Origin of the sequence: Streptomyces sp. NPDC004266, assembly GCF_042874095.1 — a bacterium.
GTDB lineage: Bacteria > Actinomycetota > Actinomycetes > Streptomycetales > Streptomycetaceae > Streptomyces.
Genome location: NZ_JBIAMM010000003.1, coordinates 167,019 through 280,268, shown reverse-complemented (window position 1 = coordinate 280,268; position 113,250 = coordinate 167,019). Strand labels below are relative to the sequence as shown.

Below are 113,250 nucleotides of genomic sequence, written 5' to 3'. Positions count from 1 at the left end.
GACTTCGAGGTGCGGATGGAGCGGGGCGACGACCACGTACGGGTCGAGCTGTCCGACGCGCGGGGGGAGCGGCGTCCGGTGCCCGCCCGGGAGCCGGACGAGGGCGGCTACGGGCTGCTGCTCGTGGCCGCCCTCGCGAGCGCGTGGGGCGTGAAGGACCGGTCGGTCGGCAAGACGGTCTGGGCGACCGTGCCGACGTCGGTCAGAAGACCGTGACGGGGGCCGAGACGTTGTCCTCGGTGAGGTAGACCGTCCCGGAACGGGTGAAGGGTGCGCGCCAGTCGCCGGTGCCCTTGAACAGGTCCGCGAAGCCGCCGGCGTGGTACGCGATCAGGTCGGCGCGGCCGTCGTGGTCGGCGTCCCCGATCCCGAAGAGGTCGGAGGGCCAGCCCCAGCCCGCGCCGATGCGGGTACGGGGGACGAACGTGCCGTCGCCCTTTCCGAGGAAGAGCCAGAGGACGCCGTACTTGTCGCGGGCGACGAAGTCCCCGGCGGGGCCGCCGCCGATGTTCCCCGTGGCGGCGAGGCTGTTGTAGATGCCCCAGCCGCCGCTGATCTTCTTCCTCGGGGCGAAGGGCGCGGCGGCGGAGCCGGTGCCCGGGTGGAGCCACAGGACGCCGGCCCTGTCGGTGGCGAGGAGGTCGGGGCGGCCGTCGCCGGTGACGTCGCTGCCGCCGGTGAGCTTGTCGTAGATCTGCCAGCCGGCGCTGACCTTCGCACGCGGCGCGAGGCCCTTGCCGGTGCCCTGGTGGAGCCAGAGCACGCCGCTCTTGTCGCGGGCGAAGAGGTCGGCGTGCGGGGTGCCGCCGAAGTTTCCGGGGGAGAGGAGCCGGTCGTAGATGTTCCAGCCCGAGGTGGTGGCTGCGGTGGGCGGGGTGGTCCACTGCGGGGAGGAGAGGTCCAGGCGCTCTTCGAAGAGCGTCAGCCGACCGTCGTTGGTCCGGACGAGGAGGTCAGGGGCGCCGTTGTCGGTGAAGTCGTGAGGGTGGGGCTTGCGGGCGACCGTGAGGGTGCCGGTCCGTTCCACGGCCGGGCCGATGCCGTTGTACGGCGTGACCGTCAGTCGCCAGGTGTAGGCGCCGTTGGAGACGGGGGTGCCGTCGGTGAAGGCGCCGTTCCACTGCGTCGTCATGGAGCCGCCGGAGAAGTGGAAGGAGGTCGTCGTCGACTTCTTCCCGGTCGCCGTGTGGACGAGTTCGAGGCGCGCCCTGACCCTCGTCAGGTTCACCGTCCAGGTGAAGGGGACCGGCAGGGGGGTGCGGTCGAGGTCGATCGTCCCGGGGACGCCGTCGGGCCCGACTTCCAGGGCGGTGGGCGTCCCGGCGTTCGCCACGCGGGTGACGACCGGAGCGCCGTCCGCTCCGGCGGAGACCTCGTACAGGCCCTCGCCCTGGGCGAGGGTTCCGCCGCGCACGAGCTGGGTGCCGTCGGGTCCCGTCGTGGAGTTCGTGAAGGCGTCCAGGAGCGGGACGGTGTCGCCGGTCGCCAGGGAGCGGGCGGTCAGCGCCCACAGGGGGCTGGGCGAGGTGGCCGTCGTCCCTCCCGGCTGCCCGTACGTCAGCCAGTCGCCCACGAGGTCGACCGTCACGAATCCGGTGCCGCCCAGCGGGATGCGCCGGGCCTCGCCCGTGTCCCGGCGGACCGTGACGAGGGTGCTCGTGGCTTCCGTGGGCTTCTCGACCCAGGCGAGGTGGGTGACCGACAGCGCGGTGTCGGAGTTCCTCGTGACCCGCTCCGTGTCGTGCTGCTCCACGACGGTGTGGGTGGCGAGGTCCACCACGGCGACGCGGTTCCTCGGGGTCCCGTCCACGGTGGCGGTGTAGAGGGCCACGGCGGTGTCGGGCGAGTCGAGGTCGATGCGCGTGAAGACGGCGTCCGCCGGGAAGCCCGTCACCTCGTCGTCGGCGACGGTGTCCTGCGTCTTGCGGACGACGTGCAGATCACGGTGGCCGGTCTCGTCGGCCTTCGTCGTGAGGAGGGCGGATCCGGCGGGCTGCGCGCTGCCGTAGCCCTCGCCGAGGAGGCTGAGGTCGATCACCACGGGCGCGGCGCCGGTGGCCATGTCGTACATCGTGTAGACGGTCCCGTCGACCTTCGTGACGACGTCCGTCCGCCGGCTCGACTGGTAGCGGCCCGTGGGCAGCGCGGTGGTGGCGCCGTCCGCGTACCGCGTCCACCGGTAGGTGGAGTCGTTGTGGCGGGTCAGGAAGCCCGTCGGGCCGGTCCCGACGATCGCCGAGTCGTTGAGGAAGGGGAAGACGTCCTCCTGCGCGGCCTGCGTGCCCTGCGCGGCCGTCACGGCCGACGTCGTCGCCACGGCCGGAACGGCCGCCAGCGGTCCCGCCGTCACGGCGAGTGCGACGGCCACGGCCGTCGCGAGGCGGTGGCGGCGGGGTCTGTGCGTGCGGGTCAAAGCGGTGGTCCTCCCCAGGAGCTGCGGGCGTGGCGGAGAACGCCACGCCCGCAGGACTGCCGGGAAGACCGAAAGGTTGTACGTCCGTTCGGTACCGGTCAGGAGACCGCGTTGAACTTCGTGCCCTCGCCCGCGTACAGGCTCGTCGCCACCCGCGTGAACGGGGCCGTCGTGCTGCCCGTGCCGACGTACGCCCACGTGCCGCCCGATCCGTACCCGATCAGGTCGCCGCGGCCGTCGTTGTCGAGGTCGCCCGCCCAGGCGAGCTGGGAGAAGGCGCCCCAGCCGGCGCCGATGCGGGTGCGGGGCGCGAAGGTGCCGTCGCCCTTGCCGAGGAACAGCCACAGCACGCCCGCCGTGTCGCGGGCGACGAGGTCGCCGGCCGCGCCACCCGCCGTGTTCCCGACGGCGGTGATCTGGTTGTAGGAGTTGAAGCCGCCGGCGGCGAGCTTGACGCGGGGGGCGTAGGGGGCGGCCCAGTTGCCGGTGGCCTTGTGGAGCCAGAGGGCTCCGGAGGTGTCGACGGCGACGAGGTCGGGGCGGCCGTCGCCGGTCAGGTCCGACCCGGCCGCGATCTTGTTGTAGGCGCCCCAGCCGGCGCCGACGCGGGTGCGGTTGACGAAGGTGCCGTCGCCCTTGCCGAGGAAGCTCCACAGCACGCCGGCGGTGTCGCGGGCGACGAAGTCTCCGGCCGGACCGCCCGCCAGGTTCCCGGCGGCCTCGATCGCGTTGTACGCCTGGAAGCCCGCGCCGAGCTTCGTCCGGCGGGCCGACTTGATCTGACCGTTGACCGGCCCGTCGAAGAGGTCGTCGCGCCACAGGACACCGGCGGCGTCCCGGGCGAGCACGTCGGTCGAGCCGTTGTCGTCGAAGTCGTGCGCGTTGGCCCTGCGCTGGACCTGGAGGGTGCCCGAGACGGTCGCCGGGCCGCCGACGCCGTCGGTAGGCGTGGCGGTGGCCTTCCAGGTGTAGGCGCCGTTGGGGGCGCTGATGCCGTCCAGGACGCCGTCCCAGACGTAGGTGAAACGGTTCCCCGAGACGGACGGGGCCAGGCGCTTGGTGAGCTTCCTGCCCGTGGTGACGTGCGTGAGCGTGAGGTCCACGGTGGCGTTGCCCCGCGACAGGGTCCACTCCATCGGGACCGTCGTGCCCGTCTTCTCCAGGTCGGCGTAGGTGGGCACCTGGGCGTCGGCGAACTGCACGGCCATGACCCGGCCGGTGTCGGATTCGAGCGTGACCGTCGGGCGGGCGCCGCCGCTGCCGGTGATCCGGAAGAGGCCGTCGCCGTTCGCGTCGAAGCCGCGCACGAGCAGGGAGCCGTCGGGGGCGTGGGCCGCGCTGGAGAAGTTGTCCAGGACCCTGTACGGCTGGGCGCCCGCGTCCGTGAGGCTCCGCGCGTACAGCGGGCTCGGCGCCTCCGCGGTGGCGGTGCCCGGGACGCCGTAGAGGACCGTGTCCCCGACGATGCCCGCGACGACGGCACGGGTCAGCTCCCCGGTCAGGGGGACGCGCGCGACCGTCGTGGTGCCGGTCCGCTGCGCGCTGAACTCGAGGCCGCCCTCCTGCGTCGCGTGGACCCACCCCTTCCAGTCGGCGGTGAGGGCGCCGGTCGACGACTGGTCCCACTGGGAGGTGCCCGAGCTGCCGCCCCAGTCGACGACCGAGCCGTTGTTCACGTTCGACGTGGCCGTCCAGTACACGATCCGGTCGGTGGGGATGTACGGCTCCCGGACACTGCCCAGGACGACGAAGTCGTTGCCGCGGGAGGCGACGACCTTGTAGTCGATGTTCTTGGGGCGGGAGGAGAGCTTGCTCTTCTTGGTGACGCCGTTGACCTTCGAGAGCTGCCAGAGCTCGTGGTAGTCCTCGGTGGTCGACACGCTCACGAAGAGGTTCTCGTTGACCACGCCGACGAGCTTCGTGCTGCCGGACGGGAATTCGGCCCCGATGTTGAAGGACGCGCGCCAGGCGCCCCCGTTCTTCATGTCCCGTACGGAGATGGTGTTGCCGTCGCCCGTCACGAGGAGGTCGGAGTTGCTCTCGTAGCCGACGATGCCGGTGCCGACCGGCGTCACCGAGCCGTCCTCGTACTTGTGCCACTCCAGGACCGTGGTGTCGGCCTCGTTCTTGCGGGACGTGAGGTAGCCGGTGTCACCGACGCTGACGACCTCGGCGTCCACGGGCAGGTTCGCCCCGGTGGTCGCCTGCGCTCCGGCGACGGCGGCCGGGGCGGCCGCGACGGCCGGGACGGTGACGAGGGTCCCCGTGACCGCCGTGACGGTGGAGAGGGTGAGGAGCGCGGCGGCGAGGCGGCGGTGGGAGATGCGGGTGTGCTTCACGTTCACTTTCCTTGGACGGTCGGGAACCGGGAGAGCGGTGCCGGTCAGGCGAGCGCGTTGAACTTGCCGCCCTCGGCGTAGTAGAGCTGGCCGTACTGCTTGGTGCTCAGCGGGGCGTCCCACTTGCCCGTGCCCAGGTAGACGAAGGTCTCGGTGCCGTACGCGACCAGGTCGGGGATGCCGTCCCGGTTGATGTCCCCGGCGCCGACGAGCTGCTTGTACGCGCCCCAGCCGGAGCCGACGCGGGTGCGCGGGGCGAAGGTGCCGTCGCCCTTGCCCGCGAAGAGCCAGAGCACGCCCGCCGTGTCCCGGGCGAGGAGGTCCCCGGCGGTGCCGCCGGCGATGTTGCCGACGGCCGCGATCTGGTTGTACGTGTTGAAGCCGGCGGAGGCGAGCCGCACGCGGGCCGCGTAGGGGGCGTCCCACTTGCCGGTGGCCTTGTGGAGCCAGAGCGCGCCCGCGCCGTCCACCGCGACGAGGTCGGGGCGGCCGTCGCCGGTCAGGTCGGAGCCTGCCGCGATCTTGTTGTAGGCGCCCCAGCCGGGGCCGACCTTGGTACGGGCGGCGAAGGTGCCGTCGCCCTTGCCGAGGAAGCTCCACAGCACGCCGGCGGTGTCGCGGGCGACGAAGTCGCCGGCCGGACCGCCCGCGAGGTTCCCGGCGGCCTCGATCGCGTTGTACGCCTGGAAGCCCGCGCCCAGCTTCGTCCTCGTGCCGAGGTCGATGCCGGCGGAGGTCTCCGAGTGGAAGACGTCGTCGCGCCACAGCACACCTGCGGCGTCGCGGGCGAGCAGGTCCGGAGCACCGTTGTCGTTGAAGTCGTGCGGGTTGGCCGCGCGCACGATCTTCACGGGAGAGGTCTGCTTCACCGCCGGGCCGATGCCGTTCTTCGGCGTGGCGGTGAACTCCACGGCGTAGTCGCCGTTGGGGGCGTGCTCGTAGCCGCCACGGTCGTTCCACGTGACCTTGACGAGACCCGAGCTGCCCACGTTGTAGGAGTCGAAGGCGTGGTCCAACACGACCTTGCCGGTGCGGACGTGACGCACCTTCACCGTCCCGGAGGCCAGCTGCCGGGACAGCTGCCACTCCAGGGTGGCCTTGCCGTCGGTGCGGTCGAAGTCGACGACGGCCGGGACGCTGGAGCGCAGGACCTTCAGGGCGGTCGGCCGGCCCGTGCTCGCGACGAGCGTGACGGTGATCCCGCCGTTCTCGGCGACCGTGAGCCGGTAGACGCCCTCGCCCTGGGCGACGGTGCCGCCGTGCACGAGGAGACTGCCGTCGGGCGTCCGCACGGCGGAGGTGGCGGTGTCGAGCAGCTTGGACTTGGTGCCGTTGACGACGTCGACGGCGTTCAGCGCGAGCAGCGGGTTGGGCGCGGTGGCCACGTCGGCGGTCGGCACGGAGTAGACGAGCGCGCTGCCGAGGAGGGCGATGGAGGTGTTCGCGTAGACGCCGAGGTCGACGGAGCCGAGCAGGGGGCCCGCGCCCTCGGCGGCGCGCTCCGCGTACTTGAGGGTGGCGGTCCGGCTGCCGTTGGCGGCCGTCCACGTCTCGACCCAGGCCAGGTACGAGGCGTTGGCGTCGAAGTCCGCCGAGTACACCGCGTTGCCCGTCTCGCGGCGCTCGACGACGGACGCGGTCGTGACGTCGACGACGGCGACGAGGTGGTGGACGACGGACTCGGCGTCGCGCGTCGTGTAGTGCACGGCCACGGTGGTGGGCGAGGTCGGCTCGGCCCTCAGGATCCGGACGTCGCCGGGCAGCCCGCTCACCTGGCGGTTGGCGCCCGCGTCGACGCCCTTCCTCGACAGCCACAGCGAGCCGGTCCGACTGGCGTCGTCGTAGTACGAGAGGACGACCGTCCCGCCGATCGCCGCGTGGGTGAGGGGGGTGCCGTTCACCGAGAAGGACTCGTAGGACGCGCCCGGCTGCGACATGTCGTAGACGCGGTAGCCCCCGGTCGGCTGCCGCATCACGACGGAGTCGGAGAAGCCGCCGTAGTAGACGGCCCCGCCGCCCAGCGTGGGCAGGGCGGTGGTGGTGCCGTCCACGGTGCTGGTCCAGCTGTAGAGGGGGTCGCCGATCGGGCTGTCGGGCGCGGGCGCGGCGGTCAGGAAGCCGGACGGGCCCGCGCTGACGATCCGCGTGGCGGCCGGCATCGAGATCACGCCGTCGGCCGTGGCGGAGGCGCCCGGGGTCGTGCCGGTGCCGTCCGCCGGAGCGGCGGAGGCCGGGGCGGTCAGGGACGCGGCGCCGAGGGTGACGGCGAGGACGGCGGTGACGGCCGCGGTGAGGCGCCGGGAGGAGGGGGTGTGCCGCATGGGGGTGCCCTTCGGGGACGGGGGGACGAGGAGGAGGGGGTACGGGCGTGGGGCTCGTACCCCCTGGGTGCTGCCGGTCAGGTCCGAGGGTCAGACGAAGAGGTTCCGGAACGGGTCGGCGATGGTGTTCAGCGCGAACGGCCGGGCCGGGGCGAACGGGGCCTTCCAGACGCTGGTGCCCTTGTAGAAGGCGCCGCCGCCGGTGCCGACGGCGACCAGGTCGTCGCGGCCGTCGCGGTCGGCGTCACCCACGCTGACGATGTCGTCGTAGACCTTCCAGCCCGCTCCGACCTTCGTGCGGTTGGCGAAGGTGCCGTCGCCCTTGCCCTGGTGGAGCCAGAGGATCCCCTGGTGGTCGATGGCGACGATGTCGCCGGCCTTGGTGCCGGCGAAGTCGCCGAGCGCGAAGGCGTGGTAGACGCCCCAGCCGGTGGCACCGACGTTCCTGCGGGCCGCGAGGAACGGGGCGGTGTCCTTGCCGGTGCCGGTGTGCAGGTAGAGCGAGCCGCCGATGTTGGATACGCCGAGCAGGTCGGGCCTGCCGTCGCCGGTGACGTCGGCGCCGCCGATGAGGTGGTTGTACGTGTGCCAGCCGCCGCTGACCCGCATCGGAGCGGCGAAGGTGCCGTCGCCCTTGCCCTTGTAGAGCTTCAGGAAGCCGTCGTAGCCGACGCCGACGGCGTCGCCCACGGCGGTGCCGCCGAGGTTGCCGGTGGCCTCGATGCGGGAGCTCTGCGTCCACACGGAGGACGCGTCGACGGGCGCCTTGGCGGTGACCTTGCCGGTGGACGGCGTGTACGCGAGGTCGTACCGGAAGACCTTGCCGGCCCGGTCGATCTGGACCAGGTCGGGCGTGCCGTTGCCGTTGAAGTCGTGGCGGGCGGCGGTGGCCGGCCCGGCGGCGGTGGCCGCGGGCGCGGCGGCGAGGGCGAGGGCGCCGAGGGTGGCGGCGATGACCGCGGTGGCGGCCGTCGTGAGCCGGCGCGAGGAGGAAGAGGTGTGCACAGGAATCCTTTACCGAGGTCAGAACGGGCGGGGGAGGTACGGGATGCCGTCGCCCCAGAGACCGATCTCCTGCGGGGCTGTGTTCTTGAACGGAGCCCGCCAGTCGCCGGTGCCCAGGTGGACCTTCAGGGCGACGTCGTCGTGGTAGTGGAAGCCCCGGCCGACCAGGTCGGGGTGCCCGTCGCGGTTGATGTCGCCGACACCGAAGACGCCGCGGTAGTCCCCCCAGCCCGTGGAGATCCTGGTGCGGGGCGCGAAGGTGCCGTCGCCCTTGCCGAGGTGGAGCCAGGCGGTCCCGTACGCGTCGATGGCGACGACGTCGCCGGCGGGGCCGCCGGCGATGTTGCCGACACCGGCGACGGAGCGGTAGACGCCCCAACCCTTGCCGAGGTTCTTGCGGGCGGCGAGGAAGGGGGCGGTGTCCTTGCCGGTGCCGGTGTGGAGGAACAGCTCGCCGGTGGCCTTGGAGACCCCGAGCAGGTCGGGCTTCCCGTCGCCGGTGACGTCGCTGCCGCCGACGAGCTCCTTGTACGTGTTCCATCCGGTGCCGACGCGGATGGGCGCGGTGAAGGTGCCGTCACCGCGGCCCTTGCGGAGCTGGAGCACGCCTGCCGTGTCCCGGGACACGAAGTCGCCGACGCCGGAGCCGCCGAGGTTGCCGGTGGCGACGTTGAGGGACGCGTTCAGGGTGGCGGTGTCGAGGTCGGTCAGCGTCCAGTACTCGGCGGTGATCTTGCCCGTGGCCGGGTCGTACTTCGTGTCGACCCGCTTGACCGTGGGCCAGGCGTAGTCGTCGACGATGATGTCGGGCGTGCCGTTGCCGTTGAAGTCGTGCCAGGTCACCGGGGTGACCGGGGCCGTGGCGGCCGTGGCGGCGGGCGCGGACAGCACGGCCGCCCCGAGCGTGGCGGCGAGGACGGCGGTGACGGCCGTCGCGATGCGACGGTGCGATGCGGTGGTGCGACGCAAGTGAAACGTTCCTCCCCCAAGGAGGGCGCGCGCGGCGAAGAGCGCGTCACCCGGAAATCCGTAGAGCACGGCCCGCGAAGCAAGATCTTTCACGAGGTGCCGCAGGGTCAGACACGCGGCCGGGCCGGAGGGTTGTACGAGGGTTCACGGAAAGTTCAGCCCGCCTCGCGGGAGCCCCCGCCGCATGCCCGGACCCCGACCGCCCGCCCCCGGAGGCCCGGACGGGCGATCGGGGGCGGGCGGCCGGAGGGCGGAGGGTCAGGCGACGGGGGAGTAGCCGTACGCGAACGCCACTCCGGTGAGCTGGCGGGCCTGGAAGGGGGCCCGCCAGTCGTTCGAGCCGCGGAACAGGTACGAGTCCCCGTTGTACGCGTGCACGTACAGGTCGTTGCGCCCGTCGCGGTTGGCGTCCCCCACGCCGATCAGGTCGTCGTACGCGCCGAACCCGGCGCCGATCCTCGTACGCGGCACGAAGCCGCCCCTGCCGTCGCCGAGGAAGCTCCACAGCACGCCGGACCTGTCCCGGGCGACGAGGTCCCCGGCGGTGCCGCCGGCGATGTTGCCGACGGCGGTGATCTGGTCGTAGATGCCGAAGCCCACCCCGAGCTTCACGCGTCCCGAGTAGGGGGCCGTGTCGAGGCCGGTGCCCCTGTACAGCCAGAGGACGCCCGCCTTGTCGATGCCGACGAGGTCGGAGCGGCCGTCACCGGTGAAGTCGCTGCCGCCGGTGATCCGGTCGTACGTGTTCCAGCCGCCACCGATGCGGATGCGGCCGGCGAACGTGCCGTCGCCCCGGCCCTTGAACAGCCACAGCACGCCGGTCTTGTCGCGGGCGACGAAGTCGCCGACGCCCGACCCGCCGACGTTGCCGACGGCCTCGATCCGGTCGTAGACGTTCCAGCCGGTGCCGAGCAGGGCCGGCCCCGGCGTCGAGGGTTCGACGAGCTGCCCGTTGTTCGCGTACGCCGAGTAGTTCGAGTCGTGCCGCCACAGCCGCCCGGCGGCGTCCCGTGCGAGGACGTCCGGCGTGCCGTTGTCGTTGAAGTCGTGCGGCGCGGCCTTCCGGACGACCTTGAAGGTGCCGGAGGCGGTCGCGGCCGGGCCGATGCCGTTGAGCGGGGTGGCGGTGACCGTCCAGGTGTAGTCGCCGTTGGGGGCGCTCACGCCCGAGGGGCCCAGCTCGCCGTCCCACGCCATCGTGACCCACGGGTTGTACGGGTGGGTGTCGTACTGGGTTCTGGTCAGGCCGGTCCGGACGTGGCGCACCGTCATCCTCACGTCGACCGTGGTCCGGGACAGGTTCCACGTGAAGGAGGCCCGGCCGCGGGTCTTGTCGAAGTCCACGACGGCGGGGACGTTGTTCGTCCCGATGACGACCTTGGTCGGTTCCCCGGTGGGCGCCACGAGGGAGACCAGCGGGTTCCCGGCGCCGTCGGCGGTGATCCGGTACAGGCCCTCGCCCCGCGCCACCGTTCCGCCGCGCACCATCAGGCTGCCGTCGGGGGCGGCCTCGGACGAGGTCAGGTGGTCGAGGAGCCGGACCTTGGCCCCGGTGGCCGGGTCGACCGCGGTGAGGGCGTACAGCGGGCTCGGGGCGCCGTAGTCGAGGCCGTCGGCGTCGCCGTACACCACCCGGTCGCCGACCAGGCCGATCTGGACGCCGTACGCCTCCACGTCGGCCAGCGGGATGCGCTTGGCCGTGCCCGTGGCGCGGTCGAGGACGACGATCGAGGTCCGGTGGGCCGCGGTGGACTCGGTCCACGCCACCCGGGTCGCGGAGACGGCGACGTCACCGCCGAGCGAGGCGGCCGGGCGGTCGCGGATCTCGTCGACGACGCCGGTGGCGAGGTCGAGCAGTCCCCACTTCTTCGCCGTGCCCACGGTGAAGGTGACCAGGGCGTCGTCGGGGGTGCCGGGACCGACCGCGAAGGCGGTCGCGCCGGCCGGCAGGCCGGTCACCGCGACCGCGCCGGCCTCCTTGGTGTGCTTCCGCAGCACCGTGCCGCCGTCTTCGGAGGCGACGGTCGTGAACACGGCGTCCGCCGCGGCCCCGACGTACATGGCGCCGCCCCCCGAGAAGCCGACGGGGACGTCGAGCGCCGACATCGTGCTCAGGTTCCGCAGCGTGACCTGGTAGCTGCCGACGAAGACCAGGTAGTCCGTGGTGCGCGAGGAGCGCAGGAGGACGTGGCCGGAGTATCCCGTCGAGGCGCCGGTCGCGTACGACGTCCAGCGCGTGTCGTAGGTCTCCGGGTTCTGCGAGAGGAAGCCGGTGATCCCGGCTCCCGTGACCTTGAAGTTCTTGGGGAAGGTGACGGCGGTGGCCGCCGTGCCCGCCGTGCCCGTGACGACGCCGGTGGGAGCCGCGGTAGCGGGAGCCGTCAGGACCCCGGCGCCGAGGGTCACGGCGAGGACGGCGGTGACGGCGACGAACAGCCGCCGGCGAACTGGTCGGACGTGGGACAAGAGCTGTCTCTCCCTGTGGGTGGGACGAAGGGTTCGTGTCAGGCGAAGAGGTCGAAGGGTTCGATGGAGGGGGCCCACCGCAGCGCGGACGTCTCCTCGCGCGGACGCAGCGGCGCGTGCCAGTCGCCGGTCCCCCGGTAGAGGTACGACTCCGAGACGGAGAGGTCGGCGCGGCCGTCCCGGTCGGCGTCCCCGAGGCCCACCAGGTCCCAGCCGGCCCCCCAGCCGCCGCCGATCCGGGTCCGGGGCGCGAGCGTGCCGTCCCCCTTGCCGAGGTGGAGCCAGAGCACACCGGCCCGGTCACGGGCCACGAGGTCCCCGGCGGGGCCCCCGGCGAGGTCGCCGACGGCGGTGATCCGGGTGTAGATCCCCCAGCCGGTGCCGAGCTTCCGGCGCGCCGCGAAGGGGGCGGTGTCCCGTCCGGTGCCCGGGTGCAGCCAGAGGACGCCCGCCTTGTCGGTGGCGAGGAGATCGGGCCGGCCGTCGCCGGTCAGGTCGCTGCCGCCGGCGATCCGGTCGTAGACGTTCCAGCCGGCGCCGATCCGGATGCGGCTGCTGAAGGTGGTGTCCCCGCGGCCCTTGAACAGCCACAGCACGCCGGCCCGGTCGCGGGCGACGAAGTCGCCGACGCCGGAGCCGCCGAGGTTGCCGGTGGCCTCGATGCGGTCGTAGATGTTCCAGCCGCCGCTGACGGCCTTGGAGTAGGGCTCGACGAACCTCGTGTACCCGCCGTCCCGTTCGTAGAAGGAGTCGCCCAGCCACAGGCGGCCCGTCGTGTCCCGGGCGAGCAGGTCAGGGGATCCGTCGCCGTCGAAGTCGTGGGGCTGGGTCCGGCTGCGGATCACGCTGAAGGACCCGGAGGCGACCAGGGCCGGGCCGATGCCGTTGAGCGGCTCGGCGTCGATCCGCCAGGTGTACGTACCGGTCTTCGCGCCCGTCGAGAGGCTGGCGTCGCCAGGCCAGTCCATGTCGCCGTGCCACGCGTAGTGGGCGTACGTGAAGTCGGCGGCCTGCTCGGAGAGGGGGTGGAAGTCGTCGACCAGGGTGTCGCCGGTGCGGGTGTTGCGGAGGGTGAGGGTGCCTCCCACGTTGATCCGCGAGAGCCGCCACGTGAGGTCGACCGACCCGGTCCGGCTCAGGTCGATCACCGACGGGATGCCGTGGCCGAGGAGGGCCACCCTCGTCGGCTCGCCGCTGGAGGCGACGAGCGTGGCGACCGGCACGCCGCCGGTGCCGGGCGCGATCCGGTACAGGCCCTCGCCCTGCGCGACCGTACCGCCCTGGACGCCGATCGCGTCGCCGGGCGCGTCGACGGCCGTGACCACGTGGTCGAGGAGCTTGCGGGTCGCCCCGGTGGTCAGGTTCCGCGCGGTCAGCGCGTGCAGCGGGTCGGGGGAGTAGTCCCGCAGGCCGTCGCGGCGCGCGTACGTCACCCAGTCGCCCACCAGGGAGACGGTGAGGTCGCCCGCCCCGGGGCTGAAGCGCTGGACCAGGCCGGTGGCCCGGTTCAGGACGTTCACCGTGGTGAGCCCGGTCGCCGTCGGCTCGGTCCACGCGACGTGCGTCGCCGAGAGGGCGAGGCCGCCGTCGGAGGCCCGCGCCCGCTGCGCGGTGACGGTGGCGGTCGTGAGGTCGACGACGGCCCAGTGGTGACGGGCCGTCGTCCCCGAGCCGGTCCGGTACGACAGCAGGGCGTCGGTGCCCGCGGCCCCGACGGCGAACAGTCCGGTCGCGTTCGCCGGCAGACCCGTGACGGCCCGCTTCGACGGAGCGGTGTCGCCCGGGGCGTACAGGTCGAGGTTCTGGCCGCCGGTGGCGTTGGCGGTGGTGACGAAGAGGGTCGAGCCGACGGCACCGGCCTCCTGGGCGTCCGGGCCGGCCGTGGACAGGTCGACCCAGAGCGGTGCGGTGCCCGTCGCCATGTCCCGGAGGGTGACGCCGCCGCGCCACATGTCGATCACCGTGTCGGAGTCGCGCGAGCCGAGGACGGAGTGACCGGCGGCGAAGGACGTCGTGGCCCCGTCCGAGAAGCGGGTCCAGCGGGGCGGGGTGGCACTGGTGTCGTCCCAGGTGAGGAAGCCGGTCCTCCCCAGGCCCCAGAGCCCGCGCCCCTTCGGGTACGGCACGGCGGAGGCCGTCGCCCGCACCCCCGCCACGGTGTCCGCCGTGGCGGGGACGGCGGACAGGACGCCCCCCACGGTGACGGCGAGCGCGGTGCCCACGGCGACGGCGAGCATCCGGCCGGGCGTACGGAAACGGGATGTGCGAAGGCGGTACGACAAAGCTGCGGTCCTCCCCGGGGTGGCCGCGCCGGCGGAGGGCGGCGGCCGTGGCGCGCGGAGGCGGCCGGTGGTGCCCCCCGACCGGAGCGTCGCCTCGCGCGAAAGACCGGGCGGACGCTACCACCTGCCCCCGGCGCCCGTCACGATCTTTCCCGCCGCTCCACCGCGCCCCGGACGTACGCCGCCTGCCCCGCGTGCTGGAGGTCGTCCGCGATCACCGACACCAGGCGGACGCCGAGCGTGACCGGCGGGTCCCAGCGGGTGTCGACGATCCGGTCCAGGTCCGCGTTGGTGACCGCGCGGATCAGTTCCTCGGTACGGGCGTGCACGGCGTCGTGGTAGCCGAGCAGCAGCTCCGCCGGCGCACGGACCTCGCCGACCTGCGCGCTCGTCTGGCCGTAGCCGGTGGCGCGCTTCGGGAAGGGCAGCCCGAAGCGGTCCGCCCAGCCGTCCGAGGTCCACAGCTGGTCCGTGTCGAAGGCGTCCGCGAGGTGGTCGTCCTGGACGCGGGTGAGGTGCCAGACGAGCCAGGCGACGGAGTTCGCGTCGGGGTCGATGCGCACGGCGAGCTCGTCGTCCGTCAGCCCTTCCACGGCCTCGTGGACGACCTCACGGATCCGGCCGAACGCGTCGACCAGCAGACCGGCACTGTTCATGGGGGCTCCTCGGGGTCGGGACCTGTGCGTCGGGGACGGGGAGCTAAGGCCGGCGTTCCTGCCGCCACCGCTCCACCGCCGCCTCCACGTCGAACGGCCTCAGGTTCAGCGGCGGGCCGGCGGGCGGGCGGGCGAGGGCTTCGACGATCCTGGTGTTGATCTCCCCGAGGACGCGGCGCACCTGGCTCTCGGAGACGGCCGCGGCCACCGCCGCCTCCGCGTCCTCGGCCTCCTTGCGCAGGGCGAGGGAGGGCGGCAGGACGGACGCGCCCTCGCGGTGCATCTTCCCCTTGATCCACCACAGCTCGTCGTACGGGGCGGCGTCGTCGGGGAGCGGCTTCCCGAAGCCGGGCAGGTCGCGGAAATCACCGCGTTCCGCCGCCTCGCGGATCTGTTTGTCGACGAACGACTCGAAGCTGACTCCGGGCGGCTTGCGTTCCGTCATGTGTCCAGACTACGTACACGCGGCCGTGCGGGCCTCGCCTCGGAGCCCGGCTCGGTGACGAACGGCTACCGAGCGTGCACGCGTCCCGGGTCCGGAAAAGGGCAGGAGCCCCGGCTCGTGCCGTGAGGCACGGAGCGGGGCTCCTTGGGTACTGCTCTAGTCGTGCGTTCGCCGACCCGGGCAACTTAGGCCGGGGAGACGTTCTCCGCCTGCGGGCCCTTCGGGCCCTGCGTGACGTCGAAGGTCACGAGCTGGTTCTCCTCGAGCGAGCGGAAGCCGTTCGCGTTGATCGCGGAGTAGTGGACGAAGACATCCGGGCCGCCGCCGTCCTGGGCGATGAAGCCGAAGCCCTTTTCAGCGTTGAACCACTTCACGGTTCCGGTAGCCATGAGCCCTCCTATGGGCCAAAGGGTCGCCCTGCTCCAGAACCTGCAAACAAGTCTGAAAACTACAAAAGCCTGCGGGTCACATGCTCCGCAGGCTCTGTACTGCAAGGGAAACCAAACTGCAACTTGCGTCGAGCGTAGCACGCAGGACGCTCGCGGCGGTAGAGGGAAAGATCACGTCACCCGCATGTTTGATTCCGTTCCGTGCGCTGACGCGCGTGCCCCGCCGATGCCCACACTGCGAGACGGGTCTAGCCTCGCGATGTGGACAAAGCAACCGACGACCAGCAGCGCAGCCGGCCCCGCGTCGGACACATCCAGTTCCTGAACTGCCTTCCCCTCTACTGGGGCCTCGCGAGGACCGGGACGCTCCTCGATCTCGAGCTCACCAAGGACACGCCGGAGAAGCTCAGCGAGCGGCTCGTCCGGGGCGATCTCGACATCGGCCCGATCACCCTCGTCGAGTACCTCCGGAACGCGGACGACCTGGTCGCGCTCCCCGACATCGCCGTCGGCTGCGACGGGCCCGTCATGTCCTGCGTGATCGTCTCCCAGCGGCCCCTGGCGGAGCTCGACCGCGCGCGCGTGGCCCTCGGTTCCACCTCCCGCACCTCCGTGCGCCTCGCCCAGCTGATCCTGGCCGAGCAGTACGGGGTCGAGCCCGACTACTACACCTGTCCGCCGGACCTCGGCCTGATGATGCAGGAGGCGGAGGCCGCCGTCCTCATCGGCGACGCCGCGCTCCGGGCCTCCCTGCACGACGCGCCCCGGCTCGGCCTCCAGGTCCACGACCTGGGGCTCATGTGGAAGGAGTGGACGGGCCTGCCGTTCGTCTTCGCCGTGTGGGCGGCCCGCAAGGACTTCCTGGCGCGCGAGCCGGAGACCGTCCACGAGGTGCACCAGGCGTTCCTGGCCTCGCGCGACCTCTCCCTCGAAGAGGTCGCCAAGGTCGCCGAGCAGGCGGCCCGCTGGGAGACCTTCGACGCCGAACTCCTGGAGCGGTACTTCCGCACGCTCGACTTCCGTTTCGGCCCCGAGCAACTCGCGGGCGTACGGGAGTTCGCCCGCCGCACCGGCCCCACGACCGGCTTCCCGGCGGACGTCGCGGTGGAACTCCTGCCGTCCCCGGTGCGATAAGCGGCGCGGCCGCGGGGAATGGCGCGGCAAAGAAATGCCGGGGGCCCGCCCCGCGCGCCGGGCGGGCCTTTCCGTGTCCAGGGCGGGCCTTTCCGGGCGCCTCCGGGAATGCGGTCGCTCTCCCCGGGACGCCGGCGCCGGACCACCGGTAATGGGACGCGCCGGCGACACGCCGGGAATTCACCGGATATTCGCCGGAACCCCGCGTGTCTCTCCCCGGCGCCCCACCCGCCGTCCCCCTCCCCGGCCTCCGGCGGCCGGGGAACGGCACCCTGCGGAAGTCGCGAGGAGCGCTGGCGTAGGCTGGCTCGGTCTGTCATAACCCCTCCGAAAGGGACGCACCCGGTGACCGAGAAGGCCGAACTCCAGTCTGTTCTCGACCGCGCCGCCGCGGGTGGCCGGATCACCCCCGAGGAGGCGCTCGACCTCTACCGCTCGGCGCCCCTGCACGCACTGGGCGCCGCCGCCGACGCGGTGCGCCGCCGCCGGTACGCGGGGACCGAGCACATCGCGACGTACATCATCGAGCGGAACATCAACTACACGAACGTCTGCGTGACGGCGTGCAAGTTCTGCGCGTTCTACGCCGCCCCGAAGGACACCGAGAAGGGCTGGAGCCGGGACCTCGACGACATCCTGCGCCGCTGCGCGGAGACCGTGGAGCTCGGCGGCACCCAGATCATGTTCCAGGGCGGCCACCACCCGGACTACGGCGTCGAGTACTACGAGAAGCACTTCGCCGCCATCAAGAAGGACTTCCCGCAGCTGGTCATCCACTCCCTCGGCGCCTCCGAGGTCGAGCACATGGCCCGCATCTCCGGCGTCTCCGTCGAGGAGGCCATCACCCGCATCCACACGGCCGGTCTGGACTCCTTCGCGGGCGCCGGCGCCGAGCTGCTCCCCGAGCGGCCGCGCAAGGCCATCGCCCCGCTCAAGGAGAGCGGCGAGCGCTGGCTGGAGATCATGGAGATCGCCCACAAGCTGGGCGTCGAGTCCACCTCCACCATGCTGATGGGCACCGGCGAGACCAACGCCGAGCGGATCGAGCACCTGCGGATGATCCGTGACGTGCAGGACCGGACGGGCGGCTTCCGGGCCTTCATCCCGTACACGTACCAGCCGGAGAACAACCACCTCAAGGGCCGGACGCAGGCCACGCTCTTCGAGTACCTGCGGATGATCGCGATCGCCCGGCTCTTCCTCGACAACGTCGCCCACATCCAGGGCTCGTGGCTCACCACGGGCAAGGAGATCGGCCAGCTGACCCTGCACTACGGCGCGGACGACCTCGGCTCGATCATGCTGGAGGAGAACGTCGTCTCCTCGGCGGGTGCCAAGCACCGCTCCAACCTGCGCGAGATGATCGACATGATCCGCACGGCGGACCGCGTCCCGGCGCAGCGCACCACGACGTACGAGCACATCGTGGTCCACGACGACCCGGCGAACGACCCGGTCGACGAGCGCGTCGCCTCGCACATCTCGTCCACGGCGATCGCGGGGGGCACGGCGCACCCGGAGCTGAAGCTCCTCGACGCCCACTGACGCGCCCGTGCTGACCCTCCACGTCGCCGAGGCGACACCCGGGAGCGCCGTCCTCGTCGACGGCGCCCTCGTCGCCGCCGTCGGCCCGTACGAGGACCTGGCCGCCGCCCGGCCCGAGGCGCGGGTGCGGCGGTGGCCCGGCATCCTCACCCCCGGGCTCCTCAACCCCTACGGCCCCGAGCTGCTCGAACAGACCTACCACCCGGACCCCCGGGAGGCCGCGGAGTTCGGCACCGAGCCGATCACGGGGGAGCGGGCGCGGGCGATCTTCCGCGCCGACCCGGCGCGGCTCGGCGCCAGCGCGCGGCGCGGCGTGCAGCGGATGCTGGCGCACGGCACGGTCGCGGTCGCCGGCGAACTGCGCGGCCGGGCCGCGCAGGACGCGGTGCGGCGGGCCGGCCTCGCCGTCGGGCAGCGCCCCCCGTCCCTGCCCGGGCCGCCGTCCCTCTCCCCGGTGCCGCTGATCCTGCTGCCCGCCCCGGTGCCGGGCGGCCCCGCCCGGTTCGCCGTCTTCGACGTCCCCGACCGGGCGGCCCTGGTCCGCCTCGGCGCGTCGACCTGCGTCGCCACCGTCCTCGGCGGCCGCCTGGTCCACCGGCGCCGGTAGCCGGGCCCGGCTCAGCCGCCCCGGACCGGGGCGCCCTTCTTCTGCACCGGGTACTCGTCCGCGTACTTCAGCAGATCGGTGAAGCGGGCGTCGCGTACGACGGCGAGCAGCTGGTCCGGCGTCACGGGCGCCGAGGCACTGTCCGAGGGGTCGACGGAGAGCAGCGCGTTGCTCCTGCCGTACCGCGTGACGACCATGGCCCCCAGGGTGTCGGTCCTGTTCACGGCCACCGCGTACACCTGCGCGGTGCGGCCCCCGCCCAGATCGGCCTTCTCGCAGGTGACCTTCGGCGGCCGGTTCCGGCACTCCTGGAGGCGCTCCCCCTCGGCGGGCCGGACGGACAGCTTCACGGGGAAGGTCCCGCCGCCCGCGGTGATCCGGTACGAGGACACCTCGCCCGCGACCGGCCGGACGTCCTCGACGGACGCCGGCAGCAGTTCGTCGAGGAGGGCCGACACCTGCTGCTGGAACTGGGCGCGGCGCGCGCTCTCGGCGTCGGAGAGCTTCTCCGGCGGCTCCTGGCCCGGAGTCGGCCGGACCTGCACCGGCGTGTGGTACGCCGAGGGGAAGGCGGCCGGCGGCGCGGCGGGCATCGCGACGCCGGGGTCCGCCCCGGGCAGCAGGGACAGTCCGAGCGCGGCCGCGGTCACGGTGCCGAAGACACCGCCGGCGACGGTGAGCCGGGTCCGCGCGCGGCGCCTGCGGCCCAGGCGCACCGCGACGGGCGCGAGGTCGGGAAGGGGTGGCAGCTCCTGTGTCGTCCGGTCCATGGCACGGCGGAGCATCGTTTCGTCGTCCACGCGGGGCCTCAGCTTCCGATGGCGTAAGGGTGGAGTTGGGGATCGGCGGTGTAGAGGTGTGCCTCGCCGAGGCGGTCCCGGAGCCGGGCCAGCGAGCGTGAGCACTGGCTTTTGACCGTCGCCTCGCTGCAGCGCATCAGCGAGGCGACGGTCTCCACACTCAGGTCCTCCCAGTAGCGAAGGACGACCATGGCGCGGGCTCTGGGCGGAAGCTCGGCGAGCGCGGCGAGCAGCGTGACCCTGAGGTCCGGCTGTTCGGTGTCCCGCGCCGGGCCGAGCCCGCCGGTCTTGGTGAAGGCGAGCAGGTCGCGCAGCCGACGGCGCCGTTCGGCCAGGAACGTGCGGGTGAGCACGGTCTTGGCGTAGGCGTGCGGATGCTCCGCCGCCCCGGCCCGCCGCCAGTGCTGGAAGAGCTTGGCGAGGGTGGTCTGTGTGAGGTCGCGGGCGGTCTCCGCGTCCCCGCACAGGAGGTACGCGGTGCGGTACAGCCGCGTCTGCGCGGATCGGGCGAACTCCTCGAACCCGACGTCCGAGCCAAGCGGTGACGGCATCTCGCTCCCTTCGTCAGCACTGTCACCCATCCTTGAGCGCGCCCGGCCGGAAAAGGTTGAAGCCGATTCCTGGAAATCTCCAGAGGGCCGGGGCCGGTCCCCGGCCGCCCGGGGGGTGGCTGCCACAATGGCCGGGTGAGCCGAGCATCCCTGGACAAGCAGCCGCACGAAGTCGCCTCGATGTTCGACGACGTGGCGGCGAACTACGACCTCACCAACGACGTGCTCTCCCTCGGGCAGGACCGGCGCTGGCGCAAGGAGGTCGCCAAGGCGGTCGACGCGCGGCCCGCGCAGAAGATCCTCGACCTGGCCGCCGGGACCGCGACCTCCTCGCAGCCGTTCGTGAAGGCGGGGGCGTACGTCGTCCCGTGCGACTTCTCCCTCGGGATGCTGCGGGTCGGCAAGAAGAACCACCCGTGGATGCCGTTCACCGCGGGCGACGGCATGAGGCTGCCGTTCCGCGACGACGTCTTCGACGCGGTCACCATCTCCTTCGGGCTGCGGAACATCCAGGACACCGACCGGGCGCTGCGCGAGCTGCACCGGGTGACGAAGCCCGGCGGCCGGGTCGTCATCTGCGAGTTCTCGCACCCCACCTGGGCGCCCTTCCGCACGGTGTACGAGGAGTACCTGATGCGCGCGCTGCCGCCGGTGGCCCGCGCCGTGTCCTCCAACCCCGACGCGTACGTGTACCTCGCGGAGTCCATCCAGTCCTGGCCGGACCAGCCGACCCTGGCGGGCATGATGCAGAAGGCCGGCTGGTCGAAGGTGGCCCACCGGAACCTGACGGGCGGCATCGTGGCCCTGCACCGCGGCTTCAAGGCCTGACCGCCTCCTGCCCCCGCCCATGAACTTCCCCCATCCTTCCCTCGACCCCTCCGGGAGATCCGCCGTGACCGAGCAGCCCCTCTCCGAGCACACCGCAGATGTGATCGTCGTCGGGGCAGGCCCGGCCGGCTCCACCACCGCGTACTACCTCGCCAAGGCCGGACTCGACGTCCTGCTCCTGGAGAAGACCGCGTTCCCCCGCGAGAAGGTCTGCGGCGACGGCCTCACGCCGCGCGCCACCAAGCAGCTCGTCGCCATGGGCATCGACATCTCCGAAGAGGCCGGCTGGCTGCGGAACAGGGGCCTGCGGATCATCGGCGGCGGCGTCCGCCTGGAGCTCGACTGGCCGGAGCTCGCCTCGTACCCGGACTACGGACTCGTCCGCAAGCGCGACGACTTCGACGAGCAGCTCGCCCGCCAGGCGCAGAAGGCCGGCGCCCGGCTGTACGAGCGCTGCAACGTCGGCGCGCCGATCATCGACGACCGCACGGGCCGGATCACCGGCGTCCACGCGAAGCTGGGCGAGGAGAAGCGCGAGGTCACCTTCCACGCCCCGCTCGTCGTCGCCGCCGACGGCAACTCCACCCGGCTCTCGCTCGCCATGGGCCTGCACCGGCGCGAGGACCGGCCGATGGGCGTGGCGGTCCGGACGTACTTCACGAGCCCCCGGCACGACGACGACTACCTGGAGTCCTGGCTGGAGCTGTGGGACCGGCGCGGCCCGCAGGACCGTCTGCTGCCCGGCTACGGCTGGATCTTCCCGATGGGCGACGGCACGTCCAACGTCGGCCTCGGCATCCTCAACTCCTCGAAGGCGTTCCGGGAGCTGGACTGGCGCGAGGTCCTCAAGGCCTGGTGCGCCTCCATGCCGGAGGAGTGGGGCTACACCCCGGAGAACATGACGCAGCCGATCCGCGGCGCGGCCCTGCCGATGGCGTTCAACCGCCAGCCGCACTACACCAAGGGCCTGCTGCTGGTCGGCGACGCGGGCGGCCTGGTCAACCCGTTCAACGGCGAGGGCATCGCGTACGCGATGGAGTCGGGCCAGATCGCGGCCGACGTCATCGTCCAGGCGCACGCGCGCGCGACGCCCGCCCAGCGCGAGCTGGCCCTGCGGAACTACCCGCAGGTCCTCAAGGACACCTACGGCGGGTACTACACGCTGGGCCGCGCCTTCGTGAAGCTCATCGGAAACCCGAAGATCATGAAGATCGCGACCCAGCGCGGTCTGACCCACCCGCTGCTGATGAAGTTCACCCTCAAGATGCTGGCGAACCTCACGGACCCGACGGGCGGCGACGCCATGGACCGCATCATCAACGGCCTGTCGAAGGTGGCGCCGAAGGCCTGAGCGGCGTCAGGCGCAGCGCTTGACGACTCCGGCGAACTGCCGGCTCATCGGAGGCCGGGGCACGCGGGCGCGCAGCTCCGCGCTCCGGCCGGGCGCGTCGTGGCGACAGTGACGGCACGGCCAGACCGCCTCGGCGAGCAGGGCGAGCAGATGGAGCTGGGCGCGCGACAGACCGCCCAGCTTCTCGCGCATGTTGGTGACGTGGAACTTGACGGTGCGCTCGGTGATGCCGAGGTGTCCGGCCAGATCCGTGTTGGACTCCCCGCCGGGCATCGCCCAGAGGACCTCGACCTCGCGGTCCGTCAGGGAGTCCAGGTGGCGTAACGCGGTGGTGACGGGGTTGATCCTGGCGGCTCGGGTTCCGTCACCATCGGCTGGTTCGGGTCGGCAGGACGGGCACTGACGAAGCATGAGTCTCCCCCCAGAGAATGCATTCGTTGGGCACTGTGCGACGGAACCGCGGCACTGGTTCCCGATGGGAACGGTAAACGGATCGAGTCGGAAAAAGATGCCCGCACGGCCGGATCGGGATGTCCCTGGGACATCCCGGCGGCCGGAAATCGACTGGGCCGCCGACCTGTCGTCCTCGGTCCCGCGGCTCAGCCGGCCAGCGTGGCCGCCAGCTTCAAACGGTCGTTGAGCTCGGTCTTCGCCTGGTTCAGGGTCTCGGCGTTCTGCTCGACGCTCCGCTTCTGGTAGGCGCTCTCGACGGTGTACCAGATGCCGACGAGGTTGGCCTTTTCCTTACAGGCGACGTCCTGCTTGGCGGCGGCGATCGCCTTCGGACCCCCGTAGGTGTTGGGGTTGAGACCCAGGTCGCTCTGCGGACTGACCGGCTCGTCGACCGTGTATCCCTTCTCGGCCATGCAGGCGGACCAGGCCTTCACCGCGGCGACGACGCGGGAGTCCTCGCGGGACCGGGAGTTGGCGTCCATCGTCAGGTTGGTGACGAACATGGCGTCCACCGCGCCCTTCTTCGGCGCGTAGACCGTGAGGTAGCCCTCGCGGATGCAGCCGCCGATGGGCACCTTCTGCCCGTTGAGGGTCTTGCCGCTGTCCTTGCCCCTGGCCTCCTCCAGGCTCATCGGCTGGGGGCCCTTGTAGCCGGTGGGGCCGCTGAGGGCGAGCTTGCCGCTCGTGCCGAGGACCTGGGTGGGCGGCTTCGCCGGCGGCTGGGCGCCCCGGTTGGGGACGTAGCCGTAGCGGGCCGCGACGGTGGCGTCGGTGAGGCCGTACCGGGAGTCGTCGGACCGGCCGCCGACGGCGGGCGTCAGGGGCAGCTCGAAGTCGAAGCCGAAACGCTTCATGCAGTCGCTGGTCACCCGGGCCTGTGCCTGCTCCAGCTTGCGGCGCTGGTCGTCGGTGGTCGCGTAGGCGTCCAGCGGGTACGAGAGGCCGGTCGTCGACAGCAGCCGGGGGATCGTCCCGATCGCGGGCTCCTGCGCGGAACCGTCGCCACCGCCGCCGTCCGACTCGGAGGAACAGGCGGTGAGGAGCGCGGCGCTCAACAGGAGAACGGTCGCGCGGGCGGCGATTGGACGCATGGGGCTGCTCCAGGGACGTGTGCGTGTCTACCATGGGAGCAGCCGTTGCTCTGCCCGCCTCATTCGGGCGGAGCAACGGCTGCCGCGGTGGTGCGTGCGCCGGGGCCGTGAGGCTACTCCGGCGGATCAGCTGGGTGGTGCTTCACGAGACCCTGGTGATCAACGGGCCTTGTAGTGGTACGCGGAGGAGATGCGGTTCTTGAAGTTCGTGGACGCGTTGCCGACGTAACCCGCCGGCAGGCTGCCCTCGATGCCGCCCGCGTAGGCGTCGGTGTAGACCCACCACGTCAGGGAGTCGGCGTTGTAGTACGAGGCGGTGTTGTCGTTCACCGACTCGCCCGCGCCGGCACCCGGGCCGGGGAAGCGGTCGCCGTCGAAGTTGTCGTCCGCGACGTAGAGGTCCCAGACGGCACCGGCCTGGCCGGAGTTGTAGAACAGGCCGAACTCGCCGCTCTCCAGGTAGCCGTTCTTGCCGGTGGCCGCGGAGGCCGAGCCGGCCGTGGCGAGCGCGCCGGCGCCGATGGCGGCGAGCGCGATGGCCGTGGCGGCGACGCGACGGAGTGCAGTGCGCTGCATGTCGTTGCCTTTCACGTAGCTGTTGCTGATGGGTTCGCTGTGGCCCGGAGTGGACCGGTGTCCATACGAGCATCGCCAACTCGGCCGCGTCCACTGTCCGTTGAGACAGTTACCGGTCCGGCCGCCCACGGATATGCTCGTCGCGTCGAGGTGCCCGCCGGGCGCCGCAGACCTATCGCGCAGGGGCCTTGTACGTGGCGTAGCGCAACGCCGCGTCGGCCCCCTCCTGCGCGTTCCCATGACGCCCCGTAGACGGGGAATCCCCGTCGGAAGGACCGTTTCTGATGAGACGCCTCATGGCTGTGCCCGTACTCATCCTCGCCCTCGGGCTCGGGGGGTGCTCGAGTGACGGGGACGGCGCGACCCGGTCGGAGCCGAGCACCGCGAAGACCACCGCCTCCACCTCCTCCGCCCCCTCCTCCGCGCCCTCGAACGGCGCCGGCGGCTGGGCCGCCTACTACGACTGCCTCGGCGCCCAGGGGCTCAAGCTCCAGGACAGCGAGGGCGGGGAGAAGCGCGTCGACAAGGACGCCAACAAGCCCGAGGCGGTGGCCGCGGCGGAGAAGGCGTGCGCCGCGAAGCAGCCCGGGAAGGGCCAGGCCGACCCGGCGAAACTGGAAGCGGCCAGGAAGCTCTCCGCCTGCATGCGCAAGGAGGGCATCGCCGACTACCCGGACCCCGACCCGGCGACCGGCGAGGTGGCGCTCGACGGCGACCTGGGCGCGCGGATGAAGGGCGACCCCAAGGTGATCACGGCGCTGAAGGCCTGCGGTCCCAAGGCCGCCGGCGGAGACGGCGGGACGGTCGTCGGTGGCTGACGACACCCCGCCCGGCACGACCCCGCCCGGCACGGAGCCGCCGGGCGGGGTCGCGGACAGTTCCCGGACCCCCGGCGGCGACGCCGGGGGCGCCCGGATGAACCGGCGCCGGTTCTGGGTCGCCGCCCTCGTCGCGGGGGCGGTGGCCCTGACCGGCTCCGGCCTGGCGGCCACCGCCTTCATCAGGTCGCCCGCGCAGGTCGCGGCCGACGCCGAGCCACCGCCGCAGGACGTGCTGATCGCCCGGGTGGAGAACCGGGTCCTCGCGGAGACGGTCGTCCTGCGCGGCACCGTCGCCGCCGGCCAGAGCATCCAGGTCGCGCCCGTCTCGGCGGGCGGCGAGGGCGGCGCCGCCCCCGTGATCACCAAGGTGTCTGTGAAGAGCGGGGACGCGGTGCGCTCGGGGAAGGTGCTCCTGGAGATATCCGGCCGTCCCGTCTTCGTCCTGCGCGGCGGCCTGCCCGTCTACCGGGACCTCAAGCCCGGCGCCACCGGCGAGGACGTGAAGCAGCTCCAGGACGCGCTCGACGCGCTCGGCCACGGCCGCGGCGGCGACGAGAAGGGCACCTTCGGGCCCGGCACGAAGGACGCCGTCGAGGAGTTCTACTCCTCCATCGGCTACGACCCCAGGCCCGCCGTCGACGACGACGGCGCGGCCGTGGACGGCGCCAAGGCCTCCGTCACCGGTGCCGAGCGGGCCCTCGTGGACGCCCGTGACGCGCTCGCGGCCACCACGGACGACGCGCAGAAGAAGACGCTGAGGAAGGCCCGCGACCGGGCCGCCGAGGACCTGGACACCGCCCGCGAGGCGCTCGCGAAGGCGGAGGCGGCGGCCGGCCCGATGGTCCCGGCGGCCGAGGTCGTCTTCGTACGGACCTTCCCCGCCCGGGTCGCCACCGTCACGGCCCGGACGGGAGCGCAGGTCTCCGGCACCGCCATGACCCTCTCCTCCGGCAGGCTCATGGCCCAGGGCTATCTCCAGGACCACCAGAAGGGGCTGATCCGCGCCGGGCAGAAGGTGCGGATCCTCGCCGAGACGACGGGACAGGAGACGACCGGCCGGGTGGTCTCGGTCGCGGACACCCCGTCCCAGCAGCAGGACCAGCAGTCCGGCACGCAGGGCTCGGGCTCCGGCGGGGGCGGCGACGGCGCGGGAGGGGACGGCGCCCAGGGCAACGGCGCCGTCGGCTACCTCTTCACCGTCGAGCCGGCCCGCGAGCTGCCGTCCGGCCTCGCGGGCCAGGAGGTGCGCCTCACCATCGAGGCCGCCTCCACCGACGGCAAGGCCCTGGTCGTCCCGGTCACCGCCGTCTCCGCCGGCGTGGACGGCAAGACGGTCGTCACCACCGTCGACGGCACCGGCCGGCAGGAGCGGATCGAGGTGCGGACCGGCACGACCGGCGACGGCTTCGTGGAGGTCGTCCCGCTCACCCGCGGCGCCCTGAAGGAGGGCGACGAGGTGGTCACCGGCGTGAACCCGGGCGCGGCCTCGGGAAACCCCCAGGGGTCGCCGTGAGCAGCACGAGCGAGGGGACCGGGGCGGCCGGGGCGGACGGCCGGGGCGTCCCCGTCATCGAGTTCCGCGCGGTGAGCCTGACCTACCCGGGGCCGCCGCCCGTCGCCGCCCTGAAGCCCTGCGAACTCACCGTCCAGCAGGGCGAGTTCATCACCGTCGTCGGCCCGTCCGGATCGGGCAAGTCGACCTTCCTGAACGTCGCGGGACTCCTCGACGCGCCCACCGGCGGCACGTACCTCCTGGACGGCATCGACACGGCGGCGCTGCGCGACGGAGAACGGACGGCCCTGCGCGGGCGGCGGATCGGCTTCGTCTTCCAGTCCTTCCACCTCCTGCCGCACCGCAGCGCCACGGAGAACGTCACGCTCTCGATGGTGTACTCGGCGGTGCCCCGCGCCGAGCGCCGCGCCCGCGCCCGTACCGCCCTCGAACGGGTGGGACTCGGCCACCGGGCCGAGGCGCTGCCGGGCCGGCTGTCCGGCGGCGAACGCCAGCGGGTGGCCATCGCCCGGGCCCTGGCCGGCCGGCCGTCGCTGCTGCTGTGCGACGAACCGACCGGCAACCTCGACTCGGACAACGCCGGGTCCGTCCTGGACCTCCTGGGCGAACTGCACGCCTCCGGGATGACGATCGTCGTGATCACCCATGACGCGGAGGTGGCGGAGCGCGGCGAACGGACGGTGACGATCCGCGACGGGATGCTGAGCGAGCCGGCGAGGGAGGGACGGGCGTGAGGCGGTCCCCGAAGGACGAAGGTGCCCACGAGGAGTCCCCGAAGGGCGAAGGCCCCCACGAGGAGTCCCCGAAGGGCGAAGGTCCCCACGACGAGGCCCCGAAGGGCGAAGGCCCCCGGAAGGAGTCACCGCGGCGGCGCCGGGTGGTCGAGCCCTCCCGGCTCGCGGCCCGCGACGTCCTCGCGGAGGCCGTCGCCGGAATGCTCCAGCGGCCGGGGCGCTCCGTCCTCACCGCGCTCGGCACCGTCCTCGGCGTCGGCACGTTCGTGGCGATCCTCGGGCTGACCGCGACGACGTCCTCGCAGATCGACTCGCGGTTCGACATCCTCACGGCCACCGAGGTGACCGTCGAGGACGTCGCCCGCGACCAGAACGAGTTCGCCGATCCCGCCTTCCCGGCCGACGCGGACGCCCGGATCGAGCGGCTCGGCGGGGTCGAGGACGCCGGCGTCTACTGGACCGTCCGCCTGGCGCCCGGCACGGCCGTCCGCTCCGCGCCGGTCGGCGACGGCACGGGCAGCGAGCGGATCGAGGTCGTCGCGGCGTCCCCCGGGGCGCTGCGGGCGGCGGCGCCGACGCTCGCCCAGGGCCGTCTGTACGACGAGTTCGCGTCCGGGTCCGGCCAGCCGGTCGCGGTGCTCGGCAGGGCCGTGGCGGACCGGCTCGGCATCACGACCCTGGAGACCAGCCCCGCCGTGTTCATCGGCGACGAACCCTTCACGGTCGCCGGGATCATCGACGACGTGAAGCGCAGGGCCGACGTCCTGATGTCGGTCACCGTGCCCCGGACGACCGCCGAGAAGCTCTGGGGACCGCCCCAGCAGGGCGACGCGAAGATGCTGATCACGACCGCGACGGGCGCGGCCGCCCAGATCGCGCGGGAGGCCCCGGTCGCGCTGCGCCCGGACCATCCGGAGTATCTGAAGGCCGTCCCCCCGCCGGACCCCAGGACCCTGCGCGCGGGCGTGACCGACGACCTCGACCAGCTCTTCCTGCTCCTCGCGGCGGTCTCGCTGGTGATCGGCGCGGTCGGGATCGCCAACACCACCCTCGTGGCGGTGCTCGAACGGACCGGCGAGATCGGCCTGAGACGGGCCCTCGGCGCCCGGGGACGTCACATCACCGTCCAGTTCCTCACGGAATCGGGCGCCCTGGGGACGATCGGCGGGCTCGTCGGCACGGCGCTCGGCGTGTCCACGGTGATCGCGGTGGCGCTGGTGCGGGACTGGACGCCGGTGATGCACACGGGCACGGTCGTCGCGGCCCCGGCCGTCGGCCTGGCCACGGGCGTCGTCGCCGGGCTGTACCCGGCGTGGCGTGCCTCGCGCATCGAGCCGGCCGAGGCGCTGCGCCGCTGAGCCTCCGGCACGACGAAGGGCCGTCGCTCCCCCGAGGAGTGACGGCCCTTCGGCATGCTGCGGGGTCGATCAGAGGATGCGGACGGCGCCCGAGGGGGTGTCCCAGTCCATGGAGTGCTGGACCACGCCGCTGGACGGGTTCTGCGCGCCCACGTACTGGCCGCCGCCGACGTAGATGGCGACGTGGTACGAGCCGCTGCGGCTGCCCCAGTACAGGATGTCGCCCGGCTGCAGGTCGCTCAGGGAGACGGAGGTGCCCATGCTCGACTGCTCGTACGAGATGCGGGGCAGGTCGATGCCGGCCGCGCGGTAGGCGGCCTGGACGAGGCCGGAGCAGTCCCAGGAGTTGGGGCCGGTGCCGCCGGAGACGTACGCGTCGCCGATCTGGGCCTTGGCGAAGGCCACGATCGCGGCGGCGGAGCCGGTGGGGGCCTGCGTCTGGCTGCCGCTCTCGGAGGTGGTGGAGCCGCTGTCCGACGAGGAGCCGCCGTCGTCCGACGAGCTCTGGGTGGAGAGCTGGGTGCGGGCGGCGTCGCGGGAGGCGCGCTCGGCGGCCTCCTTGCGCTCCTGCTCGGCCTTGAGGCGGGCCTCCTCGGCGCGCTCGGCCGCGGCCTTGCGGTCGGCCTCGGCCTTGGCCTTCTTGGCCTCCTTGGCGGCCTTCTGCAGCGCCGCGTCCTCCAGGGACCGGAGGTTCTGGTCGAGGGCCTCCTGCTGGGAGGCCTCGGCGGAGGCGGCGACGGCGCTGGCGAGGCCGCCGGCGGCGTCGAGCGAGCCCAGGGTGGGCATTTCGATGGTCTCGGTCACCGGCTCGGCATTCGCCGGCCCGGCAGCACCGGCCACCGCGATGGTGCCGAGGACGCCACCGGCGACTCCGGCGCGGAGCGCGAGCTTCGAGGCGCTGCGGCGGGGCTTCCGGTGGCTGGGTATGTGAGCGGTGTGGGACATGGGAACAACCGCTATCAGGGCTCGACGGTTCCCTTCAAGAAACGTGGGGTGCGCCACAGTTGCGTTTGGAATCCGTGAATCCGCCTCGCGCGCAACCTTATTGACGCCGTAACGGGCAAATCGGTCATGGCCCATCCAGCCCTTGATCACGGGTTTTCATTGAAACGCCCGAATTGCCCGACGCTTACCACCTCTTGACGCCGATGGCCAAGCCCTCTTCTTTTGAAGCTCTTGTGACGTGACGCAGGTCACACTTCGCTCGTGAAAACGCGCACGCGTCCACCTCCGTACGCCGGACCCCCCGACCGGGCGACGGCGGGTTTCTTTACCACTTGGGCGCGTCCACGGCCAATTTGCCTGTACTGGCCATCACTTGATAGTGCAACACCCCCTCCGAGCAGCGATTTCCGGTCCGGATGTCACATCTGGTGATCACCTGCGTGCTTCACGCGACATGATCACGCTCATCCGACTTCATGATCCTTCGTCGGGTGGTGGAGATCACAAAGTCGTTGCTGCACCCCGTGTCGCAGATCACAGAGGGGCGGGCATAAGATGCGGGGCAGTCGGGCTTGTGAACTGCCTCACATGAAGGCGATCTTCCACGGCCCGGCGGTGCGGTCCAACGGTCAAGGACGACTGGAAGGAGCGAGGAGCGTGAATGCGTACGCGCCCGTCCTCGTGCTCGGTGCCCTGGGTGCGGGGTTTGCGATCTTCTCCGTGGTCATGGCCACGCTTATCGGGCCAAAGAGGTACAACAGGGCAAAGCTTGAGGCGTACGAGTGCGGCATCGAACCGACGCCCACTCCCGCCGGGGGCGGTCGCTTCCCGATCAAGTACTACCTGACGGCGATGCTCTTCATCGTCTTCGACATCGAGATCGTCTTCCTCTACCCCTGGGCCGTCACCTTCGACGCCCTGGGGCTTTTCGGGCTCGTGGAGATGCTGCTCTTCGTGCTCACCGTCTTCGTCGCCTACGCGTACGTGTGGCGACGCGGCGGCCTGGAATGGGACTGAGGGGCTGAGGGGCACCTATGGGACTCGAAGAGAAACTCCCGAGCGGCTTTCTGCTGACGACGGTCGAACAGGCCGCGGGCTGGGTGCGCAAGGCGTCCGTGTTCCCCGCGACCTTCGGCCTCGCCTGCTGCGCCATCGAGATGATGACCACCGGAGCCGGCCGGTACGACCTGGCCCGCTTCGGCATGGAGGTCTTCCGCGGCTCGCCGCGCCAGGCCGACCTGATGATCGTGGCCGGCCGGGTCAGCCAGAAGATGGCGCCCGTCCTGAGGCAGGTCTACGACCAGATGCCCAACCCCAAGTGGGTCATCTCCATGGGCGTCTGCGCCTCCTCGGGCGGCATGTTCAACAACTACGCGATCGTGCAGGGCGTCGACCACATCGTGCCGGTCGACATCTACCTGCCCGGTTGCCCGCCCCGTCCGGAGATGCTCCTGGACGCGATCCTCAAGCTCCACCAGAAGATCCAGTCCTCCAAGCTCGGCGTGAACGCCGAGGAGGCGGCCCGCGAGGCGGAGGCGGCGGCGCTCAAGGCGCTGCCGACGATCGAGTTGAAGGGTCTGCTCCGTTGAGTGACGAGACACCCAACCCCGACAAGGACCTCAGCGCGCAGAACCTGCCCGGTCAGCGCGGTGACCACGGCGAGGAGGTCCGCGTCCAGCGCGGCATGTTCGGAGCCCGGAGCGGCGCCGACACCTCCGGCTACGGCGGCCTGGTCCGCTCGGTCCGGCTCCCCGGACCGGCCACCCGCCCGTACGGCGGCTGGTTCGACGAGGTCGCCGACGAGCTGGAGGGCGCCCTGGAGGAGCAGGGCCTCCTGCCCGAGAACGCCATCGAGAAGACGGTCGTCGACCGGGGCGAGCTCACCTTCCACATCGAGCGCGAGCACCTCGTCCGCGTGGCCCGCACCCTGCGCGACGACCCCGCCCTGCGCTTCGAGCTCTGTACCGGCGTCTCCGGCGTCCACTACCCGGGCGACAAGGGACGCGAGCTGCACGCCGTCTACCACCTGCGCTCGCTGACCCACGGCCGGCTGATCCGCCTGGAGGTCTCGGCCCCCGACGCCGAGCCGCGCATCCCGTCCCTCGTCGCCGTCTACCCGACGAACGACTGGCACGAGCGCGAGACGTACGACTTCTTCGGCATCGTCTTCGACGGCCACCCCGCCCTCACCCGGATCATGATGCCGGACGACTGGCAGGGCCACCCGCAGCGCAAGGACTACCCCCTCGGCGGCATCGCCGTCGAGTACAAGGGCGCCCAGATCCCGGCTCCGGACCAGCGGAGGTCGTACTCGTGAACAGCACCGGCGCGTCGTCCGCACGCGAGACCACCGAGGGCGCCGTCTACACGGTGACCGGCGGCGACTGGGAGGAGGTCGTCCAGTCCGCCGCGAAGGCCGACGACGAGCGCATCATCGTCAACATGGGGCCCCAGCACCCGTCCACCCACGGCGTGCTCCGCCTCATCCTGGAGATCGACGGCGAGACCGTCACCGAGGCGCGCTGCGGCATCGGCTACCTCCACACCGGCATCGAGAAGAACCTCGAGTACCGGACCTGGACGCAGGGCACCACCTTCGTCACGCGCATGGACTACCTCACCTCGTTCTACAACGAGACGGCGTACTGCCTGGGCGTGGAGAAGCTCCTCGGCATCACCGACCAGGTCCCGGACCGCGCCAGCGTCATCCGCGTCCTGCTGATGGAGCTCAACCGGCTCTCCTCGCACCTGGTCTGCATCGCCACCGGCGGCATGGAGCTCGGCGCCACCACGATCATGATCTACGGCTTCCGGGACCGCGAGATGATCCTGGACCTGTACGAGCTGATCACCGGCCTGCGCATGAACCACGCGTTCATCCGCCCCGGCGGCCTCGCCCAGGACCTCCCGCCCGGCGCCGTCGACGCCGTGCGCGAGTTCGTGAAGACCATGAAGAAGAACCTGCCGGAGTACGACAAGCTCGCCACCGGCAACCCCATCTTCAAGGCCCGCATGCAGGACGTCGGCTACCTCGACCTCACCGGCTGCATGGCCCTCGGCGCCACCGGGCCGATCCTCCGGTCCGCGGGCCTCCCGCACGACCTGCGGAAGACCGACCCGTACTGCGGCTACGAGAACTACGACTTCGAGGTCCCGACCGCCGACACCTGCGACTCCTACGGACGCTTCCTCGTCCGCCTGGAGGAGATGCGGCAGTCCCTGCGGATCGTCGAGCAGTGCCTCGACCGCCTGGCCCCCGGCCCGGTCATGGTCGGCGACAAGAAGATCGCCTGGCCCGCGCAGCTCGCCCTCGGCACGGACGGCCTCGGCAACTCCACCGACCACATCGCGAAGATCATGGGCACCTCCATGGAGGCCCTGATCCACCACTTCAAGCTGGTCACCGAGGGCTTCCGGGTCCCCGCCGGACAGGCCTACGCGACCGTCGAGTCGCCCAAGGGCGAGCTCGGCGTCCACGTCGTCTCCGACGGCGGCACCCGCCCCTACCGGGTCCACTTCCGCGACCCGTCCTTCACCAACCTCCAGGCCATGGCAGCGATGTGCGAGGGCGGCCAGGTCGCCGACGTCATCGTCGCCGTCGCCTCCATCGACCCCGTGATGGGAGGCGTCGACCGATGACAGACCAGATCAGCCTGGGCATGCCCCAGCTCCCCGCCCCCGCGTACCCGGCGGACGTCCGCGCCCGCCTGGAGGAGGACGCCCGGGCGATCATCGACCGCTACCCGGGCTCCCGCTCCGCGCTCCTGCCGATGCTGCACCTCGTGCAGTCGGAGGAGGGCCACGTGACCCGCACCGGCATGCAGTTCTGCGCCGACATGCTCGGCCTGACCACCGCCGAGGTCACCGCCGTCGCCACCTTCTACACGATGTACCGGCGCAAGCCCTCCGGCGACTACCAGGTCGGCGTCTGCACCAACACCCTCTGCGCGGTCATGGGCGGCGACGCCATCTTCGAGGAGCTCAAGCAGCACCTCGGCGTCGGCAACGACGAGACGACCGCCGACGGCAAGATCACCCTCGAACACATCGAGTGCAACGCGGCCTGCGACTTCGCCCCCGTGGTGATGGTCAACTGGGAGTTCTTCGACAACCAGACGCCCGAGTCCGCCAAGAAGATGGTCGACGACCTCCGGGCCGGACGCACCGTCGAGCCCACCCGCGGTGCCCCGCTCTGCACCTTCAAGGAGACCGCCCGCATCCTCGCCGGCTTCCCCGACGAGCGCCCCGGCGCCGTCGAGGCCACCGGCGGCGCCGGCCCGGCCTCCCTCGTGGGACTGCGCCTGGCGAAGGGCGAGAAGCCGCACCGCCGAATCGTCCACCCGCGTGGTGAGACCTCCGGACAGGAGGGGGAGTGATGACCTTGGCCGCCGAGATCAACAACAGCAGCCCCGAGAAGCTCCTGGCGCCCGTCCTGTCGGCCTTCTGGGACCAGCCGAACTCCTGGACCCTGGAGACCTACGAGCGCCACGAGGGCTACCAGGGCCTCAAGCGGGCCCTCGCGATGAGCCCCGACGACCTCATCGCGTACGTCAAGGAATCCGGCCTCCGCGGACGCGGCGGCGCCGGCTTCCCCACCGGCATGAAGTGGCAGTTCATCCCGCAGGGCGACGGCAAGCCGCACTACCTCGTTGTCAACGCCGACGAGTCCGAACCCGGCACCTGCAAGGACATCCCCCTCCTCTTCGCCAACCCGCACTCCCTCATCGAGGGCATCGTGATCGCCTGCTACGCGATCCGCTCGAACCACGCCTTCGTCTACCTGCGCGGCGAGGTCGTCCCCGTCCTGCGCCGCCTCCACGAGGCCGTCCGCGAGGCCTACGCCGCCGGCTACCTCGGCACCAACGTCCTCGGCAGCGGACTCGACCTCGAACTCACCGTGCACGCCGGCGCCGGTGCGTACATCTGCGGTGAGGAGACCGCGCTGCTCGACTCGCTCGAAGGGCGCCGCGGCCAGCCCCGGCTGCGCCCTCCCTTCCCCGCGGTCGCCGGTCTGTACGCCTGCCCCACCGTGGTGAACAACGTCGAATCCATCGCCTCGGTTCCCGCGATCCTGCACAAGGGCAAGGACTGGTTCACCTCGATGGGGACCGAGAAGTCCCCGGGCTTCACGCTGTACTCGCTCAGCGGGCACGTCGCCTCGCCCGGCCAGTACGAGGCCCCCCTCGGCATCACCCTGCGCCAGCTCCTCGACATGAGCGGCGGCATGCGCCCGGGCCACCGGCTCAAGTTCTGGACGCCCGGCGGCTCCTCCACCCCCATGTTCACCGACGAGCACCTCGACGTGCCCCTCGACTACGAGGGCGTCGGCGCCGCCGGCTCCATGCTCGGCACCAAGGCGCTCCAGTGCTTCGACGAGACCACCTGCGTCGTCCGGGCCGTCACCCGCTGGACCGAGTTCTACGCCCACGAGTCCTGCGGCAAGTGCACGCCCTGCCGCGAGGGCACGTACTGGCTGGTCCAGCTGCTCCGCGACATCGAGGCCGGCAAGGGCCGGATGTCCGACCTCGACAAGCTCAACGACATCGCCGACAACATCAACGGCAAGTCGTTCTGCGCCCTCGGTGACGGCGCCGCCTCGCCGATCTTCTCCTCGCTGAAGTACTTCCGCGAGGAGTACGAGCAGCACATCACGGGCCGGGGCTGCCCCTTCGACCCGGCCAAGTCGACCGCCTGGGCGGACAACCACAAGGAGGTGACCGCATGACCGTCATCGCGTCCACCCCCAGCGGCGGCGGCAGCGCGCCGGTACCGCCCGAGGACCTCGTGACGCTGACCATCGACGGCGCCGAGATCTCCGTCCCCAAGGGGACGCTGGTCATCCGCGCCGCCGAACAGCTCGGCATCGAGATCCCGCGCTTCTGCGACCACCCGCTCCTCGACCCCGCCGGCGCCTGCCGCCAGTGCATCGTCGAGGTCGAGGGCCAGCGCAAGCCCATGGCCTCCTGCACCATCACCTGCACCGACGGCATGGTGGTGAAGTCGCAGCTCACCTCGCCCGTCGCCGAGAAGGCCCAGCACGGCGTGATGGAGCTGCTGCTCATCAACCACCCGCTGGACTGCCCGGTCTGCGACAAGGGCGGCGAGTGCCCCCTGCAGAACCAGGCCATGTCCCACGGACAGGCCGAGTCCCGCTTCGACGGCGTCAAGCGGACCTACGAGAAGCCGGTCGCGATCTCCACCCAGGTGCTGCTCGACCGCGAGCGGTGCGTCCTGTGCGCCCGCTGCACCCGCTTCTCGAACCAGATCGCCGGCGACCCGATGATCGAACTCGTCGAGCGCGGCGCGCTCCAGCAGGTCGGCACCGGCGAGGGCGACCCCTTCGAGTCGTACTTCTCCGGCAACACCATCCAGATCTGCCCGGTCGGCGCCCTCACCTCCGCCGCCTACCGCTTCCGCTCCCGCCCCTTCGACCTGGTCTCCTCGCCGTCCGTCTGCGAGCAGTGCGCCGGCGGCTGCGCCACCCGCACCGACCACCGGCGCGGCAAGGTCATGCGGCGGCTCGCCGCCGAGGACCCGGAGGTCAACGAGGAGTGGATCTGCGACAAGGGCCGCTTCGGCTTCCGGTACGCCCAGCAGCGCGACCGGCTGACCACCCCGCTCGTCCGGAACCCCGAGTCCGGTGAGCTGGAGGCCGCCTCCTGGCCCGAGGCCCTGGAGGCCGCCGCCCGCGGGCTCGTCCGCGGCCGGACCGGCGTCCTGACCGGCGGGCGGCTGACCGTCGAGGACTCCTACGCGTACGCCAAGTTCGCCCGGGTCGCCCTCGACACCAACGACATCGACTTCCGGGCCCGGATCCACTCCGGCGAGGAGGCCGACTTCCTGGCCTCCGCCGTCGCCGGACGGGGACGCGACCTGGACGGCAGCGGCGTCACGTACACCTCGCTCGAAGCCGCCCCGGCCGTCCTCCTCGTCGGCCTGGAGTCCGAGGAGGAGGCCCCCGCCGTCTTCCTGCGGCTCCGCAAGGCCTGGCGCAAGCACGGCCAGAAGACCTACGCGGTCGCCCCGTTCGCCACCAGGGGCCTGACGAAGGCGGGCGGCACCCTGCTCCCCGCCGCCCCCGGCACCGAGACCGAGTGGCTCGACGCCCTCACCTCCCGGGTCGGCCTCTCCGAGGAGGGCGCCGCCGCGGCCGAGGCCCTCCGCCGGGAAGGCGCCGTCCTCGCCGTCGGCGAGCGGCTCGCGGGCGTGCCCGGCGCGCTCACCGCCGCCCTGCGCGCCTCGACCGCCACCGGCGCCCGCCTCGTGTGGATCCCGCGCCGCTCCGGCGAGCGCGGCGCCGTCGAGGCGGGGGCGCTCCCCGCGCTGCTGCCCGGCGGCCGGCCCGCGACCGACCCCCGCGCGCGTGAGGAGGTCGCCGCCGCCTGGGGCGTCCGCGAGCTCCCGCACCGCTACGGCCGCGACACCGGGCAGATCGTGGAGGCCGCGGCCGGCGGCGAGCTCGCCGCGCTGCTCGTCGCCGGCGTCGAGGTCGCCGACCTGCCGGACCCGGCACGCGCGCGTGAGGCCCTCGACACGGCGTTCGTGGTCTCCCTGGAGCTGCGGCCCGGCGAGGTCACCGAACGCGCCGACGTGATCCTGCCGGTCGCGGCCGTCGCCGAGAAGGCCGGCACCTTCCTCAACTGGGAGGGCCGGGCCCGGCTCTTCGAGGCCGCGCTCAAGCCCGAGCAGATGACCCGGCCCCTCGCGCCGACCGACGCCCGCGTGCTCCACATGCTGGCCGACGCCCTCGACGCCCACCTCGGCCTGCCCGACCTGCGGTCCGTGCGGCGCGAGATGGACCGGCTCGGCGGCTGGACCGAGGAGCGGGCGACCGAGCCCGGCGCGCCCGGCCGGCCGGCGCCCCGGCCCGGCGACGGCGAGGCCGTCCTCGCCGGACACCGGCTCCTCCTCGACCTCGGCAGGCTCCAGGAGGGCGACGCCGCCCTGGCCGGCACCCGGCACGCCGCCGTCGCCCGGCTCTCCGCCGCCACCGCCGCCGACACCGGCGTCAAGGACGGCGACGTCCTGGAGGTGACCGGCCCCGCCGGCTCGGTCGCCTTCCCGCTCCAGGTCACCGAGATGCCCGACCGGGTCGTCTGGCTCCCGCTGAACTCGGCGGGCCGGGGCGTCCTCTCCGACACCGGCGCCCGCCCCGGCTCCCTGGTCCGCATCGGCCCGGCGACCCCGCAGGAGGTGCAGGCATGACCCCGAACGTCCTGGCCGCCGAAGACCTGTCCATGTTCGGCACGGACCCCTGGTGGCTCGTGCTGATCAAGGCCGTCTTCTGCTTCGCCTTCCTGATGATCACCGTGCTCTTCTCCATCGTGTGGGAGCGCAAGGTCGTCGCCTGGATGCAGCTGCGCATCGGCCCCAACCGGCACGGCCCCTGGGGCATGCTCCAGTCCCTCGCGGACGGCATCAAGCTGATGCTCAAGGAGGACGTGATCGTCAGGAAGGCCGACAAGGTCGTCTACGTCCTCGCCCCGATCATCGCCGCCATCCCCGCGTTCATGGCGATCGCCGTGATCCCCTTCGGCCCGGCCGGCGACGAGGTCTCGATCTTCGGCCACCGGACGGCGATGCAGCTGACCGACCTGCCGATCGCGATGCTGTACGTCCTCGCGGTCGCCTCCGTCGGCATCTACGGCATCGTCCTCGCCGGCTGGTCCTCCGGCTCCACGTACCCGCTGCTCGGCGGCCTGCGGTCCTGCGCGCAGATGATCTCGTACGAGATCGCCATGGGCGCGGCCTTCGCCTCGGTCTTCCTCTACTCCGGGTCGATGTCGACCTCGAAGATCGTCGAGGCGCAGGCGGACCGCTGGTTCGTGATCCTGCTGCCGGTGTCGTTCATCATCTACATCGTCACGATGGTCGGCGAGACCAACCGTGCCCCGTTCGACATGCCGGAGTCCGAGGGCGACCTCGTGGGCGGCTTCAACACCGAGTACTCGTCCATCAAGTTCGCGATGTTCATGCTCGCCGAGTACGTGAACATGGTGACGGTCTCGGCCGTGTCGGTGACCCTCTTCCTGGGCGGCTGGCGGGCCCCGTACCCGATCTCCACCTTCTGGGAGGGCGCCAACCACGGCTGGTGGCCGATGCTCTGGTTCGTCGTGAAGGTGCAGCTGCTGCTGTTCTTCTTCATCTGGCTCCGCGGCACCCTGCCCCGCGTCCGCTACGACCAGCTGATGAAGCTCGGCTGGAAGGTCCTCATCCCGGTCGCCGTGGTCTGGCTGATGCTGGTCGCCACCGTCCGCGCGCTGCGGAACGAGAACATCGCCTTCTCCAACATCGTGCTGTACGTGGCCGGTGCCGTCCTCGCCCTGCTCCTCCTCTCCTTCGTGGCGGACGCGCTTCGCGACCGGAAGGCGAAGGAGGCCGCGGCCGGTCCCGCCGACGAGCGGTCCTTCGACCCGATGGCCGGCGGCTTCCCCGTACCTCCCAAGCCCGGACAGTCCCTGCCGCCCGTGCCGCGGCGCAGGTCCCGGTACGACCGGGACCTCGTTGTCAGCGGCGGCCCCGATACTGCTACTGCGAGTGATGGAAAGGAGACGGACGGTGTCTGATTTCCAGAATCCGGTGGCCGGCTTCGGCGTGACCTTCAAGGCCATGTTCAAGAAGCGGCTGACCGAGCAGTACCCGGAGCAGCAGAAGACGACGGCGCCCCGCTTCCACGGCCGGCACCAGCTCAACCGTCACCCCGACGGCCTGGAGAAGTGCGTCGGCTGCGAGCTGTGCGCCTGGGCCTGTCCCGCCGACGCCATCTACGTCGAGGGCGCGGACAACACCGACGAGGAGCGCTACTCGCCGGGCGAGCGGTACGGCCGCGTCTACCAGATCAACTACGCCCGCTGCATCCTCTGCGGACTGTGCATCGAGGCGTGCCCCACGCGGGCGCTGACGATGACCAACCAGTTCGAACTGGCCGACTCCTCCCGCGAGAACCTGATCTACACCAAGGAGCAGCTCCTCGCGGGCCTGGAGGAGGACATGGTCGACACCCCGCACGCGATCTTCCCGGGCATGACCGAGCAGGACTACTACCGGGGGCTCGTCACCGAGGCGGCGCCCGGCACGGTCCGTCAGGTCGCCGTGTCCAAGGGGGAGAAGGGCGAGCCGGAGGGGGCGGACGCATGAGCGCGAACCTCGCGGCGGCAGTGACGCTTTCCGCCGGGACGTCCACCGGTGAGGCCTTCCAGTTCTGGGTCCTCGGCACCGTCGCCGTCGCCGGCGCGCTGTCCACGATCCTGATGCGGAAGGCCGTGCACTCCGCGCTCTGCCTCGCGGGCACGATGATCGTCCTCGCGGTCTTCTACCTGGCGAACGGCGCGTACTTCCTCGGCATCGTCCAGATCGTCGTCTACACCGGCGCGATCATGATGCTCTTCCTCTTCGTCGTCATGCTGGTCGGCGTCACCGCCGCGGACTCGCTGAAGGAGACCATCAAGGGCCAGCGCTGGCTGGCCGTCGCCTGCGGCCTCGGCTTCGGCATCCTGCTCGCCGCCGGCATCGGGAACGCCTCGCTGACGGAGTTCGCCGGCCTCGGCACGGCCAACAGCGCCCACGGCGGGAACGTGGAGGGCCTCGCCGCCCTCATCTTCACCAAGTACGTCTTCGCCTTCGAGATCACCGGCGCGCTGCTGATCACGGCGGCCGTGGGCGCGATGGTGCTCACCCACCGGGAGCGGACCGAGCGGGCCCGCACCCAGCGCGAGCTGTCCGAGCAGCGCGTGCGCGAGGGCAAGCACGTCCCGCCGCTGCCCGCGCCCGGCGTGTACGCCCGGCACAACGCCGTGGACATCGCCGGTCTGCTGCCCGACGGCACCGCGTCGGAGCTCACCGTCATGCAGACCCTGCGCAAGCGGGGCCAGATCCGGGACGTGTCCACCGAGGCTATGGCCGACCTCAAGGCCCTGGAGCAGCGCTCCGAGGAGCGGCTCGGCCGGGACCGGGACGAAGAGGAGGCCACCCGGTGAACCCCGTCAACTACCTGTACCTCGCGGCCCTGCTGTTCACCATCGGTGCGGCCGGGGTGCTGATCCGGCGCAACGCGATCGTCGTCTTCATGTGCGTCGAGCTCATGCTCAACGCCTGCAACCTCGCGTTCGTCACGTTCTCCCGCATGCACGGCAACCTCGACGGCCAGATCATCGCCTTCTTCACGATGGTCGTCGCCGCCGCGGAGGTCGTCGTCGGGCTCGCGATCATCGTGTCCGTCTTCCGTGCCCGCCACTCGGCCTCGGTCGACGACGCCAGCCTGATGAAGCTGTAAGGGGCGGAACTGTGGACAACCTGATTGCGCTGCTCATCGCGGCGCCCCTGCTCGGAGCGGTCGTCCTGCTCCTCGGCGGGCGGCGGCTGGACAAGTCCGGGCACTGGCTCGGCACGCTGCTCGCGGGCGTCTCCTTCGTGATCGGCCTGGTGCTCTTCGCCGACATGCTCGGCAAGAGCGCCGACGACCGGGCCCTGCACCAGACGCTCTACACCTGGATCCCCGTCGAGGGCTTCCAGGCGGACATGGCCTTCCAGCTCGACCAGCTGTCGATGACCTTCGTCCTGCTGATCACCGGGGTCGGCACGCTCATCCACGTCTACTCCATCGGTTACATGGAGCACGACGAGCGCCGCCGCCGCTTCTTCGGCTACCTCAACCTGTTCGTCGCGGCGATGCTCCTGCTCGTCCTCGCCGACAACTACCTGCTGCTGTACTTCGGCTGGGAGGGCGTCGGCCTCGCCTCGTACCTCCTGATCGGCTTCTGGCAGCACAAGCCCACCGCGGCCACCGCCGCGAAGAAGGCCTTCATCGTCAACCGGGTCGGCGACATGGGCCTCTCGATCGCCATCATGGTCATGTTCACCACCTTCGGCACCTTCGCCTTCGGGCCGGTCCTGGAGGCGACCGGCCAGGCGTCCGAGGGCAAGCTGACCGCGATCGGCCTGATGCTGCTCCTCGCCGCCTGCGGCAAGTCGGCCCAGGTGCCGCTGCAGTCCTGGCTCGGGGACGCGATGGAGGGCCCGACCCCGGTCTCGGCCCTCATCCACGCGGCCACGATGGTGACCGCCGGTGTCTATCTGATCGTCCGCTCCGCCGACATCTTCAACGCGGCGCCGGACGCGCAGCTCGTCGTCACCGTGGTCGGCGCGGTCACGCTCCTCTTCGGTGCGATCGTCGGTTGCGCGAAGGACGACATCAAGAAGGCCCTGGCCGGTTCGACGATGTCGCAGATCGGATACATGATCCTGGCGGCCGGCCTCGGCCCCATCGGCTACGTCTTCGCGATCATGCACCTGGTGACGCACGGCTTCTTCAAGGCCGGGCTGTTCCTCGGCGCCGGTTCGGTCATGCACGGCATGAACGACGAGGTCGACATGCGGAAGTACGGCGGCCTGCGGAAGTACATGCCGGTCACGTTCGTCACCTTCGGTCTCGGCTACCTCGCGATCATCGGCTTCCCGGGCCTGTCCGGCTTCTTCTCCAAGGACAAGATCATCGAGGCGGCCTTCGCCAAGGGCGGCACCGAGGGCTGGATCCTCGGCGCGGTCACCCTGCTCGGCGCCGCCATCACCGCGTACTACATGACCCGCGTGATGCTGATGACCTTCTTCGGCGAGAAGCGCTGGCAGCCGGCGCCGGACGCCGACGAGGCGCCCAGCGCCGAGCCGGCCGCCGAGCACGCGGCGGGCGCGATGCCCCACCCGCACGAGTCGCCCAAGTCCATGATCATCCCGATGATCCTGCTGGCCGTCGGCTCCGTCGCCGGAGGCGCCGTCTTCGAGTTCGCCGGATTCGTCGAGTGGCTGGAGCCGGTCACCGGCTTCGAGCACGGCCACTCCCCGGTCAGCGCCGCCGCCGTCACGGCCGCCACCGTCGCCGTCATGGTGATCGGCGTCGGCCTCGCGTACCTCCAGTACGGCCGCAGGCCCGTCCCGGTGGTCGCCCCGCGCGGCTCGCTCCTCACCCGGGCCGCCCGCCGCGACCTGCTCCAGGACGACTTCAACCACGTCGTCTTCGTCACCGGCGGCACGCACCTGACCCGTTCGCTGGTCTACGTCGACCACAGCCTGGTCGACGGCGTCGTCAACGGCACCGCGGCCGCCTTCGGGGGGCTCTCCGGCCGGCTGCGCAAGCTCCAGAACGGCTACGCCCGCACGTACGCGGTCTCCATGTTCGGAGGTACGGCGGTGCTGATCGCCGCGACCCTGCTGATGAGGGCGGTGTGACTCCCATGTCCCCAGTGGTCAACGCGGGCTTCCCGCTCCTCACGGCGACGGCGCTGCTGCCGGCGGCCGGCGCGGTGCTCACCGCCGCCGTCCCCGCCGCCCGCCGCACCGCCGCCAAGTGGCTGGCGCTGCTCGTCTCGCTCGCCACGCTCGTGCTCGCCGGGGTCGTCTTCGCGGGCTTCGAGCCGGGCGGCGACCGCTACCAGTTCGTCGAGTCGTACTCCTGGATCAAGGACTTCGGCGTCCGGTACGAACTCGGCGTCGACGGCATCGGCGTGGCGCTCATCGCGCTCACCGCCCTGCTGGTCCCCTTCGTGATCCTGGCCGGCTGGCACGACGCCGACCCCCTGGAGACCTCCTCCAAGCGGTGGCGGCCGACGCAGGGCTTCTTCGCCCTGATCCTCATGGTCGAGGCGATGGTGATCCTCTCCTTCGAGGCCACCGACGTCTTCCTCTTCTACATCCTCTTCGAAGCCATGCTCATCCCGATGTACTTCCTCATCGGCGGCTTCGGCGACCGCGCCCACAGCGGCTCCGACGAGAACGCGGCGGCCCAGCGCTCGTACGCGGCGGTCAAGTTCCTCCTCTACAACCTCGTCGGCGGCCTGATCATGCTGGCCGCCGTCATCGGGCTCTACGTGGTCGCGGGGAACTTCTCGCTCACCGAGATCGCCGCGGCCCGGGCCGACGGCTCCCTGGAGATGGCGACGAGCACCGAGCGCTGGCTGTTCCTCGGCTTCTTCTTCGCCTTCGCGGTGAAGGCGCCGCTCTGGCCGCTGCACACCTGGCTGCCGAACGCGATGGGGGAGGCCACCGCCCCGGTCGCCGTCCTCATCACCGCCGTCGTCGACAAGGTCGGCACCTTCGCCATGCTCCGCTTCTGCCTCGGGCTCTTCCCCGAGGCGTCGAAGTGGGCCACGCCCGCGATCGTCGTCCTCGCCCTGATCAGCATCGTGTACGGGGCGCTGCTCGCGGTCGGCCAGCGGGACATCAAGCGCCTGGTCGCCTACGCCTCGATCTCGCACTTCGGCTTCATCATCCTGGGCATCTTCGCGATGACCAGCCAGGGCCAGTCCGGCGCCACGCTCTACATGGTCAACCACGGCGTCTCCACGGCCGCGCTCATGCTCGTCGCCGGCTTCCTGATCTCCCGGCGCGGCTCGCGGCTCATCGCCGACTACGGCGGTGTGCAGAAGGTCGCCCCGGTGCTCGCCGGCACCTTCCTGATCGGCGGCCTCGCGACCCTGTCGCTGCCCGGACTCGCCCCGTTCGTCAGCGAGTTCCTGGTGCTGGTCGGCACGTTCGCCCGGTACCCGGTGGCCGGGATCATCGCCACCACCGGCATCGTCCTCGCCGCGCTCTACACCCTCGTCCTGTACCAGCGGACGATGACCGGGCCGGTGAAGGAGGAGGTGCGGGCGCTGCCCGACCTGCGGGCGCGCGAGCTGGCCGTGGTCGTCCCGCTGATCGCCGTCCTGATCTTCCTCGGCGTCTTCCCGAAGCCGCTGACGGACGTCGTCAACCCGGCCGTGCGGCACACCCTGTCCGACGTCCGGCAGAAGGACCCCCAGCCCCAGATTCAGAACGTGGAGGCGGCCAAGTGAGTTCCATGGCTGTCCACAGCTTGTGGACGACAGCTGCCGGGCCGCTGGACAAGATCCCGGCACCCCACATCGAGTACACCCAGCTCTCGCCCGTGCTCATCGTGCTCGGCGCCGCGATCGTCAGCGTCCTCGTCGAGGCCTTCGTGCCCCGCAAGGCCCGCTACCACAGCCAGGTCTTCCTGACCGTCCTCGCGCTCGCCGCCGCCTTCGCCGCGATCGTCGGCCTGGCGGCGGGCGGTTACGGCTCCACCAAGGCCCACATCGCGGCCATGGGAGCCGTCGCCGTCGACGGACCCGCCCTCTTCCTCCAGGGCACCATCCTCCTCGCCTCCATCGTGGCGGTCTTCACCTTCGCCGAGCGCAGGCTCGACCCGGCCGACCACGGCCACAAGGTCGACTCCTTCGCCGCCGAGGCCGCCGCCGTCCCCGGCAGCGACCAGGAGAAGGCCGCCGTCAAGGCGGGCTTCACCACCACCGAGGTCTTCCCGCTCGCGCTCTTCGCGATCTCCGGCATGCTGGTCTTCCCGGCCGCCAACGACCTCCTGACGCTCTTCGTCGCCCTGGAGGTCTTCTCCCTCCCGCTGTACCTGCTCTGCGCCGTCGCCCGCCGCAAGCGGCTGATGTCGCAGGAGGCGGCTGTCAAGTACTTCCTGCTCGGCGCCTTCTCCTCGGCCTTCCTGCTCTTCGGGATCGCCCTGCTCTACGGCTACGCGGGCTCCGTCTCGTACGCCACCATCGCCCGCGTCGTCGACGGCTCCATCGGCTCCGTCGACCCGGCGCTCGCCGACACCATGGGCAACGACGCGCTGCTGCTCATCGGCTTCGCCATGGTCCTCATGGGGCTCCTCTTCAAGATCGGCGCCGTGCCGTTCCACATGTGGACCCCGGACGTCTACCAGGGCGCCCCGACGCCGGTCACCGGCTTCATGGCCGCCGCGACCAAGGTCGCCGCGTTCGGCGCGCTGCTCCGCCTGCTGTACGTGGTGCTCCCGGGGCTCACCTGGGACTGGCGGCCGGTCATGTGGGGCGTCGCCATCGTCACCATGCTGGGCGGTGCGATCGTCGCCATCACCCAGACCGACATCAAGCGGCTGCTGGCGTACTCGTCGATCGCGCACGCGGGCTTCCTGCTCGCGGGTGTCATCGCGGCGACCCCGAGCGGGATCTCGTCCGTCCTCTTCTACCTGGGGGCGTACTCCTTCGTGACGATCGGCGCGTTCGCCGTCGTCACCCTGGTCCGGGACGCGGGCGGCGAGGCCACCCACCTGTCCAAGTGGGCCGGTCTGGGGCGCCGTTCGCCGCTCGTCGCGGCGGTCTTCGCGGTCTTCCTGCTCGCCTTCGCCGGCATCCCGCTGACCTCCGGCTTCTCCGGGAAGTTCGCGGTCTTCAAGGCGGCGGCGGACGGCGGCGCGGGCGCCCTCGTGGTGGTCGGTGTGATCTCCTCGGCGATCGCCGCGTTCTTCTACATCCGGGTCATCGTGCTCATGTTCTTCAGCGAGCCGAAGGCGGACGGCCCCACGGTCGCCGTGCCCTCGGCCCTGACGAGCATCACGATCACGGCGGGCGTCGCGGTCACCCTGGTCCTCGGTCTCGCCCCGCAGTACTTCCTGGACCTGGCGAACCAGGCGAGCACCTTCGTCCGGTAGCCCGGAGGGTACGCGCGAAGGGCCCGGCTCGGGGGCGAGCCGGGCCCTTCGCGTTCCTGACACCGCCCGCGGCGCATGGCATCGTGGACGAGCGAATGGTCTGTACCAGTCGGGGAGGCGGGTCGATGCGCGGTACCACGGTCTTACCGGGGGCTCCCTGTGCCGCCACCCGGCGCGGGGAGCCGCCCGTGCACCGGCTGGAGGTGCGGGCGCCGGGGGAGGTGCCCTTCGCGGCGGGCGGGTTCGACGCCATGGGGCCGATGTCGCGGGCCGCGTTCCCGCACCGGCACACCTTCTACGAGATCGTCCACGTCGTGGAGGGGAGCGGCGTGCACGTCCTCGACGTCGAGCGGTACGAGGTGCGGCCGCCTCAGCTGGGGGTGATCCTGCCCGGGCAGGTGCACCACTGGGAGGGCGTGCGCGGGCTCGAAGGCTCGCTCGTGCTGTTCACGCCCGAGTTCCTGCTGGACGGGGCCGGCGACGAGGAGTTGCTGCGGCGGCTGGGCGACCGGCCCTGGGTGGGGCTCGACGACGCCTCCCACGCGCGGACCTCGCTGCTGATGGAGGAGCTCGCCGAGGAGTACCGGTGCGGAGCCGACGGCTTCGCCGGGGTGCTGCGCTCCCTGCTCCACGTGCTGCTGGTGCGGGCCGCCCGGCTGCCCGGAGCCGCCGCCCGGCCGGCACCCGCCCGGGGGATCGCCGAGGAGTTCGTCCGGCTCGCCGGGCGGGCCGGGGCCGACGGGCTGTCCGTACGGGAGTGCGCCGAGCGGCTCGGGGTCAGCTCCGGCCACCTCGCCGAGGCCGTCCGGGCCGCCACCGGCCGCACCCCCGCGGCACTCCTGCGCGAGGCCCGCACCCGCGAGGCCCAACGCCTCCTGGTGAGCACCGATTTGTCCATACGTCAGGTCGCGGCCCGGGTCGGCTTCGCGGATCCCGCGTACTTCTGCCGTTTCTTCCGCCGGGAGACCGGGCGGACTCCGGGGGACTTCCGAAAACACCACGACCGCCGTGATCCGTCCATCGAAGCCGCGGGCCCGCCCGCCTAGGTTCGTTGCCATCCCCCCAGGCCCCCCACAGAGGAGCAGGCATGGACAACGAGACCGCCGCCGGACACATCACCCGCAAGACCGTGCTGCGCGCCGCGCTCGCGGCCGGGATGGCGGCGCCCGCCGTCCTCATGGGCGTCCCGGCGCTCGCCCGTACGCTGACCGACGCGGAGGCGGCGCCCGCGCTCACCCCGGAGTGCGACGACGGCGACGACCCCACCCCGGAGCAGATGGAAGGGCCGTACTTCAAGCCGAACTCCCCGCTGCGGAGCAGCCTCCTGGAGGCCGGCACCACCGGCGTCCGGCTCACGGTCAGCGGCTACGTCTTCGGGCTCGCCTGCCGGCCGATATCGGGCGTCCTGCTCGACTTCTGGCAGGCGGACGTCAACGGCGCCTACGACAACACCGGCTTCCGCTTCCGCGGGCACCAGTTCACCGACGCCACCGGCGCCTTCAAGCTGACCACGATCGTGCCCGGCCTCTACCCGGGCCGCACCCGCCACCTCCACGTGAAGCTCCAGGCGCCGGGCCGGCCGGTGCTGACCACGCAGCTGTACTTCCCGGGCGAGCCCCGCAACAACACCGACTCGATCTTCGACCCGCGGCTCCTCATGACCGTCCGGGACGCCGGCACCGCGAAGGAGGCCGCCTTCGACTTCGTCCTGAACGTCCCGCAGGGCCCCGGCCCGACGCCGACGCCCACCCCGACGTCCACGGGGGTCCCCGGCGGGAGCTGGGCCGCCGGGACCGCCTACCGGGCGGGGGACGCCGTCACGTACGGCGGCCTGGGCTATGCGTGCCTCCAGGCGCACACGGCCCAGGCCGGCTGGGAGCCGCCGAACGTCCCCGCCCTGTGGCGGACCGCCTGAGGCTCAGGCCGAGGGGACGATCCGGCCCCGGACCTCGCCGAGCGCCACCCGGGTGCCGTCCGGGCCCGGCGCCCAGGCCGTGAGGACGACCTCGTCGCCGTCCTCCAGGAACGTCCGCTTGCCGCCCGGGAGTTCGAGGGCGTCACGGCCGTTCCAGGTGAGCTCCAGGAGCGAGCCGCGCTGGTTCACCTCGGGCCCGGAGACCGTGCCGGAGCCGTACAGGTCGCCGGTGCGGAGCGAGGCGCCGTTCACCGTCATGTGGGCGAGCTGCTGGGCCGCCGTCCAGTACATGGAGGAGAACGGCGGCTCGGCCACCACCTCGCCGTTGATCTCCACCGAGATCCGCAGGTCGAAGCCGCCCGGCTCCTCCTCCGCCGCGTCGTCCAGGTACGGCAGGAGGGGGAGGTCCCGGGCGGGCGGCGCGGTCCGGGCCGCGTCCAGGGCCTCCAGGGGCGTCACCCACGCCGACACCGAGGTCTGGAACGACTTGCCGAGGAACGGGCCCAGCGGCACGTACTCCCAGGCCTGCACGTCCCGCGCCGACCAGTCGTTGAGCAGCGTCAGGCCGAAGACGTGCTCCCGGAAGTCGGCCAGCGGGACCGGCTTCCCCAGCTCGGACGGGGTGCCGACCAGGAAGCCGACCTCCGCCTCGATGTCCAGCTTGATCGAGGGGCCGAAGACCGGGGCCGGGTCCGACGGGGCCTTGCGCTGCCCGGAGGGGCGCACGACGTCGGTGCCGGAGACCACGACCGTGCCCGCGCGACCGTGGTAACCGATCGGCAGGTGCTTCCAGTTGGGGGTGAGCGCGTCGCCGTCCGGGCGGAAGATGCGGCCCACGTTCGTCGCGTGGTGCTCGCTCGCGTAGAAGTCGACGTAGTCGGCGACCTCGTACGGCAGGTGCAGAGTCACCGCGTCCAGCGGGTGCAGCAGCGGCTCGATGTCCGCCCGGTGCGCCGGCACCGTCACCCAGGCCGTCAGTGCCCGGCGGACGTCGCGCCAGGCGGTCCGCCCGGCCGCGAGCAGCGGGTTGAGGCTGGGCTGCGCGAGCAGCGTCGCGTACGGGGAGCCGAGCGCGTGCGCCGCGGCACCCGCGTCCAGGACGTGCCCGCCGATGCGGACGCCGAGCCGGCGCCGCCCGGGCTCGTCGGCGGTGGAGAAGACGCCGTACGGGAGGTTGTGCGGGCCGAAGGGATCGCCCTCGGCCAGATCGAGCGGGCTGTGCTCGGACATCGGTGCGTGCCTCGCTTTCCACGTGTGTGGGGGACACGTTACGGGGCGGGCCGCCGGGCGCGGATGACATGGATCACACAGAAAGTGCGGCCTCCGTGGGCAACTGCCCGCATTCGCGCGGTTTGTGTCCCGAGCACTCCCGGAACGCCCCTGCGAGCTGCGGAAACAGGGCTCCCCCGGACCCCCTCCCCGCCCTACGATCGTGCCGGGTGCCGCGCCGCGTGAGGTAGCCGCTGGCGCGCGCCCGCCACCATTCTTCGCTGTCTTTCTCTTTGACCAGGAAAAGGTCCACAACGTGAAGATCCGCCGCATCCTGGCGACCGCCGTGGCCGCCGCCGTGACCACCCCGGTCGTGTTCCTCTCGGCCGCGCCGGCGTTCGCCGACACCAAGCCGTCGGCCCCGTCGACGCAGAAGCCCGCCTCGGGCGAGGACGAGTCCGACGAGGACATGCCGTCCATCGAGGAGCTCAAGGCCGCCGTCGCGCTCGCGCAGAAGGAGTACGACGAGGCCGTCGTCGAGCTCGCGAAGGCCCGCGAGGACGTCGAGGCCCTCACCAAGGCCGACCACCCGCTGGCGGTCGCCGCCGCCGAGGCGAAGAAGGCCGCCGACGAGGCCGCCGCCAAGAAGACCGCCGCCGACGAGGCGCTCGCCAAGGCGGAGCAGGCTGTGAAGGACCTGCCCGTCGACGCGACCGAGGAGCAGAAGACGGCCGCCGCCGCTGCCGTCACCGCGGCGCAGACGGCCGCGACCGAGGCCGCGACCGCGAAGACCGCCGCCGACGCGAAGCTGACGGAGGCCACGGCCGCCCTCACCGCCGCCAAGGACGCCGCCGACCGCGTGCTCAAGCTCGCCGAGAAGGTGAAGAAGGCCGCCGAGGAGAAGCTCGCCGAGGCCAAGGAGGAGCTGGAGTTCGCCGAGGAGATCGAGGGGGAGTGCGCCGACGAGGCCCCCCTCAAGGTCGCGCTGACCGGCCCCAAGAAGGTCACGGCCGGCAAGAGCGCCCTCTTCTCGCTGCGCGTCACCAACGACACGGGCCGGAACCTGGACGCGGTCGAGGCCTACGTCAACGCCCTGCGGGCCCCCGAGTCCGACGACGAGGTCATCGACGAGGACACGGACCTGACCGACCGCTTCATCAAGGTCGAGTGGTCCTCCGCCGACAAGCCGGAGTGGACGTCCTTCACCGAGAAGTTCCCCTCCATCGAGATCGGCGGGCTCGTCAAGGGCGGTCACGCCGACGTGAAGCTGCGCCTCACCGTCGAGGCGGACGCCCCGGCCGGCAAGGGCGTGGCCTTCGCCTTCAGCGCGTACGAGAACAACGACGGCAGCTGCGGCACCGGCGACGACTTCTCGACCCTCGACTTCGAGATCCTCGCCGCCGACAAGGGCGACAAGCCGAAGCCGAAGCCGACGGACACGCCGACCCCGGCGCCGACCGTCACCACCGGTGGCAACACGAACACCACCCAGCAGGGCGGATCGTCCGTCACCCCCGTGAACGGCACCCTCGCCGCCACCGGTGCGAACGACACCCTGCCGCTCGGCCTCGCCGCCGCCGGGGCCGTCGCCCTGGGCGCCGGCGCGCTGGTCGTCGCCCGCCGCCGCAAGGCCGGCGCCGACGCGTAGGACCCCTGGGATCCCCCGTACGGCCGCGCTCGGGCCGCCGTGCGGGGGATCCGCCGTACCGGGGGCGCCGCCCGCCGTTCGTATCGCTGTCGCTCGCCGTTCGGGACAAAACGGCCAGTTCCAGTCGTATGAGCCGATCGCGAACATACCGGGGGTGACGGGAAGGCGCCCACGGTGATCGAAACGTGACCGGATACGCTGGCTTGAGTGCATGGACCGACACATCGACAATCCGAATGAGCGGTGTGCGGTCCGGACAGCGTCAGCAGGCGTCAGCAGACAGGAGACCCCCTCGTGACCGTCGTCGGGCCGTTCGGTCTTAGCGTGCGGGACCAGGCTCTTGAGGCCGATGTCCAGACCGGTTTGGCGGCTGTGGAGGCGGGCCTCCTGGACGCCACCAAGAGCGATGTCCCCTTCATCACGGAGGCCGCGCAGCACCTCGTCCTGGCCGGGGGGAAGCGGTTCCGCCCCCTGCTCGTGATGCTCGCCGCCCAGTTCGGCGACCCCTACGCGCCGGGCGTCGTGCCCTCCGCCGTGGTCGTCGAGCTCACCCACCTGGCCACGCTCTACCACGACGACGTCATGGACGAGGCCGACGTCCGGCGCGGCGTCGACAGCGCCAACGCCCGCTGGGGCAACTCGATCGCCGTCCTCACGGGTGACTTCCTCTTCGCCCGCGCCTCGCACACGCTCGCGGACCTCGGCCCCGAGGCCGTACGCATCCAGTCCGAGGCGTTCGAACGGCTCGTGACCGGCCAGATCCTGGAGACGGCCGGCCCGATGGACGGCCGCGACCCCGTCGAGCACTACCTCGACGTCCTCGGCGGCAAGACCGGCTCCCTCGTCGCCGTCTCCTGTCGCTTCGGCGCCATGATGTCCGGCGCCGACGAGAGCGTCGTCGACACCCTCACCCAGTACGGCGAGCGGCTCGGCGTCGCCTTCCAGCTCGCCGACGACGTCCTCGACATCGCCTCCGACTCCCACGAGTCCGGCAAGACCCCCGGCACCGACCTCCGCGAGGGCATCCCGACCCTCCCCGTCCTCCGCCTGCGGGCCGCCGCGGCCGCCCACGGGCGCCCCGAGGACCTGGAGCTCGTCGCCCTGATCGACGGCGACCTCAGCGACGACGAGCGGCACGCCGAGGCCCTGCGCCGGCTGCGCGCCCACCCCGCCCTGGAGCAGGCCCGCCGGGACACCGTGCGGTACGCCGAGGAGGCGCGCGCCATGCTCGCGCCGCTGCCCGACGGGTACGCGAAGGCGGCCCTGGCGGAGATGTGCGACGCCGTGGTGCACCGCGCGGGCTAGGCCTTCTCAGGGTCGGGTCATCCCGAAGCAGTACGTGAGGTTGATCCCGGGGGCTGACGACTCCGAGCCCTCGCCTTGGTGAGATGGAGACATCATCCACAGGGGCAGCACGGCACGGAGGTAGCGCAGACCATGGCAGAGACCCGTAAGGCGAGCCGGTTCGTCGTCCCGGTCGCGGTGGCAGGAGTGGCCGCGGCGACCATCGGGCTCGTCCCGGCGCTGGCGGCGTCCGGCGACCCGGACCTGCCGGAGATCACCGCCCGGCAGCTCATCGAGAAGATCGCCGCCTCGGACACCCAGACCCTGTCCGGCACCTTCAAGATCTCCACCGACCTGGGGCTGCCGTCCCTCGGCGGCCTGGCGTCCGGCCTCGGGGGCCTGGGCGGCGACGGCTCCTCCTCGGCGGACCCCTCGGAGAAGCTCACCGAGCTCGTCTCGGGCAGCCACACCCTGCGCGTGGCGGCGGACGGCCCCGAGCGCCAGCGGCTCACCCTGCTCGACGGCTCCGACGAGTACAGCCTGATCCACAACGGCGACGACGTCTGGGCCTACGACAGCAAGTCGAACGAGGCCTTCCACGAGAAGGGCGCCTCCGGCGCCGGCGAGAAGGACGAGCCCCTCCCGGGCACGCCCGGACAGCTCGCCGACGAGGTCCTGAAGGCCGCGGGCGACACCACGTCGATCACGGTCGACGGGACGGCGAAGGTGGCAGGCCGGGACGCGTACCAGCTGGTGATCAAGCCGAAGCAGACCGGCTCGACGGTCGAGTCGGTGAAGATCGCGGTGGACGCGGCGAACGGCACCCCGCTGAAGTTCACCCTCTCCTCGGTCGAGGGCGGCAAGCCGGTCGTCGACGCGGGCTTCACCAAGGTCGACTTCGGGAAGCCGGCCGCCTCCGAGTTCACCTTCGAGGCGCCGAAGGGCGCGAAGGTGACGGAGGGCGCGGCGGAGAAGGGCGAGAAGGCCGCGGGCGACCTGCCGGAGGGCTTCGAGGAGGGCATCCCCGGCCTCGGGAAGGCCTTCGGCGGCTCCGGCTCCGGAGAGGGCCCGGACGTCATCGGCGAGGGCTGGACGACGATCGCGAAGATCGACACCGGCGCCCCGGCGCCCGGGACCGACGAGGCGCCGAAGGAGATCCAGGGCTTCCTGGACTCCTTCGGCGACAAGGTCACCGGGAAGTTCGGCTCCGGCACCGTCTTCAAGACCAAGCTGGTGAACGCGCTCCTCACCGACGACGGCAAGGTCTACGTCGGCGCGGTGACGAAGGACGCGCTGGTGGCCGTGGCGAACGCCGGCAAGTAGCAGCCGGGTTGGGACCCCGGGCGGGTCGGGGGCGATGTTCACCGACCCGCCCGGGAGTTCTGCGTACTACGGGAAGGTCAGCTTGAAGCCGCTGATGTAACCCGTGTCGATCGACGCCTTGTCCTGGGCGCGGAGCTTCCAGACGCCGTTGGCGACCTCGGTGGAGGCGTTCACGGTGTAGGTCTGGTTGATGTTGTCGGCGCTGCCGCCGGCCCGGTTGTGCAGGTTGTAGACCGAGCCGTCGGGGGCGATGAGGTCGACGACCAGGTCACCGATGTAGGTGTGGACGATGTCCACGCCGACCTTGAGGGTCGAGGGCGCGTTGCCCGCGACGCCGCTGACGGTGACGGAGGAGGTCACCGCGGCGCCGTTGTCCGGGATGGACACGTCCGCGGTGTTCTCGAAGACCGTGCCGGTCGGCGGGGTCGTCGTCCCCGACGACAGGTTCCAGATCGCGTACGCGATGGCGTCCGCGTTCCGGTCCAGGGCCGTGTCGTTGATGTTCGCCGTGGTGTCGCAGGACGAGTGGTAGCAGCGGTCGAAGGCCTGACCGGCCGTGCCGCCCCACTTCTGCGCCTGCGCCGACGTCTTGGTGTAGTCGGCGCCGGAGAACAGGCCGCCGACCGGTATGCCCGCGTTCTTGAAAGGCGCGTGGTCCGAGCGGCCGTCGCCCTCGGTCTCGATCTCGGTGGGGATGCCGAGCCCGGCGTAGTAGTCCTTGAAGGTCTGCTCGATCGTCGGGTCGTCGTCGTAGACGAAGTAGCCCGGGTTCGGCGAGCCGATCATGTCGAAGTTCAGATAGCCCTTGATCTTCGAACGCTCGGTCGTGGGAAGGTTGTTGACGTAGTACTTCGACCCGACGAGCCCGAGCTCCTCGGCGCCCCACCAGCCGAAGCGCAGGTGCTTCGTCGGCTGGAGCTGGGCGCGGGAGACGGCGAGCGCGGTCTCCAGGATCGCGGCGGACCCGGAGCCGTTGTCGTTGATGCCGGGGCCCGAGGTGACCGAGTCCAGGTGCGAGCCGGACATGATCACCTGGTTCGGGTCGCCGCCCGGCCAGTCGGCTATCAGGTTGTAGCCGGTGGCGCCGTTGTAGCTGAACTGCTGGAGCGTGGTGGTGTAGCCGGCGGCGTCCAGCTTCGCCTTCACGAAGTCGATCGAGGCCTTGTAGCCGGTGCGGCCGTGGGCGCGGTTGCCGCCGTTGGCGGTGGCGATCGACTGGAGGTCCGCCAAGTGCTGCTTGACGTTGGCCAGCGGGATGTCGGGCGCGGCGACGGCCGCGGCCGGGCTGGCGGAGGCACTGGTGCCGGTGAGTCCGGCGAGGGCGAGCGCCGCGAGTGCGGCGGCCGCGGTGGCGCGTCTGGGCACGGAGATGTTCATGTGGGGGCTCCGGATTCCGAACGGGGATGGGACGGAACGTGCGAGACGCCTCGGGCGTGGGTGCCACGAGGCGGCTGGAGCTGTACGAGTGCATGTGCGGTGTTCAGTTGTTCTGCTGTGCGTGCTGAATGTTCAGTGAGAATTTGACTCCACGTCAAGAGCGGAAACCGGTCAGGTGTGTTCGCTCACCGGACAGCTTCCCCGGAACGTGGTATGTCGCTTCCTCGTGGGTCGCTCCGCCACAGGTCACGGCGGATCATGGCGGGACGGCCGGGGTTCCCGGTGCGGCAGATCCGGCCGCGGGCGTCTTCGAGGCACTAGGGTCGGGCTCCCCGACTCGTCGTCCCGAAGGAGCGCACGCAGATGAAGATCGCCGTACTGGGCACGGGCGAGGTCGGGCGCCGGCTCGCCACCAAGCTGGTCTCGCTGGGGCACGAGGTGGCCATGGGATCCCGTACGGCGGACAACGCCGACGCCGCCAAGTGGGCGGGGGAGCACGGCGGGACGCACGGCACCTTCGCCGACGCCGCCGGCCCCGCCGAGCTGGTCGTCAACGCGACCGGCGGCCTGGTCTCCCTCGCCGTCCTGCAGGCCGCGGGCGCCGAGAACCTGCGCGGCAAGGTCCTGATCGACGTGTCCAACGCCCTCGACTTCTCGGAGGGCTTCCCGCCCAAGGTCGGCCTGCCCGACGGCAGGAGCGTCGCCGAGCAGCTCCAGGACGCCTTCCCCGAGACGCGCGTCGTCAAGACGCTCAACACCATGACCAACACCGTCATGGTCGAGCCCGGCCGGGTCCCGGGACACCACAACGTCTTCCTCAGCGGCGACGACGCGGACGCGAAGGCCGTGGTCGCGGAGCTGCTCGCCTCCTTCGGCTGGGCCGCCGACCGGATCATCGACCTCGGCGAACTGTCGAGCGCCCGCGCCACCGAGCAGCTCCTGCCGCTGTGGCTGCGGCTCTACGGGATGCTCGGGACGGGCGACTTCAACTTCGGCGTCGCCGGGGCCTAGGACCGGCCCCGGGCGGGGGCCGGAGCCCTCAGGTGGTCCAGGAGGCCCTCCGGCTCCGGGTAGGGCTCCTCCCGGGGGAGCAGCCGGCCGGCGGCCTCCAGGTCGCCGGCCCGGACCAGGGCGTGGACCTCGTGGGCGAGCGCGGTCACGTCGGTGACGGAGACCGTCCACTCGTCCGCGTACCGGCGGGTCGCCTCGCCCGACAGGCCGAGCTGGAGCGAGCGGTGCGGGAGGGGCCTCAGGCGCAGGTCCCGCTCGGGGTCCCACTGGACCCGGGCCGGCGTCTCCCTCAGCTGCCGCTTCCAGGACTTCTGGTCGGCGTGGAAGCGGCGCTCGTAGTGGGAGAGGCAGGCGTTCCGCAGGGCCCACTCGAAGCCCTCGCGGGTGATCTCCACGGCGAGGACGGTCTCCTGGCCCTCCTTCTCCCCCCAGCCGGAGCGGTACATCATCCACAGGAACGACGGCTTGATCCACGTCATCCGGTCCCGCTTCCAGGCCTCCGGGAAGCGCCCGTCACGGGCGGCCGGCAGCCCGAGCGCGGGCCGGTACGCCTGGTAGACGGTGATCGTGCGCTCGGTGTGGAGCGCGCGGATCCGGTACTTCGGTTCTTCCATGCGCCCCAGGGTGCGGGGCCACCACCGGGCGGGGCCACCGGATTTCCGCCCGTCCCCGGGGCGCGGAGGCCGCAACCTGCGACGAACGTCACCGCCTGAACCCTCCGGTACGCACCTAATGTGGAGAGGTGAACGATTCGCCCGGCAGCCCGTTGATCGACGTCGCCGCCACGTACATGCCCCGACTCTCGGAGTTCTCCTTCGAGCCGGGGCTCGTGGCCGCCGTCGACCAGCACGCGGCGGCCGTGTGCGACGCGCTGTTCCCGCCCCGGCGGGGCCCTGAGGGCCGGACCGTCCGCCGGGAGGAGCTGGCCGACTACGTCCTCGGGTTCACCGACTGGCTCTCCGAGGTCGACTGGACCGAGCCCGTCGGCCACGACTTCGCGACCCTCCGCCTGACGGCGGTCTGCTGGCTGATCCGGGAGCACGACCTGCTGGGCGTGTGAGCCCCGTGCCGTCGGGGCCCGGCCTCCCGACCCGACCCGACCCGACCCGACCCGGCCCCGCGCCCGTGCCGCCCCCCGTCAGCGTCCTGGCTGGGCGGAGGGGGCGGAAACCGGCGCGGCCCCGGCCTCCCCGCCGGTGTGCCCGGTCGCGGGGGCGGTCTCCGTGAGGGCGGTCTCCGCGGGGGCTGCCTCTGCACGGGCGGTCTCCGTGAGGGCGGCGGACACCGCCGCCTCGACCGCGGCGCGGCTCTTCCGGGCCGTCCGGAGCGCGTCCCAGGTGAGGATCGTCAGCGCCAGCCAGACGAGGGAGAAGCCCGCCCAGCGCTCCGGCGGCATCTCCTCGTGGAAGTAGACGACCCCGAGCAGGAACTGGAAGGTCGGCGCGAGGTACTGGAGCAGTCCGAGCGTGGACAGCGGCACGCGGATCGCCGCAGCCCCGAAGCAGACCAGGGGGACCGCCGTGACGAGACCGGTGGCGGCGAGCAGTGCCGTGTGGCCGGCGCCGTGGGAGCCGAAGGCCAGGGTGCCCCGGGTGCCCAGCCAGACGAGGTAGCCGAGGGCGGGCAGGAACTGGACGGCGGTCTCGGCGGCGAGCGATTCCAGGCCGCCGAGGTTGACCTTCTTCTTCACCAGGCCGTAGAGGGCGAAGGAGAAGGCGAGGGTGAGCGAGATCCACGGCGGCCGCCCGTAGCCGACGGCCAGGACGAGCACGGCCGAGAAGCCGACGCCGACCGCCGCCCACTGGGCGGGGCGCAGCCGCTCCTTGAGGACGAGGACGCCGAGGGCGATGGTGACGAGCGGGTTGATGAAGTAGCCGAGGGAGGCCTCGACGACGTGGCCCGTGTTGACGGACCAGATGTAGAGGCCCCAGTTCACGGTGATGACGGTGGCGGCCAGGGTGATCAGGCCGAGCTTGCGCGGGCTGCGCGCGAGCTCGGGTATCCAGCCCCAGCGGCGCAGCGCGAGCAGGGCGATCCCGACGAAGAGCAGGGACCACACCATGCGGTGGGCGAGGATCTCGACGGCCCCGGCGGGCTTGAGGAGGGGCCAGAAGAGCGGGACCAGTCCCCACATGCCGTAGGCGCCGATCCCGTAGAGCAGCCCTGCTCGTCCCTCGTTCTTCTCGGTCTTCACCCTGGACCTCCCGCCCTGTGCCGCGCTGTCCCGTCGAAGGTAGCGCCGCACGGGGCGGGTTGTCATGCCCGTACCGCTATACGGTCATGACAGCTTCACGAGGTGGCGAGCGCCTCCTTGATCGAGGCGGCGATGGGGGTGGTCGGGCGGCCCGTCAGCCGGGCCAGGTCGCCGGTCCGCAGGGCGAGCGCGCCGCCCGCGACGGCCCGGTCGACGTCGACCAGGATCTCGGCGAAGGGGCGCGGGACCCCGGCGCCGGTGAGGATCTCCAGGTGGGTCGCGGCGGGGACGTCGCTGTACGTGATCTCCCGGCCGGACTGGGCGGCGACCTCGGCCGCGTACTCGGCGAAGGACCAGGCGGTGTCGCCGCTCAGCTCGTACGTCCTGTTCAGGTGCTCCTCGGCCGGGCCGGTCAGGACGGCGGCCGCGGCGGCGGCGTAGTCGGCGCGGGAGGCGGAGGCGACCCGGCCCTCGCCGGCGCTGGCGACGACGGCGCCGTGGGCCAGGACGGGGGCGAGGTTGGCCGTGTAGTTCTCCGAGTACCAGCCGTTGCGGAGGAAGGTGTACGGCAGGCCGGAGGCGAGGATCAGCTCCTCCGTCGCCTTGTGCTCGTCGGCGAGCGTGAAGTCGGCCTCCGGGCCGCCGAGGACGCCGGTGTACGCGAGCTGGGCGACGCCCGCCGCCTTGGCCGCGTCGATCACGGCGGCGTGCTGCGCGACGCGCTGCCCGACCTCGCTGCCCGAGATCAGGAGCACCCGGTCGCCGGCCGCGAAGGCCTCCGCCAGGGTCTCCGGCCGGCTGTAGTCGGCGATCCGCAGTTCGACGCCGCGCTCCGCGAGGTCGGCGGCCTTCTGCTTGTCGCGGACGACGGCGGCGACGGACTCGGCGGGGACCGCGGCGAGGAGGGCGTCGACGACGAGACGGCCGAGCTGTCCGGTGGCTCCGGTGACGACGATGCTCATGGGGCTTCCTTCTTCCCGTGGGGTGCGGTGGGCGGTGCACTCACCGTGATGCACTCACCGTACGGTGGGCGCTATCTATTCGAAAGTACCCACTTTGAAGTAAGGTACTGGCATGGGAGTAAGTAAGCCGCCGAACGTGAACGAGCCGATGTGCCCCTCGCGCCTCGTCCTGGAGCACGTCACCAGCCGCTGGGGCGTCCTCGTCCTCGCGGCCCTCCTGGAGCGCTCGTACCGCTTCAGCGAGCTGCGCCGCGCGATCGGCGGCGTCAGCGAGAAGATGCTGGCCCAGACCCTCCAGACGCTGGAGCGCGACGGCTTCGTCCATCGCGACGCCAAGCCCGTCATCCCGCCCCGCGTCGACTACAGCCTCACCGCCCTCGGCGAGGAGGCCGCCCGCCAGGTCTGGGAGCTCGCCCGCTGGACCGAGCGCCGGGTCCAGGCCGTCGAAGAGGCGCGTGTGCGTTACGACACGGTGCGCGAAGCGTCCCAATGAGGTTGTAGCCCGGGCGAGTTGATCCGCGGACCCGTACGATCTCGTTCACCGACCGGGGGATCGTGTGAGCGACCGTGGGGGAATCGTGAGGGACGGGCACGGAAGAGTTCTGCGCGCCACTGTTGTGGCGGCGGCGGGCGGGTTGCTCCTGGCGGGGTGCTCGTCGGGAGGCGGCGGGGACGAGGCGAAACCGTCCCGAGCGAAACCGGGCACCAGCGCGCCCGGGACGCCGACCACGTCCCCGACCGCACAGGGCTTCACCCTCGACCCGGAGAAGGCGCCGCGCGACGCGGCCGACGCGAAGCGGATCGCCCTCGCGATCGTGGGGGAGCCCGACGACTGGGGACCCGACTTCGTCAAGCGCAGCCCGTACCTCAGCGCTCCCGGCTACTGGCCGGTCCTCGACACGAACTGCGCGTGGGAGGCCGGGACCGCGCCCCGGTCCGTCCTCTACAGCGTCACCACCTACAGCGAGATCCCGGCCGCCGGCGGCAAGGGACCCCTCCGGGTCGCCACCACCGTCACCGTCCACCGCACCGACACCGACGCCGACTGGGAGATGGCCTCGACCCTGGAGGAAGCGCTGCGCTGCCCGGAACAGGAGTTGCGTCAGGGCGAACGCATCACCGGCCTCAAGTCGCTCGCCGTCCCCTACGGCGCCAGCGAGAACCTGGACACCCTCATGGAGCAGGGCTCGTACCTCGCCGACGCCTTCAAGGGACCGCAGTACTACAGCTGGTACCAGCTGCGCATCGGGCAGGTCAGCATCGCCGCCGTCGTCAAGGGAGCCCCCGGCCGCACCCCCGCGGAGGGCAACACCGCCCAGATCCGGGTCACCGGCCTCATGCAGGCACGCGCCAAGACGCAGTTGGGAGCCAAGCCGTGAGTCCGATGGCCGACCCCGCGCCCGGCGCGCTCCAGCCGCTGCTCCCCGCCGACCCGTCCACGATCGCCGGCTACCGGCTCCTCGGCCGCCTCGGCGCCGGCGGCATGGGCGTCGTCTACCTCGGCCGCACCGACACCGGCGAGCTCGCCGCCGTCAAGGTCACTCACGCCGACCAGGCCGACCAGCCCGACTTCCGGGCCCGCTTCCGCCGCGAGGTCGAGGCCGCGCGCCGGGTCGTCAGCCCCTGGGCCGTGCCCGTGACGGGCGCCGACCCCGACGCCCCCGAACCGTGGATGGCGACCGCCTTCGTGCCCGGCCCGTCCGTCGGCGAGGCCGTCCGCGCCCACGGGCCCCTGCCCGAGCGGAGCGTACGGATCCTCGGCCGCGCCGTCGCCCGCGCGCTCGCCGCCGTCCACGCGGCCGGACTCGTGCACCGGGACGTGAAGCCCGGGAACGTCCTCCTCGCCGTGGACGGCCCCCGTCTCATCGACTTCGGTATCGCCCGCACCACCGGGGAGACCGCGCTCACCGCGACCGACATGGTCGTCGGCACCCCCGGCTTCCTCGCCCCCGAGCAGGCCGAGGCCCGCACCGACGCCATCGGGCCGCCCGCCGACGTCTTCGCCCTCGGCTGCCTCCTCGCGTACGCGACGACCGGCCGCCCGCCCTTCGGCGCCGGCGCCGTGGACGCCCTGATGTACCGGACCGTCCACGACGAGCCGGATCTCGTCGGCGTACCGGAAGGCCTGCTCCCGCTCCTGGCGGCCTGCCTCGCCAAGCACCCCGCCGACCGGCCCACCGCCGAGGAGATCGCCGACCGGCTCACCGAGGACACCCCCGGCACCGCCGCCGACTGGCTGCCCGCGCCCGTCGTCACCACCATCGCCGAACGCTCGGCGGCCATGCTGGCGCTCCCCGACATCGACCCCACCGCGCCGGGCACGGACCCCGACGCCCCCGCGAAGCCCAGCAGGCGCGGCTTCCTGCTGCTCGGCACCGGTGCCGCCGTCCTCGCGGCGGGCGGCGGCGCCTTCGCCCTGTTCGACCGGGACGACGACACCGGCGCCGACGGGAAGCACTCCGCGCCCAAGCCCCGGAACATCTGGAGCATCGGCGTCCTCGCCGACCTCTCCGGGCCCGCCCGGGAGATCGGCCGGGCCCAGGAGCGCGGCGCCCGGCTCGCCGTCGAGCGGTTCAACGCCGTGCACAAGGGCAAGCCCTTCACCCTCGAACTCAAGGTCTCCGACGACCGAGGGCAGAGCGCCGGCGCCCTCGCCGCCGCGCGGCGGCTCACCACCGACCCCTCCGTGCTCGCCGTCCTCGGTCCCACCTCCGACTACACCGGCGTCGCCGCGCTCCCCGCCTTCGAGGAGGCCGACGTGCCGCTCCTCACCACCTCGGCCGGCTACCACCTCTTCACCCTGCGCGGCGACGCCGGCGGCGTGCCGAACACGACGGTCCTCCGCGCCATCCCGCAGCACTTCATCGCGGGCGTCTACCTCGCCTGGTCCGCCACGCTCCTGCCGCAGACCCGCCGCCCCGGAGTCCTCCAGGAGCGCACCGACGACCCGTACAGCTGGCAGTACACCAGCGGCGTCGGCTACGGCTTCGACCAGGCCGGCATCACGCCGCACTTCCGGGTCGTCCCGGGCCGGGCCGTCGACTACCGTTCGATCATCGGGGAGATGATCGACGCCGGCATCGACGCCTACGTCCACAACGGCGTCCGCTCCACCGCCGTGCTCGCCGCCCGCGCCCTGAGGCAACTCGGCTTCACCGGCCCCCGGTTCGCCGGTCAGCACGTCTTCGGCTCGGAGTTCCTGAAGGAGGCCGGGAGCGACGCCGAGGGCTGGTTCGTCTGCGCGCCCGTCATGGACCCCGTCCAGCGGGCCGCCGACCCGAAACAGAAGCCCGCCGACCGCAAGCTCGCCCAGGACTTCCTCGACGCCCACCGCAAGCGCTACGGCACCGCCCCGGCCTTCTACACCGGCGAGTCCTTCGACGTGGTCGGCATGGTGGCGTCCTGGCTCGCCACGAGCGCCGCCAAGGGCCCGCTCACCCGCAAGGGCCTGTGGGAGGCCCTGCGCAAGCAGAAGTACACCGGAGCCATGGGTGGTTACCAGTTCCGTGAGAACGGCGAGCTCAGCGGCATCGGCACCTTCCTCTACGGCGTGCAGAAGGGGGCCTACAAGTACTTCGGCCCCGCCCCCGCAGAGCCCAACAGACCCAAGAAGGCCTGAGCGTGCAGCCGCTGAAGAAGGCCGACCCCTCCTCCATCGCCGGCTACCGCCTCCTCGGACGGCTCGGCACCGGCGGCATGGGCGTGGTCTACCTCGCCCGGTCCGCCGGCGGCGCGCTCGCCGCGCTCAAGCTCATCCGCGCCGAGCACGCCGCCGACCCCGGCTTCCGGGCCCGCTTCCGCCGCGAGGCGACCGCCGCCGAGAGGATCACCGGCCGCTGGGTCGTCCGCGTGCTCGGCGCCGACCCGGAGGCCCGAGAGCCCTGGCTCGCCACCGAGTACGTGCCCGGGCCCTCGCTCGCCGAGGCCGTCGCCCTGCACGGCGCCCTGTCCGAGCCGACCGTGCGGGCCCTCGGCGCGCGACTCGCGGACGCCCTCGACGGCATGCACGCGGCCGGACTCGTCCACCGGGACGTCAAGCCCGGCAACGTCCTCCTCGCCCTCGACGGGCCCCGGCTCATCGACTTCGGCATCGCCCGGGTCAACGGCGCCACCGCGCTCACCGCGACCGACGCGATGATCGGCACCCCCGGCTTCCTCGCCCCCGAACAGGCCCGGGTCGCGGGCGCGGGCGAGGTCGGCCCGGCCGCCGACGTCTTCTCGCTCGGCTGCGTCCTCGCGTACGCGCTGACCGGCGAACGACCCTTCGGTACGGGCGGGGTGGCCGCGGTCGTCTACCGCACCGTCCACGAGGAGCCCGACCTCGACGGCCTGCCCGAGCCGCTGCTGCCGCTGGTCGAGGCCTGCCTCGCCAAGGACCCCGCCGACCGGCCGAGCACCGCCGAGGTGCGGGACGCCCTCGGCCCGTACGAGGGCCCGGCGGCGGGCGACTGGCTGCCGAGCGGCCTGCCCGCGCTGATCGCCCAGCGCTCGTCGCGGGTCCTCGACCTGCCGGTCGCCGACCCGACCATGCTCAACCCGGACGAACCGCAGGGGACTTCGCGGCGCCGCTTCCTCGCCTTCGGCGCGGCCGGGGCCGTCGCGGGCACGGTTGGCCTCACCGCCTGGCTGCTCGGCCGCGACCCGGGAGACGGTACGGGCGGCGGGACCGTACGGACGGCGTACACGCTCGGCGTCGTCACCGACCTCAGCGGCCCGACGAAGGCGGACGGGCGCGCCCAGGAACACGGGCTGCGCCTCGCCGCGGAGACCTTCAACGCCCGTGCGGACCGGCCCTTCGATCTGGTGCTCAAGGTGACGGACGACGGGGCCGACCCGAAGCGGGCCACCGCCGGCGCCCGCGCCCTCCTCAAGGACCCGGCCCTGGTCGCCGTCCTCGGCCCCACGACCACCGAGACGGCCATGGCGGCGGCGGACGTGCTCGTGGATCTGAGGGTGCCCATGCTGGGCCTGGTGCCGTCGGTCGCGGTCGGGGAAATCCGGGGCCAGACAGACGAGCTGCGCACGTACTTCGAGATGCGGCCCAGCGCCGAAGCGATGATCGTGCCCTTCGGTCGCTACCTCAGCGAGCACCATCTGGGCCGCACCGCCGTCATCGAGGACCGGGCCGCCGGCACCTACAGCTGGAGCGCCGCCCAGAGCGCGCGGAACTCGCCCCCCGCCGGAGGCACGGTCACGGTGCACCGGGTCGCGGCGGACACCGAGGACTTCGCCGGGGCGGTCCGGGCGGCACTTGCCACCTCGCCGACGGGCGTGTTCTACATGGGGACGTCGCCGCGCCGGGCCGCCCTGTGCGCCAAGGCCCTGCGGCAGCAGGGCTACAGGGGCCCGCGCGGAAGCGTCGAGGCCGCGCTCGGGCCGGAGTTCCCCGCCGTGGCGGGGCCGGCCGCCGAGGGCTGGTACTTCGGGACGGGCTACACCGATCCCGACACGCTCCCGGGTGCGAAGGAGTTCGTGACCGCGTACCGCAAGCGCTGGAAGCTCGCGACGACGGATCCGGTCGACCGGTTCGCGGTGGAGTCGTACGACGCCCTGAACTGGACGGCTCAGGCTCTCCGGACCGCGATCCGGAGGAACGCGGGGCACCAGGCGGCGGCGGTCGCGAACGCGTTCACGAAGGACGACGAGGCGTACCGCGGCGTGGCCAGGTCCTACAACGCCCTCTCCAACGACCGCTCGGAGTCCCAGCTCGTAGGACTGACCCTCTGGCAGATCGCGTCCGGAAGGCCCCGCTGCCTCGGCCCGTACACCGAGGCGGCGAAGCGCGACTGACCGCGCGGCCGGGCGTCAGCCGACGACCGTCCAGGTGTCGTTGCCCGTGAGGAGCTGGCCCAGGTCGCCCTTGCCGTACCGCTCGACGGCCGTCTCCAGCTGCTCCGCCATCAGCGTGTCGTACACCGGGCGGTCCACCGAGCGGAAGACGCCGATCGGGGTCTGGTGGAGGGTGTCCGGGTCGGCCAGCCGCGACAGCGCGAACGCGGTCGTCGGGGTGGCCGCGTGGGCGTCGTGGACGAGGATCCGGGTCTCGTTCTCCGGGGTGACCGTGACGACCTGGAGGTCGCCGGTGGCCGGGTCGCGGACGACGCCCTTCTCGTTCTCGGCGCCGAAACGGATCGGCTGCCCGTGCTCCAGGCGGATCACCGCCTCCTTGGCCTGGTCCTTGTCCTTGAGGACCTCGAAGGCGCCGTCGTTGAAGATGTTGCAGTTCTGGTAGATCTCGACGAGTGCCGTGCCGTTGTGCTCGGAGGCCTGGCGGAGCACCTCGGTGAGGTGCTTGCGGTCGGAGTCGACCGTGCGGGCCACGAAGCTCGCCTCGGCGCCCAGGGCCAGCGACACCGGGTTGAAGGGGGCGTCGAGCGAGCCCATCGGGGTCGACTTGGTGATCTTGCCGACCTCGGAGGTGGGGCTGTACTGGCCCTTGGTGAGCCCGTAGATCCGGTTGTTGAAGAGCAGGATCTTCAGGTTGACGTTGCGACGCAGGGCGTGGATCAGGTGGTTGCCGCCGATGGACAGCGCGTCGCCGTCGCCCGTGACCACCCACACCGACAGGTCGCGGCGCGAGGTGGCGAGACCGGTGGCGATGGCCGGGGCGCGGCCGTGGATGGAGTGCATCCCGTAGGTGTTCATGTAGTACGGGAAGCGGGAGGAGCAGCCGATGCCGGAGACGAAGACGATGTTCTCCTTCGCCAGACCGAGCTCGGGCATGAAGCCCTGCACGGCGGCGAGGACCGCGTAGTCGCCGCAGCCCGGACACCAGCGGACCTCCTGGTCCGACTTGAAGTCCTTCATGGACTGCGCGGCCTCGGCCTTCGGCACCAGTTGCAGCAGGGGCTCAGGCATCGATGACCTCCTTGAGGGCGGCGGCGAGCTGCTCGGCCTTGAACGGCATGCCGTTGACCTGGGTGTGGCTGCGGGCGTCGACGAGGTACTTCGCCCGGACGAGGGTGGCGAGCTGGCCGAGGTTCATCTCGGGGACGACGACCTTCTCGTACCGCTTCAGCACCTCGCCGAGGTTCTTCGGGAAGGGGTTGAGGTGGCGCAGGTGGGCCTGGGCGATCGGGCTGCCGGTGCGCCGCAGGCGGCGGACGGCCGCCGTGATCGGCCCGTAGGTGGAGCCCCAGCCGAGGACCAGGGTGCTCGCGCCGTCCGGGTCGTCGACCTCGATGTCCGGCACCTCGATGCCGTCGATCTTGGCCTGGCGGGTGCGGACCATGAACTCGTGGTTCGCCGGGTCGTACGAGATGTTGCCGGTGCCGTCCTGCTTCTCGATGCCGCCGATGCGGTGTTCGAGGCCGGGGGTGCCGGGCACGGCCCAGGGGCGGGCGAGGGTCTCGGGGTCGCGCTTGTACGGCCAGAAGACCTCGGTGCCGTCGGCGAGGGCGTGGTTCGGGCCGGTGGCGAAGGGCGTCTTCAGGTCGGGGAGCTCGTCGACCTCGGGGATGCGCCAGGGCTCGGAGCCGTTGGCCAGGTAGCCGTCGGAGAGCAGGAAGACCGGTGTGCGGTACGTGAGCGCGATGCGGGCGGCGTCGAGGGCCGCGTCGAAGCAGTCGGCGGGCGTCCTGGGGGCCACGACCGGCACCGGCGCCTCGCCGTTGCGGCCGTACATGGCCTGGAGGAGGTCGGCCTGCTCGGTCTTGGTGGGCAGACCGGTGGACGGGCCGCCGCGCTGGATGTCGACGACGAGGAGCGGCAGCTCCAGGGAGACGGCGAGTCCGATGGTCTCGGACTTCAGCGCCACGCCGGGGCCGGAGGTCGTCGTCACGGCGAGCGAGCCGCCGAAGGCGGCGCCCAGCGCGGCGCCGATGCCGGCGATCTCGTCCTCCGCCTGGAACGTCCGCACGCCGAAGTTCTTGTGCTTGGACAGCTCGTGCAGGATGTCCGAGGCCGGGGTGATCGGGTACGAGCCGAGGTAGAGCGGCAGGTCGGCCTGGCGGCCGGCGGCGATCAGGCCGTACGAGAGGGCCAGGTTCCCCGAGATGTTCCGGTACGTGCCGGTGGGGAAGGCGCGGGTCGCGGGCGCGACCTCGTACGAGACGGCGAAGTCCTCGGTGGTCTCGCCGAAGTTCCAGCCGGCCCGGAAGGCGGCCACGTTGGCCTCGGCGATCTCCGGCTTCTTGGCGAACTTCTGGCGCAGGAAGGTCTCGGTGCCCTCGGTCGGACGGTGGTACATCCAGGAGAGCAGCCCGAGCGCGAACATGTTCTTGCTCCGCTCGGCCTCCTTCCGGGACAGGCCGAACTCCTTGAGCGCCTCCAGGGTCAGCGTCGTCAGCGGCACCGGGTGCACCCGGTAGCCGTCGAGCGAGCCGTCCTCCAGGGGCGAGGTCGCGTACCCGACCTTGGCCATCGCCCGCTTCGCGAACTCGTCGGTGTTGACGATGATCTCGCCACCGCGCGGCACGTCCCCGATGTTCGCCTTGAGGGCGGCGGGGTTCATCGCGACCAGCACGTTCGGGGCGTCGCCCGGGGTCAGGATGTCGTGGTCGGCGAAGTGCAGCTGGAAGGACGACACGCCCGGCAGGGTGCCGGCGGGCGCCCGGATCTCGGCCGGGAAGTTCGGCAGCGTGGAGAGGTCGTTCCCGAAGGACGCCGTCTCCGAGGTGAAGCGGTCACCCGTGAGCTGCATGCCGTCACCGGAGTCGCCCGCGAAGCGGATGATCACCCGGTCGAGCCGGCGCACTTCCTTCTCGGTGCCGTGGTGGGGCGTCGCCGGGGCGCTGCGCTGCTCCCCGACCAGGGCCTCACCGGCCTCGCTACTGACCTGGCTGGTCACTGAACTGGACCTCCCTCGCGGCAAGGGGACTCTCCGCCGGAGGCGGGGAGAAGGCTCGGGGCGCGGCCGGCGACCCCCGTGCGGAGATCACCTTCCGTCCCGAGGCCCACCCTACGACGGTAAGGGGGCCCTTCCCGGGACTTCTCGCATCATGGACCTCTTTTTGAGACACCCTCTTGTCTTGAATTGTCACGTTCTGTCGCTGCCCGGAGGTTCCGGAAAGTCGGATTCCGCCTCATCCTTTGGACCTAGGGCCCGGGACCAGGCTATCTGACAAGGCGTCAGACGATCAGGACTTCAGGTACGTCAACACCGCGAGTACCCGGCGGTGATCGCCGTCACTCGGGGAGAGGCCCAGCTTCAGGAAGATGTTGCTGATGTGCTTCTCCACCGCGCCGTCGCTCACCACCAGCGCCTTCGCGATCGCCGAGTTCGTCCGGCCCTCCGCCATCAGGCCCAGGACCTCCCGCTCGCGCGGGGTCAGGTTCGCCAGCACGTCCTGCTGACGGCTCCGGCCCAGCAGCTGCTGCACGACCTCGGGGTCGAGCGCCGTACCGCCCCTCGCCACCCGGACGACCGCGTCCACGAACTCCCGGACCTCCGCGACCCGGTCCTTCAGCAGGTACCCCACGCCCCGGCTGGAACCGGCCAGGAGTTCGGTGGCGTACTGCTCCTCCACGTACTGCGACAGGACCAGGACCCCGAGCCCCGGATGCTCCTTGCGCAGCCGCACCGCCGCCCGCACGCCCTCGTCGGTGTGCGTCGGCGGCATCCGCACGTCCGCCACCACCACGTCCGGCAGCGCGCCCTCGTCCGCGAGCCCCGCCACCGTCTTCACCAGCGCCTCGCCGTCCCCGACGCCGGCGACGACCTCGTGCCCCAGGTCCGTCAGGAGCCGGGTCAGGCCCTCCCTCAGCAGGACGGAATCCTCGGCGATGACCACCCGTACCCGCCCCGTCACGTCTCGCACGCTCACGCCCTGCAGCCCCCTGCTCCGGTCATCCGATGAGACCTTCAGCATGGCACCTGACCCCGCCCCCCACGCACCCGATCCCACCCGAGCGACCGCCTCCGGGCCCCGGCGGGCGCGGCCCACACGGCGGTGGGCCGGGGCACCGCCCCGCCGGGCGCGGGCCCGCAACGGGGGGCTCGGGCGGGGCGCCGCCCGGTGCGGGCTCGGCGCGGCCCGGTGCTACGCGCGCCAGGGCAGTTCCACCGTCACCGTCGTCGGCCCGCCCCCCGGCGAGTCCACCGCCAGCACCCCGTCCACCGCCCCCACCCGCCCCGAAAGGTCCGCCAGACCGCCGCTCGCCTCCACGTGCGCGCCCCCCGCCCCGTCGTCCCGCACCTGGAGCATCAGCCGGTTCTCCGTGCGCCACACGTCCACCCATGCGCGCCGCGCGCCCGAGTGGCGGGAGACGTTCCGGAGGAGCTCCGAGGCCGTGAAGTACGCGATGCCCTCGATCGCCGGCGCCGGCCGGTCCGGCAGGTCCACGTCGACGGAGACGGGGACCGCGCACCGGGAGGCCACCGCCGACAGCGCCGCGTCGAGCCCCCGGTCGGTGAGGACCGCCGGGTGGATGCCCCGGGCGAGGTCCCGCAGCTCCTGGAGGGCGAGCTTCACCTCGCCGTGCGCCTCGTCGACGAGTACCGCCGCCGCCTGCGGGTCCCGCGCCAGCTTCTCCTTGGCGAGCCCCAGGTCCATGGCGAGCGCGGCGAGCCGGGCCTGCGCGCCGTCGTGCAGGTCGCGCTCGATGCGCCGCAGGTCGGCCGCGGCGGTGTCGACGACCGCGCCCCGGTCCGACTCCAGCTCGGTGACGCGGGAGGCCAGCCGGGACGGGCCGAGGAGCCCGGAGACGAGGAGCCGGTCGACGGAGACGAGCCCGCGCAGCACCCACGGTCCGACGAGGACGAACACGAGCCCGATCAGGCTGGTCACGGCCAGTTCGAAGGGCGCGTCGAGGTAGAAGGCGTGGTTCCGGTCGCCGTACAGCTGGAGCCCGTCCTGTCCCGCCCACAGGGGGAGGACCCACTGCCACAGCGGGTACGTGAAGAGGCCCCAGCCCCAGCCCCACAGCGCCACCGTGACCGAGAAGGAGAACACCGCCCACGGCATGTGCAGGACCGCGTACAGCAGGTGCCGCCACGACGCGCCGCTCTTCAGCATGGCGCCCATCCAGGAGAACGCCCCGCCGGTCCGCCCGCGCACCGGCTCCGGCGCCGCCACGTCGAGGCCGAGCAGCCCGCGCGCCCGGGCCCGCTCGACCGCGCCGAAGCCCCGGCACATCGCGAGCGCCCCGGCCAGGATCGGCACGCCGAGGAAGGTGATGAGCAGCCCGGCGCCGGCCGAGACGAAGGCGACGGAGAGCGCGAACCAGCAGATGCTCAGCGGCAGGCCGATCAGCACGTACCCGAAGGCGCGCCAGGTGCGGGCCTCGAACGGCGCGCGGATCGCGGCGGGGAGTCGGTGGAAGGCCATCGCGGTGTTCCTTCTCTGCTCGGAGGCTCTGCTCGGAGACCCTGCTCGGAGGCTCTCCCGGACGCCCTGTCCGGAGGGGCGGGCGGTACGTGTTCCAGGGTTCCGTCCCGCGCCCCGCCGGACCATGAGGCGGGTGGGCGTCTGCGGGCGGGGGTTTTCCCCACCTCCGCGTCAGGCCCCCGGCCGGGAGCGCCACGGCAGCTCCGCCGTGACCGTCGTCGGACCGCCCTCGGGGGAGTCGAGGACCAGGACCCCGTCGACCGCGCCGAGCCGCTCCGCGAGCCCGGCGAGACCCGTGCCGCCGTCGAAGCGCGCCCCGCCGGCCCCGTCGTCGCGCACCTGGAGCATCAGCCGGTTCCCGGCCCGCCAGACGTCCACGGAGGCGGACCGGGCGCGCGCGTGCTTGGAGACGTTCTGGAGGAGCTCGGACACGGTGAAGTACGCGATGCCCTCGATCGCCTCGGCCGGCCGCTCGGCCAGGTCCACGCTCACCTTCACCGGCACCGTGCAGCGCGCGGAGACGGAGGAGAGGGCGGCGCCCAGTCCCCGGTCGGTGAGGACCGCCGGGTGGATGCCCCGGGCGAGGTCCCGCAGCTCCTGGAGGGCGAGCTTCACCTCGCCGTGCGCCTCGTCGACCATCGCCGCGGCGGCCTCCGGGTCCTCGAGCAGCTTCTCCTTGGCGAGGCCGAGCCCCATGGCGAGCGCCACGAGCCGGGCCTGCGCGCCGTCGTGCAGGTCGCGCTCGATGCGCCGCAGGTCGGCCGCGGCGGTGTCGACGACGACGCCCCGGTCCGACTCCAGCTCGGCGATCCGCCGCTCCAGCTCGTCGGAGGGCGAGAGCAGCCCCCGGACCATGCCCCGGTCGCCGTGGGCCAGACCGCGGGCCAGGAAGGGCAGGACGGGCCAGAGGACGAAGAGCGAGACGAGCGCGACGGTGAACGTCAGGATCCCCCAGGGCAGCCGGATCAGCCCGTACAGCTGCGTCCGCCAGGCCACCGGGTCCTTCAGCGAGGCCCACAGCCAGCCGAAGAAACCCCGGTGCCGCGGCGGCGGGGAGGGCTCGGCGACCTCCACCCCGAGCAGCGCGCGGGCCCGCGCCCGCTCCGAACGGCCGATGAGGCGGGCGCCGCCGAGGCCGAGGGCGAGCAGCGGCAGCCCGATCACGGTGACGGAGAGGCCCACGCCGACCGAGACGGTCACGACCGCGTAGACGAAACCGGTCAGTGCCGTGAAGAGGTTGGAGAGGAGGAAGGCGATCTCCTTCCAGGTCTCCTTCCCGTAGGCGAGCCGCATGGGCGGACGGGGGGCTTCGGCGGCTTCGGAGGACCCGGTGGTCCCGGTGGTCCCGGCGGGATCAAGATCGGCGCTCATGGTCCCCAGACTGCCGGTCGGGGACGGCGCGACGCCATGGGGGAGGTGGGTGAGCGCGAGGGGGGATATCCCCACCGGCATCCCCGCCGGCGAAGCGGTTCGCGAGGTACGGGCGGTGCCGCGCGGGCGCCGGCGGTGCCACCGGCGGGGCGACCGCGAAGCCGCGCGCGGGACACCGGCGGCGTTGCGCGCGAAGCTACCGGCGAGGCAACTGCGATGCCGTGCGCGGGGCTCCGGCCGCGCTACTGACGAGGCAACCACGGAGCCGTCGGCGAGGCGGCGGCGAAGGCACCCGCGCCTGCTTACGGTCCCTTTAGCAGGGCCTAGACTCGCGTCCGTACAAAGTGACTCATGAGACACCGAGACCGAGGGGCGGACGTGCGGGAACCGACCGTTGTCGCGGCCGACGCGGCGGACTACTTCCAGACGTACTCCGTCGTCGGCGTGCTCGCCGTCGTCGGCGTGCTCTTCGTCGCCGTGGCCTTCTCTGCCAACCGGCTGCTCAGGCCCGTCGTGCCGACGCCCGAGAAGCTCCTCACCTACGAGTGCGGTGTCGACCCCGTGGGGGAGGGCTGGGCCCACACCCAGGTCCGCTACTACGTGTACGCCTTCCTCTACGTCATCTTCGCCGTCGACTCGATCTTCCTCTTCCCCTGGGCGACGGTCTTCGCCGCGCCCGGATACGGCGCCACGACCCTGGTCGAGATGTTCGTCTTCCTCGGCTTCCTGGCCGTGGGGCTGCTCTACGCGTACAAGAAGGGCGTCCTGGCATGGACGTAACACCCCTGCCCGCTCCGAAGCTGGGACCGCTCGCCCGCCTGGCCCCGGAGCCGATGAAGGTGGTCCTGAACTGGGGCCGCCGCTACAGCCTGTGGGTCTTCAACTTCGGCCTCGCCTGCTGCGCGATCGAGTTCATCGCCGCGTCCATGGCCCGGCACGACTTCATCCGGCTCGGCGTGATCCCCTTCGCGCCGGGCCCGCGCCAGGCCGACCTGATGATCGTCTCGGGCACGGTGACGGACAAGATGGCGCCGGCGGTGAAGCGCCTGTACGAGCAGATGCCGGAGCCGAAGTACGTCATCTCCTTCGGCGCCTGCTCGAACTGCGGCGGCCCGTACTGGGACTCGTACTCCGTCACCAAGGGCGTCGACCAGATCATCCCGGTGGACGTCTACGTGCCGGGCTGCCCGCCGCGCCCGGAGGCCCTTCTCCAGGGCATCCTCAAGCTCCAGGAGAAGATCGCCCGGGAGAGCCTGGCCGAGCGGTACGCGACCGCCCCCACGGTCTCCCAGCTGACGAGCCCCCTGGTCCCGCCGCCGGGAGGCGCACAGTGAACGGCCACGACTCCCTCCCGGACGCCGTGACGGAGATCTTCGGCGAGGAGGCGACCGCGGAGCAGGCCTACGACCTGCTGACCGTCGACGTCCCGCCGTCGGCCTGGCTCACGGCGCTCGAAACCGCCAGGGACGCCCTGGGCTGCACGTACTTCGACTGGCTGAGCGCCGTGGACGAGCCGGGCACGGGCTTCCGCGTCTGCGCGCACGTGGTGGCGCTCGGCACCGGCGGCCCGCGCCGCCTCCTGCTGCGCACGACGGTCCCGCACGAGGCCGCCGTCCTCCCGACGGCGATCGGCGTGTACGCGGGCGCGGGCTGGCACGAGCGCGAGACGCACGAGATGTTCGGCGTGGTCTTCGAGGGCCATCCGCACCTCGTCCCCCTCCTGCTCCCCGAGAACTTCGAGGGCCACCCGCTCCGCAAGGACTTCGTCCTGGCGGCCCGGGTCGCCAAGGCGTGGCCGGGTGCGAAGGAGCCGGGCGAGTCGCACGACGGCGGCGGTCCCAAGCGCCGCCAGATGCTTCCGCCGGGCGTCCCGGACCCCAACGAGTGGGGACCCCTCAAGGGCCAGCTCCCGCCGGCCCCCGCCCGTCCCGCCCGCGCGGCGGCCGGCGACCGCCCGGTCCGCCGGACCCGCACGGCCACGGAGGGCTCGGCGAGCCAGGCGGAGCCGACGGCTCCGGCACGCCGTGCCCGCTCGGCGTCCGAAGGCTCCGCGAGCCGGACGGCCGCGGACCCGGCCGCTCCGCCGCGCCGCTCCCGCTCGGCGTCGGAGGGCTCGGTGAGCCAGGCGGTCCCGGAGCCGGAAGCCCCTGCCCCGGCGGCCACCCCGGAGCCGGAAGCCCCGGCCCCGGCGCCGGACGCGTCCCCGGACGCCCCGGCGGCCCGCCCGCCGCGCCGCTCCCGCTCGGCCGCGGACGGCTCGGCGAGCCAGCAGGCCCCGGACACGGACGCGCCCCGCACGGGGGCCGCGACTCCGCGTACCCGCAGCGCGGACGCCCCCTGGCACCACGCCCGCCCGGCCTTCGACGACGAGACGCCCTCCCCGGCCACGCCTCCCGCAACGGAAGCCCCTGCCCCGGCGGCCACCCCGGCCCCGGAGCCGGAAGCCCCGGCTCCTGCGGCCACCCCGGCCCCGGAGCCGGAAGCCCCCCGGCCGGACGCCCCCGAGCCCGAGGCCCCGGCCTCGGAAGGCACCCCGGCTGCCGAGCCCGACGCCGAGGCTCCGACGGCCCCCCGGGCCCCCGAGCCCGAGGCCCCCGCCCCGGCGGGCCCCCCGGCTCCAGGGCCCGAGGACGCCCCTGCCGCCGACACGGGCGAAGAGCGCAGTCACGAGCCGCCCGCCGGGCGGGACCGTACCGACACCCCCAACGACCCCGCCGGAGGCGATCCCGCGTGAACGACGTACTCGACGTCGCCCTCCGGCTGATCGTCGTCTTCGTGTGCTTCCTCGTGCTGCCGCTCGTCGTCGGGCAGACCGAGCACAAGGTCATGGCCCACATGCAGGGCCGCCTCGGCCCCATGTACGCGGGCGGCTTCCACGGCTGGGCCCAGCTCGTCGCCGACGGCGTGAAGTTCGCGCAGAAGGAGGACGTGGTCCCGGAGAACGCGGACCGGCGGATCTTCCAGCTCGCGCCGGCCGTCGCCCTCCTCCCGTACCTCCTCGTCCTCCTCGCGATCCCGATCGGCCCCGGCGAGGGCGCGGTCGGCCAGGTCGTCGACGCGGGCGTCTTCTTCGTGCTCGCCGTCATGGGCGTCGGCGTCCTCGGCTCCCTCATGGCCGGCTGGGCCTCCGCGAACAAGTTCTCGCTGCTCGGCGGCCTCCGCACGGCCGCCCAGCTCCTCGCGTACGAGCTGCCGATGCTGCTCGCCGCCGCGTCCGTCGCGATGGCCGCCGGCACCGTCTCGCTCCCGGGCATCCTGAACGCCTTCGAGTGGTGGTGGGTGCCCTGGCAGATCGTCGGCGCCCTGGTGTTCTTCACCGCCGGGCTCGCCGAGCTGCAGCGCCCGCCGTTCGACATGCCCGTCGCCGACTCGGAGATCATCTTCGGCGCCTACACCGAGTACACCGGTCTCCGCTTCGCGCTCTTCCTGCTCGCCGAGTACGCGGGCATCATCGTCCTCTGCGGCCTCACCACCGTCCTCTTCCTCGGCGGCTGGCACGGCCCCTTCGGCGCCGACGGCCTCGGCTGGGTCTGGACCCTCCTCAAGACGGCCGTGCTCGCGTTCGTCGTGATCTGGCTGCGCGTGTCCTACCCGCGGCTCCGCGAGGACCAGCTCCAGAAGCTCGCCTGGACGACCCTCGTCCCGCTCGCGCTCGCGCAGATCGCGCTCACCGGCATCGTGAAGGTGGCGATCCAGTAACCATGCCTCCCATCCCCGGCTCCGGCCTCGCCAAGGGGCTCGCCGTCACGCTCCGCACGATGACGCGCAGGTCCGTCACCGCGCAGTACCCGGACGTACAGCCCGAGCTGCCGCCCCGCACCCGCGGGGTCATCGGCCTGTTCGAGGAGAACTGCACGGTCTGCATGCTCTGCGCCCGTGAGTGCCCCGACTGGTGCATCTACATCGACTCCCACAAGGAGACGGTGCCGCCCGCCGCCCCCGGCGGCCGCGAGCGCAGCCGGAACGTCCTCGACCGCTTCGCCATCGACTTCTCGCTCTGCATGTACTGCGGCATCTGCATCGAGGTCTGCCCCTTCGACGCGCTGTTCTGGTCGCCCGAGTTCGAGTACGCGGAGACCGACATCCACGAGCTCACCCACGAGCGCGACAAGCTCCGCGAGTGGATGTGGACGGTCCCCGAGCCGCCCGCGCTCGACCCGCGCGCGGAGGAGCCGAAGGAGATCGCCGCGGCCCGCAAGGCGGCGGAGAAGGCCGCCGCCCAGGCGGCGGCCACGGAGGACCAGCAGTGACCCTCACCGCAGCAGCGGCCGCCACGGCGGCCGAGACCCACGGCTTCCTCTCGCCCACCGGCGTCGAGATCGCCTTCGTCCTCGTCGGCCTCGCCACCCTCGGCGCCGCCCTCGTCACCGTCACCACCCGCCAGCTGGTGCACGCCGCCCTCTGGCTGGTCGTGGCGCTGGGCGGGCTGGCCGTCGAGTACCTGCTCCTGACCGCCGAGTTCATCGCCTGGGTCCAGGTCCTGATCTACGTCGGCTCCGTCGTCGTCCTCCTCCTCTTCGGTCTCATGCTCACCAAGGCCCCCATCGGCCGCTCCCCGGACGCCGACTCCGGCAACCGGCCGGTCGCCCTCGCCGTCGCCCTGGCCGCCGCGGCCGCCCTCGTCTGGGTCGTCGCCGACGCGTTCCGCACGACCTGGATCGATCTGGACGGGCCCGCCCAGGGCTCCACGGACGTGACCGGCGAGATCCTCTTCCGGCACTGGGTGCTGCCCTTCGAGGCGCTGTCCGTGCTGCTGCTCGCCGCCCTCGTCGGCGCGATCGTCCTCTCCCGCAAGAAGAAGGAGGACGAGCGCTGATGCACCTCGCCTACCCGGCCGTCCTCGCCGCCCTCCTCTTCGCCGTCGGTCTCTACGGCGTCCTCGCCCGCCGCAACGCGATCCTGGTCCTGATGTCCGTCGAGCTGATGCTCAACGCCGTCAACCTCAACCTGGTCGCCTTCGACGTCTGGCTCCGCGACACCCTCCACGCCGGCCAGGCGCTCACCCTCTTCACCATCGCCGTCGCCGCCGCGGAGATCGGCATCGGACTCGCCATCGTCCTGATGGTCCACCGCAACCGCGGCACCTCGGACGTCGACCGTCTGCGCGACACCAAGGAACAGCCGTCCGCCGAGGAGAAGGCCGAGGCCGCCGCGTGACCACGACCACCCTCGCCGTCCTCGTCCCCCTCCTCCCCTTCCTCGGCTCCGCCGCCGGACTCCTGCTCGGCCGCACCGCGCCCGGCTTCGTCCGCCCGCTGGCCGTGCTGCCGACCCTCGCCGCCGCGGTCCTCGCCGTCGTCGTCGCCGCACGCCAGGGCGGGGGGAAGGCGATCGACGCCACCACCCAGCTCACTCCGACCGGCTCGGTCCCGATCGACCTGAGCCTCCACATCGACGGCTTCGCCGCGCTCGTCGCCGTCCTCGTCGGCGTCGTCGCGACCTGCGTGCAGATCTACTCCACCGGCTACCTCCGCGACGACCCGCGCTACCCCTCGTACGCCGCGCTCGTCTCCCTCTTCACCTCCGCGATGCTGGTGGTCGTCTACTCCGGCGACCTGATGGTGCTCCTGGTCGGCTGGGAGGTCATGGGCATCTGCTCGTACTTCCTCGTCGGCCACTACTGGGAGACCCCCGAGGCCCGGTCCGCCTCCCTGAAGGCCTTCCTCGTCACCAAGCTCGGCGACGTCCCCTTCCTCATCGGTCTCTTCGCGCTCGCCGCCGACGCGGGCACGTTCCGGATCACGGGCGTCCTCGGCGCCGTCGCGAGCGGCGGCCTCGACCACCCCACCCTGCTCGCGCTGCTGCTGCTCGCCGGCGTCGCGGGCAAGTCCGCGCAGTTCCCGCTCCACACCTGGCTCCCGGACGCCATGGCCGGCCCCACCCCCGTCTCCGCGCTCATCCACGCGGCGACGATGGTCGCCGCCGGCATCTACTTCACGGCCCGTCTCCTTCCGGTCTTCGCCGCCTCCGCCGCCGCGATGACCGTCCTCGCCGTGATGGCCGCGATCACCATGGTCGGCTCGGGGCTCGCCGCGCTCGCCCAGGACGACATCAAGCGGGTCCTCGCCTACTCGACGATCGGACAGCTCGGCTACATGGCCGGGGCCCTCGCCGTCGGCGACCGCGGGGCCGCCGTCTTCCACCTCCTCTCGCACGCCGCGTTCAAGGCGCTGCTGTTCCTCGCCGCCGGCGCGGTCATCCACGCCGCCGGCACCAACTCGCTCACCGCGATGTCCCGCATGAGCGGCCTCGCCAAGCGGATCCCCGACGCGTACTGGACGATGACCGTCGCCCTCCTCGCGCTCGCCGCGATCCCGCCCTTCGCCGGCTTCTTCTCCAAGGAGGCCGTCCTCGTGGCCGCCGAGCACACCGCCCTCGGCGAGCGTGACGTCGCCCCCGCCGGGGCCGGCTGGATCGTCCTCGTCGCCGGACTGCTCACGGCCCTGCTGACCGCCGCCTACGCCCTCCGGCTCTGGCTGCGGACCTTCCGCGGCCGCGGCCCCGAGGCCCCGGACCACGGCCGTCAGCCCATCGCGATGACGAGCGTCCTGTGGGTCCTCGCGATCCCCTCCCTGGGCTTCGGTCTGACCGTCACGTACCTCGACGACTGGTTCGACGGGAACGCCCTCACCCCGACCCTGACCACCGCCGTCCTCGGCACGGGCCTCGCCGCCGCCGGAGCCGTGATCACCTACGCGGTCTGGCGCACCCTCGCCGCCCGCACCCCCGCCCCGGTCCCCGTCCCGCACGTCGCCCACCCCGACGCGGAGGCGGGCCGGGTCGAGGCCGAGGCGCTGCACCTGCCGCACCCCGCCGAGGACCCGGCCGACCCCGGCCGCGCCCTGCTGGGGCCGCTGCACGGGCCGGCCGCCGACGGCTTCCACCTGGACGCCGTCTACCGGGCCGCCTTCGTCCGCCCCGTACTCGCCGCCGCCTCCCTGGTCCGCTTCCTGGACCGCGAGGTCGTCGACACCTACGTGAGCGCCGCGGGGAATTCCGCCAAGGGCCTCGGCCGGCTCGTCCGCCGCGCCCAGACCGGCAACGTCCAGACCTACCTGAGCGCCCTGCTCGCCGGCTCCGTCGTCCTGGCGATCGTCGCCGTCGCCCTCGCCAACGCCGTCGCCGGAGCGTGAGCCGTGATCGATATCAGCGAATCCGTGATGCAGTTCCTTCTCGCGTTGATCGTCGTCGGCCCGCTGGTCGGCGCCGCCGCCGCTCTCCTGCCCGCCCCGCCCGGACTGAAGGGGAAGTCGCCCGACCAGGCCGTGCTCCGCCACGGCGTCACCGTCACCGGCGTCGTCCTGCTGGCCACGCTCGTCCTCGCGCTCGGCTTCGACCACGACCACCCGTCGAAGATGCAGGCCACGACGGACATCAGCTGGATCAGGGCACTCGACGTGCGCATCCACCTCGGCGTCGACGGCATCTCCCTCCCCCTCCTGGTCCTGACCGCGCTGCTGGCCTTCCTCTGCGCGCTGTACAGCTACTTCAAGATGCCGTCGGGCCCGTCCCCGAAGGCCTTCGTCGCGCTCCTCCTCGTCCTGGAGTCCGGCACCCTCGCCACCTTCGCCGTCCTCGACCTCGTCCTGTTCTTCCTGGCCTTCGAGACGGTCCTCATCCCGATGTACTTCCTCATCGCCCGCTGGGGCGGCGAGGGCAGGCAGGCCGCCGCCTGGAAGTTCATCCTCTACACGCTGCTCGGCTCCGTCGTCATGCTGCTCGGCCTGCTCCTCATCGGCGTGAAGGCGGGCACGTTCGACATGGTGGCACTCGCCACCGACAACGGCCGCGGACTGACCACGTCCGTGCAGGTCATCGCCGTTCTCGCGATCGGTCTCGGACTCGCCGTGAAGACCCCGATGTGGCCGCTGCACAGCTGGCTCCCGGACGCCCACACCGCCGCCCCGACCGTCGGATCCGTCCTCCTCGCCGGCGTCCTGCTCAAGATGGGCACGTACGGATTCGTCCGGATCGTCCTGCCGATCACCCCCGACGGCATGCGGACCTTCGCCCCCTACCTCGCGGCCTTCGCCGTCGCCGGGATCATCTACGGATCGCTCGCCTGCCTCGCCCTCGCGAGGCCCGGCAACAAGGGCGACCTCAAGCGCCTCATCGCGTACTCCTCCGTCGGCCACATGGGCTTCGTGCTCCTCGGCATCGCCACCATGACCCCCACCGGGGTCAACGGCGCGCTCTTCGCGAACATCGCCCACGGCCTCATCACCGGCCTGCTCTTCTTCCTGGTCGGCGCCGTCAAGGACCGGTACGGCACCGCCGACCTCGACACCCTCGCCGGCGCCACCGGCGCCGCCCTCTACGGCCGCGCCCCCCGCCTCGGCGCGCTCCTCGCCTTCGCCGCCGTCGCCTCCCTCGGACTGCCCGGCCTCGCCGGCTTCTGGGGCGAGATGCTCGCCCTCTTCGGCGCCTTCGACCCGGCCGAGGGCCTCAGCCGCCCCGCCTTCCTCACCTTCATGGCGATCGGCGCCTTCGGCACCCTCCTCACCGCCGCCTACCTCCTCGTCGTCGTCCGCCGCGTCTGCATGGGCGGCCCGCGACCCGCGGGGGAGACGGCGATCACCGACGTCCAGGGGTACGAGTTCGCCGCCTGGACCCCGCTCGTCGCCCTCACCGTCCTCGCCGGACTCTGGCCCGCCGTCCTCCTCGGCCTCACCGACCCGGCCGTCCAGCAGCTCCTCGCGGGAGGCACCCAGTGACCCCAGTGACGTCGTCCGCCGGCGAGTCCCTCGTCCAGTCCGTCGACTGGCTCACGATCGCGCCCCCGACCCTCACCGCCCTGGTCGCGCTCGTCGTCCTCGTCGCCGACCTCTTCGTCCCCCAGGAGCGCAAGCAGCTCCTCGGCTGGATCGCGATCGGCGGCCTCACCGCCGCCCTCGCCCTCCTCCTGCCGCTGCGGTCCGGCGACCGCGAGACCTTCTGCCTCACCGCCGACACCCACACCCAGGCGTGCAGCTACACCGCCGACCACTTCACCCTCGTCATCCAGCTGCTCGTCCTCGCCGGCGCGCTGCTCACCGCGCTCCTCTCCCTGGACGCGACCCGCGAGAGGCTCCCGGCCGGCGAGTACTGGTTCCTGCTGCTCTCCTCCGCCGCCGGCGCCGCCCTGCTGCCCGCCTCCCGCGACCTCGCCACCCTCGTCGTCGCCCTCGAAGTCGCCTCACTGCCCGCGTTCGCGCTCGTCGGCCTCAAGCGCGGCGACCGCATGTCCGGCGAGGCCGCGCTCAAGTTCTTCCTCTCCTCCGTCACCGCGACCGCCGTCACCCTCCTCGGCGCCAGCTTCGTGTACGCGACGACCGGCACCCTCCACCTCACGGAGATCGCCCAGCGCCTCGACGACGTCCCCGGACAGCTCCAGACCCTCGCCGAGGCCGGCGTCGCCCTCACCCTCGTCGGCTTCGCGTTCAAGACGGCCGCCGTCCCCTTCCACTTCTGGGTGCCCGACACCTACGTCGGCGCCCCGCTGCCCGTCGCCGCCTACCTCTCCGTCGTCGGCAAGGCCGTCGGCTTCACCGGCCTGATCCTGGTGACCGTCGTCGCCTTCCCGTCGTACGCGGACGTGTGGGGTCCGGCGCTCGCCGTCCTCGCCGCGCTCACCATGACCGCCGGCAACGTCGCCGCCCTCCGCCAGGTCTCCACGCGCGCGTGGAGCGCGGTACGGCTCCTCGCCTGGTCCTCCGTCGCCCAGGCCGGCTACCTCCTGGTGCCGATCGCGGCCGCCGCGTACTCCGGCGACGACCAGATCGGCGCCACCGTCGCGTACGCCCTGATGTACGCCGTCGTGAACCTCGGCGCCTTCGCGGTCGTCGCGCTCGTCGCCCGCGCCCACCCCGAGAACCGGATCGCGGACTACCGGGGCCTGTACGCCGCCAGCCCCGTCACGGCCCTCGCACTCGGGTTCTTCCTCCTGAATCTGGCCGGTTTGCCCCCGGGTATCATCGGCCTCTTCGCCAAGGTGACCGTCTTCTCGGCGGCCGTCGACGCGGGCCTCGGGTGGCTGGCCGTGATCATGGGCGTCAACGTCGTGATCGCGCTCTACTACTACCTGCGCTGGACGGCCCTGCTCTTCCGCGCGCCGGAGGGCGCCCCCGTCACGCACAGGGCCCCCGCGCCGGTCACCCTGGCGATCGTGCTGACCGCCACCGCCGGGGTCGTGCTGTCGGGCTACCCGCAGTTCGCCCTCCGCTTCGCGGCGACGAGCCTGTTCTGACCCCAGCCCCACACAGCAAGACCGAGGAGCGACAACCCGTGCTGAACGGATTCAAGGACTTCATACTTCGCGGGAACGTCGTCTCCATGGCCATCGGCCTGGCCGTCGGCTCGGCGTTCACGGCCGTGGTCACCGGCTTCAGCAAGGCCTTCATCACCCCGCTCATCGGTCTGGCGACCGGCTCGGTCGGCGACTTCAGCGAGGCCAAGTTCACCATCGGCAAGACCGACTTCCCCTACGGCCTGGCGATCGCCGCCGCCATAGCGTTCGTCATCACCGCCGCGGTCCTCTACTTCCTCATCGTCGTCCCCATGACGAAGATCCAGGAGAGGTTCGCCAAGGAGGAGGCGAAGGACCCGAAGGCGGAGAAGCGCGACTGCCCCCGCTGCTTCACCGAGATCCCGGCCATCGCCTCCCGCTGCGCCCACTGCACCAGCGAGGTCGAGCCCACGGCCGTCGGCCTGTTCGACAAGGTCCCCGCCGCGCGCTGATCACCCGTACGGCCCACGCGGCGCCCCCCGCGGGCCGGGGAACCCGAACCTCTCGCCTGGCGTTGACCGGTACGGGAGGGTCCACTGGACGTGTAGACCGCCATGAGGAAAAGGGTTCCCCTGCCGCACCACCTGGAGGGCGTACCGTGCACCGCCGGCACAACGGGCTGAGGACCGCCGTCCTCCTCGGAGGGCTCTCGGCCCTCATCATCGTCATCGGCAGCTTCTTCGGACGTACGGGGCTGATCGTCGCGCTGCTCGTGGCGCTCGGCACCAACGCGTACGCGTACTGGAACAGCGACAAGCTGGCGCTGAGGGCCATGCGCGCCCGCCCGGTGAGCGAGTTCGAGGCCCCCGCGCTCTACCGGATGGTGCGCGAGCTCTCCACGCAGGCGCGGCAGCCCATGCCCCGGCTCTACATCTCGCCGACGCAGGCGCCCAACGCCTTCGCGACCGGCCGCAACCCGCGCAACGCCGCAGTCTGCTGCACCGAGGGCATCCTCGCGATCCTCGACGAGCGCGAGCTCCGCGGGGTCATCGGACACGAGCTGAGCCACGTCTACAACCGGGACATCCTCATCTCCTCGGTCGCCGGAGCGCTCGCCTCCGTGATCATGTTCCTGGTCAACTTCGCCTGGCTGATCCCCGTCGGCCGCTCCAACGACGACGACGGCCCCGGCATCCTCGGCTACCTGCTGGTCCTCATCCTCGGCCCGATCGCCGCCTCGGTCATCCAGCTCGCCATCTCCCGCTCCCGCGAGTACGAGGCCGACGCCTCCGGCGCCCAGCTCACCGGAGACCCGCTCGCCCTCGCAGGCGCCCTCAGGAAGCTGGAGGCCGGAACCAAGCAGCTGCCGCTGCCGCCCGAGCCGAGGATCGAGACCGCGAGCCACATGATGATCGCGAACCCCTTCCGGCCCGGGCAGGGCCTCTCCAAGATGTTCTCCACCCATCCGCCGATGGCCGAGCGCATCGCCCGGCTCGAACAGATGGCAGGTCGACGCCCGTGAAGACGATCCTCGACTCAGATGGCCCCTTCGATGACCATCGGAGGCAGTAGCCGGATCGCCGGGAGCGGGACCTGTTCCACGTGCGTGAGCGCAGCGTTCACGCGGCTCCAGGTGTCGTCGAACGTCCAGGCGTTGAAGTGCTTCGAAGCTTGAACGGTGGCTCCGGTCTCCTTGATCGCGTCGAGCCATGACTTGCCGGTTCGGGCCTTGTGGAAAATGGCGCCCACGGATCTGCGGACGGTGCCTCTGCGCCCCTTCGGGAGGAGGGGCGCGATTTTCGTCCAATCCTCGTCCGTGAGCGGGGCGGCGGGCACGCCGAAGGTGGTCGTGGTGTACCAGGCCCTCACGGGGCAGGGGACGCCCCCGCGTCGGTCGCCGGGAACTGGGCCTGTAAGAGTGATCTTCAGCTCCAGCATGGCCAGGACGGCGGCTTGCTGCTCAGGAGGCATGTCAAGGAACGACTTCTGCGCCCTGTACACCGGCGTGATGGACTGACGGGCGCGTCGATCGGACTCTTCCTTCTCGCCCAGCCATTCGGCCGCCTCGGCACGTAGGTTCTGGAGCTGTTGAAGTTCGCTGTTCAGGACCGCTGTGGCCGCCTCGATGGCTTCCGATGGCCTGCACTGTTCGGCTGCTGCGACGATGACGGCCGCGATCGAGGCGTTCATGTCATCGATCTGCCGGTCGAGGTCGGCGATCCGGTCGGCCAGGGCCCCCGCGTCCCCTGCCGCCACCCCGATCCGCCCGGCAGTCGGCTCTCGGAGTTTTTCGCTGCTGTCCGCGATCTCGCTGACGTGCTTCCAGACGTGCTTCTCGAGCGCATCCGCATCGATGCGGGAGCAGCCGCAGGACTCTTGGCCGGGGTCGTTGGGTGCGTTCCCCGCGCACCGGTAGAACCGGGCCACCCCCCGACCCGAGTTATAGCCGAACCCTGAGTGGGTCTTGCCACAAAGGCTGACGATCCGGCCGCTGAGCGGGTAGCTCCACCGCCGGCCACTGCTGGGCTTCGCTGTTTCGGCGACCTTGCGCCGTAGCTCGGTGCTCTGTTCTTCGGTCAGGATTCGAGGCAATTCGATCCTGACCGAGTTGCCCCAGACGGGGGCGCCGTTCTCGTCCCTCTGGGCATGCTTCCCGCGGAAGACCAGCACGGCGTCGAGTACGGGCGCCGACATGATGCGATCTCGGAGGTTGTCCCGCGTCCATGCCCTGCCGGAGCGTGCCGTGATCCCTTCGCCGATCAGGCGGATGGTGGCCTTACGGAGATTGAGTCCTTCGCCGACCACCAGGTCGTACACGTGTCTGATGACCTTCGCCTCGTCCTCGTCGATCACCAGGTACGAGCCGGTGGTTCCCTTGTGGGCGATGCGGTAGCCGTAGGGGGCAGGACCGCCGATGTGCGCGGCCGGCGTCAGCTCTGCCTTCTCCTGCAGACCACCCTGAGTGCGTTCGCGGATCGCCTCCCATTCGGTCTCGGCGCGGTCCGCATCGCGGCGCATCTTCTTGCGGCCCCCAGCGGTGGTGTTGTCGTAGTCGTCCGTGACGACCGCGACGAAGACGCCGATGTCCTCCAGGGCCCAGACCCAACGCCAGAAGGCACGGCCCTTGCGGCCGATCACGCGTCCGTCGGGCACGACCACGACGTCGAACGGACGCGGAGTCTGCTGGGCGGCCTCCATGAGACGCTTCAGGTCACCGCGGTCGGCAGCTTCCAGGGAACCCGAGACCCCCTCGTCCTTGTAGGTGCCCACGTGGGTCCACTGCTTGAGCGCGATGAGCCGGGTCGTCTCGCGGCTTTGCCGGGCTACGCCGTAGCCCTTCCTCTGCTCCTCGGTCGATACGCGCAGGTAATCGACCGCACGCAAGGTGTGTGCACCGGCCGCATGCGCAGCGGCCTCGACGGCTGAAGACAAGGGTGTGCTTACATGGGGCACGTCGACTCCCAATCAGTCGGCCAGCCCCGGGGCGGTGCCAGCCGCTGCCGGGGCGTTTGTCTGATCTTCCAAGGTAGCTCGGCCACCTGACGCTCCGTCGGCGTTTTCCGGGTTGTCTTCAGCGCGCGGCCTCGTGTTCCGGGACGGGGGCTCTGCGCCGGTGTCACTGAGGCGTGCCGACCGATCCGGGCTTGAAGGGCAGGCCGGATGCTGCGCATGAGGGACTCAAGGCCCGGACTGACGTCTCAGCGCCCCCCGAAGCCTTGATCGGACGGAACCACCTCACGCCCCAGCGGCATCAGGGAGATCGGGATCAGCTTCAGGTTGGCCCAGCCGAACGGGATTCCGATGATCGACAGGAACAGGGGGATGCTCGTGATCAGGTGTCCCAGGGCCAGCCACCAACCGGCGAAGATCACCCAGATCACGTTCCCGATGACCGACCCGGCTCCAGCGTCCGGCCGCTCCACGGTGGTGCGGCCGAACGGCCAGAGGACGAAGCCCGCGATGCGTAGGGACGCGACGCCGAAGGGGATGGTGATGATCAAGATGAAGCAGATCAGCGCGGCGACGAGGTAGGCGATCGCCATCCAGATGCCGCAGAAGACGAGCCAGATGATGTTCAACAGCAGGTTGAACAGCTTCATGATCGAAACCTCTCCAGGTGGGTCCGCCCGTACCGTCCTGCCCTCACCAGTATCCCGGCCGCACCACCACCGGCACCCCCGCGCGTGCCGAACGAATGCCCGCAACGGGACGCCGAATGCTCTGCTCGCAACCAGGCTCCGCGGGCTCACGAGCGGGGTGGGACCGCCCGGCCGCGGCTCACCGCCCAGGCCACCACGCCCGCCGCCATCACCCCCGAGCCCGCCAGGACGGAGCCGAGGGGGAGGGCGAAGGCGAGGGCGGCGCAGCCGGCGAGGCCGAGGGCGGCGAGGGTGCGGGCGCGGCCGCCGAGGGTCCAGGCGGAGGCGTTCGCGATCCCGTAGTAGACGAGGACGCCGAACGAGGAGAAGCCGATCGCGCCCCGCACGTCCACCGTCGCGGCCACCACGGCCACCACCGCGCCCACGGCGAGCTCCGCCCGGTGCGGGACCCGGTAGCGGGGGTGCACGGCCGCGAGAGCCGTCGGCAGGTACGCGTCGCGGGCCATCGCCAGGGTCGTACGGGACACCCCGAGGATCAGGGAGAGCAGTGAGCCCAGGGCGGCGACCGCCGCGCCGACCGTGACCAGCGGCACCAGCCAGGCGGCGTCGGCGGCGCGGGCCGCGTCGGCGAGGGGCGCTGGGGAGGCGGCGAGGGCGGAGGGGCCGAGGACGGTGAGCACGCCGACGGCGACGAGCGCGTAGACGGCGAGCGCGACGCCGAGGGCGAGCGGCACGGCCCGGGGGATGGTGCGGGCCGGATCGCGGACCTCCTCGCCGAGCGTGGCGATCCGCGCGTACCCCGCGAATGCGAAGAAGAGCAAACCAGCGGCTTGGAGGACCCCGCCCGTGGTGAACTCCCCGCCGAGCGCGGAGAGCCCCTCCCCGTCGGCTCCGAAGGACACCGTGACCACGCAGGCGAGCACGGCGAGGACGAGCGCCACGATCACCCGGGTGAGGAGCGCCGACTTCTGAACTCCCCCGTAGTTGACGGCGGTCAGGGCCACGACGGCGGCGACGGCCACCGCGTGCGCCTGCTCCGGCCACACGTACGCGCCGACCGTGAGCGCCATGGCCGCGCACGAGGCGGTCTTGCCGGCGACGAACGCCCAGCCGGCGAGGTACCCCCAGAACGAACCGAGGCGTTCGCGACCGTACACGTAGGTGCCGCCGGAGGCGGGGTGACGGGCGGCGAGCCGTGCCGAGGCCATGGCGTTGCAGTACGCGACGGCGGCGGCGAGCCCGAGCGCCCAGAGCAGTCCGGCCCCGGAGCCGGCCGCGCTCGCGGCGGGTCCGGGCGCGACGAAGATCCCCGCCCCGATCATCGAGCCGAGGCCGATCACGACCGCGTCGAAGAGGCCCAGGGAGCGGCGCAGTTCCGGTGTCATGCTCCGCACATTAAACGCTGAGTCCGGTCTCCCTGAGCGTGATGTTCAGCCGCCCCACCAGGCCGAGCGCCGGCTCGGCGGTCCCCGGGAACACCTTGGGGACCCCGTGGTGGGCCCAGCGCGAAGCCCCGCCGAAGACGAAGAGGTCGCCGGAGACCAGGTCGACGTCCTGGTACGGCCGGACGCGGTTCTCCTCGTTCCCGAAGCGGAACACGCACCGGTCCCCGAGGCTCAGCGACACCACCGGCGCGGAGGAGCGCTCCTCCCGGTCCTGGTGCATGCCCATGCGCGCCCCCGGCGCGTAGAAGTTCACGAGCGCGGTGTCGGGGGTGAAGCCGCCGTGCTCGCCGTACGCCTCGACGAGCGCCTCCCGGCCCAGCTCGACCAGCCAGCCGGGCAGCTCGATCCCGACCGTGTCGAGGTAGCGGTACGGCACCCACTGCCGGCCCAGGGCCAGCGAGCGCACCGACATGACGCCGCCGCCGGGCAGCACGGTGTGCCGGTACGGGAAGGGGCCGCGCCCCCACTCGCGGCAGGCGTCCACCAGCTCCCGCTGGCGCGCGAACGGCAGCCACGCGGGCACGTGCACCGCCCCGGGCGCCACGGCGGCCCGCTCGCGGGGGAAGAGCCCCTCGCTCACACGAGGGCGCCTTCGAGTCCGAGGAGCCGCTCTTTCCGGCCGAGCCCGGCGGCGTACCCGCGCAGGCTTCCGTCGGCGCCGATCACCCGGTGGCAGGGCCGCACCACGAGCAGGGGATTGCGGCCGATCGCGGTGCCCACGGCCCGTACCCCGGCGCCGGGGGAACCGACCCGCCGGGCGATCTCCCCGTACGAGACGGTGGTCCCGTACGGGATCTCCTCCAGGGCCCGCCAGACGCGCCGCTGGAACGCGGTCCCGGCGTCGTCGGCGAGCGGCAGGTCGAACCGGTCGCGGCGGCCGGCGAAGTACTCGTCCAGCTGCCCGGCGGCCTCGGCGAACGCCTCGGGCGCGAGCGTCCAGCCGTCCTCGACCGCGACGGCGCCCTTCTGCCCCGGCAGGGACAGCGAGCGCAGCACGGCCCGGCCCCCTTCGGCGAGCTGCCCGACCAGGAGCATCTCGCCCAGGGGGCCGTCCACGTACGCGTACACGGTCATGACTGGTTCCTCTCCCCGCACGGGTCTTCCGGAGACCCAGTGTGCGGGGGCCGCCCGGTACCGGGCTGGCGGTATTCGGACACGACCCTCATGACCCGCTACGAGATCGGCGCGAGGTCAGCGGTAGTTGACGAACTGGATCGCGAAGTCGAAGTCCTTGCCCTTGAGCAGCGCCTGCACGGCCTGCAGGTCGTCCCGGCTCTTCGAGCTGACGCGCAGCTCGTCGCCCTGCACCTGCGCCTTGACGCCCTTGGGGCCCTCGTCGCGGATGGCCTTCGCGACCTTCTTGGCGTTCTCCTGGGAGATGCCCTCCTGCACGGAGGCGAAGAGCTTGTACTCCTTGCCGGACAGCTGCGGCTCGCCCTCGACGTCCAGCGACTTGAGCGAGATCCCGCGCTTGATCAGCTTGGACTGGAAGATGTCGAGGATCGCCATGACGCGCTCCTCGCCGTTCGCCTGCATCAGGATCTTCTCGCCCGACCAGGAGATCGAGGCGTTGGTTCCCTTGAAGTCGTAGCGCTGGGAGATCTCCTTCACGGCCTGGTTGAGGGCGTTGTCGACCTCCTGCCGCTCGACCTTGGAGACGATGTCGAAACTGGAGTCGGCCATGACTCGTGGCTCCTTGCTCGGATGCTGTGGGGTACGCCCCAAAGCCTAGGGGGTGAGCCGCCGAGCAAACCGCTGATCAATCGGGTGGCGAAGCACCCCCGGGGATCAGGTATTGTTTACGTCGTTGCCGGGGAACACCGCAGAAAAGCGGTGAACCAAGGCAGCGAACCCATGGCGATGTGCCCGAGTGGCCAATGGGAGCGGACTGTAAATCCGTCGGCTTAGCCTACCCAGGTTCGAATCCTGGCGTCGCCACGTGAAGAAGGTCCCCGGTGCTTGCGCCGGGGACCTTCACTCGTTTCGCGGCGGGGCCGCGGGCGGGTCAGTTGCCGGCCACGTCCTTCACCGCGACCGAGAGCGGGACCGAACCGGCGATCAGTTCCAGGGTCAGGCCGGCCGTCGCCGGGGTGTCGAGGAGTTCGGCGAGGACCGCGGCCACGTCGTCCCGGGGGACCTGCCCGCGGCCCGTGCGGGCCTCCAGGCGGACCATGCCCGTGCCCGCGTCGTCCGTCAGGGAGCCCGGGCGCAGGATCGTCCAGTCCAGGGCCGTGCGGGAGCGGATCTCGTCGTCGGCCGCGCCCTTCGCCCGGAGGTAGACGTCGAAGATCCCGTCGCCCGGGTGGGAGGCGTCCGCGCCCATCGAGGAGACGACGAGGTACCGCCGCACGCCCGCGCGTTCCGCCGCGTCCGCGAACAGCACCGCGGCCGCCCGGTCCACCGTGTCCTTGCGGTCGGCGCCGCTGCCCGGGCCCGCGCCCGCCGCGAAGACGGCCGCGTCGGCGCCCTGCAGCACCGCCGCCACCATCTCGACCGACGCCGACTCCAGGTCCAGGACGACGGGTTCGGCGCCCGCCTCCCGCAGGTCGGCGCCCTGCTCCGGTCTGCGGATGATCCCCGCGACCTCGTGCCCGGCGTGCGAGAGCAGCCTCTCCAGGCGCAGGGCGATCTGTCCGTGTCCTCCAGCGATGACGATGCGCATACTCACGACCGTACGTCGGGTCCGGCCGGAGGGCCCCCCGGCTCGGGCGGCCGCTCCGGGCGCTCCGGGCGGGCCTGACGCGGCAGGTCCAGGGCCGCCGCCGAGTCGCAGTACTCCCGCACCGCGCTCGTCCGGGCCACCACCCGGCCCCGGTGCACCACGATCCGGCTGTACGCGAGGGACAGCACGCCCGCCAGGCGCTCGCCGCGCACCGCGAGCAGCTCCGCCGGGAAGCCGGCCTCCACCCGCACCTCCGGCAGGCCCATCGCCGCCCGCGCCTGCGTGCTCACCGTCCCGTACGCCTCCTGGGGCGGCAGTCCGCCGAGCGAGGCCAGCAGGTAGGCCGCCTCCAGCGGGTCCCCGCGCCCCACCGGGTTGGCCACGTCCCGCAGCGCCCCGCTGCCCGCGGCGACCCGCACCCCGGCCGTCCGCAGCAGCCGCACCGGCGCCGCTCCGCGCAGCTCGGTGCCCCCGCAGCCGCCCTGCGGCAGGCAGACCACCGTCACCCCGGCCGCCGCCAGCCGGTCCGCCGTCCGGCTCGCCGCGTCGGAGGGGAGCCGGGCGAGCCCGGCGCACGGTCCGATCGTGACCCCGGGGCGCAGCCCGCCGGCCATCGCCGCGAGGCGGGCGAGGCGGGCCGGGTCGTCCCCGTCGGTGTGCAGGTCGACCGGGACGCCGTGCTCGGCCGCGACGTCGAGGACGGCCTCCACGTATCCGGCCGGGTCCGGGTCGAGGTCGGGGCAGCCGCCGACGACCCCGGCGCCCATCTTCACCGCGTCCCGCAGCGTCGCGAGCCCGTCGGCGCCCGCGACGCCGGTGAGCAGCCGGGGCACGGCGACGGCCGTCAGGTCGGCGAGGCCGCGCAGGGAGCGCCGGGCCTGGAGCACGGCTTCGAGGGGCCCGAGTCCGTGGACGTCGCCGATGCGCACGTGCGCGCGGAGCGCCGTCGCGCCGTGGCCGAGCTGGAGCAGCGCGGCCTCGGTGGCCCGCCGCTGGACCTCCTCGGGGGCGTAGGAGACGGGGCCGGGGGTGTCGGCGGAGAGCGCGGTGTCGGCGTGGGCGTGGGGTTCGGCCGCGGCGGGCAGCAGGAGGTAGCCGGCGAGGTCGACGCGGGCACCCACGGTGGTGAGGCTGCCCGCGGTGCCGACGGCCTCGATCCGCCCGCCGACGAGCCGTACGTCCACGGTCCGTCCGTCGGTGAGCCGTGCGTGGGAGAGCAGGAGCGAGGTCGAGTCGGCGGCGGTGGCGGCCCCGTCCTCGGGCGGCTGGGGCTGCTTGCTGTCGGCTGACATCGCGCTCCTCGAGGCTCCTGAAGATCAAGATCACGCAGCGTGGGGCCGAGCCTAGGGGTGCTCGGAGCGACCTTCGAGGAGGAGCGCAATAGTCGTACCGATGAGGCCACGAGTGGCGTACGAGACGCCTGGTGAGGGCCGTCCCGAGGTCGCCGGGAAACGGATTTGGGTGATGGGCCGGAGACCGTGTAATGTCTTCCTCGCTCGCCCCAATAGCTCAGTCGGTAGAGCGTCTCCATGGTAAGGAGAAGGTCTACGGTTCGATTCCGTATTGGGGCTCTGGTGAGAGGGATCCCGCCTTCGGGCGGGGTCCGGATCATCAAAGCGGTGTAGCTCAGTCGGTAGAGCAAGCGGCTCATAATCGCTGTGTCACCGGTTCAAGTCCGGTCACCGCTACAGACAGTAGCCGATTGTGGGGTCGGTCCTGCGATCGGCTACTCTTCTATGCGTTCATCCGTCCATCCGTCCGTCAAGGAGCACTCACGTGGCTGCCACCGACGTCCGCCCGAAGATCACGCTGGCCTGCGTGGAGTGCAAGGAGCGGAACTACATCACCAAGAAGAACCGGCGTAACAACCCGGACCGTCTTGAGATGAAGAAGCACTGCCCCCGCTGCAACTCGCACACCGCGCACCGCGAGACGCGCTAATCAGGCTCGTACACGAGGCCGTCCCCACTCGGGGGCGGCCTCGTGTCGTTTGTCGGCAACAAATCCAGGAGGTATCGAGTCCATGGCGCTCGACCAGTCCTTCGTGGGCCGGACCTATCCGCCCACCGCGCCCTACGAGGTCGGCCGCGAGAAGATCCGCGAGTTCGCCGAGGCGATCGGTGACGCCAATCCCGCGTACACCGACGCCGAGGCGGCCAAGGCGCTCGGACATTCCGATGTGATCGCCCCGCCCACTTTCGTGTTCGCCATCACGTTCAAGGCGGCCGGCGCCGTCATCGAGGACCCGCAGCTGGGCCTCGACTACAGCCGCGTCGTCCACGGCGACCAGAAGTTCGCCTACACCCGGCCCGTGCGCGCCGGGGACCGGCTCTCGGTCACCTCCACCATCGAGGCGATCAAGTCCCTCGCCGGCAACGACATCCTGGACATCCGCGGAGAGGTCCACGACGCCTCCGGCGAGCACGTCGTCACCGCCTGGACCAAGCTCGTCTCCCGCGCACCCGAGGGGGCCTGACCATGACCGCGAAGATCGCCTACGACGAGGTCGAGGTCGGCACCGAGCTGCCCGCGCGGACCTTCCCCGTGACCCGCGCCACGCTCGTGCAGTACGCCGGCGCCTCCGGGGACTTCAACCCGATCCACTGGAACGAGAAGTTCGCGGTCGAGGTCGGCCTCCCTGACGTCATCGCCCACGGCATGTTCACCATGGCCGAGGCGATCCGCGTCGTCACCGACTGGGCCGGCGACCCCGCCGCCGTCGTCGAGTACGGCGTCCGCTTCACCAAGCCGGTCGTCGTCCCCAACGACGGGACCGGCGCCCTGATCGAGGTCTCCGCCAAGGTCGCCGCCAAGCTGGACGACCGGCAGGTGCGCGTCGACATCACGGCGACCTCCGCCGGACAGAAGGTCCTGGGGATGAGCCGGGCCGTGGTGCGTCTGGCCTGACGGCCGGTGTTCCACTCGTGGACGGAACCCTCCGCCCACGAGTGGAACGTACTCTTGAGCCCGTGCAGCTCCTCAACGACGCCCCCCTCGCGCCCCTGACCACCTTCCGGCTCGGCGGTCCCGCCACCCGGCTCGTCACGGCCACCACCGACGACGAGGTCGTCGCCGCGATCCGCGAGGCCGAGGTCACGGGGTCACCCCTGCTGATCATCGGCGGCGGATCCAACCTGGTCATCGGGGACAAGGGCTTCGAGGGGACCGCGCTGCGCATCGCCACCGAGGGCTTCGCCCTCGACGGGACCCGGCTCGAGGTCGCCGCCGGTGAGGTCTGGACCGACGTCGTCGCCCGGACCGTCGAGGCCGGGCTCGCCGGGATCGAGTGCCTGGCCGGCATCCCCGGCTCGGCCGGCGCGACCCCGATCCAGAACGTCGGCGCCTACGGGCAGGACGTCTCCGCCACCATCACCGAGGTCGTGGCGTACGACAGGGACGACCACCAGGTCGTCACGCTCACGAACGAGCAGTGCGACTTCTCGTACCGGCACAGCCTCTTCAAGAGGCTGCCGGACACCTACGTGGTGCTGCGCGTCCGCTTCGAGCTGGAGGACGCCGGCGGCATGTCCGCCCCGATCGCCTACGAGCAGACCGCCCGCGCCCTCGGCGTCGGGATGGGCGACCGGGTGCCGCTCGCACAGGCCCGCGAGACCGTCCTGAAGCTGCGCGCGAGCAAGGGCATGGTCCTGGACCCCGAGGACCACGACACCTGGTCCGCCGGCTCCTTCTTCACCAACCCGATCCTCACGAACGACGAGTTCGCCGACTTCCGGGCCCGTGTCGCCGAGCGGCTCGGCCCGGACGTCCAGGCCCCGGCGTTCCCCGTCGGGACCTCCTTCACCAAGACCTCGGCGGCCTGGCTGATCGACAGGGCCGGCTTCACCAAGGGGTACGGCTCCGGCCCCGCCCGGATCTCCACCAAGCACACGCTCGCCCTCACCAACCGCGGCGAGGCGACCACCGAGGACCTCCTCGCCCTCGCCCGCGAGGTCGTCGCGGGGGTCCGGGAGGCCTTCGGGATCACCCTGGTCAACGAGCCCGTCACCGTGGGCGTCAGCATCTGAGGGCTGTCGCTTGCCAATCCGGCCAGCGCTACCTCTGGCGCAACTATTGATCACGTTATGTCGGCAATGGTTCCGAGAGGTGAGTGCGCAAACATGCTGGAGTCGATATTCGCCGAATCGCGAACATCGCGTGCATGGGGTCGTCAGGTCGGCCTAGCTTCGGGGTGTGAGTGGGCGTGCGACAGTGAAGCGGCAGTTCGGGCATCGTGCCAGGCTTGCGCTGTCGCCTGCCGAGGTTTCGGCAGCTGACACTCAGGCGCACGCGGCCCGCACGATGTGGAACCTGTTGCACGCCTGGTGGCAGATGATGCCGAAGGACAAGCGGACCCTCGCTGACGCTGACGCCGCGATCCGTCAGGCCCGCAAAGACATCGACTTCCTTGCCCTTCTTCCCGCGCAGGCAGCACAGGCGGTGCTGAAGGCGTACATGCAGGCGTGGAAGAACTGCTGGGAGGGTCGTGCGGGCGCCCCAGAGTTCAAGGGCCGGTTCCGGTCCGCCATGTCGGTGGATGTCCCGCAGGGGCGGGATCTTCACGTCCAGCGGGCACACCGGCGGTGGGGTCTGGTCAACCTGCCGAAGATCGGGCGTGTGCGGTTCCGCTGGACCAAGGGCCTTCCTGTCGGGAAGGCCGCCAGCTCCGAGAACCGGTTGACCGGAGCCCGACTCGTCCGGGACGCGGTTGGCTGGCACATTGCTTTTCGCCTGACGACTGTCGAACCCCCACCCGAGCCCCACCCGGGGCCGGAGGTCGGCATCGATGTCGGTGTGGCCGTGCCGCTCACTCTGTCCGATGGAACGACGTTCACCCACGGGGAGTGGCTGACCGAGAAGGAGAAGAACAAGCTCCTGCGCCTGGAGCAGCGCGCCGCTCGCCGCAAGACACACCGCAAGCCCGGCGAGTACACCTCGCGTCGCCTGCACCGCACCTATGACCAGATTGCGAAGCTCCGAGCGAAAGCCAAGCGACGAGCCGACGACTGGCAGCATCAGATGACCACTGCTATCGCCCGTGCCTACGGCACGGTCGTGGTTGAGGCACTTGCCATCACGAACATGATCAAGTCCGCGAAGGGGACCATCGCTACACCGGGGAAGAACGTGGCGCAGAAAGCCGGGCTGAACCGCTCCATCGCTGCTGAGGCGTGGGGCCGCACGGTCACGATGCTCACATATAAAACTGCCCGTAATGGCGGCAGCTTGGTCAAAGTTCCTGCCCCTGGAACCTCCCAGCGTTGCTCGGTCTGCGGGCATACCACTCCGGGCAGCCGGAAGTCCCAGGCCATGTTCGTGTGCAAGAACCCGGACTGCGGATGGTCCGGCAACGCCGACCACAACGGCGCCCGGAACGTCTTGCACCTGTATCGGATCGGCCTCGTGGCCATCCCGGCTGCCGGGAGGGCAGTCGTCAGGCGCGTACGCCGCGTCAAGCCGCCCACCGCCAGGTAGGGCGGAATCTCCCCACATGGGGAGAGCACTCCAAGAGCAGACCTTCCCGGTGGCTCATTCACACTGCCAGCCAGTCGTCGATCCCCGCGAGCAGCTTCGCCCGGACGTCCTCGGGGGCCGCCGAGCCCCGCACCGACTGCCGGGCCAGCTCCGCCAGCTCCGCGTCCGTGAAGCCGTGGTGCCGACGGGCGATCTCGTACTGCGCCGCGAGCCGCGAGCCGAAGAGCAGCGGGTCGTCCGCGCCGAGCGCCATCGGCACCCCGGCCTCGAAGAGGGTCCGCAGCGGCACGTCCTCGTGCTTCTCGTACACCCCGAGCGCGACGTTCGACGCCGGGCAGACCTCGCAGGTCACGCCCTTCTCGGCGAGCCGCCGCAGCAGCCTCGGGTCCTCCGCCGCCCGCACCCCGTGGCCCACCCGGGCCGCCCGCAGGTCGTCCAGGCAGTCCCGCACGGACGAGGGGCCCGTCAGCTCGCCGCCGTGCGGGGCCGCGAGGAGGCCGCCCTCCCGCGCGATCGCGAAGGCCCGGTCGAAGTCCCGGGCCATGCCCCGCCGCTCGTCGTTGGAGAGCCCGAAACCGACCACGCCCCGGTCCGCGAACCGCACCGCGAGCCGGGCCAGGGTCCGCGCCTCCAGGGGGTGCTTCATCCGGTTCGCCGCGACGAGCACCCGCATCCCGAGCCCGGTCTCCCGGGAGGCCCCGTCGACCGCGTCCAGGATGATCTCCAGGGCCGGGATCAGACCGCCCAGGTGCGGGGCGTACGAGGTGGGGTCGACCTGGATCTCCAGCCAGCCGGAGCCGTCCCGCACGTCCTCCTGCGCCGCCTCGCGCACCAGCCGCCGGATGTCCTCCGGCTCGCGCAGGCAGGAGCGGGCGATGTCGTAGAGCCGCTGGAAGCGGAACCAGCCGCGCTCGTCGGTCGCCCGCAGCTTGGGGGGCGTACCGCTCTTGAGCGCCTCCGGGAGATGCACGCCGTACTTGTCGGCCAGCTCGATGAGCGTCGTGGGCCGCATCGAACCGGTGAAGTGCAGGTGCAGATGGGCCTTGGGCAACAGGGTGAGATCGCGTACGTGCTCCATTGGCCGATCCTGCCGCACCCGAATGGACGAATACAGTCCGTTTCCCCGATCGGGACCTTGCTAGAACGCAAAAACGGGCCCCGGTTCCGAAGAACCGGGGCCCGCCCAGCGACATCGCCGGCCGGTCGACGTCAGTCGGTCGCCTCGGCGAGGAGCTTCTGGATCCGGGACACGCCCTCCACCAGGTCCTCGTCGCCCAGCGCGTACGACAGGCGCAGGTAGCCAGGGGTGCCGAAGGCCTCGCCCGGGACGACCGCGACCTCGGCCTCGTCCAGGATCAGGGCGGCCAGCTCGACCGAGGTCTGCGGGCGCTTGCCGCGGATCTCCTTGCCGAGCAGCCCCTTCACCGACGGGTACGCGTAGAACGCGCCCTCCGGCGTCGGGCAGTACACGCCCTCGATCTCGTTCAGCATCCGCACGATCGTCTGGCGGCGGCGGTCGAAGGCGGTGCGCATCTCGGCGACCGCGTCCAGGTTGCCGGAGACGGCGGCGAGCGCCGCCACCTGCGCGACGTTGCTCACGTTGGACGTGGCGTGCGACTGCAGGTTCGTCGCGGCCTTCACGACGTCCTTCGGGCCGACGATCCACCCGACGCGCCAGCCCGTCATCGCGTACGTCTTCGCCACGCCGTTCACCACGATGCACTTGTCGCGCAGCTCGGGCACGAGCGCCGGCAGCGAGGTGAACTTCGCGTCGCCGTAGACCAGGTGCTCGTAGATCTCGTCCGTCAGGACCCACAGGCCGTGCTCGACGGCCCAGCGGCCGATCGCCTCGGCGTCCGCCTCGCTGTAGACCGCGCCGGTCGGGTTCGAGGGGGAGACGAAGAGGACGACCTTGGTCTTCTCCGTGCGCGCCGCCTCCAGCTGCTCCACCGAGACCCGGTAGCCGGTGGTCTCGTCGGCCACGACCTCCACCGGGACACCGCCCGCGAGACGGATCGACTCGGGGTACGTCGTCCAGTACGGCGCCGGGACGATGACCTCGTCGCCCGGGTCGAGGATCGCGGCGAAGGCCTCGTAGATCGCCTGCTTGCCGCCGTTGGTCACCAGGACCTGGGAGGCGTCGACCTCGTAACCGGAGTCGCGCAGCGTCTTCTCGGCGATCGCGGTCTTCAGCTCGGGCAGGCCGCCGGCCGGCGTGTAGCGGTGGTACTTGGGGTTCTTGCAGGCCTCGACGGCCGCCTCGACGATGTAGTCCGGGGTCGGGAAGTCGGGCTCACCCGCGCCGAAACCGATCACCGGGCGACCGGCGGCCTTGAGGGCCTTGGCCTTGGCGTCGACGGCGAGGGTGGCGGACTCGGAGATCGCACCGATCCGGGCGGAGACCCGACGCTCGGTGGGAGGGGTAGCAGCGCTCATACGGCCCATCGTCCCAGACCACGCAGAGGCCCGGCACACAGGTTTCACGGACCGGACAGGAACGGTCATTCCCGGTCGTACGCGCGTCCGACGGCAGGTCGGCGCGCTTTCTGTTCGACGTAGGGGCCCATGACCACGTATGCTCACTGCTCGTTGGTCCGCAACAACCGCGTCTCACGATGCGGTAGGTTGGGGGACACCGACAAAGGGTCGTAGCTCAATTGGTAGAGCACCGGTCTCCAAAACCGGCGGTTGGGGGTTCAAGTCCCTCCGGCCCTGCTACACACACCGCCAGGTGTTGTGCGCATGTACGTACTTCATTGCACCGCCGTGCGGCTCCACCCGGGCGCGGCACGGCCGACCCGGAATCAGGTGAGAGATCGTGACGGACGCCGTAGGCTCCATCGACATGCCTGATGCCGACGAGTCCGCAGAGTCGAAGAAGAAGTCCCGCAAGGGCGGGAAGCGCGGAAAGAAGGGCCCTCTGGGCCGTCTCGCGCTCTTCTACCGCCAGATCATCGCCGAGCTCCGCAAGGTCGTCTGGCCCACGCGCAGCCAGCTGTCGACGTACACCACCGTGGTGATTGTCTTCGTCGTCATCATGATCGGCCTCGTCACCGTGATTGACTATGGCTTCCAGGAAGCAGTCAAGTACGTCTTCGGCTGACTTTTTGTTCCACCCCATCTGTATCGCAGGAAGAAGCAGCCACCGTGTCTGACGCGAACCTGAACGACGCCTTCGAGTCCGAGTCCGTCGAGGACGAGCTGGACATCGTCGAGGCCGCCGACGAGGACGTCGAGGACGTCGAGGTCGACGCTGCTGAGGACGCTGCGGACGAGGACGCCGAGAGCGACGAGGCCGAGGCCGACGAGGACGACGCCGTCGAGGCCGAGGTCGAGGACGCCGAGGAAGAGACCGAGGAGCAGGCCGAGCCGGCCGCCCCGGTCGACCCGGTCGCCGCGCTCCGCGAGGAGCTCCGCACCCTCCCCGGCGAGTGGTACGTCATCCACACCTACGCGGGCTACGAGAAGCGCGTGAAGGCCAACCTCGAGCAGCGCGCCGTCTCGCTCAACGTCGAGGACTTCATCTACCAGGCCGAGGTCCCCGAGGAAGAGATCGTCCAGATCAAGGGCGGCGAGCGGAAGAACGTCAAGCAGAACAAGCTTCCCGGCTACGTCCTCGTCCGCATGGACCTGACGAACGAGTCCTGGGGCGTCGTCCGCAACACCCCCGGCGTCACCGGCTTCGTGGGCAACGCCTACGACCCGTACCCGCTGACCCTGGACGAGATCGTCAAGATGCTCGCCCCGGAGGCCGAGGAGAAGGCCGCCCGCGAGGCCGCCGAGGCCGAGGGCAAGCCGGCTCCGGCCCGCAAGCTGGAGGTCCAGGTCCTGGACTTCGAGGTCGGCGACTCGGTCACCGTCACCGACGGCCCGTTCGCGACCCTCCAGGCCACGATCAACGAGATCAACCCGGACTCGAAGAAGGTCAAGGGCCTCGTCGAGATCTTCGGTCGCGAGACCCCGGTCGAGCTCAGCTTCGACCAGATCCAGAAGAACTGATCTCACCGTCTTCCGACCAGGTCAGAGTGGCTCTCGCAGCTGCTCTGACCTGCTCGGTTTTTAGCCGCGCGACTATACCCGTTATCGTTGTGCGGTATGCCTCCATCCGGATGACCGGATGGCGGGCTGAACACTCTCACTAGGACCCGGAGAGAGCAATGCCTCCCAAGAAGAAGAAGGTCACGGGGCTTATCAAGCTCCAGATCAACGCCGGTGCGGCCAACCCGGCCCCGCCGGTCGGCCCCGCGCTGGGTCAGCACGGCGTCAACATCATGGAGTTCTGCAAGGCCTACAACGCCGCGACCGAGTCGCAGCGTGGCATGGTCGTGCCGGTGGAGATCACGGTCTACGAAGACCGCACCTTCACCTTCATCACCAAGACTCCGCCGGCCGCCAAGCTGATCCTCAAGGCCGCGGGTGTGGAGAAGGGCTCCGGCGAGCCGCACAAGACCAAGGTCGCCAAGCTCACGGCCGCCCAGGTCCGCGAGATCGCCACGGTCAAGCTCCCCGACCTCAACGCCAATGACCTGGACGCCGCGTCCAAGATCATCGCCGGCACCGCCCGTTCCATGGGCATCACGGTCGAGGGCTGATCACCCCCGTTTGACCTCTCAGTGGTAGGGCCGGCGCGGCCCGCACCACGACTCCACCTCTGCCACGCGGCGACAGCCGCATGGTGTAACTGCCAGGAGAAGCAGTGAAGCGCAGCAAGGCTCTCCGCTCCGCGGACGCCAAGGTCGACCGCGAGCGGAACTACGCGCCCCTCGAGGCCGTCCGTCTCGCCAAGGACACCGCCACCACGAAGTTCGACGGCACCGTCGAGGTCGCCTTCCGCCTGGGCGTCGACCCGCGCAAGGCCGACCAGATGGTCCGTGGCACCGTGAACCTTCCGCACGGCACCGGTAAGACCGCCCGGGTCCTGGTCTTCGCGACCGGTGACCGTGCCGAGGCCGCGATCGCCGCGGGCGCCGACATCGTCGGCTCCGACGAGCTCATCGACGAGATCTCCAAGGGCAACCGCCTGAACGAGTTCGACGCCGTGGTGGCCACCCCGGACCTCATGGGCAAGGTCGGCCGCCTCGGCCGCGTCCTCGGCCCGCGTGGTCTCATGCCGAACCCCAAGGTCGGCACCGTCACCCCCGATGTCGCGAAGGCTGTCAACGACATCAAGGGCGGCAAGATCGAGTTCCGCGTCGACAAGCACTCGAACCTGCACTTCATCATCGGCAAGGTCTCCTTCGACGAGACGAAGCTGGTCGAGAACTACGCCGCGGCTCTGGAGGAGATCCTCCGTCTGAAGCCGTCCGCCGCGAAGGGTCGCTACATCAAGAAGGCGACCATCACGACGACGATGGGCCCCGGCATCCCGCTGGACGCCAACCGCACCCGCAACCTCCTCGTCGAGGAGGACCCGGCCGCGGTCTGAACCTCACCGGTTCACTGAGTGGTCAAGCCGGCCCCGCACCTCTCCGGAGGTGCGGGGCCGGTTTCTTGTGGGACGCGGGACGCGGGACGTCGAGAACCAGGGGTGGGGAAGAGTGAAGAGCGGATCCCGATGGAGGTACGCCGTGGTGGCCCTCGCCGTCGTGGCGGGTGTCGCGGGGTGCCGGGACGGCGACGGCGGGACGAAGGCGGCCGGGGCCTCCGCCACGGCGCGGCCGGCCACGCAGAGCCCGGAGGAGGCCGCGAAGGCCGTCCGGGCCGCGTACGCCAAGACCTCGGCGGCGAAGGGCGCCAGGGTCGAGATGCGCCTGAACGTGGGCGGCGACAAGGCGCCCGGCGGCAGCACGTTCACCGGTGTCCAGGCGTGGGGGCCCGTGGCCGCCGACCTGAAGGTCTACGACTCGTCGTACCTGGCCGACATCCCCGGCGCCCCCGTGGAGACGCGCGTGCTCACGGTCGACGGCGCCACCTACGTGGACCTGGGGACGGGGCTGTCCGCCCGGACGGGCGGGAAGCGCTGGCTGAAGGTGGAGACCGGCGGCGCCGCGGCGGGGGACGAGCTGATGCTCCAGCTGACCGGCGGTCTGACGGCCGCGAGCATGGACCTGCCCCGGGAGCTCGGCCTCCTCGCCGGGGCGTCGGCGGTCAAGCACCTCGGCCCCGGGACGCGCGGTGACTTCAAGGGGGCGCAGGGGTACGAGGGCGAGCTTCCCCAGGGCGGGCACATGGAGGTCTGGATCGGCGCGGACGGTTACCCGATGCGGACGGTCGTCCTCACGGAGGCCGACGGGGGCGGAGTCACGACGACGCTCACCACGACGTACTCGGACTTCGGTGCCGAGGCCGCCGTCCAGGCCCCGCCCGCCGGCGAGACCGTCGCCTTCACGGATCTCCTGAAGCGCCTCGGTAGGGGCTGATTTGCTCCTGGCCCAGGCCGTCGCGTACGCTTCCACAGAAGCCAAAGACCGCTGGTCGTTGCTGTGCCCTTACCGGGTGCGGTGGCCGAAGGATCCGCTGACGACGGACGACCCGCGCAGGTGACTGTGGAAGTGTTCCCGGACCTTACCGTTCGGTCGAGCTCAGCCCCGTGCGCCTGCGCCCGGGGCGTTTTGTTTTGTTCAGCCTCCTTCTGAGCGGTCCTCATCACCCGGAAGGAGGCTGACGCACTATGCCGACGCCCAACAAGGCTGCATCGGTGGCCGAGCTCAAGGACGCGTTCCAGAGCTCCAACGCCGCCGTGCTGACCGAGTACCGGGGTCTCACCGTCGCGCAGCTCAAGACGCTGCGTCGCTCTCTCGGTGAGAACGCCCAGTACGCCGTGGTGAAGAACACGCTGACCAAGATTGCGGCCAACGAGGCCGGGATCACCGCACTGGACGAGCACTTCGCTGGTCCGACCGCGGTCGCCTTCGTCACCGGTGACCCGGTGGAGTCGGCGAAGGCCCTGCGTGACTTCGCCAAGGAGAACCCGAACCTCATCATCAAGGCCGGTGTCCTTGACGGTAAGGCTCTCTCCGCCGACGACATCAAGAAGCTTGCGGACCTCGAGTCCCGCGAGGTTCTGCTCAGCAAGCTGGCCGGCGCGTTCAAGGGCAAGCAGTCTCAGGCTGCCCAGCTCTTCCAGGCGCTGCCGTCGAAGCTCGTCCGCACCGTGGACGCGCTTCGCGCCAAGCAGGCCGAGCAGGGCGGTGCCGAGTAATTCGGCTCGCGCATTGATCCGCGCCGCCTAGTGCGCGGGTCGTAGCGGGCCGTTACGCCCGCCTCTATAGACACATCGGCACCTGCCGAGATTAGTGGAAGGATCGCCCATCATGGCGAAGCTCTCTCAGGACGACCTCCTCGCCCAGTTCGAGGAGATGACCCTCATCGAGCTCTCCGAGTTCGTGAAGGCCTTCGAGGAGAAGTTCGACGTCACCGCCGCCGCGGCCGTCGCCGTTGCCGCCGGCCCGGTCTCGGGTGACGGTGGCGCCGCCCAGGCCGAGGAGCAGGACGAGTTCGACGTCATCCTCGAGGGTGCCGGCGACAAGAAGATCCAGGTCATCAAGGTCGTGCGCGAGCTCACCTCCCTGGGCCTCAAGGAGGCCAAGGACCTCGTCGACGGCACCCCGAAGCCGGTCCTCGAGAAGGTCGCGAAGGAGGCCGCCGAGAAGGCTGCCGAGTCCCTCAAGGCCGCCGGCGCCTCCGTCACGGTCAAGTAAGACCGTTTCGGCTCGCTGAGCTGACTCCTGCCCCCGTGTAACGCGGAGGCACCGAGAGGCGATCATCCATCTGGGTGGTCGCCTTTCGGCGTTCCCGGAACGGGCGTGGCGGGGGTCCCGAGGGCCGCCGGAAGCGGAGTATGGTGATCTTCGCCGTGCGCCCCGCACACCGGGGGGCCTTGACGAACCGCACGCAGCGCGCAATTCTCAGGACGCGTCGTCACAACGATCCGTTTCCGAGGCATGGATCGACGACCGAACGGGCAGTATCGAGGTGCGCCGCACGGCGCGAGGTACCGCGGAGTTGAGAGCAACGAGGGTCGCGAAGAAGACGCCCTGGACATCAGTGGGCCAAGTGGCTACACTGACCCTTTGCGCTGCCTGTTAGCTGCCCCCTGCCCGTCACCAGGGGCATACCTTCGCATCAACTTCGTGGACCGACCCCGTCTGACCTGGCCTTTCGGTCATCTCAGGAAACGTCTGCCGTGAAGTGTTGCTGGGGACCGGTACGCGCGTAGTGAGTCCGAGCCCTCGGAAGGACCCCCTCTTGGCCGCCTCGCGCAACGCCTCGACCAATACGAACAACGGCGCAAGCACCGCCCCGCTGCGCATCTCCTTTGCAAAGATCAAGGAGCCCCTCGAGGTTCCGAACCTCCTCGCGCTGCAGACCGAGAGCTTTGACTGGCTGCTCGGCAACGCCGCCTGGAAGGCTCGCGTCGAGGCTGCCCTTGAGTCGGGACAGGACGTCCCCACGAAGTCCGGTCTGGAGGAGATCTTCGAGGAGATCTCCCCGATCGAGGACTTCTCCGGGTCGATGTCGCTGACCTTCCGCGACCACCGCTTCGAGCCGCCGAAGAACTCGATCGACGAGTGCAAGGACCGTGACTTCACGTACGGCGCCCCGCTCTTCGTCACCGCCGAGTTCACCAACAACGAGACCGGCGAGATCAAGTCCCAGACGGTCTTCATGGGCGACTTCCCGCTCATGACCAACAAGGGCACCTTCGTCATCAACGGCACCGAGCGTGTCGTGGTGTCGCAGCTGGTCCGTTCCCCCGGTGTCTACTTCGACTCCTCCATCGACAAGACGTCCGACAAGGACATCTTCTCCGCCAAGATCATCCCCTCCCGGGGTGCCTGGCTGGAGATGGAGATCGACAAGCGCGACCTGGTCGGTGTCCGCATCGACCGCAAGCGCAAGCAGTCCGTCACCGTCCTCCTGAAGGCCCTCGGCTGGACCACCGAGCAGATCCTCCAGGAGTTCGGCGAGTACGAGTCGATGCGCGCCACCCTGGAGAAGGACCACACCCAGGGCCAGGACGACGCGCTGCTGGACATCTACCGCAAGCTCCGTCCGGGCGAGCCGCCGACCCGTGAGGCCGCTCAGACGCTGCTCGAGAACCTCTACTTCAACCCGAAGCGCTACGACCTCGCGAAGGTCGGCCGCTACAAGGTGAACAAGAAGCTCGGCGCCGACGAGCCGCTGGACGCCGGTGTCCTCACCACCGACGACATCATCGCCACGATCAAGTACCTGGTGAAGCTCCACGCGGGCGAGACCGAGACGATCGGCGAGAACGGCAACGAGATCGTCGTCGAGACCGACGACATCGACCACTTCGGCAACCGTCGTCTGCGCAACGTCGGCGAGCTCATCCAGAACCAGGTCCGCACGGGTCTGGCTCGTATGGAGCGCGTCGTCCGCGAGCGGATGACCACCCAGGACGTCGAGGCGATCACCCCGCAGACCCTGATCAACATCCGCCCGGTCGTGGCGTCGATCAAGGAGTTCTTCGGCACCTCGCAGCTGTCCCAGTTCATGGACCAGAACAACCCGCTGTCGGGTCTGACGCACAAGCGTCGTCTCTCGGCGCTGGGTCCCGGTGGTCTCTCCCGTGAGCGGGCCGGCTTCGAGGTCCGAGACGTGCACCCGTCCCACTACGGACGCATGTGCCCGATCGAGACCCCCGAAGGCCCGAACATCGGTCTGATCGGTTCGCTCGCCTCGTACGGCCGCGTCAACGCGTTCGGCTTCATCGAGACGCCGTACCGCAAGGTCGTCGACGGCCGGGTCACCGACGAGGTCGACTACGTCACCGCCGACGAGGAGGACCGCTTCGTCATCGCGCAGGCCAACGCCGCGCTCGACGAGGAGCTCCGCTTCTCCGAGAACCGCGTCCTGGTCCGCAAGCGTGGCGGCGAGGTCGACTACGTCGAGCCGTCGGACGTGGACTACATGGACGTCTCGCCGCGCCAGATGGTGTCGGTCGCGACCGCCATGATCCCCTTCCTCGAGCACGACGACGCCAACCGTGCCCTCATGGGCGCGAACATGATGCGTCAGGCCGTCCCGCTGATTAAGTCGGAGGCCCCGCTCGTCGGCACCGGCATGGAGTACCGCTGCGCCACCGACGCCGGCGACGTGCTCAAGGCCGAGAAGGACGGTGTCGTCCAGGAGCTGTCGGCCGACTACATCACGGTCGCCAACGACGACGGCACGTACATCACGTACCGCCTGCACAAGTTCTCCCGCTCCAACCAGGGCACCTCTGTGAACCAGAAGGTCGTCGTGGACGAGGGCGACCGCGTCATCGAGGGCCAGGTCCTCGCCGACGGTCCCGCCACCGAAGACGGCGAGATGGCGCTCGGCAAGAACCTGCTCGTGGCGTTCATGCCGTGGGAGGGCCACAACTACGAGGACGCGATCATCCTGTCGCAGCGCCTCGTGCAGGACGACGTCCTCTCCTCGATCCACATCGAGGAGCACGAGGTCGACGCCCGTGACACCAAGCTCGGCCCCGAGGAGATCACCCGGGACATCCCGAACGTCTCCGAGGAGGTCCTCGCGGACCTCGACGAGCGCGGCATCATCCGCATCGGTGCCGAGGTCGTCGCCGGCGACATCCTGGTCGGCAAGGTCACCCCGAAGGGCGAGACCGAGCTGACCCCGGAGGAGCGCCTGCTCCGCGCGATCTTCGGTGAGAAGGCCCGTGAGGTCCGTGACACCTCGCTGAAGGTGCCGCACGGCGAGATCGGCAAGATCATCGGCGTCCGCGTCTTCGACCGCGAGGAGGGCGACGAGCTTCCCCCGGGCGTGAACCAGCTGGTCCGCGTCTACGTCGCCCAGAAGCGCAAGATCACCGACGGTGACAAGCTCGCCGGCCGTCACGGCAACAAGGGTGTCATCTCCAAGATCCTCCCGATCGAGGACATGCCGTTCCTCGAGGACGGCACCCCGGTCGACATCATCCTCAACCCGCTGGGTGTCCCGTCCCGAATGAACCCGGGACAGGTCCTGGAGATCCACCTCGGCTGGCTCGCCAGCCGCGGCTGGGACGTCTCCGGTCTCGCGGACGAGTGGGCGCAGCGCCTCCAGGCGATCGGCGCCGACCAGGTCGCCCCCGGCACCAACGTCGCCACCCCGGTCTTCGACGGTGCGCGTGAGGACGAGCTCGCGGGTCTGCTCCAGCACACCATCCCGAACCGCGACGGCGAGCGCATGGTGCTCCCGACCGGTAAGGCGAGGCTGTTCGACGGCCGCTCCGGCGAGCCGTTCCCGGACCCGATCTCCGTCGGGTACATGTACATCCTCAAGCTCCACCACCTGGTCGACGACAAGCTGCACGCCCGCTCGACCGGCCCGTACTCGATGATCACCCAGCAGCCGCTGGGTGGTAAGGCCCAGTTCGGTGGCCAGCGCTTCGGTGAGATGGAGGTGTGGGCGCTGGAGGCTTACGGCGCCGCGTACGCCCTCCAGGAGCTGCTGACGATCAAGTCCGACGACGTGACCGGCCGCGTGAAGGTCTACGAGGCCATCGTCAAGGGCGAGAACATCCCTGAGCCCGGCATCCCCGAGTCCTTCAAGGTCCTCATCAAGGAGATGCAGTCCCTGTGCCTCAACGTGGAGGTGCTGTCCTCGGACGGCATGTCCATCGAGATGCGCGACACCGACGAGGACGTCTTCCGCGCAGCGGAGGAGCTCGGCATCGACCTGTCCCGGCGCGAGCCGAGCAGCGTCGAAGAGGTCTGACGGGAGTCCGGCGGGGGGCTCAGCGATGAGCCCCCCGCCGGCCCCAGGACCCCCGTATCAGACCCACAGCCTTACAACCCTGAGAGGGATTGACGCATAGTGCTCGACGTCAACTTCTTCGACGAGCTCCGGATCGGTCTGGCCACCGCTGACGACATCCGTCAGTGGAGCCACGGCGAGGTCAAGAAGCCGGAGACCATCAACTACCGCACCCTGAAGCCCGAGAAGGACGGACTCTTCTGCGAGAAGATCTTCGGTCCGACCCGGGACTGGGAGTGCTACTGCGGCAAGTACAAGCGCGTCCGCTTCAAGGGCATCATCTGTGAGCGGTGTGGCGTCGAGGTCACTCGCGCCAAGGTGCGCCGTGAGCGGATGGGCCACATCGAGCTCGCCGCGCCCGTCACGCACATCTGGTACTTCAAGGGCGTTCCGTCGCGTCTTGGCTACCTGCTCGACCTCGCCCCGAAGGACCTGGAGAAGGTCATCTACTTCGCGGCGTACATGATCACGTACGTCGACGACGAGCGTCGTACGCGTGACCTGCCCTCGCTGGAGGCGCACGTCTCCGTCGAGCGCCAGCAGATCGAGAACCGTCGCGACTCCGACCTGGAGGCCCGCGCCAAGAAGCTCGAGAACGACCTCGCCGAGCTGGAGGCCGAGGGCGCCAAGGCCGACGTGCGCCGCAAGGTGCGCGAGGGTGCCGAGCGCGAGATGAAGCAGCTGCGCGACCGCGCGCAGCGCGAGATCGACCGTCTGGACGAGGTCTGGTCGCGCTTCAAGAACCTCAAGGTCCAGGACCTGGAGGGCGACGAGCTCCTCTACCGCGAGCTGCGTGACCGCTTCGGCACGTACTTCGACGGCTCGATGGGTGCCGCGGCGCTGCAGAAGCGCCTGGAGTCCTTCGACCTGGACGAGGAGGCCGAGCGCCTCCGCGAGATCATCCGTACCGGCAAGGGCCAGAAGAAGACCCGTGCGCTCAAGCGCCTCAAGGTCGTCTCCGCGTTCCTGCAGACGGCGAACAGCCCCAAGGGCATGGTCCTCGACTGCGTCCCGGTCATCCCGCCGGACCTGCGTCCGATGGTGCAGCTGGACGGTGGCCGCTTCGCGACCTCCGACCTGAACGACCTGTACCGCCGTGTGATCAACCGCAACAACCGTCTGAAGCGTCTGCTCGACCTCGGTGCCCCCGAGATCATCGTGAACAACGAGAAGCGGATGCTCCAGGAGGCGGTCGACGCCCTCTTCGACAACGGCCGTCGTGGTCGCCCGGTGACGGGCCCCGGCAACCGTCCGCTGAAGTCCCTCAGCGACATGCTGAAGGGCAAGCAGGGTCGATTCCGTCAGAACCTGCTCGGCAAGCGTGTCGACTACTCGGCGCGTTCCGTCATCGTCGTCGGCCCGCAGCTCAAGCTGCACCAGTGCGGTCTGCCGAAGGCCATGGCGCTGGAGCTCTTCAAGCCGTTCGTGATGAAGCGCCTGGTCGACCTGAACCACGCGCAGAACATCAAGTCGGCTAAGCGCATGGTCGAGCGCGGCCGCACCGTCGTGTACGACGTCCTCGAAGAGGTCATCGCCGAGCACCCGGTGCTGCTGAACCGTGCGCCCACGCTGCACCGCCTCGGCATCCAGGCCTTCGAGCCGCAGCTGGTCGAGGGCAAGGCCATCCAGATCCACCCGCTCGTCTGCACCGCGTTCAACGCGGACTTCGACGGTGACCAGATGGCCGTCCACCTGCCGCTCTCCGCGGAGGCGCAGGCCGAGGCCCGCATCCTGATGCTGTCCTCGAACAACATCCTCAAGCCCGCCGACGGCCGTCCGGTCACGATGCCGACCCAGGACATGGTCCTCGGTCTGTTCTTCCTGACCACCGACGGTGAGCTCCGTGACACCAAGGGCGAGGGCCGCGCGTTCGGCTCCACGGCCGAGGCGATCATGGCGTTCGACGCCGGCGAGCTCGCGCTGCAGTCGCAGATCGAGATCCGCTTCCCGGTCGGCACCGTCGCTCCCCGTGGCTGGGTTCCCCCGGTCGCCGAGGAGGGCGAGCCGGAGTGGCAGCAGGGTGACTCGTTCCGTCTGAAGACCTCGCTGGGCCGCGCGCTCTTCAACGAGCTGCTGCCCGAGGACTACCCGTTCGTCGACTACTCCGTCGGCAAGAAGCAGCTCTCCGAGATCGTCAACGACCTCGCCGAGCGCTACCCCAAGGTCATCGTGGCGGCGACGCTCGACAACCTGAAGGCGGCGGGCTTCTACTGGGCGACCCGTTCCGGTGTCACCGTGGCCATCTCCGACGTCGTCGTTCCCGAGGCGAAGAAGGAGATCGTCAAGGGCTACGAGGCGCAGGACGAGAAGGTCCAGAAGCAGTACGAGCGCGGTCTGATCACCAAGGAAGAGCGCACGCAGGAGCTCATCGCGATCTGGACCAAGGCGACCAACGAGGTCGCCGAGGCGATGAACGCGAACTTCCCCAAGACGAACCCCATCTTCATGATGGTTGACTCGGGTGCCCGAGGAAACATGATGCAGATGCGGCAGATCGCCGGTATGCGTGGTCTGGTGTCGAACGCCAAGAACGAGACCATCCCGCGTCCCATCAAGGCGTCCTTCCGTGAGGGCCTCTCCGTCCTCGAGTACTTCATCTCGACGCACGGTGCCCGTAAGGGTCTCGCCGACACCGCCCTGCGTACCGCCGACTCGGGTTACCTGACCCGTCGTCTGGTGGACGTCTCGCAGGACGTCATCATCCGCGAGGAGGACTGTGGCACCGAGCGCGGTCTGAAGCTGCGGATCGCGGCCAAGGACGAGGCCGGTGTCCTGCGGAAGACGGACGACGTCGAGACCTCCGTGTACGCGCGGATGCTCGCCGAGGACGTCGTCGTGGACGGCAAGGTCATCGCGCCGGCCAACGTCGACCTGGGTGACGTGCTCATCGACGCCCTGGTCAACGCGGGCGTCGAGGAGGTCAAGACCCGTTCGGTCCTGACCTGTGAGTCCGCCGTCGGCACCTGTGCGTTCTGCTACGGCCGTTCGCTCGCCACCGGCAAGCTGGTCGACATCGGTGAGGCGGTCGGCATCATCGCCGCCCAGTCCATCGGTGAGCCCGGTACCCAGCTGACGATGCGTACCTTCCACACCGGTGGTGTGGCCGGTGACGACATCACCCAGGGTCTGCCCCGTGTCGTCGAGCTCTTCGAGGCGCGGCAGCCGAAGGGTGTCGCCCCGATCTCCGAGGCGGCCGGTCGCGTCCGCATCGAGGAGACCGAGAAGACCAAGAAGATCGTCGTCACCCCGGACGACGGCACCGACGAGACGGCGTTCCCGATCTCGAAGCGTGCCCGTCTGCTCGTGGGCGAGGGCGACCACGTCGAGGTGGGCCAGAAGCTCACCGTGGGTGCCACCAACCCGCACGACGTGCTCCGGATCCTCGGTCAGCGCGCGGTCCAGGTCCACCTGGTCGGCGAAGTCCAGAAGGTCTACAACTCGCAGGGCGTGTCGATCCACGACAAGCACATCGAGATCATCATCCGGCAGATGCTGCGCCGCGTGACGATCATCGAGTCCGGCGACGCGGAGCTCCTCCCGGGCGAGCTGGTCGAGCGCTCGAAGTTCGAGCAGGAGAACCGTCGTGTGGTCACCGAGGGCGGTCACCCCGCCTCCGGCCGTCCGCAGCTGATGGGTATCACCAAGGCCTCGCTGGCGACGGAGTCCTGGCTGTCGGCCGCCTCCTTCCAGGAGACGACCCGAGTTCTGACGGACGCGGCGATCAACGCCAAGTCCGACAGCCTCATCGGCCTCAAGGAGAACGTCATCATCGGTAAGCTCATCCCGGCCGGTACGGGTCTGTCCCGCTACCGCAACATCCGGGTCGAGCCGACCGAGGAGGCCAAGGCCGCGATGTACTCGGCCGTCGGCTACGACGACATCGACTACTCGCCGTTCGGCTCGGGCTCCGGCCAGGCCGTTCCGCTGGAGGACTACGACTACGGTCCGTACAACCAGTAAGCAGTGCGAACCGAAGGGCGGTCACCCCGATCAGGGGTGGCCGCCCTTCGGCGTCTCACGGAGGGGTCACCGCGCGGCCAGTTCCCAGACCGCGACGAGCACGCCGGCGCTCGCGGTGAGCGCGGCGATGCTGGCCACCGGCCAGCGGGCCCGCTCCAGGGCGTCGAGGCGGGCCTCGTGGTCGGCGAGCTGCTTGTCGGTCTGGTCGCTGCGCTGCACGAGCAGCGCGAGCGAGCCGTCGACGCGGGCGAAGCCGGCCTCCAGGGTGCCGCGGAGCCGCTCCAGTTCGAGGGCGACGGCGACGGGGTCGTTCGGGTCAGGCTCGGTCATCGGCACCGCCCGGGGTGCTGCGCAGCCAGGACGGCAGCAGGTTCTGCACCAGGTCGAGGGCCATCACCCGGGCCAGCCCGCCGGCGACGGCCAGGGCCCCGGCGACCCAGGGGAGGGTCGCGGGGACGCCGGAGGCGTCGACGATGGCGGGGAGGACGACGGCGATGCCGACGGCGGACTGGAGGACGGTACGGGCCGTGCGCTTGGCGGCATCGGACATCACTGCGCTCCTTGCGTCACTTCGTGTAAGGGACCTTCAGCGCGTTCCAGGACGCGGCGCCCGGGATGCCGTCGGCGTCGGAGCCGCGGAAGCCGAGCTTGTGCTGCCACTTGGCGTAGCTGAGCCGGTCGGCCTCGCCCCAGCGGGGGCTCGGGCCGACGGTGTACGCGGAGCAGCCCTCGGCGACGAGGCGGCGGCCCATGGCGGTGATGATCGGGGAGCTCGTCTCCCTGCGGAAGAACGAGGTGCCCGGGAAGGGCTGGAGGCGGGGGGCGGCCGGCTTTCCGGCCTCGGGGGCGGGCTTGGCGGGGGCCTTGTTCAGCCGGGCCTGGACCCGGTCGCGCATCGTCGGCATGGCGAAGCCCCGGGGGTCGTCCTTCCAGTCCGACCACTCCTTGTGGCCGATGACGGAGCGGGCGCCCCAGCCGTGGGCCCGGCACAGGGCGGCGGAGACCCGTTCGATCGCGTCGAGCTGGGCGGGCGGCCAGGGGTCGCGGCCGTCGCCGAGGTTGACGCACTCGAAGCCGTAGAAGCGGGAGTTGCCGTCGACGGCGTCGGGGCTGCCCTGGTGCCGGCGCGGGGCGGGCGGACGGTCTCCGTACGTCTCGCTGATCACGGCCTGGAGGACGGAGGGGTCGCCGCCGCCGGCGTGGTTGGCGCGCCCGTTGCCGACGAGGTGGACGCTGCCGTCCTTGGCGATGACGCCGTGGCAGAGCGGGCCCGGCAGCCCTTCGTATCCGTCGAAGCACATCTCGACGGTGTGGGCGGTGCCGGCGGAGACGGTGTGGTGGATGATCACGCCGGTGACCGGGCCCCAGGCGCCGACGTGGTTGCGGTTGTGGGTGCGCCAGCCGGGGTGCTCGACGACGGTGACGCCTTCGGCGCGGAGCGCGGCGACGAACCGGTCCGCGGTGAGGGGAGTGGCCATCTGGTGTCCTCCGGACATGAGAAAGGCCCGCGTCGGGCGGGCCTGCGGGGTGCGGTCTTTCCGTAGGGGCTCTACGGGGCGGGTTCCGGGGCCGGCGGGGCCGCCCAGGTGGCGCACAGTTCGGCGTACGCGGACCGGCGGGTCTCGAAGTCGGCGAGCGCGGCCGTCACCGCCCGCTGGGCGGCGGTCTGGTCGGGGACGACCGGGGCGCCGTCCCGCGCGTCCACGATGACCAGGCCGGAGCCGCGCAGCAGGGTGTCGCCCGCGCCCTTCTCGGTGAGCTCGGCGGTGACGTACACCGACGGGTACTGGCCGGTGACCGGGTCGCGCTGGACGGCGTTGCCCAGGCTGTTGTCGTAGACGCGGAGGAAGAGGGTGTGGCCGTTCTCGGTGACGGTGGCGCGGCCCGCGTAGTCGATGGCCACGCCCCACGGCTGGGAGGGGTCGATGTTCATGGGGTGCTCCTCGTGGTCGGCTCGGTCGGCGTGGTCGGGGTGCTCAGGTCTGGGCGCCGTGGATGAGGACGGGCTGGGCGTAGACCGTGCCGGCGGAGGCCAGGGCCTGGATCTCGATGTTCATCGTCTGGCCGAACCGGG

102 protein-coding genes and 4 tRNA genes (2 of these 106 running past the window's edge) are annotated in these 113,250 nt (G+C 71.4%); 65 read left to right on the top strand and 41 right to left on the bottom strand.

What is annotated here, in order from left to right; all coding sequences use genetic code 11:
• On the top strand, window positions 1–216 hold the 3' portion of the coding sequence (locus ACFYUZ_RS09305; protein ID WP_389307255.1) for an ATP-binding protein. The gene continues 201 nt to the left of window position 1, outside the view; only the last 216 of its 417 coding nucleotides appear in the window; the start codon falls outside the window, past its left edge; the stop codon is at window positions 214–216.
• Here the strand turns inward: ACFYUZ_RS09305 and ACFYUZ_RS09300 are convergent.
• The 10 genes from ACFYUZ_RS09300 to ACFYUZ_RS09255 form a co-directional block, all read right to left on the bottom strand.
• Window positions 203–2,413 carry an FG-GAP repeat domain-containing protein gene (locus ACFYUZ_RS09300; protein WP_389307254.1) on the bottom strand — a complete coding sequence of 737 codons (2,211 nt, stop codon included), beginning with the start codon at window positions 2,411–2,413 and terminating at the stop codon, window positions 203–205. The genes ACFYUZ_RS09305 and ACFYUZ_RS09300 overlap by 14 nt on opposite strands.
• Window positions 2,414–2,511: 98 nt before the next feature.
• Window positions 2,512–4,752 carry an FG-GAP repeat domain-containing protein gene (locus tag ACFYUZ_RS09295; protein ID WP_389307252.1) on the bottom strand — a complete coding sequence of 747 codons (2,241 nt, stop codon included), beginning with the start codon at window positions 4,750–4,752 and terminating at the stop codon, window positions 2,512–2,514.
• 44 nt (window positions 4,753–4,796) lie between these two features.
• Window positions 4,797–7,073, bottom strand: coding sequence for an FG-GAP repeat domain-containing protein (locus tag ACFYUZ_RS09290; RefSeq protein WP_389307251.1), 2,277 nt, complete (start codon window positions 7,071–7,073; stop codon window positions 4,797–4,799).
• 90 nt (window positions 7,074–7,163) lie between these two features.
• A complete protein-coding gene (locus ACFYUZ_RS09285; protein ID WP_389307250.1) occupies window positions 7,164–8,078 on the bottom strand; it encodes an FG-GAP repeat domain-containing protein in 915 nt (304 codons plus the stop codon).
• A gap of 18 nt (window positions 8,079–8,096) precedes the next feature.
• A complete protein-coding gene (locus tag ACFYUZ_RS09280) occupies window positions 8,097–9,047 on the bottom strand; it encodes an FG-GAP repeat domain-containing protein (RefSeq protein WP_389307249.1) in 951 nt (316 codons plus the stop codon).
• Between the two features lie 258 nt (window positions 9,048–9,305).
• Window positions 9,306–11,513 carry an FG-GAP repeat domain-containing protein gene (locus tag ACFYUZ_RS09275; protein WP_389307248.1) on the bottom strand — a complete coding sequence of 736 codons (2,208 nt, stop codon included), beginning with the start codon at window positions 11,511–11,513 and terminating at the stop codon, window positions 9,306–9,308.
• A gap of 38 nt (window positions 11,514–11,551) precedes the next feature.
• Window positions 11,552–13,750 carry an FG-GAP repeat domain-containing protein gene (locus tag ACFYUZ_RS09270; protein ID WP_389307247.1) on the bottom strand — a complete coding sequence of 733 codons (2,199 nt, stop codon included), beginning with the start codon at window positions 13,748–13,750 and terminating at the stop codon, window positions 11,552–11,554.
• Between the two features lie 185 nt (window positions 13,751–13,935).
• Complete coding sequence (locus tag ACFYUZ_RS09265; RefSeq protein ID WP_389307246.1) at window positions 13,936–14,451, bottom strand: DUF664 domain-containing protein; 516 nt, start codon at window positions 14,449–14,451, stop codon at window positions 13,936–13,938.
• Window positions 14,452–14,494: 43 nt separating this feature from the next.
• The gene (locus tag ACFYUZ_RS09260) at window positions 14,495–14,896 is read right to left on the bottom strand and encodes a DUF1992 domain-containing protein (protein ID WP_389307245.1); all 402 of its coding nucleotides are present in this window, start codon (window positions 14,894–14,896) and stop codon (window positions 14,495–14,497) included.
• Window positions 14,897–15,081: 185 nt separating this feature from the next.
• Window positions 15,082–15,285, bottom strand: a complete 204-nt coding sequence (locus tag ACFYUZ_RS09255) for a cold-shock protein (RefSeq protein ID WP_015035453.1) — start codon at window positions 15,283–15,285, stop codon at window positions 15,082–15,084.
• 261 nt (window positions 15,286–15,546) lie between these two features.
• On the opposite strand from ACFYUZ_RS09255, the gene ACFYUZ_RS09250 reads away from it, so the two are divergent.
• From ACFYUZ_RS09250 to ACFYUZ_RS09240, 3 genes are all read left to right on the top strand, one after another.
• Window positions 15,547–16,419 carry a menaquinone biosynthetic enzyme MqnA/MqnD family protein gene (locus ACFYUZ_RS09250; RefSeq protein ID WP_389307244.1) on the top strand — a complete coding sequence of 291 codons (873 nt, stop codon included), beginning with the start codon at window positions 15,547–15,549 and terminating at the stop codon, window positions 16,417–16,419.
• A 345-nt stretch (window positions 16,420–16,764) separates the two neighbouring features.
• The gene (mqnC, locus tag ACFYUZ_RS09245; protein WP_389307243.1) at window positions 16,765–17,964 is read left to right on the top strand and encodes a cyclic dehypoxanthinyl futalosine synthase; all 1,200 of its coding nucleotides are present in this window, start codon (window positions 16,765–16,767) and stop codon (window positions 17,962–17,964) included.
• 7 nt (window positions 17,965–17,971) lie between these two features.
• Window positions 17,972–18,571, top strand: coding sequence for a hypothetical protein (locus tag ACFYUZ_RS09240; protein WP_389307242.1), 600 nt, complete (start codon window positions 17,972–17,974; stop codon window positions 18,569–18,571).
• Between the two features lie 11 nt (window positions 18,572–18,582).
• On the opposite strand, the gene ACFYUZ_RS09235 is transcribed toward ACFYUZ_RS09240, so the two are convergent.
• Together ACFYUZ_RS09235 and ACFYUZ_RS09230 are read right to left on the bottom strand one after the other, a co-directional pair.
• A complete protein-coding gene (locus tag ACFYUZ_RS09235) occupies window positions 18,583–19,341 on the bottom strand; it encodes a hypothetical protein (protein WP_389307241.1) in 759 nt (252 codons plus the stop codon).
• Between the two features lie 38 nt (window positions 19,342–19,379).
• Window positions 19,380–19,922 carry a SigE family RNA polymerase sigma factor gene (locus ACFYUZ_RS09230; protein WP_030693558.1) on the bottom strand — a complete coding sequence of 181 codons (543 nt, stop codon included), beginning with the start codon at window positions 19,920–19,922 and terminating at the stop codon, window positions 19,380–19,382.
• A gap of 135 nt (window positions 19,923–20,057) precedes the next feature.
• On the opposite strand from ACFYUZ_RS09230, the gene ACFYUZ_RS09225 reads away from it, so the two are divergent.
• Window positions 20,058–20,750 (top strand): demethylmenaquinone methyltransferase, encoded by a 693-nt coding sequence (locus tag ACFYUZ_RS09225; RefSeq protein ID WP_389307240.1) that lies wholly within the window; start codon window positions 20,058–20,060, stop codon window positions 20,748–20,750.
• 19 nt (window positions 20,751–20,769) lie between these two features.
• The gene (locus ACFYUZ_RS09220; RefSeq protein WP_389307239.1) at window positions 20,770–22,101 is read left to right on the top strand and encodes a geranylgeranyl reductase family protein; all 1,332 of its coding nucleotides are present in this window, start codon (window positions 20,770–20,772) and stop codon (window positions 22,099–22,101) included.
• A gap of 6 nt (window positions 22,102–22,107) precedes the next feature.
• Here ACFYUZ_RS09220 and ACFYUZ_RS09215 read toward each other — a convergent pair whose 3' ends face one another.
• The 3 genes from ACFYUZ_RS09215 to ACFYUZ_RS09205 all read right to left on the bottom strand — a co-directional run bounded on the left by ACFYUZ_RS09215 (window position 22,108) and on the right by ACFYUZ_RS09205 (window position 24,221).
• A complete protein-coding gene (locus tag ACFYUZ_RS09215; protein WP_389307238.1) occupies window positions 22,108–22,512 on the bottom strand; it encodes a helix-turn-helix transcriptional regulator in 405 nt (134 codons plus the stop codon).
• Window positions 22,513–22,700: 188 nt separating this feature from the next.
• On the bottom strand, window positions 22,701–23,645 hold the full coding sequence (locus ACFYUZ_RS09210) for a hypothetical protein (protein ID WP_389307237.1): 945 nt from the start codon (window positions 23,643–23,645) through the stop codon (window positions 22,701–22,703).
• A 159-nt stretch (window positions 23,646–23,804) separates the two neighbouring features.
• A complete protein-coding gene (locus ACFYUZ_RS09205) occupies window positions 23,805–24,221 on the bottom strand; it encodes a peptidase inhibitor family I36 protein (protein WP_093874623.1) in 417 nt (138 codons plus the stop codon).
• 296 nt (window positions 24,222–24,517) lie between these two features.
• Here ACFYUZ_RS09205 and ACFYUZ_RS09200 point away from each other — a divergent pair, with 296 nt between their 5' ends.
• From ACFYUZ_RS09200 to ACFYUZ_RS09185, 4 genes are all read left to right on the top strand, one after another.
• Window positions 24,518–25,039 carry a hypothetical protein gene (locus ACFYUZ_RS09200; protein ID WP_389307236.1) on the top strand — a complete coding sequence of 174 codons (522 nt, stop codon included), beginning with the start codon at window positions 24,518–24,520 and terminating at the stop codon, window positions 25,037–25,039.
• Window positions 25,032–26,555 (top strand): peptidoglycan-binding protein, encoded by a 1,524-nt coding sequence (locus ACFYUZ_RS09195; protein WP_389307235.1) that lies wholly within the window; start codon window positions 25,032–25,034, stop codon window positions 26,553–26,555. Before ACFYUZ_RS09200 ends, ACFYUZ_RS09195 begins: the two co-directional genes overlap by 8 nt.
• Window positions 26,552–27,289: an ABC transporter ATP-binding protein gene (locus ACFYUZ_RS09190; protein ID WP_389307234.1), complete on the top strand. Its 738-nt coding sequence runs from the start codon at window positions 26,552–26,554 to the stop codon at window positions 27,287–27,289. Before ACFYUZ_RS09195 ends, ACFYUZ_RS09190 begins: the two co-directional genes overlap by 4 nt.
• 143 nt (window positions 27,290–27,432) lie before the next feature.
• Entirely contained in the window at window positions 27,433–28,647 is a 1,215-nt protein-coding gene (locus ACFYUZ_RS09185) for an ABC transporter permease (RefSeq protein WP_389307751.1), read from the top strand.
• 69 nt (window positions 28,648–28,716) lie between these two features.
• On the opposite strand, the gene ACFYUZ_RS09180 is transcribed toward ACFYUZ_RS09185, so the two are convergent.
• Window positions 28,717–29,592, bottom strand: coding sequence for a C40 family peptidase (locus ACFYUZ_RS09180; RefSeq protein WP_389307233.1), 876 nt, complete (start codon window positions 29,590–29,592; stop codon window positions 28,717–28,719).
• 657 nt (window positions 29,593–30,249) lie between these two features.
• Here ACFYUZ_RS09180 and ACFYUZ_RS09175 point away from each other — a divergent pair.
• From ACFYUZ_RS09175 to ACFYUZ_RS09100, 16 genes are all read left to right on the top strand, one after another.
• Window positions 30,250–30,609: an NADH-quinone oxidoreductase subunit A gene (locus ACFYUZ_RS09175; RefSeq protein ID WP_019888619.1), complete on the top strand. Its 360-nt coding sequence runs from the start codon at window positions 30,250–30,252 to the stop codon at window positions 30,607–30,609.
• Window positions 30,610–30,626: 17 nt separating this feature from the next.
• Window positions 30,627–31,181, top strand: a complete 555-nt coding sequence (locus tag ACFYUZ_RS09170) for a NuoB/complex I 20 kDa subunit family protein (RefSeq protein WP_389307232.1) — start codon at window positions 30,627–30,629, stop codon at window positions 31,179–31,181.
• Complete coding sequence (locus ACFYUZ_RS09165) at window positions 31,178–31,909, top strand: NADH-quinone oxidoreductase subunit C (RefSeq protein ID WP_389307231.1); 732 nt, start codon at window positions 31,178–31,180, stop codon at window positions 31,907–31,909. Before ACFYUZ_RS09170 ends, ACFYUZ_RS09165 begins: the two co-directional genes overlap by 4 nt.
• A complete protein-coding gene (locus tag ACFYUZ_RS09160; protein ID WP_389307229.1) occupies window positions 31,906–33,231 on the top strand; it encodes an NADH-quinone oxidoreductase subunit D in 1,326 nt (441 codons plus the stop codon). The genes ACFYUZ_RS09165 and ACFYUZ_RS09160 overlap by 4 nt, the downstream gene beginning before the upstream one ends.
• Complete coding sequence (gene nuoE, locus ACFYUZ_RS09155) at window positions 33,228–33,968, top strand: NADH-quinone oxidoreductase subunit NuoE (protein WP_389307228.1); 741 nt, start codon at window positions 33,228–33,230, stop codon at window positions 33,966–33,968. The genes ACFYUZ_RS09160 and nuoE overlap by 4 nt, the downstream gene beginning before the upstream one ends.
• Window positions 33,965–35,317, top strand: a complete 1,353-nt coding sequence (gene nuoF, locus ACFYUZ_RS09150) for an NADH-quinone oxidoreductase subunit NuoF (RefSeq protein WP_389307227.1) — start codon at window positions 33,965–33,967, stop codon at window positions 35,315–35,317. Before nuoE ends, nuoF begins: the two co-directional genes overlap by 4 nt.
• Window positions 35,314–37,797, top strand: a complete 2,484-nt coding sequence (locus ACFYUZ_RS09145) for an NADH-quinone oxidoreductase subunit G (RefSeq protein ID WP_389307226.1) — start codon at window positions 35,314–35,316, stop codon at window positions 37,795–37,797. Before nuoF ends, ACFYUZ_RS09145 begins: the two co-directional genes overlap by 4 nt.
• On the top strand, window positions 37,794–39,158 hold the full coding sequence (nuoH, locus tag ACFYUZ_RS09140; RefSeq protein WP_389307225.1) for an NADH-quinone oxidoreductase subunit NuoH: 1,365 nt from the start codon (window positions 37,794–37,796) through the stop codon (window positions 39,156–39,158). Before ACFYUZ_RS09145 ends, nuoH begins: the two co-directional genes overlap by 4 nt.
• Window positions 39,133–39,729 (top strand): NADH-quinone oxidoreductase subunit NuoI, encoded by a 597-nt coding sequence (gene nuoI / locus ACFYUZ_RS09135; protein WP_389307224.1) that lies wholly within the window; start codon window positions 39,133–39,135, stop codon window positions 39,727–39,729. The genes nuoH and nuoI overlap by 26 nt, the downstream gene beginning before the upstream one ends.
• Window positions 39,726–40,568: an NADH-quinone oxidoreductase subunit J gene (locus ACFYUZ_RS09130; protein WP_389307223.1), complete on the top strand. Its 843-nt coding sequence runs from the start codon at window positions 39,726–39,728 to the stop codon at window positions 40,566–40,568. Before nuoI ends, ACFYUZ_RS09130 begins: the two co-directional genes overlap by 4 nt.
• The gene (nuoK, locus tag ACFYUZ_RS09125; protein WP_017239464.1) at window positions 40,565–40,864 is read left to right on the top strand and encodes an NADH-quinone oxidoreductase subunit NuoK; all 300 of its coding nucleotides are present in this window, start codon (window positions 40,565–40,567) and stop codon (window positions 40,862–40,864) included. The genes ACFYUZ_RS09130 and nuoK (ACFYUZ_RS09125) overlap by 4 nt, the downstream gene beginning before the upstream one ends.
• 11 nt (window positions 40,865–40,875) lie before the next feature.
• Window positions 40,876–42,813, top strand: coding sequence for an NADH-quinone oxidoreductase subunit L (gene nuoL, locus ACFYUZ_RS09120; RefSeq protein WP_389307221.1), 1,938 nt, complete (start codon window positions 40,876–40,878; stop codon window positions 42,811–42,813).
• Window positions 42,814–42,818: 5 nt separating this feature from the next.
• Window positions 42,819–44,417: an NADH-quinone oxidoreductase subunit M gene (locus tag ACFYUZ_RS09115; protein ID WP_389307220.1), complete on the top strand. Its 1,599-nt coding sequence runs from the start codon at window positions 42,819–42,821 to the stop codon at window positions 44,415–44,417.
• Window positions 44,414–46,063, top strand: coding sequence for an NADH-quinone oxidoreductase subunit NuoN (gene nuoN, locus ACFYUZ_RS09110; protein WP_389307219.1), 1,650 nt, complete (start codon window positions 44,414–44,416; stop codon window positions 46,061–46,063). Before ACFYUZ_RS09115 ends, nuoN begins: the two co-directional genes overlap by 4 nt.
• Window positions 46,064–46,188: 125 nt before the next feature.
• On the top strand, window positions 46,189–47,109 hold the full coding sequence (locus ACFYUZ_RS09105) for an AraC family transcriptional regulator (protein ID WP_389307218.1): 921 nt from the start codon (window positions 46,189–46,191) through the stop codon (window positions 47,107–47,109).
• A 41-nt stretch (window positions 47,110–47,150) separates the two neighbouring features.
• Window positions 47,151–47,978: a carbohydrate-binding protein gene (locus ACFYUZ_RS09100; protein ID WP_389307217.1), complete on the top strand. Its 828-nt coding sequence runs from the start codon at window positions 47,151–47,153 to the stop codon at window positions 47,976–47,978.
• A 3-nt stretch (window positions 47,979–47,981) separates the two neighbouring features.
• Here ACFYUZ_RS09100 and fahA read toward each other — a convergent pair whose 3' ends face one another.
• The gene (gene fahA / locus ACFYUZ_RS09095; protein ID WP_389307215.1) at window positions 47,982–49,208 is read right to left on the bottom strand and encodes a fumarylacetoacetase; all 1,227 of its coding nucleotides are present in this window, start codon (window positions 49,206–49,208) and stop codon (window positions 47,982–47,984) included.
• 295 nt (window positions 49,209–49,503) lie between these two features.
• Between fahA and ACFYUZ_RS09090 the strand changes: the two genes are divergently transcribed.
• The 3 genes from ACFYUZ_RS09090 (at window position 49,504) to ACFYUZ_RS09080 (ending at window position 53,442) form a co-directional block, all read left to right on the top strand.
• The gene (locus ACFYUZ_RS09090; RefSeq protein ID WP_389307214.1) at window positions 49,504–50,835 is read left to right on the top strand and encodes an LPXTG cell wall anchor domain-containing protein; all 1,332 of its coding nucleotides are present in this window, start codon (window positions 49,504–49,506) and stop codon (window positions 50,833–50,835) included.
• 294 nt (window positions 50,836–51,129) lie between these two features.
• Complete coding sequence (locus ACFYUZ_RS09085; protein ID WP_389307213.1) at window positions 51,130–52,140, top strand: polyprenyl synthetase family protein; 1,011 nt, start codon at window positions 51,130–51,132, stop codon at window positions 52,138–52,140.
• Window positions 52,141–52,272: 132 nt separating this feature from the next.
• Window positions 52,273–53,442 carry an outer membrane lipoprotein carrier protein LolA gene (locus ACFYUZ_RS09080; protein WP_389307212.1) on the top strand — a complete coding sequence of 390 codons (1,170 nt, stop codon included), beginning with the start codon at window positions 52,273–52,275 and terminating at the stop codon, window positions 53,440–53,442.
• Window positions 53,443–53,508: 66 nt separating this feature from the next.
• Here ACFYUZ_RS09080 and ACFYUZ_RS09075 read toward each other — a convergent pair whose 3' ends face one another.
• Window positions 53,509–54,819, bottom strand: a complete 1,311-nt coding sequence (locus tag ACFYUZ_RS09075; RefSeq protein WP_389307210.1) for a M28 family metallopeptidase — start codon at window positions 54,817–54,819, stop codon at window positions 53,509–53,511.
• Window positions 54,820–55,182: 363 nt separating this feature from the next.
• Here ACFYUZ_RS09075 and ACFYUZ_RS09070 point away from each other — a divergent pair, with 363 nt between their 5' ends.
• The gene (locus ACFYUZ_RS09070; RefSeq protein WP_389307209.1) at window positions 55,183–55,830 is read left to right on the top strand and encodes an NADPH-dependent F420 reductase; all 648 of its coding nucleotides are present in this window, start codon (window positions 55,183–55,185) and stop codon (window positions 55,828–55,830) included.
• Here ACFYUZ_RS09070 and ACFYUZ_RS09065 read toward each other — a convergent pair.
• Window positions 55,827–56,444, bottom strand: a complete 618-nt coding sequence (locus tag ACFYUZ_RS09065) for a DUF4291 domain-containing protein (RefSeq protein ID WP_389307208.1) — start codon at window positions 56,442–56,444, stop codon at window positions 55,827–55,829. The genes ACFYUZ_RS09070 and ACFYUZ_RS09065 overlap by 4 nt on opposite strands.
• Window positions 56,445–56,620: 176 nt before the next feature.
• On the opposite strand from ACFYUZ_RS09065, the gene ACFYUZ_RS09060 reads away from it, so the two are divergent.
• Window positions 56,621–56,890 (top strand): DUF6401 family natural product biosynthesis protein, encoded by a 270-nt coding sequence (locus ACFYUZ_RS09060; RefSeq protein ID WP_389307749.1) that lies wholly within the window; start codon window positions 56,621–56,623, stop codon window positions 56,888–56,890.
• 78 nt (window positions 56,891–56,968) lie between these two features.
• Here ACFYUZ_RS09060 and rarD read toward each other — a convergent pair whose 3' ends face one another.
• The gene (gene rarD, locus ACFYUZ_RS09055; RefSeq protein WP_389307748.1) at window positions 56,969–57,964 is read right to left on the bottom strand and encodes an EamA family transporter RarD; all 996 of its coding nucleotides are present in this window, start codon (window positions 57,962–57,964) and stop codon (window positions 56,969–56,971) included.
• Window positions 57,965–58,119: 155 nt separating this feature from the next.
• Entirely contained in the window at window positions 58,120–58,986 is an 867-nt protein-coding gene (locus ACFYUZ_RS09050; RefSeq protein ID WP_389307207.1) for an NmrA family NAD(P)-binding protein, read from the bottom strand.
• 112 nt (window positions 58,987–59,098) lie between these two features.
• Here ACFYUZ_RS09050 and ACFYUZ_RS09045 point away from each other — a divergent pair, with 112 nt between their 5' ends.
• The 4 genes from ACFYUZ_RS09045 to ACFYUZ_RS09030 all read left to right on the top strand — a co-directional run bounded on the left by ACFYUZ_RS09045 (window position 59,099) and on the right by ACFYUZ_RS09030 (window position 64,776).
• A complete protein-coding gene (locus ACFYUZ_RS09045; RefSeq protein ID WP_389307206.1) occupies window positions 59,099–59,479 on the top strand; it encodes a winged helix-turn-helix transcriptional regulator in 381 nt (126 codons plus the stop codon).
• A gap of 85 nt (window positions 59,480–59,564) precedes the next feature.
• Window positions 59,565–60,365 carry a hypothetical protein gene (locus ACFYUZ_RS09040; protein WP_389307205.1) on the top strand — a complete coding sequence of 267 codons (801 nt, stop codon included), beginning with the start codon at window positions 59,565–59,567 and terminating at the stop codon, window positions 60,363–60,365.
• Window positions 60,366–60,370: 5 nt separating this feature from the next.
• Window positions 60,371–62,605, top strand: coding sequence for a bifunctional serine/threonine-protein kinase/ABC transporter substrate-binding protein (locus tag ACFYUZ_RS09035; protein WP_389307746.1), 2,235 nt, complete (start codon window positions 60,371–60,373; stop codon window positions 62,603–62,605).
• 2 nt (window positions 62,606–62,607) lie between these two features.
• Window positions 62,608–64,776 carry a bifunctional serine/threonine-protein kinase/ABC transporter substrate-binding protein gene (locus tag ACFYUZ_RS09030; protein WP_389307204.1) on the top strand — a complete coding sequence of 723 codons (2,169 nt, stop codon included), beginning with the start codon at window positions 62,608–62,610 and terminating at the stop codon, window positions 64,774–64,776.
• Window positions 64,777–64,791: 15 nt separating this feature from the next.
• Here the strand turns inward: ACFYUZ_RS09030 and ACFYUZ_RS09025 are convergent, their stop codons facing one another.
• The 5 genes from ACFYUZ_RS09025 to ACFYUZ_RS09005 all read right to left on the bottom strand — a co-directional run bounded on the left by ACFYUZ_RS09025 (window position 64,792) and on the right by ACFYUZ_RS09005 (window position 71,624).
• On the bottom strand, window positions 64,792–65,844 hold the full coding sequence (locus ACFYUZ_RS09025; RefSeq protein ID WP_389307203.1) for a 2-oxoacid:ferredoxin oxidoreductase subunit beta: 1,053 nt from the start codon (window positions 65,842–65,844) through the stop codon (window positions 64,792–64,794).
• On the bottom strand, window positions 65,837–67,774 hold the full coding sequence (locus ACFYUZ_RS09020) for a 2-oxoacid:acceptor oxidoreductase subunit alpha (RefSeq protein WP_389307201.1): 1,938 nt from the start codon (window positions 67,772–67,774) through the stop codon (window positions 65,837–65,839). The genes ACFYUZ_RS09025 and ACFYUZ_RS09020 overlap by 8 nt, the downstream gene beginning before the upstream one ends.
• Before the next feature lie 289 nt (window positions 67,775–68,063).
• Entirely contained in the window at window positions 68,064–68,735 is a 672-nt protein-coding gene (locus ACFYUZ_RS09015) for a LuxR C-terminal-related transcriptional regulator (protein ID WP_389307744.1), read from the bottom strand.
• A gap of 231 nt (window positions 68,736–68,966) precedes the next feature.
• Window positions 68,967–70,253, bottom strand: a complete 1,287-nt coding sequence (locus ACFYUZ_RS09010; protein ID WP_389307200.1) for a sensor histidine kinase — start codon at window positions 70,251–70,253, stop codon at window positions 68,967–68,969.
• A gap of 171 nt (window positions 70,254–70,424) precedes the next feature.
• Complete coding sequence (locus ACFYUZ_RS09005) at window positions 70,425–71,624, bottom strand: sensor histidine kinase (RefSeq protein WP_389307199.1); 1,200 nt, start codon at window positions 71,622–71,624, stop codon at window positions 70,425–70,427.
• 351 nt (window positions 71,625–71,975) lie between these two features.
• Here ACFYUZ_RS09005 and ACFYUZ_RS09000 point away from each other — a divergent pair, with 351 nt between their 5' ends.
• The 12 genes from ACFYUZ_RS09000 (at window position 71,976) to htpX (ending at window position 83,350) form a co-directional block, all read left to right on the top strand.
• Window positions 71,976–72,404 carry an NADH-quinone oxidoreductase subunit A gene (locus ACFYUZ_RS09000; protein WP_123454568.1) on the top strand — a complete coding sequence of 143 codons (429 nt, stop codon included), beginning with the start codon at window positions 71,976–71,978 and terminating at the stop codon, window positions 72,402–72,404.
• Complete coding sequence (locus ACFYUZ_RS08995; RefSeq protein ID WP_389307198.1) at window positions 72,395–72,958, top strand: NADH-quinone oxidoreductase subunit B; 564 nt, start codon at window positions 72,395–72,397, stop codon at window positions 72,956–72,958. Before ACFYUZ_RS09000 ends, ACFYUZ_RS08995 begins: the two co-directional genes overlap by 10 nt.
• Entirely contained in the window at window positions 72,955–74,358 is a 1,404-nt protein-coding gene (locus tag ACFYUZ_RS08990; RefSeq protein ID WP_389307197.1) for an NADH-quinone oxidoreductase subunit C, read from the top strand. Before ACFYUZ_RS08995 ends, ACFYUZ_RS08990 begins: the two co-directional genes overlap by 4 nt.
• Window positions 74,355–75,323 carry an NADH-quinone oxidoreductase subunit H gene (locus ACFYUZ_RS08985; protein ID WP_389307195.1) on the top strand — a complete coding sequence of 323 codons (969 nt, stop codon included), beginning with the start codon at window positions 74,355–74,357 and terminating at the stop codon, window positions 75,321–75,323. Before ACFYUZ_RS08990 ends, ACFYUZ_RS08985 begins: the two co-directional genes overlap by 4 nt.
• Before the next feature lie 2 nt (window positions 75,324–75,325).
• Window positions 75,326–75,874 carry a NuoI/complex I 23 kDa subunit family protein gene (locus ACFYUZ_RS08980; RefSeq protein ID WP_389307194.1) on the top strand — a complete coding sequence of 183 codons (549 nt, stop codon included), beginning with the start codon at window positions 75,326–75,328 and terminating at the stop codon, window positions 75,872–75,874.
• Window positions 75,871–76,440: an NADH-quinone oxidoreductase subunit J gene (locus ACFYUZ_RS08975; RefSeq protein WP_389307193.1), complete on the top strand. Its 570-nt coding sequence runs from the start codon at window positions 75,871–75,873 to the stop codon at window positions 76,438–76,440. The genes ACFYUZ_RS08980 and ACFYUZ_RS08975 overlap by 4 nt, the downstream gene beginning before the upstream one ends.
• Window positions 76,440–76,781 (top strand): NADH-quinone oxidoreductase subunit NuoK, encoded by a 342-nt coding sequence (nuoK, locus tag ACFYUZ_RS08970; protein WP_093874583.1) that lies wholly within the window; start codon window positions 76,440–76,442, stop codon window positions 76,779–76,781. The genes ACFYUZ_RS08975 and nuoK (ACFYUZ_RS08970) overlap by 1 nt, the downstream gene beginning before the upstream one ends.
• The gene (locus ACFYUZ_RS08965; RefSeq protein ID WP_389307191.1) at window positions 76,778–78,757 is read left to right on the top strand and encodes an NADH-quinone oxidoreductase subunit L; all 1,980 of its coding nucleotides are present in this window, start codon (window positions 76,778–76,780) and stop codon (window positions 78,755–78,757) included. Before nuoK (ACFYUZ_RS08970) ends, ACFYUZ_RS08965 begins: the two co-directional genes overlap by 4 nt.
• 27 nt (window positions 78,758–78,784) lie before the next feature.
• Window positions 78,785–80,338, top strand: coding sequence for a NuoM family protein (locus ACFYUZ_RS08960; RefSeq protein WP_389307742.1), 1,554 nt, complete (start codon window positions 78,785–78,787; stop codon window positions 80,336–80,338).
• Window positions 80,339–80,343: 5 nt separating this feature from the next.
• Window positions 80,344–81,849, top strand: coding sequence for an NADH-quinone oxidoreductase subunit N (locus ACFYUZ_RS08955; RefSeq protein ID WP_389307740.1), 1,506 nt, complete (start codon window positions 80,344–80,346; stop codon window positions 81,847–81,849).
• A gap of 38 nt (window positions 81,850–81,887) precedes the next feature.
• The gene (gene mscL, locus ACFYUZ_RS08950) at window positions 81,888–82,340 is read left to right on the top strand and encodes a large conductance mechanosensitive channel protein MscL (protein ID WP_389307190.1); all 453 of its coding nucleotides are present in this window, start codon (window positions 81,888–81,890) and stop codon (window positions 82,338–82,340) included.
• Window positions 82,341–82,486: 146 nt separating this feature from the next.
• The gene (htpX, locus tag ACFYUZ_RS08945) at window positions 82,487–83,350 is read left to right on the top strand and encodes a zinc metalloprotease HtpX (RefSeq protein WP_389307189.1); all 864 of its coding nucleotides are present in this window, start codon (window positions 82,487–82,489) and stop codon (window positions 83,348–83,350) included.
• 14 nt (window positions 83,351–83,364) lie between these two features.
• Here htpX and ACFYUZ_RS08940 read toward each other — a convergent pair whose 3' ends face one another.
• The 6 genes from ACFYUZ_RS08940 to ACFYUZ_RS08915 form a co-directional block, all read right to left on the bottom strand.
• A complete protein-coding gene (locus ACFYUZ_RS08940; protein ID WP_389307188.1) occupies window positions 83,365–85,260 on the bottom strand; it encodes a recombinase family protein in 1,896 nt (631 codons plus the stop codon).
• A gap of 266 nt (window positions 85,261–85,526) precedes the next feature.
• Window positions 85,527–85,928, bottom strand: a complete 402-nt coding sequence (locus ACFYUZ_RS08935) for a YccF domain-containing protein (RefSeq protein WP_389307186.1) — start codon at window positions 85,926–85,928, stop codon at window positions 85,527–85,529.
• 146 nt (window positions 85,929–86,074) lie between these two features.
• The gene (locus tag ACFYUZ_RS08930; protein ID WP_389307185.1) at window positions 86,075–87,313 is read right to left on the bottom strand and encodes an APC family permease; all 1,239 of its coding nucleotides are present in this window, start codon (window positions 87,311–87,313) and stop codon (window positions 86,075–86,077) included.
• A gap of 10 nt (window positions 87,314–87,323) precedes the next feature.
• A complete protein-coding gene (locus ACFYUZ_RS08925) occupies window positions 87,324–87,953 on the bottom strand; it encodes an alpha-ketoglutarate-dependent dioxygenase AlkB family protein (protein ID WP_389307184.1) in 630 nt (209 codons plus the stop codon).
• Window positions 87,950–88,447, bottom strand: a complete 498-nt coding sequence (locus ACFYUZ_RS08920) for a methylated-DNA--[protein]-cysteine S-methyltransferase (RefSeq protein WP_389307183.1) — start codon at window positions 88,445–88,447, stop codon at window positions 87,950–87,952. Before ACFYUZ_RS08920 ends, ACFYUZ_RS08925 begins: the two co-directional genes overlap by 4 nt.
• Before the next feature lie 117 nt (window positions 88,448–88,564).
• Window positions 88,565–89,056, bottom strand: coding sequence for a YajQ family cyclic di-GMP-binding protein (locus tag ACFYUZ_RS08915; protein WP_030687924.1), 492 nt, complete (start codon window positions 89,054–89,056; stop codon window positions 88,565–88,567).
• A gap of 173 nt (window positions 89,057–89,229) precedes the next feature.
• On the opposite strand from ACFYUZ_RS08915, the gene ACFYUZ_RS08910 reads away from it, so the two are divergent.
• Window positions 89,230–89,311 (top strand) — tRNA-Tyr (locus ACFYUZ_RS08910).
• 67 nt (window positions 89,312–89,378) lie between these two features.
• Here the strand turns inward: ACFYUZ_RS08910 and ACFYUZ_RS08905 are convergent.
• Window positions 89,379–90,035, bottom strand: coding sequence for an NAD(P)H-binding protein (locus tag ACFYUZ_RS08905; RefSeq protein WP_389307182.1), 657 nt, complete (start codon window positions 90,033–90,035; stop codon window positions 89,379–89,381).
• A 2-nt stretch (window positions 90,036–90,037) separates the two neighbouring features.
• Window positions 90,038–91,327: an amidohydrolase family protein gene (locus ACFYUZ_RS08900; RefSeq protein WP_389307181.1), complete on the bottom strand. Its 1,290-nt coding sequence runs from the start codon at window positions 91,325–91,327 to the stop codon at window positions 90,038–90,040.
• A 206-nt stretch (window positions 91,328–91,533) separates the two neighbouring features.
• On the opposite strand from ACFYUZ_RS08900, the gene ACFYUZ_RS08895 reads away from it, so the two are divergent.
• From ACFYUZ_RS08895 to ACFYUZ_RS08865, 7 genes are all read left to right on the top strand, one after another.
• Window positions 91,534–91,606, top strand: a tRNA-Thr gene (locus ACFYUZ_RS08895).
• A gap of 44 nt (window positions 91,607–91,650) precedes the next feature.
• Window positions 91,651–91,723 (top strand) — tRNA-Met (locus tag ACFYUZ_RS08890).
• Between the two features lie 88 nt (window positions 91,724–91,811).
• A complete protein-coding gene (gene rpmG / locus ACFYUZ_RS08885; protein WP_003956487.1) occupies window positions 91,812–91,976 on the top strand; it encodes a 50S ribosomal protein L33 in 165 nt (54 codons plus the stop codon).
• Window positions 91,977–92,058: 82 nt separating this feature from the next.
• A complete protein-coding gene (locus ACFYUZ_RS08880; protein WP_389307180.1) occupies window positions 92,059–92,511 on the top strand; it encodes a MaoC family dehydratase N-terminal domain-containing protein in 453 nt (150 codons plus the stop codon).
• A 2-nt stretch (window positions 92,512–92,513) separates the two neighbouring features.
• Entirely contained in the window at window positions 92,514–92,942 is a 429-nt protein-coding gene (locus tag ACFYUZ_RS08875) for a MaoC family dehydratase (protein ID WP_389307179.1), read from the top strand.
• A 41-nt stretch (window positions 92,943–92,983) separates the two neighbouring features.
• A complete protein-coding gene (locus ACFYUZ_RS08870) occupies window positions 92,984–94,060 on the top strand; it encodes a UDP-N-acetylmuramate dehydrogenase (RefSeq protein WP_389307178.1) in 1,077 nt (358 codons plus the stop codon).
• 184 nt (window positions 94,061–94,244) lie between these two features.
• Window positions 94,245–95,507, top strand: coding sequence for an RNA-guided endonuclease InsQ/TnpB family protein (locus ACFYUZ_RS08865; RefSeq protein ID WP_389307177.1), 1,263 nt, complete (start codon window positions 94,245–94,247; stop codon window positions 95,505–95,507).
• 58 nt (window positions 95,508–95,565) lie between these two features.
• Here ACFYUZ_RS08865 and ACFYUZ_RS08860 read toward each other — a convergent pair whose 3' ends face one another.
• Entirely contained in the window at window positions 95,566–96,585 is a 1,020-nt protein-coding gene (locus ACFYUZ_RS08860; RefSeq protein ID WP_389307176.1) for an adenosine deaminase, read from the bottom strand.
• A gap of 131 nt (window positions 96,586–96,716) precedes the next feature.
• Entirely contained in the window at window positions 96,717–97,943 is a 1,227-nt protein-coding gene (locus ACFYUZ_RS08855) for a pyridoxal phosphate-dependent aminotransferase (protein ID WP_389307175.1), read from the bottom strand.
• A 206-nt stretch (window positions 97,944–98,149) separates the two neighbouring features.
• Between ACFYUZ_RS08855 and ACFYUZ_RS08850 the strand changes: the two genes are divergently transcribed.
• The 10 genes from ACFYUZ_RS08850 to ACFYUZ_RS08805 all read left to right on the top strand — a co-directional run bounded on the left by ACFYUZ_RS08850 (window position 98,150) and on the right by ACFYUZ_RS08805 (window position 111,176).
• Window positions 98,150–98,222, top strand: a tRNA-Trp gene (locus ACFYUZ_RS08850).
• Between the two features lie 103 nt (window positions 98,223–98,325).
• Complete coding sequence (gene secE, locus ACFYUZ_RS08845) at window positions 98,326–98,610, top strand: preprotein translocase subunit SecE (RefSeq protein WP_030687899.1); 285 nt, start codon at window positions 98,326–98,328, stop codon at window positions 98,608–98,610.
• Window positions 98,611–98,654: 44 nt separating this feature from the next.
• Window positions 98,655–99,506: a transcription termination/antitermination protein NusG gene (gene nusG / locus ACFYUZ_RS08840; protein ID WP_389307174.1), complete on the top strand. Its 852-nt coding sequence runs from the start codon at window positions 98,655–98,657 to the stop codon at window positions 99,504–99,506.
• A gap of 158 nt (window positions 99,507–99,664) precedes the next feature.
• Window positions 99,665–100,099, top strand: a complete 435-nt coding sequence (gene rplK, locus ACFYUZ_RS08835) for a 50S ribosomal protein L11 (protein WP_030687894.1) — start codon at window positions 99,665–99,667, stop codon at window positions 100,097–100,099.
• Window positions 100,100–100,203: 104 nt separating this feature from the next.
• Window positions 100,204–100,932, top strand: coding sequence for a 50S ribosomal protein L1 (gene rplA, locus ACFYUZ_RS08830; protein WP_030687892.1), 729 nt, complete (start codon window positions 100,204–100,206; stop codon window positions 100,930–100,932).
• 142 nt (window positions 100,933–101,074) lie between these two features.
• On the top strand, window positions 101,075–101,866 hold the full coding sequence (locus ACFYUZ_RS08825) for a hypothetical protein (protein WP_389307173.1): 792 nt from the start codon (window positions 101,075–101,077) through the stop codon (window positions 101,864–101,866).
• 251 nt (window positions 101,867–102,117) lie between these two features.
• Complete coding sequence (gene rplJ / locus ACFYUZ_RS08820; protein ID WP_030757401.1) at window positions 102,118–102,648, top strand: 50S ribosomal protein L10; 531 nt, start codon at window positions 102,118–102,120, stop codon at window positions 102,646–102,648.
• 112 nt (window positions 102,649–102,760) lie between these two features.
• On the top strand, window positions 102,761–103,147 hold the full coding sequence (gene rplL, locus ACFYUZ_RS08815; RefSeq protein WP_389307172.1) for a 50S ribosomal protein L7/L12: 387 nt from the start codon (window positions 102,761–102,763) through the stop codon (window positions 103,145–103,147).
• A gap of 547 nt (window positions 103,148–103,694) precedes the next feature.
• The gene (rpoB, locus tag ACFYUZ_RS08810) at window positions 103,695–107,177 is read left to right on the top strand and encodes a DNA-directed RNA polymerase subunit beta (protein ID WP_389307171.1); all 3,483 of its coding nucleotides are present in this window, start codon (window positions 103,695–103,697) and stop codon (window positions 107,175–107,177) included.
• Window positions 107,178–107,276: 99 nt separating this feature from the next.
• Window positions 107,277–111,176, top strand: a complete 3,900-nt coding sequence (locus ACFYUZ_RS08805) for a DNA-directed RNA polymerase subunit beta' (protein ID WP_389307170.1) — start codon at window positions 107,277–107,279, stop codon at window positions 111,174–111,176.
• A 66-nt stretch (window positions 111,177–111,242) separates the two neighbouring features.
• On the opposite strand, the gene ACFYUZ_RS08800 is transcribed toward ACFYUZ_RS08805, so the two are convergent.
• The 5 genes from ACFYUZ_RS08800 to ACFYUZ_RS08780 all read right to left on the bottom strand — a co-directional run.
• Window positions 111,243–111,506 carry a hypothetical protein gene (locus ACFYUZ_RS08800; RefSeq protein ID WP_389307169.1) on the bottom strand — a complete coding sequence of 88 codons (264 nt, stop codon included), beginning with the start codon at window positions 111,504–111,506 and terminating at the stop codon, window positions 111,243–111,245.
• Window positions 111,493–111,726, bottom strand: a complete 234-nt coding sequence (locus ACFYUZ_RS08795) for a hypothetical protein (protein WP_389307168.1) — start codon at window positions 111,724–111,726, stop codon at window positions 111,493–111,495. Before ACFYUZ_RS08795 ends, ACFYUZ_RS08800 begins: the two co-directional genes overlap by 14 nt.
• Before the next feature lie 16 nt (window positions 111,727–111,742).
• Window positions 111,743–112,654, bottom strand: coding sequence for a peptidoglycan-binding protein (locus ACFYUZ_RS08790; protein ID WP_389307167.1), 912 nt, complete (start codon window positions 112,652–112,654; stop codon window positions 111,743–111,745).
• Between the two features lie 71 nt (window positions 112,655–112,725).
• Window positions 112,726–113,109 carry an ATP-binding protein gene (locus ACFYUZ_RS08785; RefSeq protein WP_389307166.1) on the bottom strand — a complete coding sequence of 128 codons (384 nt, stop codon included), beginning with the start codon at window positions 113,107–113,109 and terminating at the stop codon, window positions 112,726–112,728.
• Window positions 113,110–113,152: 43 nt separating this feature from the next.
• A protein-coding gene (locus ACFYUZ_RS08780; protein ID WP_389307165.1) for a hypothetical protein crosses the window boundary here: on the bottom strand, window positions 113,153–113,250 show its 3' end. 472 nt of this gene lie beyond the right edge of the window; only the last 98 of its 570 coding nucleotides appear in the window; its start codon lies off the right edge, out of view — the gene reads right to left on this strand; its stop codon occupies window positions 113,153–113,155.

Excerpts from the sequence above, each read along its gene's own strand:
- ACFYUZ_RS09115 (WP_389307220.1), top strand. The coding sequence starts at position 42,819 with ATGTCCCCAGTGGTCAACGCGGGCTTCCCGCTCCTCACGGCGACGGCG.
- ACFYUZ_RS09180 (WP_389307233.1), bottom strand. The coding sequence starts at position 29,592 with ATGTCCCACACCGCTCACATACCCAGCCACCGGAAGCCCCGCCGCAGC.
- ACFYUZ_RS09210 (WP_389307237.1), bottom strand. The coding sequence starts at position 23,645 with ATGCGTCCAATCGCCGCCCGCGCGACCGTTCTCCTGTTGAGCGCCGCG.
- ACFYUZ_RS08960 (WP_389307742.1), top strand. The coding sequence starts at position 78,785 with ATGCAGTTCCTTCTCGCGTTGATCGTCGTCGGCCCGCTGGTCGGCGCC.
- ACFYUZ_RS09145 (WP_389307226.1), top strand. The coding sequence starts at position 35,314 with ATGACCGTCATCGCGTCCACCCCCAGCGGCGGCGGCAGCGCGCCGGTA.
- ACFYUZ_RS09000 (WP_123454568.1), top strand. The coding sequence starts at position 71,976 with ATGAGACACCGAGACCGAGGGGCGGACGTGCGGGAACCGACCGTTGTC.
- ACFYUZ_RS09025 (WP_389307203.1), bottom strand. The coding sequence starts at position 65,844 with ATGCCTGAGCCCCTGCTGCAACTGGTGCCGAAGGCCGAGGCCGCGCAG.
- ACFYUZ_RS08915 (WP_030687924.1), bottom strand. The coding sequence starts at position 89,056 with ATGGCCGACTCCAGTTTCGACATCGTCTCCAAGGTCGAGCGGCAGGAG.
- rarD (WP_389307748.1), bottom strand. The coding sequence starts at position 57,964 with ATGTGGGGACTGGTCCCGCTCTTCTGGCCCCTCCTCAAGCCCGCCGGG.
- fahA (WP_389307215.1), bottom strand. The coding sequence starts at position 49,208 with ATGTCCGAGCACAGCCCGCTCGATCTGGCCGAGGGCGATCCCTTCGGC.
- rplL (WP_389307172.1), top strand. The coding sequence starts at position 102,761 with ATGGCGAAGCTCTCTCAGGACGACCTCCTCGCCCAGTTCGAGGAGATG.
- ACFYUZ_RS09205 (WP_093874623.1), bottom strand. The coding sequence starts at position 24,221 with ATGCAGCGCACTGCACTCCGTCGCGTCGCCGCCACGGCCATCGCGCTC.
- ACFYUZ_RS08785 (WP_389307166.1), bottom strand. The coding sequence starts at position 113,109 with ATGAACATCGACCCCTCCCAGCCGTGGGGCGTGGCCATCGACTACGCG.
- ACFYUZ_RS09270 (WP_389307247.1), bottom strand. The coding sequence starts at position 13,750 with ATGCTCGCCGTCGCCGTGGGCACCGCGCTCGCCGTCACCGTGGGGGGC.
- ACFYUZ_RS09260 (WP_389307245.1), bottom strand. The coding sequence starts at position 14,896 with ATGACGGAACGCAAGCCGCCCGGAGTCAGCTTCGAGTCGTTCGTCGAC.
- ACFYUZ_RS09065 (WP_389307208.1), bottom strand. The coding sequence starts at position 56,444 with ATGGAAGAACCGAAGTACCGGATCCGCGCGCTCCACACCGAGCGCACG.
- ACFYUZ_RS08875 (WP_389307179.1), top strand. The coding sequence starts at position 92,514 with ATGACCGCGAAGATCGCCTACGACGAGGTCGAGGTCGGCACCGAGCTG.
- ACFYUZ_RS08880 (WP_389307180.1), top strand. The coding sequence starts at position 92,059 with ATGGCGCTCGACCAGTCCTTCGTGGGCCGGACCTATCCGCCCACCGCG.
- ACFYUZ_RS08790 (WP_389307167.1), bottom strand. The coding sequence starts at position 112,654 with ATGGCCACTCCCCTCACCGCGGACCGGTTCGTCGCCGCGCTCCGCGCC.
- ACFYUZ_RS09010 (WP_389307200.1), bottom strand. The coding sequence starts at position 70,253 with ATGGCCTTCCACCGACTCCCCGCCGCGATCCGCGCGCCGTTCGAGGCC.
- ACFYUZ_RS09230 (WP_030693558.1), bottom strand. The coding sequence starts at position 19,922 with ATGCCGTCACCGCTTGGCTCGGACGTCGGGTTCGAGGAGTTCGCCCGA.
- ACFYUZ_RS09105 (WP_389307218.1), top strand. The coding sequence starts at position 46,189 with ATGCGCGGTACCACGGTCTTACCGGGGGCTCCCTGTGCCGCCACCCGG.
- nuoK (WP_093874583.1), top strand. The coding sequence starts at position 76,440 with ATGCACCTCGCCTACCCGGCCGTCCTCGCCGCCCTCCTCTTCGCCGTC.
- ACFYUZ_RS08855 (WP_389307175.1), bottom strand. The coding sequence starts at position 97,943 with ATGAGCGCTGCTACCCCTCCCACCGAGCGTCGGGTCTCCGCCCGGATC.
- ACFYUZ_RS09290 (WP_389307251.1), bottom strand. The coding sequence starts at position 7,073 with ATGCGGCACACCCCCTCCTCCCGGCGCCTCACCGCGGCCGTCACCGCC.
- ACFYUZ_RS09200 (WP_389307236.1), top strand. The coding sequence starts at position 24,518 with ATGGCTGTGCCCGTACTCATCCTCGCCCTCGGGCTCGGGGGGTGCTCG.
- ACFYUZ_RS09005 (WP_389307199.1), bottom strand. The coding sequence starts at position 71,624 with ATGAGCGCCGATCTTGATCCCGCCGGGACCACCGGGACCACCGGGTCC.
- nuoH (WP_389307225.1), top strand. The coding sequence starts at position 37,794 with ATGACCCCGAACGTCCTGGCCGCCGAAGACCTGTCCATGTTCGGCACG.
- ACFYUZ_RS08995 (WP_389307198.1), top strand. The coding sequence starts at position 72,395 with ATGGACGTAACACCCCTGCCCGCTCCGAAGCTGGGACCGCTCGCCCGC.
- ACFYUZ_RS08800 (WP_389307169.1), bottom strand. The coding sequence starts at position 111,506 with ATGACCGAGCCTGACCCGAACGACCCCGTCGCCGTCGCCCTCGAACTG.
- rplJ (WP_030757401.1), top strand. The coding sequence starts at position 102,118 with ATGCCGACGCCCAACAAGGCTGCATCGGTGGCCGAGCTCAAGGACGCG.
- ACFYUZ_RS08920 (WP_389307183.1), bottom strand. The coding sequence starts at position 88,447 with ATGACCGTGTACGCGTACGTGGACGGCCCCCTGGGCGAGATGCTCCTG.
- ACFYUZ_RS09080 (WP_389307212.1), top strand. The coding sequence starts at position 52,273 with ATGGCAGAGACCCGTAAGGCGAGCCGGTTCGTCGTCCCGGTCGCGGTG.
- nuoE (WP_389307228.1), top strand. The coding sequence starts at position 33,228 with ATGACAGACCAGATCAGCCTGGGCATGCCCCAGCTCCCCGCCCCCGCG.
- ACFYUZ_RS09255 (WP_015035453.1), bottom strand. The coding sequence starts at position 15,285 with ATGGCTACCGGAACCGTGAAGTGGTTCAACGCTGAAAAGGGCTTCGGC.
- ACFYUZ_RS08935 (WP_389307186.1), bottom strand. The coding sequence starts at position 85,928 with ATGAAGCTGTTCAACCTGCTGTTGAACATCATCTGGCTCGTCTTCTGC.
- ACFYUZ_RS08930 (WP_389307185.1), bottom strand. The coding sequence starts at position 87,313 with ATGACACCGGAACTGCGCCGCTCCCTGGGCCTCTTCGACGCGGTCGTG.
- ACFYUZ_RS09100 (WP_389307217.1), top strand. The coding sequence starts at position 47,151 with ATGGACAACGAGACCGCCGCCGGACACATCACCCGCAAGACCGTGCTG.
- ACFYUZ_RS09070 (WP_389307209.1), top strand. The coding sequence starts at position 55,183 with ATGAAGATCGCCGTACTGGGCACGGGCGAGGTCGGGCGCCGGCTCGCC.
- rplK (WP_030687894.1), top strand. The coding sequence starts at position 99,665 with ATGCCTCCCAAGAAGAAGAAGGTCACGGGGCTTATCAAGCTCCAGATC.
- ACFYUZ_RS09050 (WP_389307207.1), bottom strand. The coding sequence starts at position 58,986 with ATGAGCATCGTCGTCACCGGAGCCACCGGACAGCTCGGCCGTCTCGTC.
- ACFYUZ_RS09170 (WP_389307232.1), top strand. The coding sequence starts at position 30,627 with ATGGGACTCGAAGAGAAACTCCCGAGCGGCTTTCTGCTGACGACGGTC.
- ACFYUZ_RS08860 (WP_389307176.1), bottom strand. The coding sequence starts at position 96,585 with ATGGAGCACGTACGCGATCTCACCCTGTTGCCCAAGGCCCATCTGCAC.
- ACFYUZ_RS09060 (WP_389307749.1), top strand. The coding sequence starts at position 56,621 with ATGCCCCGACTCTCGGAGTTCTCCTTCGAGCCGGGGCTCGTGGCCGCC.
- ACFYUZ_RS09035 (WP_389307746.1), top strand. The coding sequence starts at position 60,371 with ATGGCCGACCCCGCGCCCGGCGCGCTCCAGCCGCTGCTCCCCGCCGAC.
- ACFYUZ_RS09075 (WP_389307210.1), bottom strand. The coding sequence starts at position 54,819 with ATGAACATCTCCGTGCCCAGACGCGCCACCGCGGCCGCCGCACTCGCG.
- ACFYUZ_RS09235 (WP_389307241.1), bottom strand. The coding sequence starts at position 19,341 with ATGGACCGGACGACACAGGAGCTGCCACCCCTTCCCGACCTCGCGCCC.
- ACFYUZ_RS09220 (WP_389307239.1), top strand. The coding sequence starts at position 20,770 with ATGAACTTCCCCCATCCTTCCCTCGACCCCTCCGGGAGATCCGCCGTG.
- nuoI (WP_389307224.1), top strand. The coding sequence starts at position 39,133 with ATGGAAAGGAGACGGACGGTGTCTGATTTCCAGAATCCGGTGGCCGGC.
- ACFYUZ_RS08900 (WP_389307181.1), bottom strand. The coding sequence starts at position 91,327 with ATGTCAGCCGACAGCAAGCAGCCCCAGCCGCCCGAGGACGGGGCCGCC.
- ACFYUZ_RS08795 (WP_389307168.1), bottom strand. The coding sequence starts at position 111,726 with ATGTCCGATGCCGCCAAGCGCACGGCCCGTACCGTCCTCCAGTCCGCC.
- ACFYUZ_RS09130 (WP_389307223.1), top strand. The coding sequence starts at position 39,726 with ATGAGCGCGAACCTCGCGGCGGCAGTGACGCTTTCCGCCGGGACGTCC.
- ACFYUZ_RS08905 (WP_389307182.1), bottom strand. The coding sequence starts at position 90,035 with ATGCGCATCGTCATCGCTGGAGGACACGGACAGATCGCCCTGCGCCTG.
- ACFYUZ_RS09215 (WP_389307238.1), bottom strand. The coding sequence starts at position 22,512 with ATGCTTCGTCAGTGCCCGTCCTGCCGACCCGAACCAGCCGATGGTGAC.
- ACFYUZ_RS09045 (WP_389307206.1), top strand. The coding sequence starts at position 59,099 with ATGGGAGTAAGTAAGCCGCCGAACGTGAACGAGCCGATGTGCCCCTCG.
- ACFYUZ_RS08980 (WP_389307194.1), top strand. The coding sequence starts at position 75,326 with ATGCCTCCCATCCCCGGCTCCGGCCTCGCCAAGGGGCTCGCCGTCACG.
- ACFYUZ_RS09265 (WP_389307246.1), bottom strand. The coding sequence starts at position 14,451 with ATGAACAGTGCCGGTCTGCTGGTCGACGCGTTCGGCCGGATCCGTGAG.